Below are 113123 nucleotides of genomic sequence, written 5' to 3' on the forward strand. Positions count from 1 at the left end.
CGCAGAGCATGTCGATATTGAATACCGACTGGGAGACCAGGGTTCCCGGACCGGTAAAACGGCTCACCGGAAAATCCCCCAGCGTGACGGTCAGAGATTTGGGTGATACGGTGCAGGTTACTGCTTTAACCACCACGTTACCTGAGTAGGAGAGGGTATTTGGATAACTCAAGCTTTCTATTTGCTCAACACCAAAGCCAAATTGGGTATTACTGGATGTGAGCGTACCGGCGGTTACCACCTCGCTGGTTTTCACCAGTTCCAGCGAGACGTCGAAGCTAAACGCAAATGAACCATCGCTACCCGTCGAATCAGACACTTGACCCACGGAAGACTTCGTTGTGCAGATTTGGTCTGCTGCTCCCATCACACGCTCCCCTTTACTATTTCGGAGCGACACGCCGATCCCGGCAACACCCGACTCATAAACACCAGGGATATTGGGAGTCTCTCTACCCAGGCCGTGGTAACAGGCAATGATCTGCCGGCCTGCGTCTTCGGCTGTATAGCAGCCCCCCGCAATGTGAGCCGAACGTTCCGTTCCCGGGATGGTCTCTCCCACGGGAAGGCTGGTAGGTACTGAAATAGACGCTAACGATAGCAGCGCTGGTAAATTTGGTGAGACACAGTTGGCCTTTGCATGCGGCATAAAGAGTGCTGCCGTCGCCAGAACTACAAGTAAGAAAAACGATTTTGCTATCTGCATCATGATCGGTCCGGTGTTAATCAGTGACACTGCGCGGCAGCGTTAATAATGTTGGTGTCATCCTTGTCTTGCATCAGGGCGTAATCGGCGACGCAATGCTCGCTCGCCTCCTTGCCCCAGGAAACGAAAAGGCGTCCGTGCTGCGGCAGTCCGGTGAGATACACCAGGCCGTCGTTACCGACGATAAATTCACTGCTCTTGTCTTCCGTGGTGACCGTTGCGCCGAAGGGCAGCGGTTTGTCTTTCCAGGCCAGCGTCATTAAGACGCGGTTGCCCACGCGAGTATCGAAGCTGGCGCGAACTATCGCGCCGCGTGTTGGTGTTACCGTCTGCGAGGCGTGTGTCACGTCGGCATCTTCTGGCAGCGTCTCGGTATCCAGCGAAATTGGGTTGTGGCGCCACGGAGTGACAAAGGGCACCAGCGTATAGCCGCGATAGTCCGTTTCCACGCCCGTCTGGTTGGCAATGTGCGTGCCATGTGTTCCCGGCGCTTTAATCAGCACCACGGTTTCGCCCAGGGTCTGACCAAAGGTGACGCCGTCAGAGTGGGCGACGATGCCGCCCTGGATCCCGGCGTTAACGGTATGCTGATGGCTGTCCTGGCTTACGCCGCCTTGCACTTCACCGTAGGTGCCTTTGTAATCCGCATTCATACTGGTAGAGGTGTTGTTATTGGCGCTGTCCAGTCCCTGCTGAACGTTCCAGCTCAGCTTGTCTCCCTCCAGCGCGGTACCATTCAGGCCCAGGTTGTGGGTGGTGCCGTCTTTACTGTTGTTCAGGCTGTAGTTTGCCCAGGTGTTAGGCAGCCAGCGGTCGAGCGGAACCGACACGTTGAGGCCGATTTGTCGGTCATAGCTGATGGATTTACCGTCCTCATCCATGTCGTCGCTGTTTTTATTGACGCTGTAGCTCAGGCTATAGCTCACGCCGTGCCAGCTATTGTTGTAGTTAACGCTCAGGGAGGTCATATCCTGACTCTGGCTCCAGTAACTCTCTTTCACCAGGCTTAGCGTCACCGAACCCCACTTGTCGCCCAGCGTCTGGTCGATGGTGGCCTCCGCCCGTGCGCGGCGCTGCTGTGGAGCGGACCAGTCGTTTGCACTGGTCCAGGACTCCATGGTGTCCTGCAGGGTGTAAAAGCCTTTGCTGTTGTAGCGATAACCCGCCAGCGAAAAGTGAGTGCCGGTCGCGGTAATATTTTTGCTGTAGCGCAGACGAAGAGATTGCCCTTTGCTGGTTTTGCGCTTTTTCAGTAACGCTTTGGCGCGGGTAACGTCTAAGGAGAACGCGCCGAGGTCACCAAAATTTTTCCCTGCGCCGAGCGCGGCGGAGTGGTAATGCGAACTCTGCTGCGTACCGCCGTAAACGGTGACGCCGTGTGACAGACCATAGATGGCGCTGCCCTGGGCGAAAGGGGTCTTCTCAATCTCTTTATCGTATGAACGGTAGCGCCCTGCAGCGATGCTGTACTTAAGGTGTTTTTCACGCTGCAGCACCGGCACGGAGGCAAACGGCACCACGAAATGACTCTCGCTGCCGTCGGTCTCTTTTACCGTGACGTTCAGATCGCCGCTGCTGCCGGTGGGGTAGAGATCGTTAATCTCAAACGCGCCGGGGGCGACGGTGTTTTGATAGATAACGTAGCCATTCTGGCGAACCACCACCTGGGCGTTACTGTGCGCCGTACCGCGTACCACCGGGGCATACCCGCGCTCGCTGTCGGGCAGCATGTCGCTTTCGGTAGCCAGCTGTGCGCCAGTGTAAGAGACACTGTCGAAAACGTCGGCCTGGGTGCTGCTCTGTCCCACGGTCAGCTCGCTCTTCAGCCCCACGATATCGCGCTGGGCATAGGTATAGACCGGGTTCAGCTTGCCGTCGTCCTGACCGCCATCCGAATTGTGGTTCCAGGTGCTGTAATTACGCACGCGCCAGGCACCGGTGTTAAAACCGGGTCGCAGGTTAATAAACTGGCTGCTGTTGTCCGCTTTCCCATGCTGGCGGGCATGGCTTTGGCTGGCGTTAACGCTATAGTTCAGGATGCCCGCGGTGATCCCTTCGTCATACTCTTTCGGATCGATGTAGCCGCGAGGCACCTGGCCCAGCGCCGACTGGGGAATACTCAGCAGTAGTTGCTGGTTTTTGATGCGGAAAGTCGCCGAGGCCGAAGGGATCGCGCTGAGATCCGCGCATTCCCCTTTTGCCGCCAGCTTTGGATAATCTTTGGTTTTGATGCCCAGATGCGTTAATTCATCCAGACTCAGGCAAGGCTGCAGGGAATCATCTCCCTGCACATCTTTTTGTAATGTAAAAAGGACGTCACGGGTGTCGATTTTATTGTTATTGACGAACATCGTGACCTGATATTTGCCTGGCGCCTGACCGGGACCATTTTCATAAACAGAGAGATCGGTCTTTGCCTGCTCTGGATTATCAATATCCAGCAGGGCAGGGTTAAAATAATCATCAGCGTGGGCCTGCAGCGCGCAGCATGTCACCGCTATCCCACAAAAAGTGGGCAGCATTTCATGCAGTCGACGTAATAGCGGCTTAGTTGTGGTGTACATGATTATTCAGGCGTCGAATAGAGTATTAACGAACGGATGCAGACCAGGTTTTACTGATGCTTCCGTAATCGTTAATGACCGACCAGCTCACGGTGTTACCGCTCATATTTGCCGGAAGGGCAAAGCGGGTAGAGGTATCTGGCACAGCCCAGGTAGCTTTTGCCACTTTTTGGCCGTTCAGCGTTACGCTCTGGAAATTCATATAGAAAGGCGTGGGGTTGTTGACCACCAGATCATTACCTTCGCGGTGCCATTCCAGTTTATCTGCCACTTCTTCGGGTTTGCCTTTAATCGATGCAGGGCGATACAGCAATTTAATACGGGTATTGATGGCTATCTGTAATGTATTAACGCCCTCTTCATGACTTGAAGAAGGAATGGCTTTAATATTTAACCAGTACAACGACTCGCGATCTTCTGGCATATTTCCGCCGGTGCGCACCACACGTAATACGTTATCTTCTTTAGCGTTCAGACGGAACAGGGGCGGGGTAATCAGAAATGGCGCTTTATCATCTTTTTTTAAACCGGTATCCACCCAGGACTGTACCAGATAGTTAATTTCATCCGGGTTGGAAATCCCAATCGAAGACTCTTTTTTCTCTCCCTGATAAACCAGTCGGGTGCCATTAATAATCACACCTGCATGGGCTGTTACTGCGGTCAGTAAAAGTGCGCTTAATAAATAACTGTGTCGCATAAATCTGTCTCAAAGAAAGAGGAGATATTAACCTTCACGTGAAGGAGAATATCTCCGTATTGATCGTATCAGTTATAAATAACTGTAAAAGTAGACGCTGAGTTAGCCTGGCCGGCAGTGATCGATTCCTGAGTCTGAATATAACGTGCGCCAAACTCCAGATGATTTACCGTCGTGCCAGCAGCTAAAGGATACTGCTTTGAAGGCGTATATAAACTGACTGGCTGGTCGGAAGAATCAACCAGCTGAATCGCCACGCCAGTTGCAGTCGCAGCACCCGGGGTCAAGGCCAGCGTGGTGTTATTATCCGCATCTGGCGTACCACCGAAATTGATGGCTGCAGACGTGACCGTTTCCGGGCAGTCTTTTAACTGAATATCAAATTTCGTTAAGGTGCTGGTAGAGCCTGCGCCAGTAAACGTTGTTTTGGAGACTTTGCCCAGCGCAACATTCAGCGGACTGCTTATGCCGTTAACCACCTGACAGGCGGAATCGATAATTTCACCTGTGAAGTTAATTTGCCCCTCACCGGTGGATGCCGCGAAAGAAGATGCAGAGCATCCCAAAGCGGCAGTAATGAATAAACCTAAAGTGACTTTTTTCATATTTAAACCTGTATGTTTCTCCTTTCGACCTTTGCATCCCGCATTATTCGAAGTTATGTCTCAACTACTCACCGCTGGCTATTTAATCAGAAAACTCAGGCAGGGAAAGGTCCCGCGCGGCTTACAAATAATTCAATTAATTCTTGCAAAATACTTTTTCTTATCAAAACAATTGATTATAAAAAACCGCAGGGTGGGCAAAAAAACTAACAGCGGCGTTATCATCAGGGCTATATTGTTGATAACCTGCTGTAAGGAGAAATGTCGTGGATTATCGTAAAATTATCAAAGAGGTAGGGCGTGGGAAAAATCATGCCCGCGATCTGGACCATGAAACCGCGCGTGCGCTTTATACCCGCATGCTGGAGGGCGACGTCCCCGACCTGGAGATGGGGGGCATTCTGATCGCGCTGCGTATCAAAGGCGAAGGTGAAGCGGAGATGCGCGGCTTCTATGATGCTATGCAGGCGCAAACGCTGCGCTTAACGCCGCCGGTGGCAAAACCGATGCCGATCGTGATCCCGAGCTACAACGGCGCGCGCAAGCAGGCAAACTTAACCCCGCTGCTCGCTATCCTGTTACACAAGCTGGGGTTCCCGGTGGTGGTGCACGGCGTCAGCGAAGATCCCACCCGCGTTCTGACGGAGACCATTTTCGGGATGCTGGGCATCGAGCCTACGCGTCATGCCGGCCAGGCGCAGGCGAAGCTGGATGGCCATCAGCCTGTTTATATCCCGGTCGGCACGCTCTGTCCGCCGCTGGAAAAGCAGCTCGATATGCGCTGGCGCATGGGGGTGCGCAACAGCGCGCACACGCTGGCGAAACTGGCTACGCCGTTTGGCGAAGATGCCGCCCTGCGTCTTTCCAGCGTTTCGCATCCGGAATACGTGGCGCGCGTGGGGCAGTTCTTTGAGGCTATTGGCGGAAGGGCGTTACTGATGCACGGCACGGAGGGTGAGGTTTATGCGAACCCGCAGCGCTGCCCGCAGGTGATGCTGATTGATTCTGCCGGAACGCGCGCCGTTCTGGAACGCGGGGAAGAGAATGCCGGTGTGATACTGCCTGAGGCAAAAGATCCCCATACTACAGCCCACTGGATTGAGCAGTGCCTTGCCGGAAATGTTCCTGTTCCGCATTCGATCAAGCTGCAGATGGCCTGCTGTTTGCTGGCAACCGGAGAAGTGGAATCCGTCCAGGCCGGGCTTGAACGCGTGGCGCAGGCGTTTTAGACAAAAAAAAAGCCCGTCCAGTGGTGGACGGGCAAGCAAGGGTAACAACAACAGGGTCAATGAGGGTGGAGCAGCTCACCAGAGGGTATGGCGAGGGTACAGCATTCGTTCAGTCGATTATTTGTAGATAACCGCGGTACCGCTCAGCTTGTTATTGCCGTTAGCGGAGGTAATGGTGTATCCGCTTGCACCGGCAGCAGCGGCTTTCTCAGCCAGTTTGGCTTCCAGGCCGTCCAGAGTGGTTGCGCCATCAGCACTTACCACACCGACTTTGTTCATGTTCTGTGCCTGAGTAGAAGAGACAGGCTCGACAGCGAAAGCGCCGAAAGACAGAGCGGACAGGGCAACAGCAGCTACAGCATATTTGATGGTTTTCATAATTAATCTCTCGCAGGTGTTTCTGTTAAGGGGACGATGTTCCGTCGATGTGATAAGTATCACGGTTTTTTGCGAGTGATAAAATCGAAGAGAATTGACGTGGTTGCTCAAAAAAATTGAATGACAAATAACTTATTGAATATTAATAAATTCAAAGCACCCCTTTACACTTCTTGCGGATGCGCTTTACAGAAGCGATACGAAGGGCACGTTTTGCTACGCGTCTGGCTAAAAACCGTGAGCGTAAAGGAATGCGCGCGCTCGGTTAGCTTTGGTAAAGCAAAGTCAACGTAACTGGCTGTCTTTCGAACCTCTGCGATTATATCCCGAGTGTGATGAATTTTTTGAATCTTTATGCTGCTGGCAGGTAATGCAAAGCCGTACGCCAGGAATGGCTTTTCGGCGCGCCTCCGGAATGGGTTCTCCGCATTCTTCGCATTCCGTTAAGCTTTCGCCGCGCGGAATTTCACCGCGGGCACGCGCAACCGCATCTTCAATTGTACTGTTGATCTGTTCGTTAACAGCGTCGTCATTTGCCCAGCCGGAAGCCATAGCGTCCTCCTGAAATTGGTTTAGGCCATACGTTTACTATGGGGTTAAAAAATGAACAATCAAGGCGAAGGGAGAAGAGAACTGCACCCGTTGGGCAGATGCAGTCTTGCGGAAGAGACAGGTTATTTATAAATGGTCGCAGTCCCGTACATATGGTCATCTCCGCCAGCGGAGTTCACTACGAATCCTTTTGCACCTTCCTGACGGGCTTTTTCGGCGAGCTTAGCCTGCAGATCGTCAAGGTTACTGGCACGGCTTACCGAAACGGTGCCTGCAGGACGTAGCTGGCTCGTATCGGTACTCTGGGTGAGTGACTGAACGGCCATGGCAGAGAAGGACGCGGTCGCCAGGGCGGCTGCGATAACAGCAAGGGTCAGGTACTTTTTCATAATCACATCCTCATGAGGAAACAACAGGTGATTCCCTTTAAGTTTAGAAGCCTGACGAGTGTGACTTAGCGCAAATATTTGATGATGATCTGCTTATTTTTTGAACGATGAAGATTGGCAATTCGCTGACGGATCATAGACATAAAGGTATTTGATTTATGGCGAGTTTTTGAGCGTCGCAGAGAAAGATTTACCGTTGGGCCAGCAAAGGGTATCTTACGCCGCTGTTTAAAGGAGAATGCCATGACTGCCCAAAAGCCGGGATTGCACCCGCGAAATCGCCACCGCAGCCGCTACGACATGAACGCGTTATGCCTGAGCTGCCCGCCGCTGCAGGACTATCTTGTTCAGACCCCAGCGGGTGAGCCCTCGGTCAACTTTGCTGACCCGCAGGCGGTTAAAATGCTGAACAAAGCCCTGCTGGCGCATTTTTACGGTGTGGCTCACTGGGATATTCCGGAAGGCTTTCTCTGTCCACCTGTGCCGGGCCGCGCTGACTACGTTCATCACCTTGCCGACCTTCTTGCCGAAGGCAATGAGGGTGTCGTTCCACAGCAGGCCACCATTCTGGATATTGGCACCGGGGCGAACCTGATTTACCCGCTGATCGGCGCGCATGAATATCAGTGGCGCTTTACCGGAAGCGAAATCGGTGACGAGGCCTTTGCCAGCGCCCAGGCGATTATCAGCGCTAACCCAGGATTAAGTCGCGCCATTCGCCTGCGTCGTCAGAAAGACGCGGCGTCGATCTTCAACGGCATTATTCACAAAAACGAAAGCTATGACGCCACGATGTGCAATCCGCCGTTCCATGATTCGGCGGCATCGGCCCGTGCGGGCAGCGAGCGCAAGCGCCGTAACCTGGGTCAGGCTGAGGACGCTGCGCTGAACTTCGGCGGACAGCAGCAGGAGCTCTGGTGTGAAGGGGGCGAAGTGGCGTTTATCCTGCGCATGATTGCGGAAAGCAAACAGTTTGGCCGTCAGGTGAAGTGGTTCACGACGCTGGTTTCCCGCGGGGATAACCTGCCGCCGCTCTACCGCGCGCTGACCGAAGCGGGCGCCGTAAAAGTGGTGAAAAAAGAGATGGCGCAGGGCCAGAAACAGAGCCGCTTTATCGCCTGGACGTTTATGGACAACAACAAACGTCGCAAATAGCACTCCGTCGTAGGCCGGGTAAGGCGAAGCCGCCACCCGGCAACCAGGTTACAGCGTCGGCTCCTGCGGAGGGAGCGGCGATGCGGGCGGCGGCAATACCTGATAGGTCTGCACGGGCATCCGCACGTTCGCCAGATCAAAGTGTTTCTTCACCATGCTGTCGAGGGCAAAGCGCACCGTCCACTGCTTCAGCGGCTGGGTGGTGAACGACACGCGCAGGGTAAACGCCGTGTTCGTCAGCCCGACGATGCCGGCAAATGACGGCTCTCCGATCACCAGCCCGCGAATATCCTCCATCTCCATCAGTTCTTCTACCGCATCGCGCAGCGCCTGCTTCGCTTTATCTGCATCCTCGTGGCGATCCACATCGTAGTTCGCCACAACGGAACCAATCCCGCGCACAAAGTTGGCGAAGGTGGTAATCGAAGACCAGGGAATGATGTGGTACGCCCCGGTGTCCTGACGCACGCCAACCGAACGGATGGACATCCTCTCCACGGTGCCGGTTAAAGGCCCGATGGTCACCAGATCGCCCGTGTTCATCCCGTTCTCAAACTGAATAAAGATGCCGGTAATAATATCCTTCACCAGCGTTTGCGAACCGAAGGAGATGGCCAGCCCCAGGGCACCGGCACCCGCCAGCAGCGGGGCGATATTCACGCCGATTTCCGACAGCACGATCATGATGGTGATGGTGCTGATAATCACCGCCAGCGCGTTGCGGAACAGGGTTAACAGCGTTCTTGCCCGCGCGCTGGGCAGGGGCCTGCCGTGAATATCTGAGACCAGGCGGTTCTCAATAAGGCTCGCCAGCAGCGTCCAGCCGACGGCGGAGAAGAACAAAATCAGCGCGATGCGAATCAGGATATCGACCGTTTTTTCACCCGCACCGTTGTGCAGCCAGTTCCAGAAATCAAACAGGCTCCAGGCATTCAGAAGCAGCATAATCGCCACGCAGACGGTGAGAATGCGCGCCACTTTGAGCGATACCGACATCCAGCCGTTTACCCGCTTTTGCAGTTCCGGGTAATTACGCTGCACCTGCGGCGACAGGGTGATGGTTTTCGAGATCCAGCGCGACAGCAGCCCCGACACAAAGGCCGCGATGCCGATAATGGCCAGGCTTTTGAACGTCGCCCCCATCATAAATTTCAGGCTATTGCCCGGGTCAAACAGCGAGAAGAAGCACAGTACGATGAAGTAAGCGCTTGCCAGCCAGTGCCACACCAGGGCGAACGCGCGAATAAAGAGGCTAAAGAACGACAGGGAGCGATCGGCCAGATTCAGCAGGCTTTGGGTAATGGTTTTTTTATTGTGGAAGATAAGGTACAGCGACCAGACGGTAATGCAGATCATGATCAGCACGTTTGCCAGCGCCCCGAACTGGACGTTCACCTGGTTGGAGATGATCGGCACGGCAACCAGCAGGCCGTAGCCAATCAGCCCGCTGAGCACGCTCAGGCGCAGCGCCCAGTACTTCGCGCTCGCATCCCGAATGGAGAAGGGACGCAGCTCCGGCACGTGCGGACAAAAGAGTAACCTCAGCAGCGCCTTGAAGAACTCAATCAGGGCAAAGGCATTCAGGAAAAGCGACTGCTGGAAGGCGATGGTTTTGTTGCCTGCATTCAGCCTGTCGGCCAGCATCTGGCCTAAAAACAGCGTCAACGCCAGCAGCAGTAAATCGATGATAAACGCTGAGGCTATCATCAACGGCAGGTGCAGCCAGCTGCTTTTCTGCTGATTCTTCCTGCGTCCCCATTGCCCCATTTTGCGGTACAGCGGCCACGCGCACAGGCGCACCAGCCAGTAAAAAAAGAATACTGCACCCGCCAGCATCAGGAACTGCGTGGCGGCGGCGGTGAACGTTTGCGGGTTAAATGCCTTATGCGGTGAGCCAATCAGGTTGCGGTAAAGCTGAGCGAAGCGTGAGGAGAGCGCTTCCCCATAGTGGCGGCTCACGTCGGTGACGTTTTCCAGCACCGTTTTTTGCTCCTCAACCTGCGGAGGGGTGAGGGTTGGCACCGACTCCTGCGGCGGCGTGGCGGCGGCTTTGCGCAGCTGACCAATGAGCTCCTGTCGGGAAGTGTCGTTTTCAAGGACGTCGGCAAGCGCACCGTAGGCGGCTTTTTTCTGTTCAACATCGGGTTCCGGAGGCGGCGTACTTTGCTGGGTAGCGGTGTTTCCGGTGGTCACTCCGGGGATCGCGACGGCGAACGATGGCGCACTAAACAGGCTTATCAACAGCAACAGGATCCACGGCACGGCGTCCTCCGGTGAAAATGTCGAACAAAATGATAAGTATAGAAGTCGGGGCGCGGCGGGGGATTTTTGGGAACAATCTGGCGTAAAAAAGCCGGGCAAGCCCGGCTTACGTTTGAAGCGAACGATCAGGAGACGTGCTGCAGGAACTCCTGCAAACGCTGGCTCGGCGGGTTCGCGATCAGCTCCTGCGGGTTACCGTCTTCCGCGATGCGGCCTTTATCAATAAAGATCAGGCGGGACGCCACTTTTTCAGCAAAGCCGATTTCGTGGGTCACGATAACCATCGTCATCCCTTCTTCCGCCAGATCCTGCATGACCTTCAGCACCTCGTGACGCAGCTCCGGGTCGAGTGCGGACGTCGGCTCATCAAACAGCATCATTTTCGGTTTGACCGCCAGGGCGCGGGCAATCGCCACACGCTGCTGTTGACCACCGGACAGCTCGGAAGGGTAGTGGTGCGCACGTTCTGCCAGGCCGACTTTCGCCAGCAGATCTTTTGCCAGCGCTTCCGCCGCCGCTTTGCTGGCACCGCGCACGCGCAGTGGGCCAAACATCACGTTTTCCAGCGCCGTCAGGTGCGGGAACAGGTAGAACTGCTGGAACACCATGCCCGCTTCCTGACGAATCAGACGGTCGTCCACTTTTGGGTCGTTTACCTTCAGGCCGTCGACGATCAGATCGCCGCTGGTGATCTCTTCCAGCTTGTTGATGCAGCGCAGCAGGGTGGATTTACCGGAGCCGGATGGCCCAATAATCACCACCACTTCACCCTGCTTAATGTTCAGATCGATATTGTGCAGCACCTGGGTTGGGCCAAAGTGCTTGGAAACGTTTTTAAATTCAATCACAGGATTTTCATCCTTCTTTCAAGACGACGCAGAACGAAGCTCAGAACCAGAGTAATGATCAGGTAGACAACGGCTACCGCACTCCAGATTTCCAGCGCGCGGAAGTTGCCAGCAATGATCTCCTGCCCCTGACGGGTCAGCTCTGCCACGCCGATAACAATGAACAGCGAGGTATCTTTAATGCTGATGATCCACTGGTTACCGAGCGGCGGCAGCATGCGACGCAGCGCCAGCGGCAGAATAACGTGGCGGATCGTTTCGCGACGAGAAAGACCTAGCGCCAGACCGGCTTCACTGAAACCTTTATGAATCGACAGCACCGCACCGCGGGTGATTTCCGCAATGTAGGCGCCTGAGTTGATCATAATGGTGACGACGGCCGCGCTGAACGGGTCGATGCGCAGGTCGGTGAACGCCATAGGCAGGGCGAAGTAGATGAACATGACCTGCACGACAATTGGGGTGCCGCGGATCACTTCGATGAAAACCAGTGCGATGTGGTTTGCGATCCAGCCGCCGTAGGTGCGGGCGAAACCGGCGACAAGACCGATAATCAACCCACCAACCAGACCCAGGACCGAAATCCAGAGGGTCATTTTAGCGCCTTCAAGCAAGATAGGAATGGCAGGCCAGATGGCGCTCCAGTCAAACTGCATGATAATTTCCTGTTACTGTTACCGTGTTTCAAAAATAGCAGGGGCGAAAGGTCGCCCCCGAGTGAACGTCATTTTTACGTCTTATTATTTAGGCTCGGTACCGAACCATTTTTTGTAGATTTCGTTATAGGTGCCGTTCTCTTTCAGCGTTTTCAGCGCGCCGTTAACTTTCGTGCGCAGGTCGTCGCTGCCTTTCGGGAATGCGATACCGTACTGCTGCGCTTCCAGAGACTCGCCAACGGCTTTGAACTTGCCATTACCGGCTGTCTTGATGAAGTACAGGATGTTAGGCGTGTCGTGCAGAACAGCGTCAGCACGGTTGGTGCCGAGTTCCATGTACGCGTTGTCGATGTTAGGGAACTGACGCAGGTCTTTGGTTTTGATATTTGCTTTCGCGTAATCAACAGAACCGGTGCCGCTCTTCACTGCCACCACTTTGCCGTCGAGATCTTTCACGCTTTTTACGTCGTTATTATCGGCTTTGACCATGACCAGCAGGCCGCTTTTATAGTAGCCGTCAGAGAAGTCGATCGCTTTTTTACGTTCATCGGTAATGGTGATGCCTGCCAGTGCCAGATCAACGTTTTTGGTTTGCAGGGCCGGGATGATGCCGCTGAAGTCCATAGGCTTCAGGGTGTAATCCAGCTTGAGTTCTTTTGCGACAGCGGCCCACAGATCCACATCAAAACCAACGTATTTATCACCCTGTTTGAATTCAAACGGAACGAACGCCGTATCGGTCGCCACAACCAGTTTGTCGGCAGCCTGAGAAGACACTGCAAAAGCCAGGGTAAGTGCAGCCAGTGAAACTTTTAATACAGACTTCATAGCATTTCCTTTTATATCCACGGGGCGATCCCCTGCGAGAACAGGTGGCACAATGAAAGAATCGTGCCAACTTTACAAGCTCTTGTTTTGCAAAGGGGATGATGTCATGCATTGCACAATTAATGGGGCAATGAGGCTTTGTTGCACCAAACTGGAGCACCGTTTTGGTGCGCTTCGTTTGGCACAACTGACGGGGAGATATTTAGCGTAAATTCTGACGAAAAAACAATCTTCCGTTAACGGTTGTGTGAGGTGATTATTACATTTCGTTCACTTTTGCAGGTGTGCAGGCAAAAACTGTGCACCATAGATGTGCAAAACCCTCACCAATGGCACAGGTGACAGGCAGCTGAAATTGAAAGTGTCAAAACAGGCACTGAAAGAGAAACCTTCACTGCCAGAGTACTGATATGTCCGAGGGATATCTTGTGAGGTGCACGGTGTGGAGAAAATGGTGCTGACATCGCTCCCGCGGACCGCTATTACGGCGTGAGGCAACAAACGCCCCCGACCAGCAAGGCCGAGGGCGATTAAGATAGCAAAAACCGTTCTACGGTGAATTGGCTGCGGAATCCAATAATTTCCCCTGTTAACCCGGAGGGAGGAACGTTAAATCAGCTCCATTAATTTGCTTTTTTTGGCCTGGAATTCTTCTTCCGAAATGATCCCGCTCTCTTTGAGTTCGGAAAGCTTTTTGAGCTGCTCATAGGGATCCTGGTGGGTCATAGCCGGTTCGGCTATTGGTGTTTCCGTCTTCACTCCGCGGCCAGCTTCAATCGCCTCAATCAGGGCGAGTTCTGCATCCTTGCTGAACATCTTAAATTCCAGATCGTCGTGGGAAGTATGGATCCGAATGACCCGGTGACCCAGCGTGGACTTGCGTTCAATCGACGTAATGGATTTTAACGGGATAGTCTCAATCACCTCGCCGAGAAAACCTTTACGGTAGAATGCCACTCGCTGGCCCGTAACGATCAGTACACCGTTGTGCTGTTTGTCCTTACCCTGTCCCATCACTTTGCCGATATAGCCTTCTCCCCACTGCAGAACGGCTTCACCAGGATTGAGATGGTTTGCTTCGAATTTGCTGACGTGTTTATTTTCTTTCATCAAAAAACTCCCTTTAAGAAGACCGATGCATTTGGCCTGCATCGGATTGAAGTCACTGCAAAATGAATCATCTATCATATTGCATACCCGGGATAACTGCACTTCTTGAAAGGCGATTGTGTACACGGTATTTACAGGATGATCTGCTTCAGACGCGGAGAGGTCAGCGAGCGGATGCGAAGAAAGAATCCTGCCGGCAGAATGAAGACGACCGCCACGTCTCTTCCGGTGCTGGCGCATAAGAGTGAATTACTCCCTAATTAGATCTTATTTTCTGATAATATGGCATTGTTTTTTAATGGATATATACAGTCAAAAGGATAACGATGAGCACTTTTCTTTCTTTAATCGCATTTATTTTGTTTGTGGCCTTTATTATTGGCCTGATTAAACCCTCGCTTGTCAAAATGCCCGGTCGTAAGCAATCCAGTGCCGTTTATCTGGGCGGTTTTCTGGGCCTCTGCGTAATCAATGCCATCCTGCTACCGGCCGACCGCAGTCCGGCCGTCGTGAAAAAACAGGATCAGCCGCAAAATGCGGATGTCTCCCCGCCGCCTTTCAAATATGCCGATAAAACCCTTACCGAGTATCGTAGGGAGCGTAAGGATACGCGACACAAGATTGTGGCTGCTTATATGGCATATCGTCAGGTGCCCGTCGCGTCAGAAGAGGGGTTTTATGCCTGCGTGAGCCAGAACAGCTACACCACGCAGGGTGATACACCGTTTGGCGTGATAGCGAACTGGTGTGTCACTGAATACCGTTCCAGTCCTGAGATGCTGGCAAAACGCATCAACTTCGATACATTCCAGGATAATTTTAGCGGTTGGAACGGGGCTTATCGTCCGTTAGAGGCCATGATCAAAGCCGACATGCATGATGATTCTTCCTACAAACACCTCTCCACACGGTATCATCTGGTTCTGACCGACGATCCGCATGCCATGATAGATACCACATTCCGTGGCACCAACGCCTTTGGTGGCGTAGTCAAAGAGACTGTCTCTGCGCGGGTAGATCTGCGAACCGGGAATGTTATTTCGATCGTTGAACAGTAAGGGCAGCAAGCTTCCTCGTCTGTTCGGGCGCGTGAAGGGCCAACAGCGAGGCTGCTTTTTTAACATTCATTGAAAATATGATTTTTATCATATGTCTTGCTCTCTTTTTTCGCCGAAAAATTAAGCATTAGCGTTTGGCGGCAGAGCGATTATGCGCTCTGCCGTTTTTTTATCCTCGACCCGACGTTAACACCTTGCTCAAGATCGCGTACTTGCTTATAGCGACGGACAGGCTAGTGCTGGAAATAGAGCGTCACCAGGAACCATCTCGAAAAAGCAGGAACATCTGCGTGGAAATCTGGAAGCGTTGTTCATAATAAAACGCCCCCGACCATGAAGGCCGCGGGCGGTTAAGATATCAAAAACCCTTTATTCAGTGAAACACAGTGCGGCTCCGCTTATGTGAACGGCATCGCGTCATGGCGAGGGTTTAATAGAGCAATTATATGAATTACTCGATGTTAGATTCGATAAACCACAGGAACTGATCCAGGTCGCGGGACGCGGCGGTGAAAATATCTGCGGTATCTTCGTCTTTGGCTTCGCCAATCGCTTTGCGCACGTCATTGGCCACAATCGCGTAGCGGTCCGCCAGCTCTTTCAGGTGATCCTGAACGGTATGGATATCCAGCGGATAACTCTTCAGTGGCGTTTTGCTGTTGATCACCTGCGTGGTGCCAAGCGCCACGCCGCCCAGCTGAACGGCACGTTCAGCCATCGTATCGAGGTGGGTAACCAGTGCTGTGCGGAAGCCATCCAGCATTTCATGAACGGCAATAAAGTTTGCACCGCGCATATTCCAGTGGGCCTGTTTGGTGATCAGCGAAAGATCGATGAACTGGATCACCTGGCGATTCAGCAACTCAATGGTCGCCTTTTTGTCGCTATCCGATACATCGTTACGGGTATAAAGCAGATTAGACGCTTTCGTTTTCACCAGTTTAGCGGTACTCATAATCTCATATCCTCTTGATGTTTATGTCCCAGGTAATTACGGAACTAAGTATAGCACCGGATTTTTTGCCTGCGGTTTGGCTGTGCCTATCGGTTTAATAGCGAGAAGGCGATTGAGATTTTAACTTATTGAAATTAATATATAATTTTTAAATTGATACAGATCAATCTTAATTGCTGGATGGGGATGTAAACGCAGAGGGATATTTCGAAAATAGCGCAAAGTGTGTAAGAAATTATAACGTCTGTCTTTCTGGCCTTTATTCTGCATGGCGTGGAAGCCATGCAGAATATATGGCCTTAGCTGATATCCACTTTCTCAACTTTAGGTTCCGGGCGCATGGTGAGCGTCGAGCCCATTGATGCCGCGATAATCGAGCAGAGCGCCAGCGTCTGGGTCAACGTGAGGGTTTCGCCGAGAAACACCATTCCGGAAATGGCGGCTAGCGCAGGCTCCATGCTCATCAGCGTGCCAAATATGCGCGTCGGCAGACGCGTAAGGGCAATCATCTCCAGAGAGTAGGGGAGTGCGGTAGAGAGAATCGCGACCGCCAGTCCTATGGGCATGACCGACCATTGCCAGATAGATTCGGTTGCCTGCGCCATGCCGATGGGCACAAAGACGATAGCAGCGATCAGTGACCCCAACGCGACGGTCGCCGGACCGTGCTCTTCTCCTGCACGCTGTCCCGTGAGTATATAGACCGCCCAGCAGGCACCAGCACCCAGCGCCAGGGCTGCGCCCGTCAGATCAATCTCAGCGACGCTCTGGCCCAGCGGCAGCAGGAACCATAAGCCCAGAACGGCTAACACGACCCAGATAAAATCGACCGGACGTCGCGAGGAGAAAAGCGCCACCGCCAGCGGGCCGGTAAACTCCAGCGCGACGGCGATCCCCAGCGGTATCGTCTGAATAGAGAGGTAGAACAGATAGTTCATTGCCCCGAGGGAAAGTCCATAAAATAGCAGGGGTAAACGCTGCTCCTTTTTGAAGCGCAGACGCCAGGGTTTGAAAATGACCACCAGTATCGCCGTGCCCAGCACGATACGCAGGGCAGTCACCCCAGGCGCACCGACCAGCGGAAAAAGTGATTTTGCAAGCGAAGCACCGCTTTGAATGGACAACATGGCAATGAGTATGACTGCGACCGGCAACCAGACCGACGACGTGCGGGATAACCCAGGCATCCTTTCTCCTGTCAGCTTATGTCAAATGAGGTAAAGGTTGCAGTGTAAAGGAAATAAGCGGCAACGGTTGAGGCGCTGTTGAAAAAAAACTGCGTTAAATCCGTAAAATGATTAAGCGCTGGTGGATTTATCGCCTGATAGATTAGGAATAATCTGGATGAATGTAACGGCGCTTGCGCGCAATATTCGCATTTAGTAGTGAAAATTGCATGTGATTTGAAAGAGATAGCTGATGCTGGAAACGTTCTGTTACAGGAAAGGTTTCATTAGACATCACGAATCACAAAGAGTTTCGCAAATTTTTTTGATATATTTAAAACTTACGGACTTACTTGAAGCACATTTGAGGTGGTTATGAAAAAAATTGCATGTCTTTCAGCACTGGCCGCTGTACTGGCTGTTTCCGCAGGTACCGCTGTAGCTGCTACTTCTACTGTTACTGGTGGTTACGCTCAGAGCGACTATCAGGGCGTGATGAACAAAGCTAACGGTTTCAACCTGAAGTATCGCTACGAGCAGGACAACAACCCACTGGGCGTGATCGGTTCTTTCACCTACACCGAGAAAGATCGTTCTGAAAACGGCGCATACAACAAAGGCCAGTACTACGGTATCACCGCTGGTCCAGCTTACCGTCTGAATGACTGGGCGAGCATCTACGGTGTTGTAGGTGTTGGCTACGGTAAATTCCAGCAGACTGAAAACCAGAGCGAAAGCCGCACTGCAAGCAACAGCGACTACGGTTTCTCCTATGGCGCAGGCCTGCAGTTCAACCCAATTCAGGACGTTGCTCTGGACTTCTCCTATGAGCAGAGCCGTATCCGCAACGTTGACGTTGGCACCTGGATCGCGGGCGTAGGTTACCGCTTCTAATCACTCCGGTGAGCTAATAAAAAATCCGCCCAATGTGGCGGATTTTTTTTTGTCTTTTTCCCTCTCCCCGTGGGAGAGGGTCAGGGTGAGGGCATCAGACCGCTACTTACTCTTAATATCGAAAATATCCGTACCCAGATGGTTGTAGTCAACTTTCTGTAACTTGAAGTTGGTAACGTACACTGGGGGAGCTTTCTTGTTAGAGACAAACGGGTAAGCCGTTTTTATCTGCTCGGCCTTAATCCCCGTCCACTGCGAGAAGAACTGCAGGAAATCATTTGCCGAACGGCGCGCTTTAATCACGCGATGCGTTTTATCATCACTCGACAGCACCATAAACGGCACCTGGAAGTTCTGCTGGAACTTGTCATCGTGCGCCAGGTACTGCACCTCTTTACCGCGCTCTTTAAACGCCAGCCCGTGATCCGAGAAATAGACCATGGAGAAGCTATCGCCCGTATTGCGTAGCTGATCGTACAGCTTGCTCAGCAGGTCGTCGGTTTGCGTCATAGTGTAGAGATAGCAAGACGTCTCTTTGGACTGCACGAACTCCGCGTACTTTCCACCGGTCCGATCGCAGGCCTGCGGGTGCGACCCCATCAGGTGCAGGACGATCAGCTGAGGCTGGGTGCGCGGCGTGGCGAACACCTGTGCCGTCATTTTCAACAGCGCTTCGTCTTTAGTATTTTTGTCGGCTTCAAAGTCGCCGTTCTTCAGGAACTGCACTTCGTCGGCACGTTTGGCGATACTGGCGATGGCCGTATCATATTCGCCAATTTGCCCCTGATTGGAGAACCACCAGGTCTGATAACCCGCGCGGTTTGCCAGGGTGACAAAATTATCCTGATACTGAGGTTTGCCGTCGACGACCCGGTTAAGCGTCAGGCCGAGCGATTTCTGCGTCGAGCCGCTGGCCGCGACATAATCGGTAAACAGCATGCCTTTGACCGAACTGGCAAACGGTGTGTTATCCCAGTGTCCGCCGAAGGCTCCCATTGCATCGCGACGTGCACTTTCCCCAATCACCACCACATAGGTGTGATACTTCGGCTTAACGGCCAGCACGTTCCAGGTGTCTTTCATATTGGAAAGCTCCGCCATGCGCGCCTGTTCGTCGAGAACCTCTTTATTATTGACAACGACGTCTTTCACGAAGCGAAAAACCGGATAGCCAATATTGGTGAGCCTGAGCTTACCGTCCCAGGGAATATTCTGGATGGGGGCGACAAACGCCACGGCAACGCTGAACACCAGACAGAGTATTTCGATCTTACCCCAGGATTTTTTCTCGCCCGGCTGACGGCGGATGGCGATAACGCCCAACGCGAAGATAAAGATCCCGACCACGTAGCTGTACCACGGGAAGATCGTCAGGATCTCCGTTGACTCTTCCATATTGGTCGAGTGCAGCGCCAGCAGGGTATTAAAGTTTGGCGCGCCGTAAGCCTGGCCAAACGGGAAATAGAGTGCAGCGACCAGCGAGCAGATCCCGATTAACGCTTTTTGCACGCGCGGTGCGGATCGCCACAGCACATGCAGAACGCAGGTGAACGCCACCGCGTAGAGCAGACTAAAGGGATAACCCAGCGCAAAGTTAATCAGTAATGACTGCAAAAAGTAAAAACCCGTCCACGGGCTTAAGGCCCGGCTGCGGGTCACAACGGTATCTATCAGGGTTACATTCATAGGTCACTATCATGGATGAAAACGCCATGTGCTCACCCTGGCGTCAAGGGTCATAACCTGCCTGACAGTGCGTGGAGAGGGAATGAGGGTCCGCTTCAGCGAGCCGCAAATTGTGCAGGGCTGCAAGAAGATAGTGCGAGCGCTAAATAATATCAACAGTTGCTAAGCAGATGTTTTGCGAAGGGGATTACAAATCCGTAAAAAAGATCGGGAATAAGGCGGCTGGAAGCCAGTTTACAGCGAGATTGTGACGGGAAAATGAAGCGGCGTACCGCAACGCCGCTTAGTGGGAAGGTTTGTCGTCCTGATGCGGTTTGTTGTTAAACATATCGCACAGCATGTTCAACAGCATTAAGCGCACTTTAAAGGGAGAGTGGGTAAACACGGTCATGCACCTCTTGAATTCGTTCATAAGACCTCCTGAGTTTTGATCCCTTCGATCCGTGAAGGGTGACTGCATTACATACAGATATAGCACAGGCTATATTGTATAGCTACGGCTATTTCGTTAATTTTTTGTGCTTGCGGAGCTATGGTTTACAATGTGCGCTCTCCAAACCGGGCGCTGGAAGCGTCACCCCACTGAGGAAGTACAATGAACCGTCGCGCAGGTCATCCGACAATAAGGAAAACGACGCAACTGGTGAATGTTGAAGAACATGTCGAAGGTTTTCGCCAGGTCCGTGAAGCGCACCGGCGTGAACTGATTGATGATTATGTTGAACTCATTTCCGATCTGATCCGTGAGGTTGGTGAAGCGCGCCAGGTCGATATGGCCGCCAGGCTGGGGGTTTCACAGCCAACTGTCGCTAAAATGTTAAAACGGCTGGCCTCCGTGGGCTTAATTGAAATGATCCCCTGGCGCGGTGTTTTTCTGACGCCGGAAGGGGAGAAACTCGCGCAGGAGAGCCGCGAGCGCCATCAGCTTGTCGAGAATTTTTTACTGGTGCTGGGCGTCAGCCCGGAGATCGCCCGCCGGGATGCGGAAGGAATGGAACACCACGTGAGCGAAGAGACGCTGGTGAAGTTTCGCGAATTTACCCTTAAATATGGTTCCTCCGCTGAATGAAAATCCCCGGACTGCAGGCCCTGGCACGCGATCGTTTCTTCCATCTCTTATTAATCATTGGCGCAGCGTTAAGCCTCTTTGTGCCGTTTGCGCCACATGCCTGGCCCGCCGCAATTGACTGGCGCACCATTATTACCCTGAGCGGCCTGATGATGCTCACCAAAGGGGTCGAGCTGAGCGGCTACTTTGACGTCCTTGGCCGTAAAATGGTGCGCCGCTTTGCCACCGAGCGCAGGCTGTCCCTGTTTATGGTGTTCTCCGCCGCGGTGCTGTCGACGTTTCTGACCAACGATGTGGCGCTGTTTATCATCGTGCCCCTCACGCTCACGCTGCGTAAGCTTTGCGAGATCCCGGTCAGCCGGCTGATCATCTTTGAAGCGCTAGCCGTCAATGCAGGCTCGCTTCTGACGCCAATTGGCAACCCGCAAAATATCCTTCTGTGGGGACGGTCCGGGCTGTCGTTCGCCGCCTTTACCTGGCAGATGGCCCCTCTGGCGCTGGTGATGATGCTGTCGCTGCTGGCGGTATGCTGGTTCGCGTTTCCGGATAAAAAGCTGCAGTACCACAGCGGCACAACCGGCCCGCAGTGGCAGCCGCGCCTGGTGTGGAGCTGTCTCGGGTTATACATCGTCTTTCTGTTCGCGCTGGAGCTGAAGTATGAGCTGGCGGGCGTCCTGCTCGTTGCTGCGGGGTTTGTCGTCCTGGCGCGTCGCGTGCTGGTGAGCGTGGACTGGACGCTGCTGCTGGTCTTTATGGCGATGTTTATTGATGTGCATCTCCTTATCCAGCTTCCGGTACTGCAGAACGTTCTGCACAGCGTCAGCACGCTGTCTCAGCCGGGACTGTGGCTGACGGCGATTGGCCTGTCGCAGTTTATCAGCAACGTACCGTCCACCATTCTCCTGCTCAACTATGTTCCGCCCGATACGCTTCTGGCCTGGGCGGTCAACATCGGCGGGTTTGGGCTGCTGCCCGGCTCGCTGGCAAACCTGATTGCCCTGCGCATGGCCAACGACCGTCGTATCTGGTGGCGTTTCCACGTCTGGTCGATTCCGATGCTGGTTTGGGCCGCGGCGATCGGTTTCGGAATATTCCTTCTCATATAGTGCGCAATTTGTCAGTTTTTCCTGGCAAACGTATAGCAACGTCCTAGCTTTAGTGAACGGCATAGTGTGATGCCGCTCACTGACAGGACCGTTGCTGAACTATGGCTGAAGATCAAAACCCGCCTGCTGACGAGCAGGACAAAAACAATAATGAGCGTAAGCGCCCGGGCAAGAAACCATTAATTATCCTCGGCATTGTCGTGGTGGTAATGGTGGTCGTGGCGCTGGTCTGGTGGTTTTTAACCCGTAACGAAGAGACGACCGACGACGCCTTTACCGATGGCGACGTGGTGACGATTGCCCCCAAAACGGCGGGCTACGTTACCGAGCTGCGCGTGCGCGATAACCAGCGCGTGAAAAAGGGCGATCTGCTGGTGGTTATCGATCCGCGGGACACCGCCGCGCAGCGCGATCAGGCTCAGGCCCAGCTTGGGCTGGCTATCGCGCAGCTGCATCAGGCCCAAGCGCAGCTGGCGCTTTCAAAAGTCCAGTATCCCGCCCAGCGTGACGAAGCCAAAGCGCAGGTGCTGAAAGCGCAGGCCGATCTGGCGAACGCGCAGGCAGAGTACCGTCGCCAGCGCGGCGTCGACCCGCGCGCGACCACCCAGCAAAGCATCGATTCCGCGAACGCTCAACTGCGTAGCGCACAGGCAGGGCTGGCCAGCGCTCAGGCGCAGCTGGAAGTGGCAGAGCAGGTTCAGCTGCAGATTCGCCAGCAGGAAACCAACGTCGAAGCGCGCGAGCGTCAGGTCGATCAGGCTAAAGCGCAGCTGGAAACGGCCAACCTTAATCTCTCCTATACCGAAGTCCGCGCCCCGTTCGACGGCGTTGTCACCAAGCGCAACGTGCAGCCCGGTACGCTGGTGCAGGCGGGAACGGCGCTGTTCTCGCTGGTTTCCCCGAACGTGTGGGTGGTCGCGAACTTTAAAGAGTCGCAGCTCGAGCGCATGAAGCCGGGCGACAAGGTCACCGTGTCCGTCGACGCGTGGCCGGATATGGAGCTTGAGGGGCACGTAGACAGTATCCAGCAGGGCAGCGGCTCGCGCTTCTCCGCCTTCCCGGCAGAAAATGCCACCGGTAACTTTGTCAAAATTGTGCAGCGCGTGCCGGTCAAAATCGTGATTGATAAGGGCCTGGATCCAAACAAACCGCTGCCGCTGGGGCTGTCGGTTGCACCGAAGGTGACGGTGGAATGACGGATCACAGCCACGACAGCTGGAAACCCGCCAGCAATCCGTGGGCGGTGGCGATTGTCGTCACCCTGGCGGTGTTTATGGAAATTCTGGACACTACCATCGTCAACGTGGCGCTCCCCCACGTGGCAGGCTCGCTCTCGTCCAGCTATGACGAATCGACCTGGGTGTTAACCAGCTATCTGGTCGCGAACGGTATCGTGCTGCCCATCTCGGCGTTTCTGAGCCGGGTGTTTGGCCGCAAGCAGTTCTTCCTGATTTGCATCGTCATGTTCACCGTCTGCTCGTTCCTGTGCGGGATTGCCACCGAGCTGTGGCAGATCATCCTGTTCCGCGTGATGCAGGGTTTCTTTGGCGGCGGGCTGCAGCCCACGCAGCAGTCGGTGCTGCTCGACTACTTCAAACCCGAAGACAGGGGCAAAGCGTTTGGTCTGTCCTCCATTGCGATTATCGTTGCGCCGGTGCTCGGCCCGACGCTGGGCGGCTGGATCACCGACAACTATTCCTGGCGCTGGGTGTTCTTTATTAACATTCCGGTGGGGATTGTGACGGTGCTGGCGATCTACCAGCTGCTGGAAGATCCGCCGTGGGAGAGTAAATCAAAAGAGAAGCTGACTATCGACTGGATGGGGATCGGCCTGATCGCGCTGGGGCTGGGCTGTCTGCAGGTGATGCTCGACCGGGGAGAAGATGAGGACTGGTTCTACTCGAACTTTATCCGCACCTTCGGCGTGTTGACTCTTGTCGGCATTATCGGCGCCATCTACTGGCTGGTTTATGCCAGAAAGCCGGTGGTGGATCTGCACTGCATGAAGGACCGCAACTTTGCCATCTCCAGCCTGCTGATGGCGGGGATGGCGATGATTTTATACGGCAGCTCGGTGGTGATCCCGCAGCTGGCGCAGCAGGACCTGGGCTACACCGCTACCTGGTCGGGGCTGGTGCTGTCGCCCGGCGCGGTGCTGATCGTGTTAACCATTCCGCTGGTGCTGAAGCTGATGCCGGTGGTGCAGACGCGCTGGATCATCGCCTTTGGCTTTACCTGTCTGGCGGTGTCGTTCTTCTGGTCGCGCACGCTGACGCCGGATATCGACTTCGAAACGCTGGTGCTGTTCCGCAGCGCCCAGTCGATAGGGCTGGGGTTCCTGTTTGTGCCGCTCACGACTATTGCGTTTATCTCGATACCGAGGCGGCTGAATGCCGATGCGGCGGCGCTGTTTACCATGTTCCGCAACGTAGCGGGCTCTATTGGCATATCCCTTTCGACGGCGGCCATCACCGAACGCGCGCAGGCGCACAGCGCGCATCTGGCGTACCACGCCTCGCCGCTTAACGAGCAGTTCCAGCAGGCGATACGCGAAAGCGCCCAGGCGATTCAGAACTTCACTACCCAGGTGGGCGACCCTACCGGCATCGCCACCGGACGCATGTACCAGACGATGATCGAGCAGTCGCGCTTCCTGGCCTACATCGACGTCTTCACCATTCTGAGCGCGGTGGCCTTGTTACTGATTCCGTTTTGTTTGTTGCTCTCGCCGGTTAAGAGCGAGGGGAGTGCAGGAGCACATTGATGATACACAGACGTTTACACCCCCTGATGATAATGATGCTGCTGGCGGGCTGCGCCGTCGGGCCGGACTACCAGCAGCCTGCGCCGCCCGCCGTTACGCACTGGAACGATAAGGGCGACAGCGCGGTGAAATCGCAAACCACCTCCGCCGCGACTAACCCGCGCTGGTGGAAGACCTTCGGCTCGCCGCAGCTCGACAGCCTGGTTGAGCGCGCCATCGCCGGAAACCTGACGCTGCAGCAGACGGTGCTGCGCATCGCCGGGGCGCGAGAGCAGATTAACCAGGCGGGCGGGGCGTTTTATCCGTCGGTGAACGGCAATCTGCAGGCGACGCGCCAGCAGCTTGGCCTGGAAGGAGAGCTGAAATCCCATGGCGTGTATGACTAGGTGGATAGTATCGATCCAAACCTGAAGGGCGCGCTGGGGCCGCTGACGCAGCCGATTAACCTCTACCAGGGCAGCTTCGACGCCCAGTGGGAAATCGACCTGTGGGGCAAGGTGCGTCGTCAGGTGGAAGCCGCCGAAGCGCAGCAGAAAGCCGCCATCGAGCAGCGTAACGACGCGCTGGTGTCGCTGGAGGCTGAAGTGGCGCGCGCGTGGCTCCAGCTGCGCGGGGCACAGAGCATTATCGCCACGCTGAACACCCAGATTAAAAGCGCGCAGCAAACGCTGGATCTCACCGAAAGCCGCCAGCGCGGCGGGCTGTCACCGCAGATGGATGTGGAAAACGCCCGGGCGCAGTTAGGCAACCTTGAGGCCCAGCTTCCGCAATATCAGGCGCAGGAGCGGCAGGCGATGAACGGCCTGGCGATCCTGCTCGGCAAGCCACCGGGGGCGCTGGATGCGGAATTGCAAAGCGTGCAGCCGATGCCGGCCCTGCCGGATATTGTGCAAACGGGCATTCCGTCCACGCTGGCGCGACGCCGTCCGGACGTGCGCGAAGCGGAGGCGAACCTCCACGCCGCGACGGCGCAAATCGGCGTCTCGGTGGCGGAGCTGTTCCCGAGCTTTACGCTCTCCGGGCAGTTTGGCCTGCGCAACAGCGAAACCAACTGGCTGACCGACTGGAGCAGCCACTTCTACAGCTTCGGCCCGCAGGTCTCTATTCCCATCTTCCAGGGCGGTCGACTGGTCTCCAGCGTGAAGGTGGCGCGCGCGCAGCAGGGGGCGGCGGTGCTGGACTATCGCCAGACGGTGCTGACTGCGCTCGGCGATGTGGAAAACGCGCTGGTGAGCTATCGCACCGACCAGCAACGTGAAGCGGGTCTCGCAAAAACGATCGACGCCCTGCAAAACGCCTTTGATTTAGCGAGCGATAGCTACCGGCAGGGGATCGCCAGCTTTATTGACGTGCTGGACGCCCAGCGTCAGCTGGCGCAGGCCCAGCAGCAGCGCGCACAGGCGCAGGTGCAGAGCGCGCTCGATCTGGTGGCGCTCTACAAGGCCCTCGGCGGCGGCTGGGAGCCGTATCAGCAGGTGCAGTTACCGAACTACAGCGTCTTTGGCGACGCCCCGCGCGGATAAATTAAGAGGATTGGGCAAGAAACGGACAGGAACACCACATTCGCGATGGCTGAGGGGCGGGTATAACTATCGGGTACCCAATCGACATGCGAGGAATAAGTTATGCGTTATCAAAAACTGGGCAACACCGGTCTGTTTGTTTCTGAACTGTGCCTCGGCACCATGACCTTCGGCGGCGAGGGCGGCATGTGGGGCAAGATTGGCCAGCTCCAGCAAAGTGAAGCCGAGCAGCTGGTGGGCCGCGCGCTGGATGCCGGGATCAACTTTATCGACACCGCGGACGTTTACTCGGAAGGGCGCTCGGAGGAGATCACCGGTCAGGCGCTGAAAAACCTGAAAATCCCGCGCGAGAACGTGGTGGTCGCCACGAAAGTGTTCGGCGAAACGGGAACGGCAGGGGTGAACTCGCGCGGCAGCTCGCGCTATCACATCGTCAGCAGCGTGAAGGAGAGCCTGCGCCGCCTGCAGCTCGATCATATCGATCTCTACCAGCTTCACGGCTTCGACCCCGCAACGCCGATTGAAGAGACGCTCTACGCGCTGGATAACCTGGTGCAGCACGGCCACGTGCGCTACATCGGCGTCTCGAACTGGGCGGCGTGGCAGATTGCCAAAGCGCTCGGTATTTCTGAACGTCTTGGGCTGGCACGTTTCGCGTCGCTGCAGGCGTATTACACCATTGCCGGGCGCGACCTGGAGCGCGAGCTGGTGCCGATGATGCAGAGCGAAGGCGTTGGGCTGATGGTCTGGAGCCCGCTGGCGGGCGGCCTGCTGAGCGGAAAATATGGCCGCGACGGGCAGAGCGAAGCCGGTGGTCGTCGTCTGGAGTTTGACTTCCCGCCGGTGAACAAAGATCGCGCCTTCGACTGCGTAGACGTGATGCGCACTATCGCCGAAAGCAAGGGCGTCTCCGTCGCGCAAATCGCGCTGGCCTGGCTGCTGCATCAGAAAGCGGTGACCAGCGTCATCATTGGCGCGAAACGCGTTGAACAGCTGGACGACAATATCGCCGCGACCGGGATACGCTTAAGCGAAGATGAGCTTAAGCAGCTTGATGCGGTGAGCGCGCTGCCGCGCGAATACCCGGGCTGGATGCTGGAGCGGCAGGGTGAATATCGCCGCAATCAGCTCGCGCAACAGTAATGCACTTTTCCCCGGTGGCGCATCGTTCACCGGGGGAGTGACAGAGGTGTGTTGAAAGGAATCAATATGCTTCCCTTAGACATTATTTCTGTCGATGAGTGAACAGGAGTTCAACTTTTCAGGATAGGGACATCAATTTAAGAGCGTGATTAATACGGGTGATAACGTATCCTTTAAGGCGTTGCAGCAGTGACGGCGCGGCGCGGCTTCTCAATAGTTTACCGGCAGGTGCTTCACCTCTTTAAGTACACCTTTGACGATGACGATATATCCTCCGTCTTTCAGATCTGAAAGGATGCGCATAATGCCGCTGCGGGAGAGTCGGGTTTTACTGCGGATATAGGTCTCTGCCAGGATGGTTTCACGAATTTCCGTCGGGATATTGATCAGCTCATACAGTTGGTGACGAACAACATTATAGGTTGTTGGGGTAATCAGCTTAAACATCTTCTCGATTACCATGCTGCCAATAGCAAGCTGGTGGCGGGAAAAGAGTTCCCACAAATTATGCTCAGTCAAAAGGGCGAACAGTTTTTCCCGCTCAAGGATGGCAATTTCTGACGGGACGATGGTTTTAATGATATAGGTTGAAAGTGTATCTGCCGGAAGCGAAATCACGCCGCGAAGGGTAGGGGCATCAAACAGATCAATGAGAATATCATCCGGCTGACGGTACATTGAGATCGCACCCGAGCGGACGAAATAACATTGTGATTGTTGCTGTGCTGAGATGACATAGCGGGTGTTAACCGCGACAGGGTGATAATGCAAAAAAGGATCAAGCTGTTTCATCAACGCCAATAAAGGGGCTGGCTCGGTTCGCGTTGACCTGATATTAATATTAGCCATGAGTTTAAGATGAATATTTGAGTGAATATTTAAAAATAGACGCAAGCCTCTCTTTTGTCAAATTTAATTATTGTCTGTGCTAAAACATTAATTGTTTATTGGACGGCGTGTTAATTAACTTATAATAATTTAATCCTGATGTTCTTTGTGTTTAAATAATATATACCATGATACGCGTCGATAATTAAGGGAGAGCAAGGATAATATTCCGGTTTTTCCTCGTTGATCATAGTCTGAATATCTGCTTCAGAAAACATGCTAAAGTCGTGAAGTTGTAAATACCATTTCCTGAAATCCTCAAAGCAATAGAAGATAACCAGCTTATTATCTTTAGTCACTAAGTGCATGTTCTTGCTTGATAATTTATTCATTTTCCCCTCTGTGTTCTTCATCTGAACGACAATAAAGTTGAGGAATACCATCTGATATTATCGTAAACAAGCTTTATTCGATCCAGGACTGGATTGTACTGAAGGTATCTTCGGCTTTGGATATACATATTTTTAACATTAACAGTAGTCTAATTTGGGATCGGATTCGAATTGTAAGCAGCTTTATGTTTCTGCAAAATTGTTTCCGTAGATAACGGCCCTTAATGAGCGTTATCGATAGAGATGTGTTTTTTTAAAACCATCAACAAAATGGATTTAATACTTTTTGAGACCTTTTATGAACGCGAAAAAAATTGCTTTTGTTGCAGCCATGGTTGCTGCGGCTTTAGTGGGTAATGCAAATGCAGCCGATCAGGGCCACGGTAAAATTACCTTTACCGGTTCTATTATTGATGCGCCTTGCTCTATTAGCCCGGACAGTATCGATCAGACCGTTTCTCTCGGCCAGATTTCAAACGCAGCCCTGGCTGACAGCGGAACGTCCGTTCCACGCAACTTTGAAATCAAGCTGGAAAACTGCACCGACGTGACCGCTAAAACCGTTACCACCACTTTTACCGGTGCTAAAGGTGCAACCACTGGTTCACTGGGCATCACGGGTACCGCAAAAGGCGCCAGCATCATCCTGACCAATGGCAACGGTAAGCAGATCGAATTAGGTAAAGCTTCCGACGGCCACATTCTGCAGGACGGTAACAACACGCTGCTGTTCTCTGCTTATCTGCAGGGCGATGACGGTGTTGACGCAGTTCCAGGTGATTTCACCGCTATTGCTGACTTCACTCTCGCTTACCAGTAATCCCCACTGCTGAGCTGAAAACGCCTGCATAAGCAGGCGTATTTTTTAATTATCAGAACCGGAAACTATGAGTAAATTAACGCGCGCCGTACAGACGTTTTTATTTACCGCAATGGCTTTCGCGGCACAGGCATCGCAGGGAACTGCAAATCCGTCATCTGAATTTGATCCTGCGCTGACCGGGCGTATCAGTATGGATGGCTCGATAATTTCCAGTGCCTGCGATATTGATACCGGAGATGGCTATCAGGAAATCTCCATGCCAGGTGAAACGCGCGGACATATTAAGCGTACTGGCGAAGGTGAGCCGCAAGATTTTTCCATTCAGCTCACTCAGTGTGCTCTTGATCCTTCCGCAGAGCCTGCGTCCTGGCAGTATATCAATATTATATTTGACGGCCAGGATGAAGACGGTCTGTTTCGGGTAAGCGGCAATGCTTCTGGCATCGCGCTTGAATTAAAGGACAGTCAGGGCAATGTTATTCACCCGGGAAAACCCACGCCGTGGCAACAGTCAACGGTAACAAATAATCGTCTGGATTACCGGTTTACACTCAAAAATACCGTGCGCAACTTAGTTGTGGGTGATTACAGCGCAATTATCCGCTACCGCATTGAATATTTTTGAACTCAAATTCGAATCACTATTTATTTTTTCTTTATATGTCTGGCAGGCGATGAATGGCGAATATGGCTAATTTGAAAATTAAAAATGAACTCGGCGCAAGGATGGCTAAATGGTCCGTGCTCGCCGCCTGTGTTTTCATTTATTGTCACGGCACTGTAAAGGCTGCTGATGATATCCAGTTTAATACCGATGTGCTTGACGTTAAGGACAAGGTTAATATCGATTTGAGCCACTTTTCAAAACGTGGCTATATTATGCCGGGTGATTATACCTTCAAAATTAAAATAAATCAGAATGAGCTGGATGAGCAGCCTGTAAGCGTCTATGCCGCTGAGGATGATAGCAAAGATTCAAAAGTCTGTTTTACTCCCGATGTCGTGAGCAAGATGGGATTCAAAGCCGACAGTGAGAAGGCGTTTACTTTCTGGCACAACAACCAGTGCGTCGACATTACGGCCCTGAAAGGTGTGCTGGTGAATCCTGATTTGAGCGCCGGGGTATTAACCATCAATGTCCCTCAGGCCTACGTCGAATATTCCGATGACAACTGGGTGCCGAGCAGCATGTGGGATGAAGGCGTGCCGGGCCTGCTGGCGGACTATAACCTCAACGCTCAGGCACGGCAGAACCAGCACGGCAGCGATGACGATAGCGTCTCGGGTAACGGCACCTTCGGCGCCAACCTCGGTGCATGGCGCGCTCGCGCAGACTGGCAAACAAACTATGACGATAGCACTGACGGGGAAAATGGTTCCGATCAAAAAAGGTGGAGCTGGAGCCGGGTCTATCTCTATCGCGCACTGACTGCTCTCAAAGCGAAGCTGACGCTGGGCGAGGACTATCTGAATTCAGATTTATTCGACAGTTTCCGCTTTGCCGGGGCGAGCGTGGTTTCCGATGACAATATGCTGCCACCGAACCTGCGCGGCTATGCGCCGGAAGTAACCGGTGTGGCGAAAACCAACGCCAAAGTGACCATCTCCCAGCAGGGGCGAGTGATCTATGAAACTCAGGTGGCGGCAGGCCCATTCGCGATTCAGGACCTTAACAATGCCGTCGCCGGGATGCTGGATGTTCGGGTACAGGAACAGGATGGCTCGGTACAGACCTTTAAGGTCAGCACCGCGAGTATCCCTTATCTGACCCGTCCGGGCAGCGTTCGCTATAAGGTGTTTGCCGGTAAACCGACAAGCTATGACCACAGTACCGAAGGCGATACTTTTGGCTCTGGTGAGTTTTCCTGGGGCATCAGCAATGGCTGGTCGCTTTACGGCGGGGCGGTGAGCAGCAACGACTATCTCTCTCTGGCTGCCGGTATTGGTCGCGATTTGATGGTGCTGGGCGCCCTGTCGTTCGACGTCACCCGTTCAGATGCAAAACTCGACGAGGAGGACCGTCACGGGCAGTCATACCGCGTCAGTTACTCAAAACGTTTCGATGAAACCGACAGCCAGGTGACATTTGCTGGCTACCGTTTCTCTGAAAAAAATTACATGAGTTTCAACGACTACCTGAACTACAAGACGAACAATGATGACTTTATGCAGAGTAAGGAGATGTACACCGCGACGTTCAGCCAGCAGTTTAAATCGCTCGGACTTTCCGCGTACCTGAACTATGCACACCAGACCTACTGGAATACCCCTACTGAGGATCGTTACAACCTGTCATTGTCGCGCTATTTCGACATTGGCAAATGGAAAAACATTAATGGCTCGCTGACGGCCTATCGCAACAAATTCAACGGTGAAAACGATGATGGCATGTACCTGTCGTTTTCGGTGCCATGGGGTGACTCCGGGTCGCTCAGCTATAACGGCTCGGTTAACGGTAACAATAACAGCCATAACCTGGCGTACTTTGACCATCTGAAAAATGGCGATAACTACCGCATTGCGGCGGGCGGTAGCGACGACGGCGGTACCCTGAGCGGTTACTACGACCATACGGCAGATGTGGCCGACATTACGGCTAACGTCGATTACCAGCAGAACCAGTACACCTCCGCCGGGCTCTCCCTTCGCGGCGGGATGACGGCCACCACCCACGGTGCGGCGCTGCATCGGTCGAACAACCTGGGAGGTACCCGAGTGATGGTGGATACCGGTGATGCTGTGGATATTCCGGTGCAGGGCTACAGCGATAGCACGCGTACCAACCGGTTTGGCAAAGCGGTTATTACCGAGGTCAGCAATTACAACAAGAACAACCTGAGCATCGACATTAACGATCTTCCTGATAACGCTGAAGCTTCTTCCTCCGTTGTACAGGCAACGTTGACCGAAGGCGCCATTGGCTACCGGAAATTTAATGTAATTTCCGGCGAGAAAGCGATGGGTGTCATTCGCCTGGCTGACAGCAGCTATCCACCGTTTGGTGCCAGCGTGCAGAACGCCGAGAAACAAGAAATCGGCATTGTTAACGATGACGGTCAGACGTATCTCTCCGGCCTCAAGCCGGGCGCGAAACTGAATGTGAGCTGGGATGGTGAGGTGCAGTGTGCCGTCACCGTGCCGGAAAAATTATCAGGACTCAACCAGAACGGAAATCTGTTACTGCCGTGCCAGTAAGCCACGGTTCAGAAAACCTTTAAACGAGTGAAATAGATGAAGATGTTAAACCGTAAAAATACCCTTTCCGTTCTGGCTGTAGTGCTGGGTGGTCTGATGGCCGCGCAGCAGGCGAACGCTGCAATTTCGCTGGATCGCACCCGTGTGATCGTGAACGGCGGCGAGAAATCCGTCAGCCTGAACATCAGTAATGAGAACAAAAACCTGCCGTATCTGGCACAGGGTTGGATTGAAGATGCGCAGGGCAACAAGGTGTCCTCACCGATGACGGTGCTGCCGCCGGTGCAGCGCCTGGAAGCAGGAGCCAAAAGTCAGGTGAAGGTGCAGACGTCACCGGCCATGAGCGCACTGCCGCAGGATCGTGAATCGCTGTTCTACTTCAACCTGCGCGAAATTCCGCCGCGCAGCAACAAGCCGAACACGCTGCAAATTGCTCTGCAGACGCGTATCAAACTTTTTTACCGACCCGCAGCCATTGCGCTGGACAAGACTCAGGCAGCAACCGGGGACTGGGTGGAGAAAGTGACGCTTACGCGTAACGGGGATAAATACGTGCTGAACAACCCCACGCCGTACTTCCTGACTATCGTGGAAGGACGTACGTCAGAAAAGGGGAGCCCGGTGAGCTTGCAGCCTGTGATGGTGGCGCCTAAAGATAAGGTGACCATTGAGGCCTCTGCCGCAGCCCTGGGGACCTCACCGGTACTGACCTACGTGAATGATTATGGCGGACGTCCAAAAGTTCAGTTCACCTGTAGCGGCGCTAACTGCACGGCAAAACTACTGAAAAACCAATAATCAGGACGTAAGGGATAACAACAATGAACGGAATGACGAAGACGGTTCTGGCCGTTAGCCTGCTGCTCGCGGTATCCGGGGCAGCCCGTGCGGAAGATGAGAAGCCGCTGGTAGATACCGGCACGTTATTTGTCCATGGCGATCTGCTGGAAAACACCTGCCGGATGACCATGGACTCAGCCTGGCAGGATGTGGATCTCGGCAGTACCAGTCGGGCCGACGTGAACCAGGTCGGCAAAGCGGCAGCCCCGGTGAAGGTCAATATCTATCTGCAGGACTGCCCGGAACTGGCGAACTGGAGCACCAACATCACGCCGATGACGACGACCTTCAGCACGCTGCAGCCGCCTTATAAGGCAAGATTTACGGCGGTACAGGACGAGAGCAACCCGGCGCTGATTAAAGTGACGGGTGCATCGGGTATCGGCCTGCGCCTGCGCGACAGTCGCGGCGAAACGGTGATGCTCTCGCGCAACAGCGACAGTATTTTGCTGAACCCGGGGCAGAACCAGGTGACGTTTACGCTGCAACCGGAGCGGACTTCCGCACCGTTTGTCGCCGGGCCGTATCACGCGCTGGTTAACTTCAGCATGATTTACCAATAGGAGACGCCATGAGCAAAATGAAATGGCTGGGCGTCGTGCTAGCGCTGACGGCGTATCAGGGGGCATGGGCGGCTCAGAATACGGCATTGGTTACAGTGAATGTGACCATCAACACCTCGCCGTGCGAGATAAACAACAATCAAATTATTGACGTGGATTTCGGCGATAACGTGATTACCACCGACGTAGCGAAAGGGGTTGTGGAAAAAGAGGTGAATTACACGTTCGATTGCACAAGCGCGGACCAGAGCAAAACGTTGGCGATGACCATTAAAGGCGCTGGGGCAGATTTTGATGCCGATATCCTCAAAACCACTATCCCGGAACTGGGGATCCGCATCAAAGCGGACGGTATCGACTATCCGCTGAACACGAAACTGGCGCTGGCGAGCTCGACCAGCAAACCCGTGCTGAAGGCACTGCTGGTACAGCAGCCAGGCGCACATCTGCCGACCGGCGCGTTTACCGCTGGGGCAACAATGACGGTGAACTACCAGTGAAAAAGCGAATCATCACGTTAAGCCTGGCAGGGCTGCTGTCTCTGGGCGCTCAGGCGGCTGAAAATATGGCGTTTCACGGCACGCTGGTGGCACCCCCGTGTAGCATCAATAACGGTCAAACCATTGAGGTGCTTTTTGGCACAAATCTTGGTGTGAACAAAATCGATGGTAACAACTATAAGCAACCGGTGAATTACAGCGTGGACTGCGATGCGGGCTACAGCGTTAACAATCTGGCGATTTTTATTGATACCACCACGCACGCAGCCTTTGATAGCTCTGCGGTCATGACGAATAAAACCGGTTTGGGCATTCGCATTCTCGTGGACGGTGTGGCGGCCACCTTCGCTAAGCGTGTTGCTGTAGCAGACCCGGCGTCGCCGCCGAAGATAGAGGCGGTTCCGGTGCAGGACTCGGCGGTTACGCTCACCGAAGGGGCGTTTGAAGCCACCATGACGCTGCGTGCGGATTACCTCTGAGGAGCCAACATGAAATTTGTACTATTCCTTCCGGCTTTGCTGGCCGGCATGCTGACGGTGAATGCGTCGCGGGCTGCGGAAAACGTCCACTTCTCGGGAGCGTTAGTAGCTGAGCCCTGTACGCTGCCTGATGCCGACACGGATATTCATGTCGATTTCGGTACGGTTGTTGTTAAGTATCTTTATCAGTATCAGCGTACTAAGGGCCAGTCGTTTACTCTCCATCTGGAAGACTGCGATCCGTCGCTTATGAATACAGTGGGCGTCACGTTTGAAGGGCAAGCGGACAACGAACTCACGGATATGCTGGCACTTGACCCAGCGAGCAGTGCAAAAGGCGTGGCGATTGGGTTTTCGATGCCGGATGGTTCTTCTCTGGCCGTGAATAAAATCAGTCCTGTCAAGCAGCTGAGTCAGGGCAAAAACAACCTTGAATTCTACGCTTACGTTCAGGCTCGACCTACTGCGATTACGGCAAAAACGCTCGCTGTTGGTGACTTCAGTGCTATCAGTACTTTTGTTTTAACGTATCAATAAACAGAGAAAAAGCATGAAACGTTTTTTTGTTTTTCTAATCTTGTTTTTTTCAATATCGGCGCAAGCAGGGCTTTGGCCAATTATTACCAGCATTCGAAATGAAAGCATGGGAAATAGTGAATATCATTACTATGTTACTCAAAAGCCTGTGGAAATAGGACCTTCTGTGGATGTGGTAATGGATAATCAATATATAGAATTAACTCATCGACATAACCCAACATCAGGTAATGTTACCGGTACGTGGGAAGTAGAGGAATCAACTAACGCAACTCAGACGATTAGTGAAATTGCTATGCACTTATATAATACCTCTGGGAAAAATGTAGCTTATATTACTCATAACGGCAATTCTCCATCATCACAAGAATGTGTTGCATATATCGTGACTCCATATTTAGGTACATCATGGAACTCCGTTTTCGTACCGGGCGGTTGTTTGCTGATTCCACCAGCCCAGGAATGGTGCAAAATTACCTCGCCAGAAATTGTCCTTGAGCATGGGACGATAACGTTAAAGCAGGCTGAGGGCGATGTGGCCACCACGTCGATGGGTGTACAGTGCTCTGTACCGGCTTCGGTTACGTTCAACCTGATTACGAAAGATAAATATGTGTATCTTGATGAGGGGAAATCCGAATTAACCGTTGCTGATAAACCGCTGAACACAAAAATCGATCTGCCAGAGGGCGATTCGCTGGTGCCCGTTAAAGATCTTCTGACAGGCGTGACCAAAGAGGGTTTCCATACGGGGTCCAGCGTTATTGTGATGATGCCTTACTAATATGATTCCGCGTCGGGAAGGGGTTACCTTCCCGAACGTGTGAATATAGCGCTCGTCTTTAATCGTACAAACTATAATCATGGATTATGATTAAAATACTCATCAATATTCCTGATGTTTTTTTTGCCTATGGACTAAAAGAAAGATTAAGGATTTTTTTTCACAATGCCGGAATGGACGTTTTATTTGAATTTGGTGAGGGAGGGGCGTTAAATTTTTCACCTGATCTGAGCATTCATCACTTTGCACGTGGAGAAATATTTACTTGCCCAGGTGTAATAAATTGCAATCATGCCCATATTACTATCGGTATAATTGAACAAGAGTTTGTTGTGAACGACTTGCCGAATTGTCTAAAAAATATTATCCCTGTTGATTATAATTTAAGCTTGCAGGGGCTGGATAATATATTAAAGCGTATTGTTTTACCGAAACTACAAGCGAACTTCACAAATATGTATTTTGCTAAAGTTGGGTGTTATAACTGTAGGCACGTTAAGCTTACTGTTCAGCAAACAAACATATTAAAATACGTCACAGCAGGGAAATCAATGAGGGAAATTTCAAAGCTAATGGATGTTAATATAAAGACTTTATATTCTCATAAGTATATTATTTATAGGAAGTATGGTTTGAAAAGCCTAACTGATATTATAAGTTTAATGCGAAAAATAAAAGTTCTCTGATTATCCTCTTTCCTTCTGATGTATATCCATACTCTGTCTTTGCTCATAAGATAAATTGCCCGACGCGATAGTAAACGGGCCCGCGTAACGGCGACGTGAATGCGTCTGTATCCCTCTTTTTCCGGCAAGGCTCACAAAAAATGAACCTTCCGTTTGATCGCGTCTCAATCTTACCCTATATGACTAGTCATGAAATTTTAAATGACTAGTCATATAGGGAGAGAGCATGAACAATTCGCTGCCGGCCAATTTTTTATGGGGCAACTCGGTGTCCAGCATGCAGACGGAAGGGGCATGGAACGAGGGCGGGAAAGGGATGTCGGTGTACGACATTCGCGAAGCCGGGGAGAACGTCTCCGACTGGAAAGTCGCGACCGACTCCTACCACCGCTACCGGGAATATTTCGACCTGATGCAGGATCTGGGCATGAACTGCTACCGCTTTCAGATCTCGTGGAGCCGCGTCTGCCCGCAGGGCGACGGTGCGTTCAACGACGAAGGCATCGCGTTTTACGACCGCTTTATTGACGATCTCATCGCCCGCGGCATCGAGCCGATGGTCTGCCTGTACCATTTCGATATGCCGCTGGCGCTGGCGCAGGAGTACAACGGCTTCAACGACCGCCGCGTGATGGACGCCTTTATCCGCTACGGCAAAAAAATGATCGACTGCTATGGCGACCGCGTGAAGTACTGGCTGACCTTCAACGAGCAGAACATCTTCCACATGCCGGAAGCGTTCCGCATTTCCGGCTATATGCACGGCGAGAAAACCCTGCGCGAGCTGTACGAGTTGCAGCACCATACGATGGTGGCGCACATGGCGCTGACCGAGTATCTGCACCAGACCAGACCGGGCCAGCTGATGGGCGGCATGCTGGCGCACCAGCTGATCTACCCGGCCACCTGCAAACCGCGCGATATCTTCTGCGCCCAGCAGTACGACGAATTCCTCAACCAGAACCTGCTGCGCGTCTTCGCAGGGCAGGGCTACAGCCCGGCGGTGATGGCGGTGGTGGAGCAGGAGGGCTTTGGCGATATCTACCGCGCCGAGGATTTAGCGCTGCTGGCGCGCACCAGAAACGACTATATGGCCTTCAGCTACTACGCCAGCAAAACGCTGGACAGCGATGCGATCCCGGAAGGCACGCCGGTGAACTATTACCTGCTGCACGGCGAGAAAAACAACCCGTACCTGAATGCCACCGAGTGGAACTGGCAGATCGATCCGCTGGGCTTTCGCACCATCATCACCCGCTACGCCAACGACTGGCGGATGCCGGTCTTCCCGATCGAAAACGGCATTGGGGTGATTGAGTCCTGGGACGGCGTGAACCCTATTGAGGACACCTACCGCATCGACTACCACCGGGCGCATATCAATGCCATGAAGGAGGCGATGTTCGAGGACGGGGCAGAGGTAATCGGCTACCTCGGCTGGGGGTTAATCGACATTCTCAGCTCCCAGGGCGACATGCGTAAGCGCTACGGCGTGGTCTATGTCAACCGGGAAAACCACGACCTGAAAGACCTGAAGCGCGTGCCGAAGAAGAGCTACGCGTGGTTAAAACAGGTTATCCATACCAACGGACGCGAGATGTAAGCCGTACGCTGCCGGGCCGTTTTTGTGACTGATTGATGGGAACTATCCGCTATGTCTGAAACAAAAATAACACCGCACATGCAGTCTTTTGTCGATAAATTTGTTGAGTTCTCGGCGCGCCTGGCTAATCAGGTGCACCTTCGCTCCCTGCGCGACGCCTTCGCCACGGTGATGCCCATTTTCATCCTCGCCGGTCTGGCGGTACTGGTGAACAACGTGGTTTTTCCGTGGATTTTCCACGGCGACACGCTCGCGCAGTTTAAGGTGTGGGGCGAGGCGATTATCAACGGCACGCTGAATATTGCCGCGCTGCTGCTGGCCCCGATGATTGCCTGGTCGCTGGCGCGCAACAAAGATTTCGACAATCCGGTCTCGGCAGTGGTTATCGCCGTCAGCAGCTTCATCATCATGATGCCGATGCGCCTGCAGATTACGCCCGTCGGCAGCGATGCCGCGGTGAACGTCACCCAGGTGCTGACGTTCGCCAATATCGGCTCAACCGGGATTTTCGCCGGGGTGCTGATCGGGCTGCTCTCAACGGAACTGTTTATCGCCATTTCGCGGCTGAAGGCGCTGAACATTTCCCTCGGGGAAAACGTGCCTCCGGCGGTGAGCAAATCCTTTACCGCGCTGATCCCGACCATCCTCACGCTCTCCCTGTTCGCCGTGCTGGCGGCCGTGCTGGCAAACGTGCTGCACACGGACCTGATCCATCTTATTACCACCTTTATCCAGCAGCCGCTGCGGCTGATCAACACCAGCCTGCCGGGGACGATTTTCATCTACAGCTTCGGTAACTTCCTGTTCACGCTGGGTATTCATCAATCTGTCGTTAACAGCGTGGTGCTGGAGCCGTTCCTGCTGATCAACACCAACGAGAACATGCTGGCCTTCGCCAACGGCCAGCCCATCCCGCATATCATCAACAACATCTTCGTGCCGACGTTTGGCATGGTGGGCGGCACGGGCAGCACGATCTCGCTGCTGATTGCCATCTTTATCTTCTCCAGACAAAAATCGGCGAAGCAGGTGGCGCGTCTGTCGCTGGCGCCCGGTTTATTCAACATCAACGAGCCGGTGATTTTCGGCCTGCCGATCGTGTTTAACCTGCCGCTGATGATCCCGTTTGTGCTGCTGCCCGCCATCGGCATTTACTTCGCCTGGCTCTGTACCACGCTGGGGTTAATGTCGCGCTGCGTGGTGATGATCCCGTGGACCACGCCGCCAATTCTCAGCGCCTGGCTGGCCACTGCGGGAGACTGGCGGGCGGTGGTGGTGCAGTTGGCAATCATCGTATTTGGTGTATTCTTCTACCTGCCTTTCCTCAAGATTGCCGAGAGAGTGGCGTTGAAAAACAGCGGGATAGAAAACTAACTGAAAGGAAGGACGATGGCGGCGAAGTACATCACCATAGCGCGGGAAATTAAGAAACGCATTATCAGCCAGCAGTACGCCGCCAACGAACCCCTGCCGGACCAGTTTGCGCTGGCGGCGGAGTTCAGCTCCAGCCGGATGACCATTCAGCAGGCGATGCGCCAGCTGATCGTCGAAGGTCTGGTCTATACCCGTCAGGGGCAGGGCACGTTCATCCGCAAAAACTTTCTTCAGCTCTCGCAGTGGGATCTCTCCGGCAGCGACTACTTTGGTGCGACCAAAACCTGGGAACATCTGGGCACGGTGACCAGCCGGGTGGTGCATTTCGAGCTGCGCTTCCCGAACGACAAAGAGCAGGCGTCGCTGATGATTAACGCCGATGCGCCGATCTATGACTTCATTCGACTCCGTTTGCTGAACGGCGAACCGATGTCGCTGGATTCCACGGTGATGCCGATGAATCTGGTGCCGGGCCTGACGAAAAACCATCTTGAAGGTTCAGTGTTCCAGTACGTGCAGGAGACGCTGGCACTGAAAATTATGGGGTCGTATCGGGTGGTGCGGGCGCTTAAGCCCAACGCGCTGGACAGGGAGCATCTGGTCTGCGAGCAGACCGATCCCGTACTGGAAGTGGAGCAGGTGATTTATCTGGAGGATGGCACGCCGCTGGAGTATGCCCACTGCCACTATCGGTACGACCACGGCGGGATCGTGATCGTGAATAACGGATAAAAAAAAGCGGGCAACGAGGCCCGCTTTTTTAATGCTTCTTTATCAGTTCAAACGCACCGGCATACCGGAGCGGTTCTGCACGGCCTGGTCAACAATCGCCGTTTCTACGTCTGGCTGAGAAGTCACCGCCTGCACCGCGCTGTTCAGCGTAACAGGGACGATTTCGTTGTTGTTGATCTGGTCTTCGCTGGTGGACAGCGGGTTGTGCACTTCGATGTAGCGGCTGCCGTCTGGCTCAGAGGTCGCTTTCACCGGTTCGTTGATGAACTGCACGCGCGTACCGACCGGCACGTTTTCGAACAGGAACTTGATGTCGTCGTTACGCAGGCGCACGCAGCCGTGGCTTACGCGCAGGCCGATACCGAAGTTGGCGTTGGTACCGTGGATAGCGTACAGGCGGCCAATGTACAGCGCGTACAGACCCATTGGGTTATCCGGGCCTGCCGGTACAACGGCTGGCAGCGGTTCGCCCGCAGCGATGTATTCCGCGTGCATTTTGGCGGTCGGCGTCCAGGTTGGGCCCGCTTTCTTACGCTCAACTTTGGTGGTCCAGTTCATTGGGGTGTCTTTACCCAGCTGGCCGATACCGATTGGCAGCACGATAACGGTGTTGGTGCCTTTCGGGTAGTAATACAGACGCATTTCGGCGCTGTTAATCACAATACCTTCATGAACGGTATCCGGCAGGATCAGCTGCTGAGGGATATTCAGCACGGTACCCGCTTTCGGCAGATACGGGTCAACGCCCGGGTTCGCTTCCAGCATGTTAGACAGGCCCAGCTGGTACTGCGCAGCGAAATACTCCAGTGGCTGAGAGTTACCTTCTGGTACCGTCACAACCTGGTTCTGGCCCACCAGACGGCTACCGTCTGTTGGCAGGGGATACGTCACCGCAGAAGCGGTCTTGCAAAAACCTACTACGGCTAACGCTGCCGCAAAAAGCGTTGTCAATTTCATGTTCATGTTGTGCGAGGTATCTAAGCCATTCAGGCGATGAGTTGATAAGTCTGAATCTGTGATGGGAGCGCATTATATGTGCATTCCCGCTCACAGGGAATTCAGATGTGTACGAAATCACATTTTTTTCGATTTTGTTAAAGTTTAGTGGATTGCCGCAACACGGGATCTCAATTCGGAATTGTGGCATAATGCCGTGTTTATCACACTTTTCGCAGGAATCTCCCCGTGTTAGTTACCAGCAACGTCACTATGCAGTTTGGCAGTAAGCCGCTGTTCGAAAACATTTCCGTCAAATTTGGCGGCGGCAACCGTTACGGCCTGATTGGTGCCAACGGTAGCGGAAAATCCACCTTTATGAAGATCCTCGGCGGTGACCTGGAGCCGACGCTCGGCAACGTATCGCTCGACCCTAACGAGCGTATCGGTAAGCTGCGTCAGGATCAGTTCGCCTTCGAAGAGTTCACCGTGCTGGACACCGTGATCATGGGGCATGGGGAACTGTGGGAAGTGAAGCAGGAGCGCGATCGCATCTACGCGCTGGCCGAAATGAGCGAAGAAGACGGCTATAAAGTGGCCGAGCTGGAAACGCAGTACGGCGAGATGGACGGCTACTCTGCGGAAGCGCGCGCGGGCGAGCTGCTGCTGGGCGTAGGCATTCCGGTTGAACAGCATTACGGCCCGATGAGCGAAGTTGCGCCAGGCTGGAAGCTGCGCGTGCTGCTGGCACAGGCGCTGTTCTCTAACCCGGACATCCTGCTGCTCGACGAACCGACGAACAACCTGGACATCGACACCATCCGCTGGCTGGAGCAGACGCTGAACGATCGCGACAGCACCATGATCATCATCTCGCACGACCGTCACTTCCTGAACATGGTCTGTACGCACATGGCGGATCTGGACTACGGCGAGCTGCGCGTTTATCCGGGCAACTACGACGAATACATGACGGCGGCCACCCAGGCGCGTGAACGTCTGCTGGCGGATAACGCCAAGAAGAAAGCGCAGATTGCTGACCTGCAGTCCTTCGTCAGCCGCTTTAGCGCCAACGCCTCTAAGTCGCGTCAGGCGACCTCGCGTGCGCGTCAGATCGACAAAATCAAGCTGGACGAAGTCAAAGCCTCCAGCCGTCAAAACCCGTTCATCCGCTTCGAGCAGGACAAGAAACTGTTCCGTAACGCGCTGGAAGTGGAAGCTCTTGAAAAAGGCTTTGAGAACGGTCCGCTGTTTAAAAAATTCAACCTGCTGCTGGAAGTGGGCGAGAAGATTGCCATCCTCGGTGCCAACGGCGTGGGTAAATCCACCATGCTGAAAACCCTGGTTGGCGAACTGCAGCCGGACAACGGCACCGTGAAGTGGTCTGAAAACGCGCAGATTGGCTACTACGCGCAGGACCATGAGTACGAGTTCGAAAACGACCTCACCGTCTTCGACTGGATGAGCCAGTGGAAGCAGGAAGGCGACGACGAGCAGGCGGTGCGCAGCATTCTGGGTCGTCTGCTGTTCAGCCAGGACGACATCAAAAAGCCGGCTAAGGTGCTCTCCGGTGGCGAGAAGGGCCGCATGCTGTTCGGCAAGCTGATGATGGAAAAACCAAACATCCTGGTGATGGACGAACCGACTAACCACCTGGACATGGAATCTATCGAATCCTTGAACATGGCGCTGGAGATGTATCAGGGTACCCTGATCTTCGTCTCTCACGACCGTGAGTTCGTCAGCTCGCTGGCGACCCGCGTGATCGAAATTACGCCAGAGCGCGTGGTGGACTTCACCGGTAACTATGAAGACTACCTGCGCAGTAAAGGTATCGAGAACTAAAAAAAGCCGGGTGGCGGCTTCGCCTTACCCGGCCTACGTTCTATTCCCTCTCCCCGTGGGAGAGGGTTAGGGTGAGGGCATCAGGCCGCACTACACCACCCACTCGCCCCCTTCAACTCCGTTCACCAGCAGCGTACGTTTTTCCCCTACAGGCAGCGACACCTTAAGCGCTTTCCACGCCGGACGATAATCCCCGCGCGCGTTGACCTTCAGGTTGATGGTTGCGCCGTCACACACCATTTCCCACTCCACCCACAGCGCATTGCCGTTCTGATAGCCCCAGCTTTCGCCGTCGTCTTCAAACAGCATGCCTGAGGTTGTCCCGACGCCCTTCACCGGGAACAGCTTCAGCTCGCGGGTGTTGTCTTTTTCAGCGGACACGTGGGTAATGCGTTCGCTCAGCGGCAGACCGGCACCGGCGCGCACCAGCAGCGGCAGTTTTTCCAGCGGCGCGTCGAGGACGATCGACTGGCCGCCCGCATACCACGCGTGGGTGTAAAAATCATACCAGCCGGTGTCGTTCTCCGGCAGCCAGACGCGGCGCTCGCGCTGCCCGGCTTCGACGACGCTGGCGACCAGCAGGTCGCGGCCCAGCAGGAAGTCATCGCACTCCTCAAACGTCTGCGCATCATGCTCGTGGTCGAGGAAGGTCGGGCGCAGCATCGGCTCGTCGTCGGCATGCGCCTGCCAGAGCAGGGTGTAGAGGTACGGCAGCAGGCGGTAGCGCAGCTCAACCGCACCGCGAATGGCTGGCGTGACGCCCGGGTACATCCACGGCTCGTTCACGGTGTGGTCATCGTTCCACGAGTGAATGGTAAAGCGCGGGTGCATCACGCCGTTCTGCACCCAGCGCACGAACAGCTCGGCGTCAGGCTTGTCGCCGGAGAAACCGCCGACGTCATGGCCGACGTTGAACAGCCCGGACAGGCTCATGCCAAGCCCCATGCGGATGTTATAGCGCAGGGTGTCCCAATTGGTGCGGTTGTCGCCGCTCCAGGTCTGGACGTAGCGCTGCATCCCGGCGCAGCCGGAGCGGGAGATGAGATACGGACGTTTTTCCGGCGCGAAACGCTGCTGCGCTTCCAGCGAGGCGCGCATCATCAGCAGCGGCATCACCGGGCGAATGTGCTTGATGGCGATCTCCTTGCCGAAGCCAAAGCAGCGCGCTTCTCCGTCCCACACTTCATATTCGTTGTTATCGTTCCAGGTGGAGTCGATGCCCATCTCCAGCAGCTGCGTGGTGACGCCGTTCTGCCACCACTGCACCGTCTGCGGGTTGGTAAAGTCGAGGTGCGAGCCTTCGTCATCCCAGAAGCTGGAACGTTCCGGCGCATCGGTTTCTGAATCGCGAATGAACAGGCCGCTCTCCGCCACTTCGCTATAGCGCGGATGATCCTGCAGCAGGCACGGCTTGATGTTGGCCGCCAGCTTTAGCCCCGCGTCGTGAAACGCCTGGCTCATCACCTTCGGCTGCGGAACCTTGTCATAGTTCCAGTTGAAGACGTAGCGCTTGCCGTTGATGGAGGTATAGCCGGAGGAGAGCTGGAACGAGTCGCATGGAATGGCGTGCTCTTCGCACAGGCGGATGAAGTTCATCAGCTGGTTCTGGGCGTCCGGCGCGTCGGTGTAGTACATGGTCGAGCCGCTGTAGCCCAGGCTCCACTTCGGTCCGAACAGCGTTTTCCCGGTCAGGCGCACGAAGGCTTTGGTGACGTCCAGCACGCGCGTGCCGGTAAAGATGTAGTAATCGATGTCGCCCGCTTCCGCCTGCCAGCGACGGTAGGCGGTGTGGTAGTTGTCGATCTCGTTGCCCAGATCCAGCCAGCAGCTGCTCAGGTTGTCGTAGAACAGGCCGTAGCTGATATCGTCGCGGCGGGCGATAGTGAACGGGATGTGCTTGTAGAGCGGGTCGGTGCTGGCCGCGTTGTACCCCATTGCGTCGAGGTTGCGCATCTCATAGCGTTTGCCGTTGCGCTGCAGATCGCCCGCTTTCTCGCCCAGGCCGTAAAAACGCTCGTCCTTGCGACGGCTGAGGTAGTGCGCCACGCCGTCGCCGTGGGCGTTCAGCAGGTAGGCGCTGGTTGGACGGTCGTTGACCAGCGGCTGCCACTCGCCCGCCTCATTGCGGTAGTGCCACTCCAGCCACAGCGGCTGGTGGACCGTCACGCGCAGCTGTTCGGTTGCCACGGTGAGCGTCTCATCCTGCTGCGTCAGGGTCCAGGCCGGACAGGAGAAACCGCTTATATCGTCACGACGGCGGCCTTCCCACGGAACGTCTTTTTCCGGCGCGATGCTCCAGGTGCGGTCCAGCGCCAGCTCGCCTTTGCGTTTGATCAGCACGCGGAACAGGTTCTCTTCCAGCACATACAGGCACAGGCGGTGCTGGTTATCGACCAGCAGTTCCAGATGGTTTGCCGACTGCGTATCAAGGGTCCAGTTTTTCAGGGTTTTCATATGCAATACATCCACTATCAGGCGCGCTTGGCGCGACGTTCAGCAATAAATGCTACCAGGAAGACAGCGCCAATCAGGTCAAAGAAGCCCATGGCAATAAAGAGCGGGTTAAAGCCGATTTTGTCGGCGGTCACGCCGATTAACAGCGAAAACAGGAAGCTGGCGATCCACGCCGCAGAGCCGCGCATGCCGTTTACGGTCGCCATCTGGCCTTTGTCGAACGACTCAACGACCAGGGCGCTCAGCATGCAGGAGATAATCTGGTGCCCGAAGCCGCCGATGGAGATCAGCACGATGGTGATATACGGGTCGCGGGTAATGGCCACGATGCCCAGCGAGATCATCAGGAACGCGCCCGTCACGGAGCTGGCAACGACCGAGTTAACGCGCGAGCAGCCGAACAGACGGGTGTACAGACGCGTCAGGTAGCCACTCGCCACGCTGCCGAGGTCGGCGGCGAGGAACGGCAGCCAGGCAAACATCGCAATCTGCTTCAGGTCCATGCCGTGCTCTTTGGCGAGGTACAGCGGCACCCAGAAGCTCAGCACCGCCCAGGCCGGTTCAGCCATAAAGGCCGGAATGGCGATACCGTAGAAGCGTTTGTTTTTCGAGACGGTTTTCAGCGCGGTCAGGAAGGGCAGTCTCACCGCAGGCGGTTCGTTGTCCTGCTTGATAAACGCTAGCTCGTCCTTGCTCAGGTTCGGGTGCTGCTCCGGGTTGTGGTAGAACGCCCACCAGAGGATCACCCACAGCAGCGCCAGCACGCCGGTAAACATAAACGCGCCCTGCCAGCCGAACGATGCGTGAGCAAAGTAGATGATAGGCGGGGCCAGCATCGCGCCGATGGAGAAGCCCACGCCCGCCCAGCCGGCGGCAACAGGTCGCTCTGATTTCGGGAACCATTCGCCGATGGTTTTGGCGTTTGCCGGGGTAGCGGCGGCCTCAGAGGCACCCATAAAGAAGCGCAGAATAGCGAGGTGCAGCCAGCTTCCGGCGCCCGCGTGGAAGATACACATCAGCGCCCAGATCCCGGCGCAGACCATAAAGCCAATCTTCAGACCGATGACGTCAATCAGCCAGCCGCACAGGGGCTGGAAGATGGTATAGGCGATCTGGAACGCGCCGACGATCCAGGAGTATTGCTCGGTGGTGATCCCGAGGCTCTCTTTCAGTTCCGGGGCGAGTATCCCGAGTGAGTTTCGGGTGATGTAGTTAACGGTGACGCCAAGTAAGAACAGCACCAGCACGTACCAGCGCAGGTTCTTGATGACGCGACGGGTTTTGCTTGTCGCTACGGTGTTATTGATGTCCTGACTCATTTTACTCTCCACAAGACGGACGGTAAGGGGACGGAGGTTCAGGTGTCACACGGATTTTTATGCCTTTGATTTCTATCCGTTTAAAATGCCTAAGTTGGTATACAACTAGTATGGAAGTTGTGTGACAAGTTCACCTTAAGGAAGAAAATGAGTGGGCAAAAGTGGATTTTGTGCAAAATTTCTCATAACTGACATAAACCCTCTGGCATGATGGCCTTTATGTCAGCTATTGACTGACCAATACGCTATGAAAATTTTTTCATTTCGCAAATGGAGCCAGATCACAAAATGGACAAAAGGCTAAAAATCACCGAAATCGCGGCCCGGACGCAGCTCTCGATCAGCACCGTGTCGCGGGTGCTGGCGGGAAAAGCGAATACCAGTGAAAAAGCACGCGCGAAGGTGCTGGCGTGCGCGCGGGAGCTGGGGGTGATGGATGGTATGGCGGCAGGGCGCCTGCTGCTTAACAGCCTGGTGGTTTTTGCCCCGCAGCGGGCGTTTGACGAGCGGTCCGACATCTTTTACTACCGCGTGATCCAGAGCGTGAGTAAAGGCCTGGCGTCCCACGATGTGCGCCTTCGCTACTGCGCGCTGGAGGAGAACGACAGCGACGCCCAGCTGTTTCTGGCACGCATGAACGAAGGGGATACCCAGGCGGCAATCCTTCTTGGCATCGACGATCCCCATATCCACGATCTGGCAGTGGACGTCGGTAAACCCTGCATGCTGATTAACTGCCGCGACCGGCACATGCGTCTGCCTGCCGTCGCGCCGGATCATCGTGCCATTGGCGAGCGGGCGGCGGAATATCTGTTCGAAATGGGACATCGTGAGGTGATGAACGTGCTGTGCCTGCGCCGCTACACCATGGAGCTGCGCCTGGCGGGGATCCGCGACGCGTGGCAGTCTCACAACCTGAAATTCAACGATAAACGCGATCTGCTGGTGGTGCCCAGCTTCAGCGCGCGCGAAACGGAACAGATGGTCAGCAGCTGGCTCAGTGAAGTGCAGGGGAAGGATTTACCTACCGCGTTCCTGGTTGGCGGCGACTTCATGGCGGCGGGCACCATTAGCGCCTTACAAAACCACGGCCTGCGCGTGCCGCAGGACGTGTCGGTGATGAGCATTGACGGCTTTAACCTGGCGGCAATCCAGGATGTGCCTCTGACGGCCGTGCATGTCCCCCGCGATGAGCTGGGAACAGAAGCGGTTTATATGCTCCAGCAGCGGCTGATGCGCCCGGACGCGCCGGTTGGGACGTTACTGCTTAACGGCACGCTGGCCGTGCGGGAATCGGTACGGCGGATACGTCAGGGGAAACGACGCACCGCCGTAGAGCGGGAAGGGTTGTACGACAGTTAGACCATGCCCAGAGCGCGCTTGCCGTGGATGTTGAGATCGTTCACGGTAAAGCGGTCCTGCCAGCTCTTTTCATAATCCTCGCGCGGGAAGTCTCCCGGCGACGCGCCGGTTTCCAGCGCTTCCTTGACCTTCTTCGCGTAGGCGAGGTTTTTCTCGCACATCGGCGCGGCGGGGATGTACATCACGTTGCCCCAGCCCTGCTGATTTTCCACCGGCGCGACGGAGTGGATCACATCGCAGTGCCACCACACGGAATCGCCTGCCTCGAGTGCCGGAATGCTGGTCAGCGCCTCGATCAGCAGCGGGTGCCACTTCTCGGAAACCGGCAGCACGCGCCCCGGCGACACGCCGCACAGCTCGTCTTCCGGCACGTCGTCCAGCAGCGGCCGCAGCAGTATATAGGCCATCGCTTCCGGGATGGGCACCACGTGCAGCAGCCCCTGACCTGGGATCATGTCCGACAGGGCCGTCCAGCCCTGAAAGGTCCGGAAAACGGAGCATTTGGTGGTGTTATCGACGGTGTACTCTTCCACTTCGGTACGGTGCGCGGCGTTCCACGGATCGTACTTATCGACGTTGCCGTCGAACAGGCGGGCAAACACCTGCTGATAGGCCGGAAGCAGCCAGCGCTCCAGCGCGCCGGAGTCGGTATGCGCGCCCAGCCCTTTCGAGGTGGTTCCCGGCGGACGGCGGCGGATACGGTCCGGGTAAATCACGCTCACGTCCGGGTTGAACCACTGCTTGCCGTTGCTCTCGAATGTCCATAAACGGTTCAGGAACGACTGCACCTGCGCCATCTCTTCGCTCTGGCGCGCCTGCATCTGCGCCTGCGACCAGTAAATCGGGTAAATCTCCGGACGGGAGGCCGTCAGGGTGCCGAAGAAGTTATCGCCCGGGCCTTTGTAGACCTCGTCAAACTTATTCAGATCGAGGTAGTCGAGCATCGACCGATCCCACGCCAGCGCCTGCTCGCGCGGGAAATGACCTTTAATCACCGCGCAGCCGCGGCGTTTAACGGCCTCGCGCTGTGTGTCGGTAATCGTGCCGTTTTTCACATCCGCAAACGGGATCACCGGCCAGACGGATTCGCCTTTGTTCTTAAGAGCGTTGATTTCCGCCACGCGGGTGGCAATTTTGTCGCTGAGCTTATTAAACACCGCCTGCACGTCGCCGATCTGCGCGCGCAGCTCACGTTTTAACTGACGGATTGCCGCTTTGTGATCCGCTGGCAAAGTTTCACTGGTAAAGGTCATAACTGCCTCGCATCTTTCATTCGAAAGTAAAAATGTCTACAAGTGATACTTTAAGTTAAAAATAAGTTAATGCAAGTTTAAAAACTTGACGCAAGCCACAGGACGGAAAAAGAGTGAGAGGCCGGAGCGACGCTCCGGCGAGGAAAGGATCAGAGGTCGAACGGGGAATGGTTGTCGAGCACGGCCTGAATGACGTTCAGCGCGCCCTGATGGTTGTTGTCGTCGGTGCCGTAGCGGCTGATTTCTTTGATGCTCTCTGCCGCGTTGCCCATCGCAAAGGAATATTTCACCAGCTTCAGCATCTCGGCGTCGTTGCCGCTGTCGCCAATGGCCACGCACTCCTGCGGGGAGATTTTCCAGCGTTTCAGCAGACGGCTAATGCCGTTGGCCTTGTGCAGGCCGGGGATAATCAAATCGACAAAACCAAAGCCGCTGGTGACCGGCTTCATAATGCCGTCCAGGGAGACGTGCAGTTTATCCACCAGATTAGGGATATCGCTGTCCGGCAGGTTCAGGGAGAACTTAAACAGCACGTCGTCAATTTCGCGGTAATCGCTGATGCGCTTTAAGCGGTGATAGTGCTTTGACATCAGCGCCACGAATTCTTCAGGAGCCTGGTCGCTGACCCAGGCGCTCTCCAGCCCGCAGGCCACGAAGTTCAGCCCTTTATCTTTCAGCAGTTCGCCAATCACGATCTGCGATTCATGACGCGTCAGCTCGCCGTGGAAAATCTGTTCGCCGCGATCGAACACCAGCGCGCCGTTTTCCGCCACGAAGGAGATCCGGTCTTTCAGCTCCGGAAAGAAGGAGATGAGCTGGTAATACTGGTTGCCGCTGGCGACAACGAATTCAATGTCGCGGGCTTTAAGCTGATCAAACTGTGCCTGGAAGCGGTCACGATCGTACTGCTTGGCATCATCAAGGAAAGTTCCGTCCATATCGGTGACGATAACTTTAACGGTCATACTGTGCTCCTGGGTCACTGCGTTTTGAAACATTCTAATAACAAGGTGACGGGGAGCACAAATTTAATTTCATTCGAAAGTAAAAGCAAAACGGCAACCTGGGTTGCCGTTTTTAGTGTTTTCTCCCTCTCCCCGCGGGAGAGGGGCGGGGTGAGGGCATCAGCGTGCGCATTTCCCCTTAAGGGATACACCGTTACAGCGTATGCTCAGTACGCGCAATAATATCGTCCTGCGCATCCGGCGACAGGGCGGTGAAGAACGCCGAGTAGCCCGCGACGCGCACCACGAGATCGCGATACTGGTCAGGATGTTTCTTCGCTTCCAGCAGCGTTTCGCGCGAGACGATGTTGTACTGAATATGCCAGCCCTTATGCACCTCGAAGAAGGTGCGCAGCAGCACCATCAGCTTCTGGCGATCGCTGTCGTTTTCCAGCGTCGACGGGTTCAGCTTCTGGTTAAGCAGCACGCCGCCGAGAATCGCTTCCGTCGGCAGTTTACCCACCGAGCCAATTACCGCCGTCGGGCCGAGGTGGTCCGTACCGGAGGCCGGGCTTGCCCCTTCCGCCAGCGGGGTTTGCGCCTTACGTCCGTCCGGGGTGGCCATCGTTGCCGCACCAAACGGCACGTTTGCAGAGATGGAAGAGGTGCCCGCGTAGTAGTTACCGCCAATCGGGCCGCGACCGTAGCGCGGGTTGTGGTACTGCTTCAGCTCTTCGATGTAGGTCTGATAGGCGCGCGTCAGCAGCATGTCCACGCTGTCGTCGTCGTTGCCGTACTTCGGCGCGCCGTTGATCAGACGCTGGCGCACCTGCTCGTGGGTCAGCCCGTCGAAGTCATCCGCCAGCGCCGCCGCCAGCTGCTGTTGACCAATAGTGCCCTGCTCGAACACCAGCTTCTTCACCGCCGCCAGGCTGTTACCGAGGTTGGCGATGCCCACCTGCAGGCCGGAGACCCAGTCGTACTTCGCGCCGCCCTGCTTGATGCTTTTCGCGCGCTCGATGCAGTCGTCCACCAGCGCCGAGCAGAGAATATCGTGGACGTTCTCTTCCAGCATGGTGTCCACCACGTACTCAATCTCGATGGATTTGCGGGTGTAGTAGCGGATCTGGCTGTCCCACGCCGCCATTACTTCGTCGAAGTTGTCGAAGTTACTGGCGGAGAGCGCTTTTTCCTGCGGCAGGAACACCTTGCCGCTGGTGGCGTCGCGCCCGCCTTCCAGCGCCGCCAGCATCACGCGGGCGAAGTTGATAAAGCTCATGCCGGTGCAGCGGTAGCCCCACTTGCCGCCCACCGCGGTTTCGATACAGCCGATGGCCGCGTAGTCGTAGGCGTCGTCTCGTTCAACGCCGAGCTTGATGAATTCCGGAATGACGATTTCATCGTTGTTGAACGCGGGCATCCCGAAGCCGCAGCGGATCACCTGCACGCAGGCGTCGAGGAAGTCGTTGCTCATGCCCGCGTGGTAGCGCACGCTCAGGTTCGGCTGGGTGGAGCGCAGGCGACCGCAGGATTCCAGAATTGCGTAGGAGAGCGGGTTTACCGCGTCCATCGGCTCACCGTTGACCAGCTTCTGGCCGCCGATGGTGACGTTCTGGTACAGCGGGCTACCGGCGGAAGCCTTCGAGTGTGAGCCGGAGCGGATCTTGTTCACTTCCAGCAGCTTCAGCCAGCAGCTGTGCAGCAGCTCGATGGCGTGCTCGCGATCCAGGCTCTGGTTCAGCTCCACGTCGCGGCGGTAGTACGGATAGAGATACTGGTCCATACGCGCGAAGGAGACGGAGTGGCCGTTGGACTCAATCTGCAGGATCAGCTGGATGAAGTAGCACAGCTGCAGCGCCTGCCAGAAGGTTTTTGGCGGCTCGTGGGCAATCACGTCGCAGTTTTCCGCCATCGCCAGCAGCTCGTCGCGGCGGCTTTCGCGGGTCTCGGTGGACGCCATTTCACGCGCCAGATCGGCAAAGCGTTTGATGTGCAGGCTCACCGCTTCCAGCACGATATCGATCGCCTTCAGGAACTGGTCGCCGTGCAGGTCTTCCAGCACCGTCAGGTTGATGCGCGAGCGGCGTTCCGCCACCTTAGCGCGCAGGCCGTCGAGGCCTTTCTCCAGCACCAGCGGGAAGTTCACCGCCAGGTGCGCGTCGCCGGAGGTCATGTTGCCTTCGGCTTTGATAATGCCGGTTTCCAGCAGGCCTTTCTGCTCGTCGGTGAACATGCCGTAACAGCGATCCTGCACCGTCTGGCCGCGCCACCACGGGCAGATCTCATGCAGCACGCGCTTGTTCTCTTCGCTCACCGCAAAGCCCGCGCCCGGGCGGTCCGCCAGATCGTCGATCTCTTTCTCAATCCAGGAGACGGTGTATTCCGGGAAAATCGGCGCGGCGCGCACTTCGCTTGCCTGGTTACCGATAATCAGCTCGTCGTGTTTGATCCAGATGGTGCGTTCCGCCAGGTGATGCGCCAGCGCCAGAGCGCGGCGTACCGGGATCGGCTTGTCCATGTGCTGCTGGTACATTTCGGTGTAATGCTGCGCGCGCTCGGTACAGACCGGCGGCTTGACGATATGCACCAGCGCCGTTTTGTGCGCCTTAATGCGCTCGCTGAGGGTGTTGAGATTCAGGGTTGTCATAGGTTTATCCTCGTAAGGTCGCGGTTAACCCTTTCTGGCAGGCGTACTGCTGCGCGAAGTCCAGCAGGGCAGGGTTATCCAGCGGTTTGTCAGGGGCAGAGTAGGGTTGGCCGAGCAGGGTGTATTTGTTCATGCCCAGCGTGTGATACGGCAGAAAATGAATATCCTCGACGCCAAGCTCGTCGGCGGCGAAGTTGGTAATGGCGGTTATGGACGCTTCATCGGCGTTAAAGCCCTGGATCAGCGGCACGCGGATGGTGATTTTTTTTCCGGCGGCGGCAAGGCGTTTCAGGTTATTCAGGATCCGCTTGGCCGAACCGTCCGTCCACTGTTTGAACACGTCACCGTCGACGTGCTTCAGGTCGGCGAGGAACAGATCGACGTAGGGTAATGACGGCTCGATATAGTGCCACGGCACGTGAAGGCAGGTTTCGACGGCGGTGTGGATCCCCTGTTCGTGGCTGGCTTTAAACAGGGCGTGCGCCAGCTCAGGGTTCATAAACGGCTCGCCGCCGGAGAGGGTGATCCCGCCGCCGCTGCGGTCGTAGAAGGGTTTATCGCGCAGTACGGTCGCCATGATCTCCTCGACCTGCTGTTCTTCACCGCAGACGGTCAGCGCCTGCGTCGGGCAGCAGTCGGTAAGGGCGTTGAGCGTGGCGTCATCAAGCTTCTCACGATGGATGACCAGCCCGTTCAGCGCGCGTTCGATGCAGCCCGGCGCCGCCTGCTGGCACAGGTCGCAGCCGTCCAGGCACAGGCGCGCGTCAAACAGCACGTCCCGGCTGCGGGAGCGGCTTTCCGGGTTCTGGCACCAGCGACAGCCCAGCGAGCAGCCTTTCAGGAACACCACGGTTCGAATACCGGGGCCGTCGTGGGTAGAGTAACGCTGAATATTGAAGATCATGATTTCGCCTCTCATGTTGCATATGAAGATTAAATTACTTTCGAATGAAAGTTATCTTGATGCAGGTCAACTACTGAGCAGGTTTTGTCGTGATAGGGTAAGTGCAGGCTAAATTTGAGGGTGACATCATGGAACTTTATCTCGACACATCTGACGTTGCGGCAGTCAAAAAGCTGGCGCGTATCTTCCCGCTGGCGGGCGTGACCACTAACCCAAGCATTGTGGCGGCAGGTAAAACGCCGCTGGACGAGCTGCTGCCGGAGCTGCACGACGCGCTGGGCGGCAAAGGCCGTCTTTTCGCTCAGGTGATGGCGACCACCGCCGAAGGGATGGTGGAGGACGCGCGTAAGCTGCGCGCCATCATTAACGACCTGGTGGTAAAAGTGCCGGTGACCGCAGAAGGGCTGGCGGCAATCAAGATGCTGAAAGCGGAAGGGATCCCGACGCTGGGCACGGCGGTGTACGGCGCCGCGCAGGGGATGCTCTCCGCGCTGGCGGGGGCAGAGTATGTGGCCCCTTACGTTAACCGCGTGGACGCGCAGGGCGGGGACGGGATCCAGACTGTTGTGGAATTACAGCAGCTGCTGACGCTGCACGCCCCGCAGTCAAAGGTGCTGGCCGCGAGCTTTAAAACGCCGCGTCAGGCGCTGGACTGCCTGCTGGCAGGCTGCGAGTCCATCACGCTGCCGCTGGACGTGGCGCAGCAGTTTATTACCGCTCCGGCCGTGGATGCGGCGATCGTGAAGTTTGAGCAGGACTGGCAGGGGGCGTTTGGACGGACGTCGATTTGACGGGGGCGGCCTGATGCCCTCACCCCAACCCTCTCCCACAGGGAGAGGGAGCAAACACTAAAACGGCAACCTGAAGGTTGCCGTTTGCTTTAACCTCCGCAAACCTCACACCCCGGGTTACGCATCAGCTTCATCTCGCGGAACTGGCAGGTCATCGCGTCATACATCACGATTTTCCCCGCGGCAGGCGTGCCGTAGTGCGCCAGCACTTTGATCGCTTCCATCGCCTGCAGGGAGCCAATCACGCCGACCAGCGGCGCCATCACGCCTGCCTCAACGCAGGTCAGGGCGTTCTCGCCGAACAGACGGCTCAGGCAACGGTAGCAGGGTTCGCCTTCCGCGTACGTGAAGACGCTGATTTGCCCCTCCATGCGGATCGCCGCGCCGGAGACCAGCGGGATTTTGTGGGCAAAACAGCCCGCGTTCAGCTGGTTACGGACGGCGACGTTATCGGTGCAGTCGAGCACCAGGTCGTGCTGCGCAATCTGCGCCGACAGCGCGTCGTCATCCAGCATCGCGTCAATCAGGGTGAACTGAACGTTGGGGTTGATGCGCGCCAGCGCCGTGCGGGCGGAGTCCACTTTCGGCTGGCCAACCGTCGCGTCGCTGTGCAGCGTCTGGCGCTGCAGATTGGACACCGATACGGTATCGAAATCCAGCAGCGTCATCCTGCCCACGCCCGCCGCCGCAAGATACTGCGCGGCGGCGCAGCCCAGACCGCCCAGGCCGACAACCAGGACGCTGGCCGCCTTGAGCGCTTCCTGGCCCTCGAAGTCAAACCCGCGCAGCACAATCTGGCGGTTGTAGCGCATCATCTCCGGGTCGCTCAGCTCCACCGTCATGTCAGCCTCCGAACAGGTGGTTAAAGCGCTCTACCTCAACCCACTCGCCTGCTTCCACATTGCCGCGCTCGCGCTCCAGGACGATAAAGCAGTTGCCCTGGCTAAAGGAGCTGAAAATGTGAGAGCCCTGATGGCCGGTGGTGCTCACTTCGAGCTCGCCGTCCGCGTTGCGCGCCAGAATGCCGCGCTGGAAATCGAGGCGGCCCGGTGATTTTTTCAGGCGCGTGGCGGCGCGCAAGCGCTGGCGTTCAGGCAGCGGGCTGGCGCTGTTGCCGGAAAGCTTTGCCAGCAGCGGGATCGCCAGCTGGTAGAAGGTGAGTGCCGCCGAGACCGGATTACCCGGCAGGCCACAGAACCAGCTGTGTTGCAGCTTGCCAAATGCGAACGGTTTGCCCGGCTTGATAGCCAGCTTCCAGAAGGCGATCTCGCCCAGCTCTTCAAGGATGGTTTTGGTGTAATCCGCTTCGCCCACGGAGACGCCGCCGGAGCTGATGACCACGTCGGCGGCGTTATCCGCCTCGATAAACGCGGCGCGCAGTTTTTCCGGATCGTCAGGAATGATGCCGAGGTTAATCACCTCGCAGCCCAGCTGCTCCAGCATCAGGTGTACCGCCAGGCGGTTGGTGTCGTAAATCTGACCGTCCTGCAGCGGCTGGCCCGGAAGCTGCAGCTCGTCGCCGGTGGAGAAAACGGCAACGCGCACTTTACGGATAACGTCGATTTCAGCAACGCCAAGCGAGGCCAGCACCGGCAGTTCACCTACCGTCAGCTTCTGTCCGGCGGCAAAGACCGTTGCGCCAAGGGTGATATCTTCACCCGTGCGGCGGATGTTCTGGCCCGCTTTAACGTTCGCGGTAAAACGCACGCCGTCGTCGGTCTGTACGGTCTCTTCCTGCATCACCACGGCGTCGCAGCCAGCTGGTACGGGCGCGCCGGTCATGATGCGTACACAGGTGCCCGCAGGCCATTCACCGCTAAACGGTTGGCCCGCAAAGGCTTTACCCGCCACCGGCAGGGCGTTCCCTGTCTGGAGATCCGCCAGGCGTACCGCGTAACCGTCCATCGCGGAATTATCAAACCCCGGCACGTTAAGCGGAGAGACGATATCGCGCGCGGCAATACGGCCAAAACAGCGCACGAGGGGCAGCGTCTCAACGTCATGCAGCGGGGAAATTCGGTCAAGCATCTGCGTGAGTGCCGTCTCAAGCGGCATCAGTCCGGCGGTAAAATCCATGGTGGGCTCCTGCGGAGTAACAACGAAAGCGCTCATTATGGCAGAAAAGTGCGGCTAACTGTATGACCCGATAGGTGTACGCTTTACATCACAGTTACGTCTTTCTATATTCAAAAATCATCTGAAGTTTCATCGACGATAATGATATTTATAGAAAAAGCCGCAAATCAGGCTAACGGGTGATGCGAATGGTTAATGCGGTAATCGCAATTCATGGTGGCGCCGGGGCAATCACCCGAGCACAGCTCAGTCCCGAGCAGGAAAAGCGCTATATCGACGCGCTGTACGCCATTGTGGAAACGGGCCAGAGAATGCTGGAAGCGGGCGAAAGCGCGCTGGACGTGGTCACCGAGGCGGTACGCCTGCTGGAAGAGTGCCCGTTATTTAATGCGGGGATCGGTTCGGTCTTTACCCGGGATGAAACGCACGAGCTGGATGCCTGCGTGATGGACGGCGTCACCCTGAAAGCGGGCGCCGTGGCGGGCGTGAGTCATCTGCGCAATCCGGTGCTGGCCGCGCGTCTGGTGATGGAAGCGAGTCCGCACGTGCTGCTGACGGGGGCCGGGGCAGAGGCGTTTGCCTTCGAGCACGGAATGGAGCCGGTATCGCCGGATCTGTTTTCCACCGAGGAGCGCTATCAGCAGCTGCTGGAAGCCCGTTCGGCGGGCATGATGCAGCTTGACCACAGCGCGCCGCTGGATGAAACCACCAAAATGGGCACGGTCGGCGCGGTGGCGCTGGATAAGGCCGGGAACCTCGCGGCGGCGACCTCCACGGGCGGGATGACCAACAAGCTGCCCGGGCGCGTGGGCGATAGCCCGCTGCCGGGCGCCGGCTGCTATGCCAATAACGCGACGGCGGCGGTGTCGTGTACCGGAACCGGTGAAGTGTTTATCCGCGCCCTTGCGGCCTACGACATCACCGCGCTGATGGATTACGGCGGCTTAAGCCTCAGCGAAGCCTGCGAGCGCGTGGTGATGGAGAAACTGCCTGCGCTTGGCGGCATCGGCGGGCTCATTGCGGTGGATCGTGAGGGCAACGTGGCGTTGCCGTTCAACAGCGAAGGCATGTATCGCGCCTGGGGCTATGCCGGTGATGAACCGAGCACGGGCATCTATCGTGAATAAGGGGGCAGCGCGTGCCGCACAGTGAAGAACTGGACAACCGCGAAGTGCTGGCTGTCCATCAGCTCAATATTGCGTTTCAGGAAGAGCGGCAGTTCATCCCCGCAGTACAGAATTTATCGTTCACGCTCAGGCGCGGCGAGACGCTGGCGATTGTTGGCGAATCCGGCTCCGGTAAATCGGTCACCGCGCTGGCGCTGATGCGCCTGCTGGAACAGACGGGCGGGCAAATCAGCAGTGAGAAAATGCTTCTGCGCCGCCGCAACCGTCAGGTCATCGATTTAAATGAGCTGAGCGGTTCGCTGATGCAGGGCGTGCGCGGGGCGGATATTGCGATGATCTTCCAGGAGCCGATGACCTCCCTGAACCCGGTTTTCCCGGTCGGGGAACAAATCGCCGAGTCCATCCGCCTGCATCAGGGGCTGAGCGGCGATGAAGCGCTCAGCGAGGCCCGAAGGATGCTGGAGCTGGTGCGCATTCCGGAGGCGCAGGCCATTCTGGGTCGCTACCCGCATCAGCTTTCCGGCGGCATGCGCCAGCGCGTGATGATTGCCATGGCGCTCTCCTGCCGTCCGGCGGTGCTGATTGCCGACGAGCCGACGACGGCGCTGGACGTGACGATTCAGGCGCAGATCCTGCAGCTCATCAAAGTGCTGCAGCAGGAGATGGAGATGGGGGTGATTTTTATCACCCACGATATGGGCGTGGTCGCCGATATCGCCGATCGGGTGCTGGTGATGCACAAGGGCAGCGCGGTGGAAACCGGCCCGGTTGAGCAGATTTTTCACGCGCCCGTACATCCTTACACCAAAGCGCTGCTGGCGGCGGTTCCGCGCCTGGGGGCGATGAACGGCAGCGATTTGCCGCGCCGCTTCCCCCTGATTTCTCTCGAGGCGTCTGAGCAGCAGGAGGATGAGCGCGAGCAGGACACCGTGGTGCCGGGTAAACCCATTCTGGAAGTGCGCGATCTGGTCACCCGTTTTCCGCTGCGCAGCGGAGTACTGAACCGCGTTAAGCGCGAAGTGCACGCGGTGGAAAACGTCAGTTTCGATCTCTGGCCGGGCGAAACGCTGGCGCTGGTGGGGGAGTCCGGCTGCGGTAAATCCACCACCGGGCGCGCGTTGCTCCGTCTGGTGGAATCACAGGAAGGCAGCATTACCTTTAACGGTGAGCGCATTGATACCCTTCCGGACAGCAGGCTGCAGGCGGTGCGGCGGGATATTCAGTTTATTTTCCAGGATCCGTATGCCTCCCTCGATCCGCGCCATAAGGTGGGGTATTCGATCATGGAGCCGCTGCGGGTGCATAACCTGCTCGACGGCGAAGCGGCACAGCGTCGCGTGGCCTGGCTGCTGGAGCGCGTTGGCCTGAAGCCGGAGCACGCCTGGCGTTATCCTCACGAGTTTTCCGGCGGACAGCGGCAGCGTATCTGCATCGCCCGCGCGCTGGCGCTAAACCCGAAAGTGGTGATTGCCGATGAGTCCGTTTCGGCGCTGGATGTCTCTATTCGGGCGCAAATCATCAACTTACTGCTGGATTTACAGCGGGATATGGGCATCGCCTTCCTGTTTATCTCGCACGATATGGCCGTGGTCGAGCGCATCAGCCATCGCGTGGCGGTGATGTTTATGGGGCAGATCGTGGAGATTGGGCCGCGAAGGGCGGTGTTTGAAAACCCGCAGCACCCGTACACCCGCAAGCTTATCGCGGCGGTACCGGTTGCCGATCCCGCGCATCGTCACGGCCAGCGCGTGCTGCTGCAGGATGAAATGCCGAGCAATATTCATAAACGCGGCGAGGCCGTGGAGCGCGTGAGGCTGCGCGAGGTCGGGCCGGGTCATTTCGTCGCTCCCCCGCGTCAGGACAACGCTTTTTCGCGGTTATAACTTACAACAGGCAGGAGAACACAATGGTTACATTTGTAGCGCGTAGATGGTTGTTAGCCGCGAGCGTGACGGCAGCCCTGGCCGCTGCCCCCGCGTTCGCTGCCAAAGATGTGGTGGTTGCCGTCGGCTCTAATTTCACCACGCTCGATCCGTATGACGCCAACGACACGCTCTCTCAGGCGGTGGCGAAATCGTTCTATCAGGGCCTGTTTGGCCTCGATAAAGAGATGAAGCTCAAAAACGTGCTGGCGGAGGGGTACACCGTATCCGAGGACGGGCTGGTGTATACCATCAAGCTCAGGACCGGCGTGAAGTTCCAGGACGGGACAGACTTCAATGCGGAGGCGGTGAAGGTTAACCTGGACCGCGCCAGCAATCCGGAAAATAGCCTCAAGCGCTATAACCTGTATAAAAATATCGCCAGCACAGAGGTGGTCGACCCGGCGACGGTCAAAATCACCCTGAAAGAGCCGTTCTCCGCGTTTATCAATATTCTGGCGCATCCGGCAACGGCGATGATTTCCCCTGCCGCGCTGAAGAAATACGGCAAGGAGATCGGTTTCCACCCTGTTGGCACCGGCCCTTACGAACTGCTCACTTGGAACCAGACCGATTTTGTGAAGGTGAAGAAATTCGCCGGATACTGGCAGCAGGGGCTGCCGAAGCTCGACACCATCACCTGGCGTCCGGTGGTGGACAACAACACCCGCGCGGCGATGCTGCAAACCGGCGAGGCGCAGTTTGCTTTCCCGATCCCGTACGAGCAGGCCGCCATTTTGCAGAAAAACAGCAAGCTGGAGCTGGTCGCCAGCCCGTCGATCATGCAGCGCTACATCAGCATGAACGTCACGCAAAAGCCGTTCGATAACCCGAAGGTGCGTGAAGCCATCAACTACGCCATTAACCGTCAGGCGCTGGTGAAGGTCGCCTTTGCCGGCTATGCCACTCCGGCCACCGGCGTGCTGCCGCCGGCGATCGCCTATGCGCAAAGCTATCAGCCGTGGCCGTACGATCCGGCCAAAGCGCGCGAGCTGCTGAAAGAGGCGGGCTTCCCGAACGGTTTCAGCACCACGCTGTGGTCCTCGCATAATCACAGTACCGCCCAGAAGGTGCTGCAGTTTACCCAGCAGCAGCTGGCGCAGGTGGGTATCAAGGTGCAGGTCACCGCAATGGATGCAGGACAGCGTGCGGCAGAAGTGGAGGGGAAAGGGCAGAAAGAGAGCGGCGTGCGCATGTTCTACACCGGCTGGACGGCCTCGACCGGTGAAGCCGACTGGGCGCTGTCGCCGCTGTTTGCCTCGCAGAACTGGCCGCCAACCCTGTTCAACACCGCGTTTTACAGCAACCCGCAGGTGGACAAAGACCTGGCCGATGCCCTGAAAACCACCAAACCGGAAGAGAAGGCCCGCCTCTACAAAGACGCGCAGGATATTATCTGGAAAGAGTCACCGTGGGTGCCGCTGGTGGTGGAGAAACTGGTGTCAGCCCATAACAAAGCGTTGACCGGCTTCTACATCATGCCGGACACCGGCTTTAGCTTTGACGATGCGGATTTAAAATAAACCTCATGCTGAATTATGTTTGTAAACGCCTGCTGGGGCTTATTCCGACGCTGCTGATTGTGGCGGTCCTGGTGTTTCTGTTTGTCCATATGCTGCCGGGCGACCCGGCGCGTCTGGTTGCCGGGCCCGAAGCGGATGCCACCGTCATTGACCTGGTGCGTAAGCAGCTTGGCCTCGACCAGCCGCTGTATATGCAGTTCATCCATTATATCTGCAACGTTCTGCAGGGCGATTTTGGTATCTCGATGGTGTCGCGCCGTCCGGTGTCGGAGGAGATTGCCAGCCGCTTTATGCCGACGTTCTGGTTAACGATAGCCAGCATGAGCTGGGCGGTCGTGTTTGGGCTTGGCGCCGGGATTATCGCGGCCGTCTGGCGCAACCGCTGGCCGGACAAGCTCGGCATGGCGCTGGCGGTGACCGGCATCTCCTTCCCGGCGTTCGCGCTGGGGATGCTGCTGATGCAGATCTTCTCCGTCGAACTGGGCTGGCTGCCGACCGTCGGGGCCGATACCTGGAAGCATTACATCCTTCCTTCCATGACGCTGGGCGCTGCCGTTTCGGCGGTAATGGCCCGCTTTACCCGCGCCTCGTTCGTTGACGTGCTGAGCGAAGATTATATTCGCACCGCGCGGGCGAAAGGGGTCAGCGAGAAGTGGGTCATTCTCAAGCACGGGTTTCGCAATGCGATGATCCCGGTTGTGACGATGATGGGGCTGCAGTTTGGCTTTCTGCTTGGCGGCTCGATCGTCGTGGAAAAGGTCTTCAACTGGCCGGGGCTGGGACGCCTGCTGGTCGATTCCGTCGAGATGCGCGACTACCCGGTGATTCAGGCGGAAGTCCTGCTTTTCTCGCTGGAGTTTATTCTTATCAACTTAGTGGTGGACGTGCTCTACGCCGCCATTAACCCGGCTATCAGGTACAAGTAAGATGCGATTGTTAAACTGGCGACGTCAGGCCGTTTTAAACGCGATGCCGGGGCTAAAACCGGACCACGTCCGCACCCCGTGGTCTGAATTCTGGCGGCGTTTTCGCCGTCAGCCGGTCGCGATGACCGCGGGGCTGTTTGTGCTGCTGCTTATTGCGGTGGCGGTGATTGCGCCGTGGGTGGCGCCGTTTGATGCGGAAAACTATTTTGACTACGACCGTCTGAACGACGGACCGTCGATGCTGCACTGGTTCGGCGTGGACTCCCTCGGGCGCGATATCTTTAGCCGCGTGCTGGTCGGGGCGCAGATCTCGCTTGCCGCCGGGGTGTTCGCGGTGCTGATCGGTGCGGCCATCGGTACCGTGCTGGGCCTCGTTGCCGGGTATTACGAAGGCTGGTGGGACCGCATCATCATGCGCATCTGCGACGTGCTGTTTGCTTTCCCCGGCATTTTGCTGGCGATTGCCGTGGTAGCGATCATGGGCAGCGGCATGGCGAACGTCATCATTGCGGTCGCGGTCTTTTCGATTCCGGCCTTTGCTCGTCTGGTGCGCGGCAACACGCTGGTGCTGAAACAGCAGACCTTTATCGAGTCCGCCCGCAGCATGGGTGCCAGCGATGCCACGATCCTGTTCAGCCATATTCTGCCGGGTACGGTGTCGTCCATCGTGGTCTATTTCACCATGCGTATCGGCGTGTCGATTATCTCGGCGGCCAGCCTGTCGTTTCTGGGGTTAGGGGCGCAGCCTCCAACGCCGGAGTGGGGCGCGATGCTGAACGAGGCGAGGGCGGATATGGTGATTGCGCCGCACGTGGCGATCTTCCCGAGTCTGGCGATTTTTCTGACCGTGCTGGCGTTTAACCTGCTGGGTGACGGGCTGCGCGACGCGCTGGATCCGAGGATTAAGGGGTAGGTTTATTGCCCCTCACCCTAACCCTCTCCCCGGAGGGGAGAGGGGACTGCTCGGTGCGGTTTTCCCCCTCGCCCCTTTGGGGAGAGGGCCGGGGTGAGGGGAATGTAATTAAACCCGGCTACCCCACAGGTCATACTCGTCCGCGTTTTCAACCTTCACGCGAATAATATCACCCGGCTTAACGCTGGTTTCGCCGTTCAGGTACACCGCGCCGTCGATTTCAGGGGCGTCCGCCATGCTGCGGCCAATCGCGCCTTCTTCGTCCACTTCGTCAACGATCACCATGATCTCGCGGCCTACTTTTTCCTGTAGACGCTCGGCAGAGATCTGCTGCTGCAGCTGCATGAAGCGGTTCCAGCGCTCTTCTTTCACCTCTTCCGGCACCTGGTCCGCCAGCTCGTTGGCGGTTGCGCCTTCTACCGGGCTGTACTTGAAGCAGCCTACGCGGTCCAGTCGCGCTTCTTTCAGGAAGTCGAGCAGCATCTGGAAGTCTTCTTCGGTTTCACCCGGGAAGCCGACGATGAAGGTGGAGCGCAGGGTCAGATCAGGGCAGATCTCGCGCCACTGCTTGATGCGCGCCAGCTGGCGATCAACGGAGCCAGGACGCTTCATCAGCTTCAGGATACGCGGGCTGGCGTGCTGCAGCGGGATATCCAGGTACGGCAGAATTTTGCCTTCCGCCATCAGCGGGATCACATCGTCAACGTGCGGGTACGGATAGACGTAGTGCAGACGCGTCCAGATACCGAGCTTGGACAGCTGTTCGCACAGGCCGACCATGCTGGTTTTCACCGGCTCGCCGTTGTGGAAACCGGAGCGGTGTTTAACGTCCACGCCGTAGGCCGAGGTGTCCTGGGAGATGACCAGGAGCTCCTTCACGCCCGCGTCGGCCAGACGTTTAGCTTCCGCCAGCACTTCGCCAATCGGACGGCTCACCAGATCGCCACGCATGGACGGGATGATGCAGAAGGTGCAGCGATGGTTGCAGCCTTCGGAAATTTTTAAGTAAGCATAGTGGCGCGGCGTCAGCTTCACGCCCTGCTCTGGCACCAGGCTCAGGAACGGGTTGTGCTTTGGTTTTGGCACGTAGTGATGAACATGTTCCAGCACCTGCTCGTAGCTGTGCGGGCCGGTGATCTCCAGCACCTTCGGGTGCACTTCGCGGATCTGGTCTTCTTTGGCGCCCAGACAGCCGGTAACAATCACTTTGCCGTTTTCCGTCAGGGCTTCACCGATGGCTTCCAGTGACTCCTGAACCGCGCTGTCGATAAATCCGCAGGTGTTCACGATCACCATATCGGCGTTGTCGTAGCTTGGCACCACGTCATAGCCCTCGGTGCGCAGTTCGGTCAGGATGCGTTCGGAATCCACGAGGTTTTTCGGGCAGCCCAGGGAGACGAAGCCGATTTTCGGCTGGTGCGTAACATTGCTCATAGGTTAAAAATTCATCAATTATGGAGTTATCAGGGCGGGATTTTACAGCGTATCGCGGGGGATTTATACACTCTTTGCAAGGCGGATGACTCGGGCAGACGTTGTAACATTGTAAATAATGTTAATCAGTTAATAAAAATTGATCCCAGGCATTAAACTGTACAAAAAATGAACTTATCCTGACTATGCACAATGGCTGACAGAGGAGGAAAGAGCATGACCGTTGACAGACTTAAACGCGATCTGCTTAACAAGCTGATCAACGCCCGAATCGATCTCGCCGCGTACCTGCAGTTGAGGAAGGCGAAAGGGTATATGTCAGTCAGCGAAAGCGAACATCTGCGTGATAACCTGTTTGAACTTTGCAATTTCATGCGTGAAAAAGCACCAACCCTGAAGGCGAAATACGGCGAAAGTGAGCTGATCGCCCTGCGCCGCGCCGCTGAGGTGCTCTCCATCGCTGGGGTATGTTTGATGAATGGACGCCACGACTGCCCGAATTTTATCGCTGTTAACGCGGAGAAGCTTGAAAACTGCCTGACCACGCTCTCTCTATGCATCATGTGCCTGAACGAGCACGAGAAGCTTGAACAGCACTGACCCAGGGGGAGGCAACTCCCCCTTCTGATTAAGCTTTTGTAAAAGTGGTAACGCGCCCGGATGCAGTGGCTAACCTTTATGCCATATGCCGATAAAGGAGCGCGTTATGCCTCGATCCTCGCTAATTTCCCTGCCTGTGTTGTTCATTCCGTTTTCGCTTCTTGCTGCCCCAGAGGCGGTCAAGGTTGAGGTGCTGCAAAATAAACTCGATCACCCCTGGTCCCTGGCGTTTCTGCCGGACAATCAAGGCCTGCTGGTGACCCTGAAGGACGGTCAGCTCAAACGCTGGCAGGCCGGAAAAGGGCTGTCCGATCCGATTGTCGGCGTGCCGAAGGTCTGGGCAAACGGTCAGGGAGGATTGCTGGACGTGGTCCTCGCCCCGGATTTTGAAAAATCACGCCGCATCTGGCTGAGCTTCGCCGAAGCAGGGAGCGACGGCAAGGCCGGAACGGCGGTGGGCTATGGCCGATTGAGCGACGATTTTACGCGCATTGACGCTTTCCAGGTGGTGTTCCGCCAGATGCCGAAACTCTCCACCGGTAACCATTTTGGCGGGCGACTGGTATTCGACGGCAAAGGCTCGCTCTTTATCGGACTCGGCGAGAATAACCAGCGTCCAACGGCGCAGGATCTGGATAAATTGCAGGGTAAAGTGGTGCGCCTCACCGAAGACGGAAAAGTGCCGCCGGATAACCCCTTTGTGAATACCCCCGGCGCGCGACCCGAAATCTGGTCTTACGGCATACGCAACCCGCAGGGGATGGCGATGAACCCCTGGAGCGACACGCTGTGGCTGAACGAGCACGGCCCGCGCGGCGGGGATGAGATCAACATCCCGGAGAAAGGAAAGAACTACGGCTGGCCACTGGCGACGCACGGCATTAACTACAGCGGTCTGAAAATTCCGGAAGCCAAAGGCGAGCACGTTGAGGGCACCGAAAAACCGCTGTTCGTCTGGAAAGTGTCACCTGCCGTGAGCGGCATGGCGTTCTACAACAGCGACGTTTTCCCGCAGTGGAAAAACAAGCTGTTTATTGGGGCGCTGAAGGAAAAGGACGTGATCGTGCTGAGCGTGGAGGGCAATAAGGTGACGGAAGACGGGCGAATCCTGGGCGACCGGAATCAACGTATTCGCGATGTGCGGGTGGGGCCGGACGGCTATTTATATGTGCTGACCGACGAGACGGACGGGCAGCTGTTAAAAGTCAGCCCGTCCGGTGTGTAATCAGGTGACCGGGATCATCACAACGTTGCGATACGCCGGGCGATCGCTCAGCTGTTTAAGCCAGCGCTCAAGGTGAGGGCGCGGCGTCCACTTCAGGCCCATATTGGTCAGGTTCCAGACGAACGGCGCCACGGCGATATCGCCTGTACCGAAGGCCTCACCGGAGAACCAGGCGTGCTTCGCCAGCTCGTCATCCATCATCGCGAACAGGTTTTCGCAGGCGTCCTGGGCGGCATGAATAGCCGGATAGTCGCGCTCGGCTTCCGGCGTACGGATAAGCCCCATCAGGATCACGCGGTGGGTGGGGGAAAGCGTCTGGTTCGCCCAGTCCATCCACTTTTCGCCCTGAGCGCGACGGGCCGGGCTTTCTACCCACAGGCGGCCCTGACCGTACTGGGCTGCGAGGTAGCGGACAATGGTGTTGGACTCCCAAAGCGTCGCGTCGGTTTCATCATCGCGCAGCAGCGGCACCAGGCCGTTCGGGTTCATGGCCAAATAGTCGGCCTCTTTGTTTACGCCGAACGACATGCCAGCCATGATTTGATTGAACGGTAAATCCAGCTCCTCGAGCGTCCAGAGCACTTTCTTAACGTTGGTCGAGTTGTTCCTGCCCCAAAGCGTAATCATATTTACTCCTGATGAGATGTGAATCCGGGTCAGCTTTCGCCATGGTGAGATAAACCTAACAATTACGCAACAGAAGACAAAAAAATCGTCTGAATCAAAGCGTATCTGAATGTTATTGCATAAACTTTAATAACTTTACCCTCGTTGGGTTTCTTTAACCGTTTTAGTGCGCTATTACTCATCGCTTCTTGCGACACGGTGATGTGACGTAATTTTTGAATGGACACTCGGGTGGCATTTATGACGCGTAAAATGACTTCTCTGCGCAGCCTTGCGACAGGCTCTGCGCTCCTTTTCCTGTTTGCACCAACTCTCTATGCAGCTGAACAGGCTGCACCCGAAGCGCCGCCTGTGGATGCGCGCGCCTGGATCCTGATGGATTATTCCAGCGGTAAAGTGCTGGCGGAAGGGAATGCGGATGAGAAACTCGATCCGGCAAGCCTGACCAAAATCATGACCAGCTACGTGGTCGGCCAGGCGCTGAAAGCGGGCAAGATCAAGCTGGACGATATGGTCACCATCGGGAAGGATGCCTGGGCCACCGGCAACCCGGCGCTGCGGGGCTCTTCCGTGATGTTCCTGAAGCCGGGGGATCAGGTCTCCGTTTCCGATCTGAACAAAGGGGTAATTATTCAGTCGGGAAATGATGCTTGCATCGCGCTGGCCGATTACGTTGCCGGCAGCCAGGATTCTTTCATTGGCTTGATGAATGGCTACGCGCAGAAACTGGGCTTAACCAACACCACGTTCAAAACGGTTCACGGTCTGGATTCGCCGGGACAGTTCAGTACCGCGCGCGACATGGCGCTGCTTGGGAAAGCGCTGATCCACGACGTGCCGGATGAATACGCCATCCATAAAGAGAAAGAGTTTACCTTCAATAAAATCCGCCAGCCGAACCGCAACCGCCTGCTGTGGAGCAGCAACGTTAACGTGGACGGGATGAAAACCGGCACTACGGCGGGCGCGGGCTATAACCTGGTGGCCTCCGCGACCCAGGGCGACATGCGCCTGATTTCGGTGGTGCTGGGCACCAAAACCGACCGTATTCGCTTTAATGAGTCAGAAAAACTGCTGACCTGGGGTTTCCGCTTCTATGAAACCGTGACGCCGATTAAACCGGATGCCACGTTCGTCAGCCAGCGCGTCTGGTTTGGCGACAAGAGTGAAGTCAATCTCGGGGCGGGTGAAGGCGGCTCGGTGACCATTCCGCGCGGTCAGCTGAAAAACCTGAAGGCCAGCTATACTCTGACCGACCCGCAGCTCACGGCGCCGCTGAAAAAAGGCCAGGTGGTCGGGACGATTGATTTCCAGCTAAACGGTAAGTCGATTGAACAGCGTCCGCTGATTGTAATGGAAGCGGTGGAAGAGGGCGGCTTCTTCAGCCGGATGTGGGATTTCGTGATGATGAAATTCCACGGATGGTTTGGCAGCTGGTTTAGCTAAACCTTATGGGTTTTCTCCCTCTCCCTGTGGGAGAGGGCCGGGGTGAGGGCATCAGGCCACACCCCTCTTAATACATCAACTTCACCTGCTGCGCCTTCGCGTGGGCCACAATCTCGTCGTCCGGGCGGCAGTCGCTGACGATGGCGTCAAACTGCGCCAGCTCGCCCATTCTTGCCGAACGTACCTTGCCAAACTTGCTGTGATCGACCACCAGCACATGATACTGCGCCGCGCTTAACGCCCAGTGTTTCACCGGCAGCTCTTCCAGGTTAAAGCAGGTCGCACCCTGACGCACGTTGACGCCTGCGGCGGAATAAAACGCGATATCCGGGCAGAGATTGCTGAGCGTGTCGTGCAGGTTAAGCGGCTTAAAGATGGCGTTGCTGGCGTGAAACTCGCCGCCGCAGAGAATAACCCGGCACTTGGGTTTCTCCTGAAGCGCCAGAAAGGTGTTCAGGGAGTAGCACACGGCGGTAAAAGGGATGCTGCTGTCGATGGCTTCGATAATCCACGGCGTGGTGGTTCCGCAGTCAAAAAACAACGTCTGGTGCGGCTGTACCAGTGAGGCCGCAAGCCGGGCGGCTTTGCGCTTCTCTTCCACCAGGCGCGTCTTCTGGTCGCTGATCAGGTAATGGCTGGCGCTACGCGGCTCAAGCACAATATACCCGCCCAACAGCACGACGGGCGCGCTTTCGCTGTTCAGATCCCGACGAATGGTCATCTCTGAGACGCCGAGGAGGTTGGCGGCTTCCTTAAGATGCAGCTTATCGCTGCGCTTCAGCGCCTGTAGCAGCTGAGCAATGCGGTCATCGCGACGTGTTTCCATAGTTCCTCGGGATAAAAAAGTGAACCCCCGCAGGGCGGGGGTTCAAGTGTAACCTGTCAGGTTGGGGTTAGTCACGTATCCAGCCTTTGCGGATCGGGATAGCGAAAATGGCGCGATAGAGCGAAGACAGCGTGCGGTAGAGCGCTTCACCGAAGAGGCTCCACAGGATAGCCGCGCTCACGCAGCCAATCAGCCCGACCAGGAAACCGCCCACCATATCCAGCGGCCAGTGAACGCCCAGGTAAACGCGAGACCAGGCAATTGCCAGGGCCGCCACCATCAGGACCGCACCGGACCACAGGCGATGCCAGAACAGGAAAGCCAGCGCGAAGGTGAAGATTACCGTACCGTGATCGCTCGGGAACGAGTCATCCGGCGCGTGGTGCAGGAAGGTATAGCCGACATGATCGACAAAAGGACGATCGTGCGGGAAGGCGTGACCCAGAATGTAGCTCAGCAGTACGCTTACCCCGAGCGCCATCGCCACTTTAATCACCAGCTGACGCTGCGCCTTCACCTGGCTGCGGGGCCCCCACAGCCAGAGAATCGCAGCCAGTGCAGGCACGATGCTGATCAGATCTTTTGCCAGAAAGGTGGCAAAATCGATCGTCCACTCAGGCGAGGCTGGCGTGGCGTTGATCAGATAAAACAGCTGATAATTCAGATTCTCTAACATAGCGTTATCACTCTTTAGCAAACCGGGTGGAAATGAGTCCGTAGACAACCACCTGGGAAAACCAGACCCACCACCCGGCCCACAGGTTGTGAGAGAAAAAATGCGCCCCGCGCATGACCTGGCCATAGCCCATCGCCAGACCTAACACCACGCCCAGCGCGACGAAGCACCAGGCGAGACGCGGACGCTCGCGCCAGAAGGCAAAAAACAGCCCCATCACCATAAAGCCGCTGGAGGCATGACCGCCGGGGAAACAGCGCCCCGGACCGCTGTCAGCAGGGACGGCGCTGAACAGGGGATAAGACATAGCCTTACCGCCATATTCCACCAGATCCCACGGGCAGCTGTGATGGCTCACGCTTTTCAGCACGCCCACCACCAGCGCGCCAACGCCCATCAGCAGCGCCGCCGTGACCAGCCTTGCGTTACGCTTGTAGGCGCCGTAAAACAGCGCCACGGCGCCTAAGGCGATGGCAATGTACTTCGCCAGGCGGTGGTTCAGCAGATCCAGCAGATGATCTTTCTGCAGCGGAAAGGTCTGCGTTGCCGCGTCATACCAAAAGCCGGTGATCCACCTGTCGAGCGCTTCATTGCGCGATAGCCACGTGAAAAGCACGGCAAGGGCGATCAGTACGAAAAGCTGATAACCATAAAAGCGGCCCGGCAAGCGGTAAAGTCGTTTTGTCTTATTTGTCTGTAAGTTAGACAATTCTGAACGGCTGGAGGTGAGTGCCATAATTTGGGATCGTTGACGAGTAATCGGGCTATCATAAAACTGTCAACTTAAGGAAACCTTAAACGAAGACGATATGTGCTTTATTTCTGTTTATCCTCGATAAATCACTATCTCGGGCTGCGGCATTTCATTAAACTCGTCGCGATTTTGTCATTATAAAGAGATTGCATGTTAAACCGTTCTTCTTCTGGTTCACGTCTGGGTCGTCAGGCGTTGCTTTTCCCTCTGTGTCTGGTGCTCTACGAATTCTCTACCTATATCGGCAACGATATGATCCAGCCCGGTATGCTGGCCGTTGTGGCGCAGTACAACGCGGGTATTGAGTGGGTGCCGACCTCCATGACCGCCTATCTGGCCGGCGGCATGTTTTTACAGTGGCTGTTAGGCCCGCTGTCGGATCGTATTGGCCGTCGTCCGGTGATGCTCACGGGCGTGGTGTGGTTTATCGTCACCTGTCTCGCCACGCTGCTGGCGCAAAACATTGAACAATTTACCCTGCTGCGCTTCCTGCAGGGGGTGAGCCTGTGCTTTATCGGCGCCGTGGGGTATGCCGCCATTCAGGAGTCGTTTGAAGAGGCGGTGTGCATCAAAATTACCGCGCTGATGGCGAACGTGGCGCTGATCGCCCCCTTACTCGGGCCGCTGGTGGGGGCCGCGTGGGTGCACGTTGCGCCGTGGGAAGGGATGTTTGTGCTCTTTGCGCTTCTCGCCGCCTTCTCGTTCTTTGGCCTGCACCGTGCGATGCCGGAAACGGCCACCCGCATCGGCGAGAAACTCTCGCTGAAAGAGCTGGGTCGGGATTACAAAGAGGTGCTGAAGAATGGCCGCTTTGTGGCGGGCGCGCTGGCGACCGGGTTCGTTAGCCTGCCGCTGCTGGCGTGGATCGCGCAGTCGCCGGTCATTATCATCAGCGGTGAAAAGCTCAGCAGCTATGAGTATGGCCTGCTGCAGGTGCCGATCTTTGGCGCGCTGATTATCGGTAACCTGGTGCTGGCACGTTTGACGTCACGCCGGACCGTGCGTTCCCTGATTATCATGGGCGGCTGGCCGATTGCGGCAGGGCTGATTCTGGCTGCGGTGGCGACCGTCGCGTCATCCCACGCCTATCTGTGGATGACGGCGGGGCTGAGCCTCTATGCCTTCGGAATTGGCGTGGCCAACGCCGGGCTGGTGCGCCTGACGCTGTTTGCCAGCGAGATGAGTAAAGGCACTGTCTCAGCAGCGATGGGGATGCTGCAGATGCTGATTTTTACCGTCGGTATCGAGGTGAGCAAGCATGCCTACGCGATGGGCGGCAACGGGCTGTTCAGCCTGTTCAACCTCGCCAACGGCGTGCTGTGGGTTGGCCTGATGGTGGTGTTCCTGAAAGACAAGCGCGTCGGAAACGCCCTGCAACCTTAATTCTTATTCCCTCTCCCTGTTGGCGAGCACGGAACAGTCCCCTCTCCCTGTGGGAGAGGGCTAGGGTGAGGGCATCAAACCGCACGGTATCAATTAAACGGCGCTTCCCCTTTCAGCACCTTCTCAATCACGTCTAAAACGCCTTCATCGTTATTATGTGGCGCTTCAAAACGCGCGGCCGCTTTAATATGCGATCTGGCATTCGCCATCGCAAAGCTAAACCCGGACTGGCGCAGCATCTCCACGTCGTTGCCGCTGTCGCCGAAGGCCACCACTTCGCTATCGTCAATGCCCCAGCGCTTTTGCAGGATCCGCAGACCGTTAGCTTTGTGCACGCCGGGGATGATCAGGTCGATACTGCCGTGGCCGGTGGTGACGGGGACCATGATGTCACTCAGCTTTTCATGCAGCAGCGCCTGAATACGCGGAATTTCATCGTCAGACACGTTAAGCCCGAACTTAAAGAAAATATCGTTCAGATTGTCGAAATCGCTGACCATTTCGAGGCGGTGGTAATACTTCGCCGCGATATCCTTAAAGCCCTCGTCATAGCATTTCAGCGTGTACGCGCTGCTTTTCCCGCAGGCGATGATCTCAATGCCTGGAACGTCGTTTAAGACGTTCGCGACGGTCTCGAAATGGGCTTTCGACAGTTCGCCGTTAAAGACATCCTCACCTTCGCTCACGACCCAGCCGCCGTTTTCGGCGACGAACGCAATCTCATGCGCAATCTCCGGGAAAAAGGAGATCAGCTGGTAATACTGGTTGCCGCTGGCGACCACGAAGCGTATGCCTTGCGCCTTCATGCGGGCATACTGCGCCAGAAAGCGCGGGCGATTATAGGTCTTGGCATCGCTCAGAAAAGTACCATCCATGTCGACGGCGATCAGTTTAACGCTCATATCCCTTCTCCAGTGTCGTTTGATTCGTTTCTGGCTTTGCCACCGCGCGCGCCACCAGCGCCGCGATGATGACCAACCCTAACACCACCAGCATGGCGCTGCGCAGCCCGTAGTGCTCGCCGAGGAAGCCGAGCAGCGGCGGCCCGACCAGGAAGGCGAGATAGCCCGTGGTTGCCACCACGCTGACGCGCGTCGGGGCATCCGGGCCGGTATCGCTGGCGGCTGAAATGGTCAGCGGGAAGCCGAGCGACGCGCCCAGTCCCCAGAGGATCACCGAGACGCCGGCAATCCAGTCCACATCCACAAAGATGATCATCGCAATACCCAGGCCGCCCAGCAGGGCGCTGGTGCGCACCACAGCCACGCGGCTGTAGCGGTCGATAAACCAGCCGCCGGTGAAGCGCCCGACGGTCATCCCCAGCGTAAACCCGGCGTAAATCAGCGAGCCGGAGGTCGGGCTAAAGCCGTGACCGTCGACCATCAGCAGCGGCAGCCAGTCGTTGGCGGAACCTTCGGCGAACGCCATCGCCAGCACCACCACGCCGATCAGCATCAGCTGGAAGTCGCGGTAGAAGGGCAGCCCTTTTTCAGCCGAGTGCTGTTCGTCAGCGGAGTTCTTACCGGTGCCGTCCGGGATCGCCCGGATGCCGGTCAGGATCGGAATGATGCACACCAGCGCCGCCAGCAGGATATGCAGATTCGCGCTTACGCCGGTGGCCGTCAGCGCCATCCCCACGCCCGCGCCGGCCAGCGTGCCGAGGCTGTAAAAACCGTGCATCATCGGCAGCACGGTTTTGTTCATCTCACGTTCGACCGCCGCCCCTTCAACGTTGATGGCAACTTCAGCCGAACCGAAGCTGCCGCCGAATACCGTCAGGCCCAGGGCGAACAGCACCGGCGAGGCAAACCACAGCGCCACGCTCAGTATCCCCATCCCGAACACGGCAAAGCACATGGTGGTGCGGATCACCGCCCGAGTACCGAAGCGCTTAACCAGCCACGCGGAGCAGAGAATGCCGCTCATGGAGCCTATCGACAGGCCGAACAGCACGATGCCCATCTCAGCGGTAGAAACGGACAAAATATCGCGAATAGCGGGGGTGCGCGTGGCCCAGGAGGCCATCAGCAGGCCGGGAATGAAGAAGAACATAAACAGCGCCCACAGGCGTCGCTGCAGGGCTTTACGGGGAGAGGTCAGCGTCATTGGGGTAGCACCAGAAGTACAACAATAGCGACAACACTAGCAAGTTTGTGTACATTTGTACACAAACCACGTGAGGAATTTATGAGCAGACCACCGAACGATCCGCATCGCCGGGAGAAGATCCTGCAGGCAACGCTCGATACTATCGCCGAGCACGGTATTCACGCCGTCACGCACCGTAAAATCGCCACCTGCGCGGGCGTGCCGCTTGGGTCGATGACCTACTATTTCGACGGCATGGAGCCGCTGCTGGAGGAGGCCTTCACGTGGTTTACCCGGCAGATGTCGCAGCAGTACCGGGATTTCTTCGCCGGCGTTACCGGGCCGGAAATGGCGTGCGAATCTATCACCACGCTGATCCACAGCTCGCAGGTGACCACGCCGCACAACATGGCGCTGATGTATCAGCTCTACGCCTTTATGCACCGCAGCGCGGCGCTCAAAACGGTGATGCAGGACTGGATGAAGATGAGCCAGACCACGCTGGAGCAGTGGTTCGACCCGGTCACCACCCGCGCGCTGGACGCGTTTATCGAAGGGATGACGCTTCACTATGTCACCGACCGGGCGCCGTTAACCCGCGAAGAGATCCGGGCGATGGTGGGCAGGATTGCGGGCGAGGGCGGCCGCTAGGTTGCGCCCGCGGTCATATTGACGGTGGTTCCCGTCATAGCGCCTGCCGCATCTGAGGCCAGAAACGTAATCGTGTCTGCCACCTGTGCCAGCGTCGGCAGACGATGCGTCAGGGTGCTTTGCGCGGCACCGCCGAGAAACTGCTCAACCGTAATCCCCATCGCCTTCGCCCTGGAGGCGAAAATGGTCCCCACATACGAACCCGCCTGCACCGCGTCGGCTATCGCGTGTGAACGCACGCACAGCACGCGAATATTGTGTGTCCCCAGCTCAGCCGCAAGCGCCCGGGTCAAGGCTTCCGTTCCCGCGCAGCCGACGATATGCCCGAGGTGGCCCGCTATTGTCATGTTGGCGGCGGGGGCGACGACGGTAATTATGGTCCCGCCATGCTCGCCGCCCATGCGGGGCGACGCGGCTTTTGCAATGTTAAAGTACGCGGCCAGGAAGGGGTCGAAACCCTGCCTGAACTCGCCGAGCGTTAACGCCTCAAGTCGTTTACCCTGATCGTGCATAAAGCCCGTGGCATTGACGACGACATCAATGCGGGCAAGGTCCGGGAGCTGCGAGGAATCATCGAGCGCATCGAACATAAAGGTGCTGGCAGACCCTCCGGCGGCGCGAATACGGCTGGCGACCTGCTCCAGCCTGACGTGGTCACGCGCGGCGAGGTACACATCCGCCCCTTCACGCGCCAGTGCGTGCGCCGCTGAGCTGCCGATGGCGCCGCTGCCTCCGAAGATGACGGCGGTTTTGTTTTTCAAGCCCATACCTGCATACCCTCACCAGGATTAATCCTCAGAAGTATGTGCCGGGTTTCGGCTGATGCAACCTGTCCGGCGGGTGGGGGATGCGGCTGGCAGGCCTTACTGCGCCATTATCAACGGGTTACTTTGGCGAGATTTTTTTTCCGCTGGCGTCCACCACGGCTTCGCCATCCTCTTTCGTAAACGCCCCTTTCTGCGCATCCGGCAGGATGTCGAGGACGACTTCTGAAGGGCGGCACAGACGGGTACCCAGCGCCGTCACCACGATCGGACGATTAATCAGGATCGGGTATTGCAGCATAAAATCGATAAGCTGGTCGTCGGTGAACTTATCGTCGGCAAGGCCGAGCTGTTCATAGGGCTCCACGTTTTTACGCAGCAGGTCCCGCACCGAAATGCCCATATCGGCAATCAGGGTGGTCAGCTCATCGCGCGACGGCGGGGTTTCCAGATAGAGGATAATCTCTGGCTCCGTGCCGCTGTTGCGGATCATCTCCAGCGTGTTGCGCGACGTGCCGCAGGCGGGGTTGTGGTAAATGGTGATGTGGCTCATATCAATGGCTCATTACAGTGTGAAGGAGAGACGTAGCGCCAGCGCGGCGAGCGTCACAAACAGGACCGGCAGCGTCATGATGATGCCCGTCCGGAAATAGTAGCCCCAGGTGATCGTCATGTTTTTCTGCGCCAGCACGTGGAGCCAGAGCAGGGTGGCGAGGCTACCGATAGGCGTGATTTTCGGCCCCAGGTCGCAGCCAATCACGTTGGCGTAAATCATTGCTTCCTTGATCAAACCTGTCGCCGTACTGCCCTCGATGGAGAGCGCGCCAATCAGCACCGTGGGCATATTGTTCATTATGGATGACAGAAACGCGGTGATGAATCCGGTTCCCAGCGTGGTGGCCCACAGCCCGTGTCCGGCCAGGCTGTTCAGTACGCCGGAGAGATATTCCGTCAGCCCGGCATTGCGCAGGCCATACACCACCAGATACATCCCCAGCGAGAAGATAACGATCTGCCACGGTGCGCCGCGCAGCACTTTTCCGGTATTTATCGCATGTCCGCGTTTTGCGACAGCGAATAAAATCAGCGCGCCGACGGTCGCGATGGCGCTGACCGGAATGCCGAGAGGTTCAAGTACGAAGAAACCGGCGAGCAGAAGCAGCAGGACGATCCAGCCCGTTCTGAACGTCGGGAGGTCGTGAATGGCCCGCGCGGGCTCGCGAAGTTTTGCAAGGTCATATTTCGGGGGAATTTCCTTGCGGAAGAAGAGATGTAGCATCACCAGCGTTGCGGCAATGGCGGCGATATCTACCGGGAACATCACCGAGGCGTATTCGCTGAACCCCAGCTTAAAGAAGTCTGCCGACACGATGTTGACCAGGTTGGACACAATCAGCGGCAGGCTGGCGGTATCGGCGATAAAGCCCGCCGCCATCACAAACGCCAGCGTGGCCTGCTCGCTGAACCCCAGCGCCAGCAGCATGGCGATGACGATAGGCGTCAGGATCAGCGCCGCACCGTCATTGGCAAACAGCGCCGCCACGGCTGCGCCCAGCAGCACGATATACGTAAACAGCAATCGCCCACGACCGTTCCCCCAGCGGGCAACGTGCAGCGCCGCCCACTCGAAAAAGCCGGACTCATCCAGCAGCAGGCTGATGATGATGACGGCGATGAACGTTGCCGTGGCGTTCCAGACGATATTCCACACCACAGGTATATCGTTAATGTGAATCACGCCGCTGGCCAGCGCCAGCACGGCGCCAATGGTCGCGCTCCAGCCGATACTGAGCCCTTTGGGCTGCCAGATGACCAGTACCAGCGTAAACAGAAAAATAGCCCCTGCCAGAAACATCGCTTACTCCGTTATATCTGTTTTTATGAATGTGTTTTAATCAGCATGAGCCCGGAACCCAGTTTTTTAGCTTCATGCGCGTCTCTTCCCGCAGACAGTTCCAGCTGGTGTCGATAACGGTTGCCGCCCAGGCAGGCATGTTGGGAGAGAGACGATAATGGACCCATTTCCCTTCGCGGCGGTCGATAACCAGCCCGGACTCACGCAGCAGCGCCATGTGGCGGGAGACCTTCGGCTGCGACTCGGTGGTCGCGGAACAGAGATCGCAAACGCACAGCTCCCCCGCTTCACGGAGCAGCATGACGATGGCGAGCCGCGTTTCATCGGAGAGGGTTTTGAAGAGCTGGAGCGGGTGGAGCATGGGAGTTCCTGTAGGTGTAATTTTATATATGTTTAATCATATATGTTTTGATGGCAAGAGAGAAGGTGAGATTAGAGGAAGGGGAATTTCAGGCAACAAAAAACCCATCAACCTTGAACCAAAACGGCGGGGTTGATGGGCTCCACAAATTGGGGACATCAAAGAAAAGCAGTGGCACTAGTTATGACTGCCCCCTGATAAAAAAGTTCTGCGCGTAACGAAAATAATTTTCCCCGCGCGCAAACTTAGGAGTTATCCGAGTCCCGGCCAGATGATAACGATCAGCGTACCCGCCAGCGTAAGCAGTACGTTAGCGATAGCGTACGTGCCTGCATACCCCAGCGCCGGGATGTTGCTGCGCGCGGTGTCGCTGATGATTTCCATCGCAGGCGCACAGGTACGCGCGCCCATCATTGCCCCAAAGAGCAGGGCGCGGTTCATGCGCAGCACGTAGGCGCCGAACAGGAAGCAGATCACCACTGGCACCAGGCTAACGATAAGTCCGGAAACCAGCATCTGCCAGCCGACGGCGCCCAGGCTGTGGCCGATACCGCTGCCCGCGCTTAAGCCGACGCCTGCCATAAAGACCATCAGACCGAACTCTTTCACCATGTTCAGCGCACCCTGCGGAATGTAGCCGAAGGTCGGGTGGTTCGCTCGCAGGAAGCCCAGCATGATCCCGGCAAACAGCAGCCCGGCGGCGTTACCGATGCCGAAGCTAAAGTTGCTGAACTGGAAGGTGATCATCCCGATCATCAGGCCGACTATAAAGAAGGCGCAGAAGGCCAGCAGGTCGGTGACCTGGCTGTGAATGGAGATAAAGCCGATGCGGTCGGCAACGGTTTTCACGCGACGCGCGTCGCCGCTGACCTGCAGAACGTCGCCTTTGTTGAGCACGACATTATCGTCGATAGGCATCTCAATCTGGCTGCGGATCACGCGGTTGAGGAAGCAGCCGTGGTCGGTCAGCTTCAGCTGCGCCAGACGGCGGCCCACGGCGTTATGGTTTTTCACCACGATCTCTTCGGTGACGATACGCATGTCGAGCAGGTCGCGGTCGAACACCTCTTTGCCGTTACGGAAGCTCGGGTCGAGACGGGCGTGGGCATCCGGGTAACCCACCAGCGCGATGTCGTCGCCCATCTGCAGCACCGCGTCGCCGTCCGGGTTCGCCAGAATGCCGTTGCGGCGGATACGTTCGATATAGCAGCCCGTCTGGCGGTAAATCCCCAGCTCGCGCAGGTTTTTGCCGTCAGCCCATGCCACCAGCTCTGGCCCGACGCGATAGGCGCGGATCACCGGGAGATAGACTTTACGTTTGGAATCGGTATCGAGACCGCGCTCGCGGGCGATTTGCTGGGCGCTGGTCTGCAGATCCTGATGCTGAAGTTTTGGTAGGTAGCGCGCGCCAACGATCAGGCTCACCAGACCAATCAGATAGGTCAGGGCATAGCCGAGGCTCAGGTGGTCGAGGGCGGTAGAGAGCTGCGCGCCGGCCATGCCGGAATGGCGAAGAGTATCACCGGCACCCACCAGCACGGGGGTGGAGGTCATGGAGCCTGCCAGCATACCGGCCGTTAACCCGATATCCCAGCCAAACAGTTTACCCAGCCCTAACGCGATCAGCAGCGCGCTGCCGACCATCACCAGCGCCAGCATCAGATAATTTTTGCCGTCGCGGAAGAAAATTGAAAAAAAGTTCGGTCCTGCTTCCACGCCAACACAAAAAATAAACAGCATAAAGCCTAAGTTGAGCGCGTCCGTGTTAATGCTGAAGTGCTGCTGGCCTAATAATAAGGAGACGACTAAAACGCCAATGGAATTACCAAGTTGAACTGAACCCAGGCGCAATTTACCCAGGCAAAGGCCCAGCGCCAGTACCACAAATAATAACAGGATGTAATTCCCATTTAACAAGTCTGCGACGTTTATATTCACGGAGGCTAACTTCTTGTTTACCAGTAAGTTGTTGAATGAAAGGACTATTTGGGCTACTGTTTTCTGGGTCAGGGAAAGGCGTTAACGCTCCCTGTTTCCTGCTTTATTCCCTAAAACATTAGCTGGCGTGTAGTTTAATCGCATTAGCTACTGACAGCTACCTATTATCGCATCACCCTGTGCGTACTTTGGCAAGGATTGCCGCACTGCTTTATCTGACTGGGCGTCTACCCGACGAAGGTGTATTTGATAGAGATAAGTCAGGAGGATAGTTTGAGCATTAAACGAAACTGGGCGGGGGTGATCAGCTGCTTTTTGCTGTTTACCGTCGTGTGCATGTCGCTCGCTTTTAATGTGAAAGGGGCATTCAGGGCTGCCGGACATCCGGAGCTGGGGCTGCTCTTTTTTACCCTGCCGGGGGCCGCTGCCAGTTTTCTTTCCCGTAAAGGGGAGGTGGTCAAGCCGCTTATTGGCGCAATGCTGGCGGCACCGCTGTGTCTGCTGCTGATGCGCATGCTGTATGTATCAACGCGAAGTTTCTGGCAGGAGCTGGCGTGGTTGCTGAGCGGTGTCTTCTGGTGCGCCCTTGGCGCGCTGTGCTATTTGTTTGTGTGCAGTCTGATTAAGCATCGACGGCACCACAATTAAAAACGCCCTCAGGGTGAGGGCGTCTTCGCATTACTGAGCGGCAAACAGGCCCAGATGCTCTTTGGCGTAAGCTTCAAAGTCAGTGCAGCCGCCGATGTGTTTCTGATCGAGGAAGATCTGCGGTACGGTTTCAACCGGCTTACCAACGGTTTTTTCGAGATCCGCTTTCGTGATGCCTTCCGCGTGGATATCCACGTAGCGGAAGTTGAAGTCATCGCGCTCTTCGGTCAGTTTCTCAGCCAGCTCTTTCGCGCGAACACAGTAAGGGCACCCTGGACGACCAAAAATTACTGCAAACATTTCTCTCTCCTCAAAAAACAAGCCTGACGGCGAATAGGACATATAGTGCCCGATAACCTGCCGCCATTAAAGAAGGTTTCGCCTGTCGCTTTGATACAGTAAGGCTATGTTTCGCCAATTACACCGCGCAAATCATTGCCTATACTGGCTGCCATACGGTTTAAGCAAGACAAAGAGAGACAAGATGACGCCAACCATAGACCTGCTCACATCCCACCGTTCCATTCGCCACTTCACCGATGAGCCGATTACCGAGGCGCAGCGCGAAGCGATTATTAACAGCGCCAGGGCGACCTCCAGTTCCAGTTTCCTGCAGTGCAGCTCGATTATCCGCATCACCGACCCGACCATGCGTGAACAGCTGGTCACGCTGACCGGCGGGCAGAAGCATGTGGCCCAGGCCGCGGAGTTCTGGGTGTTCTGCGCCGACTTTAACCGCCACCTGCAGATCTGCCCAGAGGCGGAGCTGGGGCTGGCCGAACAGCTGCTGCTGGGCGTGGTGGATACCGCGCTGATGGCGCAAAACGCCTTTACGGCGGCGGAGTCGCTTGGGTTAGGAGGTGTCTACATCGGCGGCCTGCGTAACAACATCGAAAGCGTGACCGAGCTGCTGAAGCTGCCAAAACACGTCCTGCCGCTGTTCGGCCTGTGCCTCGGCTGGCCTGCGGATAACCCGGATCTGAAGCCGCGCATTCCTGCCGCCATGCTGGTGCACGAAAACCACTACCAGCCGGTCGATCAGGACGTCCTGAATCAATATGATGAAGAGCTGGCGAACTACTACCTGACGCGCGGCAGCAATAACCGTCGCGATACCTGGACTGACCATATTCGTCGCACCATCATTAAAGAAAATCGCCCGTTTATTCTTGATTACCTCCACAAACAGGGCTGGGCGACGCGATAGTCCATTCCGCCTGCGACTGCCTGCGTATATGATACGCAGGCTTTTTCCATGTCTTCAGAGAGGTGCAGGGTGAAAATTGCCATATTGTCCCGGGATGGAACGCTCTATTCATGTAAACGCCTGCGTGAGGCGGCGGCGAAACGCGGGCATCAGGTTGAGATCCTCGACCCGATGTCCTGCTATATGAACATCGACCCGGCCGCCTCGTCGATTCACTACAAAGGCCGCAAGCTGCCGCACTTTGATGCGGTGATCCCGCGCATCGGCTCCCAGATCACCTATTACGGCACCGCCGCGCTGCGCCAGTTCGAGATGCTGGGCAGCTATCCGCTCAACGAATCCGTTGCTATTTCGCGCGCCCGCGACAAGCTGCGCTCGCTGCAGCTCCTCGCCCGTCAGGGGATCGATCTTCCCGTCACGGGGATTGCCCATTCACCGGACGACACCAGCGATCTTATCGATATGGTGGGCGGCGCGCCTTTGGTGATTAAGCTGGTGGAAGGCACGCAGGGCATTGGCGTGGTGCTGGCGGAAACGCGTCAGGCGGCGGAGAGCGTCATTGACGCCTTTCGGGGCCTCAATGCGCACATCCTGGTGCAGGAGTACATCGAAGAGGCGAAAGGGCGCGATATCCGCTGCTTCGTGGTCGGCAATGAAGTGGTGGCGGCCATTGAGCGCCAGGCGAAAGAGGGCGATTTCCGCTCTAACCTTCACCGCGGCGGCGTGGCGCGGGTAGCCGATATTAGCGATCGCGAACGGGAAATTGCCGTGAAAGCGGCGCAAACCCTGGGGCTGGACGTGGCGGGCGTAGACCTTCTGCGGGCGACGCGCGGGCCGCTGGTCATGGAGGTGAACGCATCGCCGGGGCTGGAAGGCGTGGAAAAAACCACAGGTGTCGATATTGCGGGTAAAATGATCGCATGGATCGAGCGTCATGCCACGCCGGGCTACTGTCTGAAAACGGGCGGTTAAATGGTATTGAACGCACTTTTTGCGTAATCTATGCAAAGTTTTTATTTAAGAGGCTGCACAGCGATGGATTTACAGGTCGTACCTACACTGGATACATTACGTCAATGGCTTGATGATGCCGGAATTACGTTCTTCGAATGCGATTCCTGTCAGGCGCTGCATCTGCCTCATATGCAGAATTTCGACGGCATTTTCGATGCCAAAATCGATCTCATTAACGACGTGATCCTTTTCTCCGCGCTGGCCGAAGTGAAGCCGTCCGCGCTGCTGGCGCTGGCCTCCGACCTGTCGGCGATCAACGCCAGTTCTTTGACGGTGAAAGCATTTCTCGACATACAGGATGATAATCTGCCAAAACTGGTCGTTTGCCAGTCTTTATTCTCCGGTGCCGGGCTGTCGTTCAAGCAGTTCTCCTGGTTTATGCGCTTGAGTGAAGAGCAAATTTCCATGGTCATGATGGAAGCCAATGCACACCATCTGCTGTATAGCGCGGAAGATGATGCAGAGAATAATGATGCATCTCCCAATTTTCTTCACTAAGCCTGTCTGACTTTTGCGCAGTCGCTGCCATAGCGGCTGCAGAAGGCCATTTTTTCTGCTGCTTTTAACCTTTCTTTAAAGAATTTTTCACCTCCCTGAAGGCCGTTTCGGCTTATCACGTAGACATAACCTGCATAAAAAATTGATAAAAGGCGTTTTTTCGTCTGGGCTATAGCCGGAGACACGGGCTACAGTTATTCTTGCGATGCTTAAAAAAGCGAGCGGAAGCTGCCGGGTAAAGAGGTTTCTTTTTATTTTAGGCAGAGCGACAAACTATGCATGATTATTGCATATCTTCAGATTGCACAGTTTTAGTTCGTTTGTTAACGAGCTTTCAGAAGGAATAAAGATATGATCGCCTTGAATAAAAAATGGTTATCGGGTCTGGTTGCGGGTGCTCTGATGGCCGTCTCTGCCGGCACGCTCGCTGCGGAACAAAAAACGCTGCACGTTTACAACTGGTCTGACTATATTGCGCCGGACACGGTGGCGAATTTTGAAAAAGAGACCGGCATTAAAGTGGTCTACGACGTTTTCGATTCCAACGAAGTGCTGGAAGGAAAACTGATGGCGGGCAGCACCGGGTTTGATCTCGTGGTGCCTTCTGCAAGCTTCCTCGAGCGCCAGCTGACGGCAGGCGTCTTCCAGCCTCTGGACAAGAGCAAGTTACCGAACTGGAAAAACCTCGATCCGGAAGTGCTGAAGCTGGTGGCGAAGCATGACCCGGACAACAAATACGCGATGCCTTACCTGTGGGCGACCACCGGTATCGGCTACAACGTGGATAAAGTCAAAGCGGTGCTCGGCCCGGACGTCAAGCTGGACAGCTGGGACGTGGTGCTGAAGCCGGAAAACCTTGAGAAGCTGAAAAGCTGCGGCGTCTCCTTCCTTGATGCGCCGGAAGAGATTTTCGCCACCGTGCTGAACTACCTGGGCAAAGACCCGAACAGCAGTAAAGCCGATGATTACACCGGCCCGGCTACCGATCTGCTGCTGAAGCTGCGTCCAAACATTCGTTACTTCCACTCGTCTCAGTACATCAACGACCTGGCGAACGGCGACATCTGCGTCGCGATCGGCTGGGCAGGGGACGTGTGGCAGGCGGCTAACCGCGCGAAAGAGGCGAAAAACGGCGTGAACGTCTCTTACTTCATTCCGAAAGAGGGGGCGCTGGCGTTCTTTGACGTCTTCGCGATGCCGGCTGATGCGAAAAACAAAGACGAAGCCTATCAGTTCCTCAACTACCTGATGCGTCCTGAGGTGATCGCCCACATCAGCGACCACGTTTACTACGCGAACGGTAACAAGGCCTCCGTGCCGCTGGTAAGTGAAGAAATCCGTAACAACTCGGCTATCTATCCGCCGGCGGATGTGTTCGCCAAGCTCTTCACCCTGAAAGTTCAGGATCCAAAAATTGACCGCGTGCGTACCCGCGCGTGGACCAAGGTGAAAAGCGGTAAATAACGGCGTTGGGTATTGTTGCCCGGTGGCGCTGTCGCCTACCGGGCCTGTACAACCCGTAGGCCGGGCAAGCATTAGCGCCGCCCGGCGATGCGCACCCTGACGGTGCGTTTGCACCAGTACTGATCTATGCCGGAGAACACCCCGTGAATGACGCGATCCCCCGCCCGCAGGCGAAAGTCCGTAAAGCGCTCACCCCGCTTCTTGAAATTCGTAACCTCACCAAATCTTTCGATGGCCAGCATGCCGTGGACGACGTCAGCCTGACTATCTATAAAGGCGAAATTTTTGCCCTCCTCGGGGCTTCTGGCTGCGGAAAATCGACCCTGCTGCGTATGCTGGCCGGTTTTGAACAGCCCACAGCCGGGCAAATCATGCTCGATGGCGTGGATCTCTCCAGCGTGCCGCCGTATCAGCGCCCGATTAACATGATGTTCCAGTCCTACGCGCTGTTCCCGCACATGACGGTGGAGCAGAACATCGCCTTTGGCCTGAAGCAGGACAAGCTGCCGAAGGCCGAAATTACCGCGCGCGTGGCCGAGATGCTGAGCCTGGTGCACATGCAGGAGTTCGCGAAGCGTAAGCCGCACCAGCTCTCCGGCGGCCAGCGCCAGCGCGTGGCCCTGGCGCGCAGTCTGGCAAAACGTCCGAAATTATTGCTGCTCGATGAGCCGATGGGGGCCCTGGATAAAAAACTGCGCGACCGTATGCAGCTCGAAGTGGTGGATATCCTGGAGCGCGTGGGGGTGACCTGCGTGATGGTGACCCACGACCAGGAAGAAGCGATGACTATGGCCGGGCGTATTGCGATCATGAACCGCGGGAAGTTCGTGCAGATCGGCGAGCCGGAAGAAATTTATGAGCATCCGACCACCCGCTACAGCGCGGAGTTTATCGGCTCGGTCAACGTCTTCGAAGGGCTGCTGAAAGATCGTCAGGAGGATGGTCTGGTCATCGAATCACCGGGGCTGCAGCATCCGCTTAAGGTCGATCCTGATAACTCCGTGGTGGACAACGTGCCGGTCTACGTCGCGCTGCGTCCGGAGAAAATCATGCTTTGTGAGGATCCGCCTGCCGATGGCTATAACTTTGCCGTGGGCGAAGTGGTGCACATTGCCTATCTGGGCGACCTGTCTATCTACCACGTGCGGCTGAAAAGCGGGCAGATGCTCAGCGCGCAGCTGCAGAACGAACATCGCTACCGCAAGGGGCAGCCAACATGGGGTGACGAAGTGCGCCTGTGCTGGGATGCTGACAGTTGCGTCGTGCTGACGGTATAAGGAGCGGCAAATGAGTGCACTTGAACCTCCAGCCCGCGCAGAAAAGCCGGGCGGCTTTGCCCAGTGGCTGACGCGCATGCAGATGAACCACGGCCGCAAGCTGGTGATCGCCATGCCGTACGTGTGGCTGATCCTGCTGTTCCTGCTGCCGTTTCTGATTGTTTTCAAGATAAGCCTGGCGGAAATGGCGCGGGCGATACCGCCTTACACCAACCTGCTGGACTGGGCCGACGGGCAGCTGACGCTGACGCTTAATCTCGGCAACTTCCTGCAGCTCACCGACGATCCGCTCTATTTCGAAGCGTATCTGCAGTCGCTGCAGGTGGCGGCGATCTCGACGCTCTGCTGTCTGGTGATGGGTTACCCGCTGGCGTGGGCGGTGGCGCACAGCAAGCCGTCGACGCGTAATATCCTGCTGCTGCTGGTGATCCTGCCGTCGTGGACCTCGTTCCTGATCCGCGTTTACGCCTGGATGGGGATCCTGAAAAACAACGGCGTGCTGAATAACTTCCTGATGTGGCTCGGGGTTATCGATCAGCCGCTGACGATCCTGCACACCAACCTCGCGGTCTATATTGGCATTGTGTACGCCTATCTGCCGTTTATGGTGCTGCCGATCTATACGGCCCTGACGCGTATTGATTATTCGCTGGTGGAAGCGTCGCTCGATCTCGGCGCCCGCCCGTTAAAAACCTTCTTCAGCGTCATTGTCCCGCTGACCAAAGGCGGCATTATCGCCGGATCAATGCTGGTCTTTATCCCGGCGGTAGGGGAGTTTGTGATCCCGGAACTGCTCGGCGGCCCGGACAGCATCATGATTGGCCGCGTGCTGTGGCAGGAGTTCTTCAATAACCGCGACTGGCCGGTGGCCTCTGCGGTGGCGATTGTTATGCTCCTGCTGCTGATCGTGCCGATCATGTGGTTCCACAAGCATCAGCAGAAACAGATGGGAGATCACGGATGAACAACTTACCGGTAGTGCGCTCCCCGTGGCGAATAGCGATCCTGGTGATCGGCTTTACCTTCCTGTATGCGCCGATGCTGATGCTGGTGATCTACTCCTTCAACAGCTCCAAGCTGGTGACGGTCTGGGCAGGCTGGTCGACGCGCTGGTACAGCGAGCTGTTCCACGATGATGCGATGATGAGCGCGGTGGGGCTGAGCCTGACGATTGCCGCCCTGGCGGCGACAATGGCGTCCGTTCTGGGTACGATCGCCGCGCTGGTGATGGTGCGCTTCGGGCGTTTTCGCGGCTCAAACGGGTTCGCCTTTATGATCACCGCGCCGCTGGTTATGCCGGACGTGATCACCGGCCTCGCGCTGCTGCTGCTGTTCGTGGCCCTGGCGCACGCCATCGGCTGGCCGGCGGATCGCGGCATGCTCACCATCTGGCTGGCGCACGTCACCTTCTGTACGGCGTACGTGGCGGTAGTGATCTCCTCGCGCATGCGCGAACTGGATCGCTCCATTGAAGAGGCGGCGATGGATCTTGGCGCGACGCCGCTGAAGGTCTTTTTCATCATTACCCTGCCGATGATTATGCCGGCGGTGATCTCCGGCTGGCTGCTGGCGTTTACGCTGTCGCTGGACGATCTGGTTATCGCCAGCTTTGTCTCCGGACCGGGCGCGACGACGCTGCCGATGCTGGTCTTCTCCAGCGTGCGCATGGGGGTTAACCCGGAGATTAACGCTCTGGCTTCCATCATCCTCGGCGTGGTCGGAATTGTCGGATTTATCGCCTGGTATTTGATGGCGCGCGCGGAAAAACAGCGCGTGCGCGATATCCAGCGTGCAAGACGCGGCTGAAGGATTTAAAATTTCCAGTGATGTGCCGCGCATGACGCGGCACTGTTTTTCAGGGAAGTAAAACATTGGGATTATTAAAGAAATCACGTACTACGCACGCGCGTCCTAACGTACCTGCACTGGTTCAGGTGGCGGCGCTCGCCATTATTATGATCCGCTGCCTGGACGTGCTGATGATTCTGAACACCCTGGGCGTGCGCGGCATCGGTGAATTCATTCACCGCAGCGTGCAGACGTGGAATCTGACGCTGGTCTTTTTGAGCAGCCTGGTGCTGGTGTTTATCGAGATCTACTGCGCGTTTTCGCTGGTCAAAGGACGCAACTGGGCGCGCTGGGTCTATCTGCTGACGCAAATTACCGCCGCCAGCTATCTGTGGGCCGCCTCGCTGGGATACGGCTACCCGGAGCTGTTCAGCATTGCCGGTGAATCCAAACGCGAGATCCTGCGCGCGCTGTTTATGCAAAAACTCCCGGACATGCTGGTTCTGTTCCTGCTTTTTATCCCCGCCTCCAGTCGGCGGTTCTTCCGCCTGCAATAATGTGTATAATCGCAGCCCTCGTGATTCTTAAGGTTTTCATATGCAGTGCGCACTCTATGACGCCGGACGCTGCCGCTCCTGTCAGTGGATAGAACAGCCGGTCTCTCAACAACTCACCGCCAAAATGGCCGACCTGCAACAGCTGCTCGCAGCGCACGCGGTGGGCGAGTGGTGCGCACCCGTCAGCGGCCCGGAGCAGGGCTTTCGTAATAAAGCCAAAATGGTGGTCAGCGGCAGCGTTGAAAAACCGCTGCTGGGGATGCTGCACCGCGACGGCACGCCGGAAGATTTAACCGACTGCCCGCTGTATCCCGCCTCCTTTGAGCCCGTCTTTGCCGCGCTGAAACCGTTTATCGCGCGTGCAGGGTTAACGCCATACAGCGTCGCCCGCAGGCGCGGCGAGCTGAAATACCTTCTGCTGACGGAAAGCCAACTCGACGGCGGCATGATGCTGCGCTTCGTGCTCCGCTCCGAAACCAAGCTGGAGCAGCTGCGCGCGGCGCTGCCGTGGCTGCAGGAACAGCTGCCGCAGCTGAAGGTCATTACGGCGAATATTCAGCCGGTGCATATGGCGATCATGGAAGGGGAGAAAGAGATTTTCTTCACCGACCAGCACGCGCTGGCCGAAAGCTTCAACGGCGTGCCGCTGTGGATCCGCCCGCAAAGCTTCTTCCAGACCAACCCGACCGTGGCAAGCAGCCTGTACGCCACCGCCCGCGACTGGGTACGTGCGTTAAACATCCAGCATATGTGGGATCTCTTCTGCGGCGTGGGCGGCTTTGGCCTGCACTGCGCCACGCCCGAGATGCAGCTCACCGGCATTGAGATCTCTGCCGAAGCGATTGCCTGCGCGAAACAGTCTGCCGCCGGACTGGGGTTAACGAATCTGCACTTCCAGGCGCTGGACTCCACGCAGTTTGCGACCGGCCAGGGCAACGTGCCGGAGCTGGTGCTGGTCAACCCGCCGCGTCGCGGCATCGGCAAGGCGCTGTGCGACTACCTGAGCCAGATGGCGCCCGAGTACATCGTCTATTCCAGCTGTAACGCCCAGACCATGGCAAAGGATATCGGCAGCCTGCCGGGCTACCGCATTGAACGCGTTCAGCTTTTCGATATGTTCCCGCATACCGCGCATTATGAAGTGCTGACGTTGTTGGTGAAAACGCGCTAATCCTTAACACAGCGCCACCCGGTATGAACCCCGCACAATGTTCAACAAAATGTGAACTCTTCCCCCGCTCGAAATCAGGTAAGCTTACGTCATAAGAAATGATTGAAGGCTTACCCATGAAGCAGATCCTGCTGGTGGAAGACGACCACGATATCGCGGCGCTTCTGCGACTCAATTTAGAAGACGAAGGCTACGCCATCACCCACGAGCCCGACGGGGGCAAGGCCTTACAGCGCCTTGAAAAACAGCCGTGGGATGCGGTGATCCTCGACCTGATGCTGCCCAACGTTGACGGTCTGGAGATTTGCCGCCGCATCCGTCAGATGACGCGCTACCTGCCGGTGATCATCATCAGCGCCCGCAGCAGCGAGACCGACCGCATCACCGGGCTGGAAACCGGCGCCGATGATTATCTGGCTAAGCCGTTCTCCGTGCAGGAGCTGATTGCACGCATCAAAGCGCTGTTCCGCCGCCAGCAGGCGATGGGGCAGGCGCAAACCGACGGTCAAATTCAGGCCCACGGTCTGACCATCGATCCGCTGGCGCGCAGCGTGCTGCTTCACGGCCAGGTGGTGGATCTCACCCCGCGCGAATTCGAGCTGCTGTACTTTTTTGCCCGTCATCCTGGCGAGGTCTTTTCGCGTCTGGCGCTGCTGGAGCAGGTCTGGGGCTATCAGCACGAAGGCTATGAGCACACCGTTAACACCCATATTAACCGCCTGCGCATCAAGATTGAGAAGGACGCCGCCGAGCCGGAGATTATTCGCACCGTCTGGGGCAAGGGCTATAAATTTGCGGAGCCAAATCATGATGCGCCGCTTTAGCCTGAGCCAGCGCCTGACGCTGCTGTTCATCCTGCTGATGATGCTCTGCGCCACCGTCGCCTGCGCGGTACAGCTCTACACCAGTACGCAGTACGGTAATGCGATGGTGCAGCGGCTGTCGGGCGGGCTGGCGCAGCAGATCGTTCAGCGTGAACCGATTCTGGACGCGCAGGGCAGGGTCGACCGAACGGCACTCAAGCCGCTGTTCGATCGGCTGATGACCTTTAATCCGAGCGTTGAGCTGTACGTTGTCTCCCCGGACGGCGATATCCTGGCCGATGCCGCACCGCCGGGCCACATTCAGCGGCAAAAAATCGATCTGGCCCCGGTGCAGACCTTCCTGAGCGGTACCGCCATACCGGTCCTGGGCGACGATCCTCGCAGTCAAAATAAAAAGGTCTTTAGCGCCACGCCGCTGCGGCAGGACGGCGAGCTTAAGGGCTATCTGTACATTATTTTACAGGGCGAGGAGTCAAACGCCCTGGCGGAGATGGCCTGGCATAAGGCGCTGTGGAGCACGGTGCTGTGGTCATTGCTGTGGGTCGCGCTGTTTGGCCTGCTGGCAGGTTTACTGGTCTGGTACTGGGTCACGCGCCCGGTAAAACAGCTGACGGTGGAGCTCGCCGGGCTGGAGCAGGACAGCATCAGCGCTATCAGACAGCTGGCGGCGCAGCCGTCGGACGCGGCGGCAAAGGATGAAGTGGCGATCCTGCGCAACAGCTTTATCGAGCTGGCGCGCAAAATCACCCGCCAGTGGGACCAGCTGGCCGACAGCGATCGCCAGCGCCGGGAGTTTATCGCCAACATTTCGCACGATCTCCGTACGCCGCTGACCTCGCTGCTGGGCTACCTGGAAACCCTGTCGCTAAAAGCCGCCACGCTGACGCCGCAGGAGCACCAGCAGTATCTCGCCACCGCGCTGCGTCAGGGGCAAAAAGTCCGTCATCTTTCGCAGCAGCTGTTTGAGCTGGCGCGCCTTGAGCACGGCGGCATTAAGCCGCAGCGCGAGCGTTTTGCGATGGGGGAGCTGATTTCCGACGTGGCGCAGAAGTTTGAGCTCACCGCCCGCACGCGCGAGGTGAATCTGCATATTGACGTGCCGGGACCGCTGCCGCTGATTAACGCCGACGTGTCGATGATCGAACGCGTGGTGACCAACCTGCTCGATAACGCGATGCGCCATACGCCATCTGGCGGGGAAATTCGTCTGGCGGTCTGGCAGGAGAATGAACGGCTTCAGGTAGAAGTAGCAGACAGCGGAACGGGCGTGGATGCCTCGCTGCGCGACGATCTGTTCCAGCGTCCATCGGCGTTGAATACCCAGGCATCGCGGGAGAATCGCGGCGGGCTGGGGCTGTTAATCGTGAAACGCATGCTGGAGCTGCACGGCGGCGGGATTAGGCTGATGGAGTCGGCGAGCGGGGCACGGTTCAGGTTCTTTGTGCCGCTTTAAGAAATTGCCGGGTGGCGGCTTTCGCCTTACCCGGCCTACAGACTACCACCCCCGCAGGCCGAGTCACCCGGCAAAAAACGTTACTGCGGGAACCACTGCTCGCTGATTTTCTGATACGTACCGTCCGCTTTAATCGCTTTCAGCGCGCCGTTCAGCTTTTCCAGCAGGGCCTTGTTATCCGGACGTACCGCGATGCCGAGGCCCGTACCGAAGTACTGCGGATCGGTCACTTTCTCGGTTGCGGTGCCCAGCTGCGGATTGGTTTTCAGCCATTCGTTCACCACGGCGGTATCGCCGAACACGCCGTCGATGCGGCCATTTTTCAGGTCGATAATCGCGTTCTGATAGCTGTCATAGGCGACGGTTTTCACTTCAGGATGCTTGTCCTGGAGGTATTTCTGGTGCGTGGTGCCGTTTTCCATCCCGATGCGTTTGCCTTTCAGCTGATCGAAAGAGGTATAAGCGCCTTTCTTCGCAATCACGACCGCAGAGTTGGCATAGTACGGGTCGGTAAACGCGACCTGCTTGCTGCGCTCAGGCGTGATGTCCATCCCGGAGATCACCGCGTCGTATTTTTTAAATTTCAGCGACGGGATCAGGCTGTCGAAGGCATGGTTGGTAAAGGTGCAGTCGGCCTGCATTTGTTTGCACAGCGCTTTCGCCAGGTCGATATCGAAACCCACGATCTGGTTGCTGGCATCCAGCGATTCAAACGGCGGATAGGTGGCGGACACGCCAAAATTGATTTTATCAGCTGCGGATGCGCCAGCGGCGAAGGTGGCGAGTAATGCGGCCAGAACTAACTTTTTCATTGTAATGCTCCCGTCTGTCTTATTTATGCGCCGTGTCTGCGGCATGGATGTACAATGCCAGTTAATGAATTTGTATGCAATAAAAATGATTAAATATTATATTCATCATAAAAAAAAGCGGATAACCCATCAGGTTACCCGCTCCATAAATACCGTTTTATGCACTCGCGTAGTTAATTTCTGCGCTCAAACGCCAGCGCTCTACGCTCGATCAGGCGCATCATCAGCGTCAACAGGCCGTTAACCACCAGGTAAACCACGCCTGCCGCACCGAACACCATCACGTCATAGGTGCGTCCGTACAGCAGCTGTCCGTGACCCATCACCTCCATCAGGGTGATGGTGTAGGCCAGAGAGGTACTCTTGAACACCAGCACCACTTCGTTGGAGTAAGAGGAGAGCGCGCGCTTAAAGGCGTACGGCAGCAGGATCGCCAGCGTGTCTTTCTTGCTCATGCCCAGCGCTCCGCAGGACTGCCATTGTCCTTCCGGAATGGCGCGGATCGCCCCGTAGAACAGCTGGGTGGTATAGGCCGCACTGTTGAGCGAAAGGGCAATCAGGGCGCACAGCCACGGTTCAGAGAGCAGATGCCAGATAACCGGATACTCCTGCAGCGACGGGAACTGGCCCGGGCCGTAGTAAATCAGGAAGATCTGCACCAGCAGCGGCGTACCGGTAAACAGGGTGATGTAGCCGCGCACAATCCACACCAGCACCGGCGTTTTCAGCGTCAGGATGATGGTGAAGATAAGGGCCAGGATCAGCGCCACGATAATGGACGCCACGGTCAGCGTCAGGCTGGTGTGCAGCCCTTTCATCAGCTCGGGGAAATATTCAAGCATCAGCCTGGTCTCCGTTCAAAGCGCGTCGCACGCAGGTCAATACGCTTGAGGATGTACTGACTGAGCAACGTGATCACCAGGTAGATAGCCGCCGCCACAATGTACCAGGTAAAAGGCTCCTGGGTGCGGGTGGCGATGCTTTTGGTTTGCAGCATCAAATCGTTAACGCTTATCAGGCTCACCAGCGCGGTATCTTTCAGCAGCACCAGCCACTGGTTGCCGAGGCCCGGCAGGGCATGGCGCCACATCTGCGGCATGACCAGACGGAAGAAGATCGCTGATTTCGACAGGCCTAACGCCTGACCCGACTCCCACTGACCCTGCGGCACGGCTTTCAGCGCACCGCGCAGGGTTTGCGACGCGTACGCGGAGTAGAGCAGGGAGAGGGCAATCACGCCGCACAGGAACGGGCTGACGTCGAAGTTTTCAATCTGCATCTGCACCGGGATCTGCGCAAAGCCAAGATTGATCGTGAAGCCGTCCGACAGCGTCAGCAGCAGCTGTGAGGAGCCGAAATAGATAAACAGGACCACCAGAATTTCCGGTAGCCCACGCAGCACGGTGACCAGCGCGGAGCCTGTCCAGGCGACGGGGAACCATTTCGCGGATTCCCACACCGCAAAGAACATCGCCAGCACGAGGCCGATAATCAATGCGCAAACGGCAAGGCCGACGGTCATCCCGGCGGCGCTTGCTAAAGGAAAAATTTCATTCATCAGGAATTACTTCTGGAACCATTTTTTGTAGATGGTTTCGTAGGTGCCGTCTTTCTTCACTTTTTCCAGCGCAGCGTTGAATTTCTGCTGCAGCTCAGTGTTGCCCTGACGAACGGCAATCCCCAGACCGGTACCGAAGTAATCCTTATCGGTCACTTTGTCGCCCACTGGCGCCAGCTTGTCGTTGGCTTTCAGCCACTCGGTCACAACCGCGGTATCACCAAATACGCCGTCGATACGGCCATTTTGCAGATCCAGCTTCGCGTTCTGGTAGCTGTCATACGGAACGGTGGTGATTTCCGGATGTTTATCCATGATGAATTTCTGGTGCGTGGTGCCGTTCTGCACGCCAACTTTTTTGCCTTTCAGCTGATCGACAGAGGTGAATTTCCCTTTCTGACCAATGAACAGGGCGGAGTTGTCGTAGTAAGGGGTGGTGAACAGCACCTGCTTTTCACGCTCCGGGGTGATGTCCATACCGGCCATCACGGCGTCGATACGGCGGAACTTCAGGCTTGGGATCAGGCTGTCGAACGCCTGGTTGCTGAAGGTACAGGTCGCGTCGATCTCTTTACACAGGGCGTTAGCCAGGTCCACGTCGAAGCCAACAATTTTGTTGTTCGCATCAATCGACTCAAACGGAGGGTAAGAGGCTTCCGTGGCGAAACGAATGGTCTGGGCTGCGGTAGCGGAAAGGGTAACGCCAGCAAGCAGCACGGCAAGTAATACTTTTTTCATTATATTTCCCCTGACACAATCAATGAGATAAATAGTTTTTGAAGGCATCGGTTTGCGGGTTCGCGAAGCAGCCCGCATCACCTTGCTCAACGATATAACCGTTTTCCATATAGACCACACGGCTGGCGGTTTTACGCGCCACTTCCACTTCGTGGGTGACGATAACCTGCGTAATATTGGTTTCCGCCAGCTCGCGAATGATGCTGACGATCTGGGCGGTAATTTCCGGGTCCAGCGCCGCGGTTGGCTCATCAAACAGCAGTACCGCGGGCTCCATCATCAGCGCGCGGGCAATAGCCACGCGCTGCTGTTGACCACCGGAAAGATGCAGCGGATAGCGGTCGCTGTAAGGCTTAAGACGCAGACGATCCAGCAGCTTTTCGGCACGCGCGATCGCCTGATCCTTGCTTAACCCCAGCACGCGGCACGGCGCTTCAATCAGGTTTTGCAGGACGGTCAGATGCGGCCAGAGATTGTATTGCTGGAAGACCATGCCGACGTTTTGACGCAGTTCGCGAATCGCTTTATCAGACGGCGTTTTCGCGAAGTCAAAATGGTTACCGGCAATTGCCAGCGTACCTGAACGGGGCATTTCAAGCAGATTAAGGACGCGCAGAAGGGAGCTTTTGCCTGCACCGCTTGGGCCAAGCAAAACCAGCGTTTCGCCTTCCGGGCAGTTCAGCGTGATGTCAAACAGCGCCTGGTGTGCGCCGTAGAAGCAGTTAATGCCGTTTAGTTTAATACTCATCGGGGCAGTCTTTACTCATCCAGGCAATCTATAGCAATTGAGGCCGCAGATAGTACCGTTGACAGAATAGTTATGCAATATTTATGCGTTAAAAGTTAAATATAACCCGTGTTTCCTCTTAAACATAGCACAAAATAGCGAACGGTAAGGTCGGCGAGAATAAATGTCGGCATTCCGCATGAAATGCCGCACATTTTACGGGGGTTACCAGGTTGTATCGGCGGGTTTAGCGATTCTCAATCGACTGGCGAAGCGTGCCTGCCGGGGCATGAACGCTGCCGCCAACGTAGCGCACGTCGTCTACCGCCCAGCACTGTCCTTCACGGATCATCAGCACTTCATCCTGCCAGGTTTGGGTTCCCTGCGTCAGCTTCACGCGCAGCGGAATATTGCGGGCATCGGTGTTCGGGATGGTTGACGCGCTGGCCACTTCGGCGCTGTCCGGCAGCGTGGTACGGCTGGAGAACGGATCGGATTTCAGCAATGTGTTGTGCTGCGGATCGCGGGTAGCGTCGTTAAGCAGTTTTGCCAGACCGTCGCTCAGATACGGGCGCAGGCCTGTGAGATCGTTGCTGCGGTGCTGAATGCGATAATCATAGAACTGCTGCGCCACGGTGTCCGGGCCGCCCTCAATGCAGGGGCCGCTGCGGGTACCGATATCCTTAAAGGCTGGCGTGACCGTGGTGGTACAGGCGCTGAGCACCAGCGCGCAGGGCACCAAAAGTGTTAAAGCAGAATAGCGCATGTTGATTTCCTTATTTATTAACTATCCTTTCAATCATAGCGTAACGAACCGATAATGCTGTGCCTAAGGCATTGAACGCTAAAGAAGGAGAGAAACCATGCAGTTTTCAACAACGCCAACCCTGGAAGGGCAGACAATAACCGAGTATTGCGGTGTGGTTACCGGCGAAGCGATTCTCGGCGCCAATATCTTCCGCGACTTTTTTGCCGGTATCCGCGATATCGTTGGCGGCCGCTCGGGCGCATACGAAAAAGAGCTGCGCAAAGCGCGTGAAATCGCCTTTAAAGAGCTTGGCGAGCAGGCGGAAGCCCTCGGCGCTGATGCGGTCGTGGGGATTGATATCGACTACGAAACGGTCGGAAAAGATGCCAGCATGCTGATGGTGAGCGTAAGCGGTACGGCGGTGAAAACCCTCCGATGAGGCGTTCGCTTGCCACGCTCCTGCTGGCGCTGCTGCTGGCAGGGTGTGCCACCGAAAAAGGGATCATCGATAAAGGCGCCTACGAGCTGGACACGCGCCATCAGGCGCAGGCGGCTTACCCGCGTATAAAGGTGCTGGTGATCCACTACACCGCAGATGACTTTGACAGCTCGCTGGCCACGCTGACGGATAAGAACGTCAGCTCTCACTATTTGATCCCGGCTAAACCCCCGGCACCGGACGGTAAGCCGCGCATCTGGCAGCTGGTACCCGAAAGCGAACTGGCCTGGCATGCGGGCATCAGCTTCTGGCGCGGCACCAACCGGATTAATGATACCTCGGTCGGCATTGAGCTGGAGAACCGCGGCTGGCAAAAAACGTCGGGCGTTAAGCATTTTACGCCGTTTGAGCCTGAGCAAATTGCGGCGCTGGTTCCGCTCGCCAAAGACATTATTACCCGCTACAACATCAGGCCTGAAAATGTGGTGGCCCACTCGGACATCGCTCCGCAGCGTAAAGACGATCCCGGCCCGCTGTTCCCGTGGCAGGCGCTCGCCATGCAGGGCATCGGCGCGTGGCCCGACCCGGCGCGGGTGGCGTTTTACCTGAACGGCAAGCCGCGCGACGAGCTCGTGGAGCCGAAGGTGCTGCTCGATCTGCTGGCGCGCTACGGCTATGAGGTGACCGATAACATGACGAACGCGCAGCAGAAGCGCGTGATCGTCGCGTTTCAGATGCATTTTCGCCCGGCGCGCTGGGACGGCATGGCCGATCGCGAAACGCTGGCTATCGCGGAGGCGCTGTTAGAGCGCTACGGGCAGGGGTAATCCTTCGGGTTACCCGACGCCACTTTACACGATCTCCTTTTGGACTGATTTTTAATCACATTCACGGTGTAAATGTTTTATAGTTTCCTCAGTCGAAATTACTCGCAAACGTGGTTGACAATATATCAGCACGACAAATAAGAAATACGGATGTTCTAACGTCTTAGCTTTACTTTACATTTGTTAAATGGACTACGCATTTATGCGCTGTGATTGCACACGTTCACCTTTTTCAATTAAATATTAATAGGTATAACAATGTTAAGTATCTACAGTAAAAATAGCCGTCCACAAGCAGAACTTGACGCCCTTATCGCGGCAACTGAAGGTTTTGAAGAAAGAACCTTACGCAAATGGCAGCGTATCAGTACCGAGAACAACGAAGATATTCATTTTATCGTTAGCGGTGAAGTTGAATTCCGCCGCGAGTCGGATGAACTGTGTATGTTCACCTTACAGAATAAATGTATTTTTGGTCTCTCCTCTATTTATTACAACTCAACGCATATGTATGGCCTGGTTCGTGCCAATACCGTGGTGCGCACCATTAAAAAAGATGATTTTGTCCGTCTGATAAGCGAAAAAAATCTTTGGGAAGCCTTGAGTAAAGTCCTCTCCTGGTATGTTTGCCTGCTCAGCAAGCGTGACGAAGTGCTGGTGGCCCGCAGCGCCTACTCGATTGTTCGCGAGTTCTTGCTGGAAATTAACGAACTGATGGTGCACCATCAGCGCGATATCAATATTTATGACTATATTCAGGAATATACCAGCCTGGCCCGCAGTACCATTATTAAAATCCTCGCTGACCTGAAAAAAGGTAATTATATTCAGGTTGAGAAAGGTCGTCTTATGTATTTGTCAGCATTGCCGGAGAAGTATTAATCGCTTTTATCTCCTTTTTAACTGAAAGGAGGGCTATGTTTCAGTAAATTATTTGCCTGCGTTCCTGACGTGGTTTCATCCACGGGAGGCGCGGGCATTTTCCCCTGCGAATAATCGTTTTCCTGTTCTTTTAACGCCTTTATCAATAATGCCTTGATCGCCCCGTCATCAACTGTCTGACCGGAATTATCCTGTTCGGGGATAGCAGAATTCTTCACTTCTGTTCCTGGCAATATATCCCGGGAAATATCATGCGGCATTTCACCGTCGGGCGCCTGCTGCCAGTCGGCATCGCCGCTATCAATGGGCATCTCATGCAGCGGCGGCATCTCTTTTGTCACCGGTTCTTGCTTTGCTTCAGGCTGCGGGAACGGTTTACTGACATAGACATAATGCATATCCGATAGCGTCGTTTCTGGCTTAACGGCGCTTGCTTTTACTGGCTCAGGTACCGGATGACGCAGATCCCAGTAGAGATGAGCGTAGAGTCCCGCAGCGATCGTCATCACTATTCCCACCACCCAGATCAGGGTGGTACAGACCACTTTTTTCAGCGAGGGGCGCCGGTAAGAAAACCAGACCGGCGCATTCAGGGTAGCGCTGCGCTGGGCAGCCAGAGTAATCGTCGACATTATGAATGCTTCTCCTGCGCGTTGGGGGTCGCAGATATATTTGCGGACTGAATAAGTACGCTTGGCGTAGTCCGGGTTTCACGCATTAACTGCATCAATGTATCTTCACCCGCAATCCCGTCCACATGCAGATGCATTTTCTGCTGAAACTCGCGGGTACGTTGCATCAGTTCGGCCGTCCACACCTTTGTGTGGGTTTCGGGTAGATTCAGCGCCAGGCTAAGCTGCTGATCCATCCAGCCCAGATCTTTGGCGCTGCTTTCGGCGCTCACGGCATCTTTCCCCTGCGGCGTAAGGCGGTGCAACTGGGTGTAATTGCCCGTTGCATGCTGGTTAAACCAACTGTGGCTCACCTGCCAGGTGCGATTATTCATCAGCAGATCCAGCGAGTTATCGTCTACTCTGGCCACCACGGCATAGTTCAGGTGATCGCCTGTTTTGATCTCGCCAATCCACGGGTAACCCTCTTTTGCCAGCTCTTCGACCGGAGCGCTACCCTCCTTACACATCAGATTGACCTGCCCGGCGTTCTGGCAGAGCGCCTCTTCCATCGTGGCGTCATAACCCCACATGGTATAGAGCTGATGCATCGCATCGGGCTTATTCACCACTTCATTATCAATAACCGGCACCGCTGGGGCGTCGGTTTTTGGTGCCTGCGGTTTCCAGCTGGCCATCACGGGCAGCTGTACCGGCAGTCTGGCGGTAATGGTGGGCATCAATGTCCAGCCGCAGGCGGCAAACAGTACGGAGGCAAAAAGGCCCATAACGGCAAGGCGTTTGCCCTTCGGTTTCGCCGGCAGAACTTCTCCTGCGGCGAGGCGCAGATGGCGCGGCGATACCTGCGCTGAACGCTCGGTCCAGGCGGCAAGCATTGCAAGGTGCGCCAGCTCGTTGAGTTTCCCTGCCTGTCCTTTGGTCAGAACATGCATTTTGCGCACGCGGGCCCGGGTAAACGGCGTCGCGTCGCTGCCATGTTCTTCACACTGGGCCTGAACATAGCTCAGGGACTCGCGGCAGGTGAGAGGCCGGAGCGTGTGATGCGTATGAAGAAATTCACGCAACCCGGACTGCTGGAGGGCGGCTTCCTGGTCGGCCGATCCCATCAGCACAACCGACAGAGGCACATCCAGCTCCTGCGCGCGGGTTAACAGCATGGACAGAGCGTCGTGGCAATTCGCTTTCATTGACTGAATATGCGAAATGACCAGCACTTTACGCGTGGTTTTGCAGGACAACATCTCGTCCTTCCACTGACGCAGCACAGCATCAATAGCCTGGATCCGGGTTTTGCTCTCTTTAGTGGTGGTGTTGAGTTTATAGAGCAGGCCGCTGGCGCTGAGTTTCGGGAAGGCGTTAATGGCAAGCAGTGTGCCGTCATGCTTTTTCAGCGCATCGCAAAACTGCGAGGCGAGATAGCTGTCGTCGCTTAAGAGCGCAGTGACGCCTGTTGTCTGGCACTTCTCTTTCAGCAAACCGAACACATCCTGATGATACGGAACAAAAAAATCACCTGGCATCCGGGTGATAGTCCGGAAAGGCTGGGTAGTGAAATTAAAATGGCGCATATACATAGCGTATTACCGTCTCTTACATTCATAACAAGGAGCCAGAAAAGTAAAGGATATAGGTGGAAGGGGCAATTTGAATGCAGGATAAAAATATTCTGTCTGCGCCTCTATCATGAGTTTATTTAACGATCAACCTTTTTCTAAATTATTGTTAGCGGAAGTGTGAATGGGCGGGGGCGAGGAAACACATTAGTATTTACGCCACTCACTCATACAGCCCAGCGCTGTGAATTACTGACTGGCAGAAAGGCTCGTTAAAAAATGCGTATGTCATTTGTTACTCAATTGATTATGCCCTGCGTCATGTTTGTGCTGCTTATTTTCTGCGGCCAGCAAGGGTATATGGTTTATAAAGATTATAAAAAAGTGACGAACAGGTTATCTGATTCAAAAAAGAATATGCAAAAAAAAAGTCACGATGAAAACCAGTTTGTACTTTTTTCGCCGGCGGTGATGCCAGCGAAGCAGCCAGCGGCGGTGAAAAAGCCGCTCAGTGCGGAAATCGAAGGTATTCTCAGCAGCGATGAAGCCTGGCTGTCCTTTGCGGTGATAAAAACCCCCGCCGGACAAAAGAGCTATCGCGAGGGCGAAATGCTCGCCGGTTTTGACAATGCCTATATTGCCGAAATTCATCCTGATAATGTGGTGGTGAATTATGAAGGCGCGCCGCAGGTTATTTCACTTAAAAAACCAGACTATTTCAAAGGCGGCGTTGACAGCGCCCCGGTAACCAAATCGAAGAAAGATGCAGGGTTAGATAATCTGCATCTGGATGATTATCTGGTGTTAAAACCAATAATCGAAAAAGGCCAGCTGGAAGGCTACAACATTAATCCACGCAATGCGTCGCCTTTCTACAGCCATGCTGGCCTGGAAAAAGGTGATGTAGTGGTAAAAGTTGACGATGTGGACATGACTAAAGAGGCGCAGGCAAAAGAGCTCGTTGCCCGCTGGTCAAAAATGAAAGAGGCGGATGTCGTTATTCGGCGTCACGCTCACCTTGAAAATATTCGGGTCAATGTTCTAAACAATTAATAAGTGTACAGACATGAAGAAATTTCCATGGGCGTGCGTAGCGCTGACCGCATTGTCGTTATATTCAGGTTCGCTGTTCGCGGCGAACTTTAGCGCCAGTTTTAAAAATACCGATGTCCGCGAATTTATCGATACCGTCGGGCGTAACCTTAATAAAACCATTCTGGTCGATCCTTCCGTTCAGGGAACGGTGTCGGTTCGCACCTACAACGTACTGACGGAAGATGAATATTACCAGTTCTTCCTGAGCGTGCTGGATCTCTATGGTCTGTCGGTGATTCCGATGGATAACGGGATGGTGAAAGTCGTGCGCTCTTCGGTGGCCCGCATGTCGGGCGCACCGATTGCCGACAGCAAAAACCCTGGCAAAGGCGACGAAGTCATCACCCGCGTGGTGCGGATGGAGAACGTCCCGGTACGCGAGCTGGCCCCCCTGTTGCGTCAGCTGAACGACGCCTCCGGCATCGGCAACGTGGTCCATTTTGAACCGTCAAACGTGCTGCTGTTAACCGGCAAAGCCTCGGTGGTTAACCGCCTGGTGGATCTGGTGCAGCGTGTGGATCAAAGCGGCGTCCAGCGCCGTGAAATCGTGCCACTGCGTTTTGCCTCGGCCAAAGAGCTTTCTGACATGTTGAACAACCTCAATAACGAAGAGCAGAAAGGGCAAAACGCCCCGCAGCTGGCGACCAAAGTGGTCGCCGACGATGAAACCAACAGCCTGGTGATCAGCGGCAGCCCGGACGCGCGTCAGCGCACCCGGACGCTGATCTCCCAGCTCGATCGCGAGCAGAACAACGAGGGCAACACCCGCGTCTTCTACCTGAAATACGCCAACGCCAGCAAAGTGGTGCCGGTGCTGACGGGGATCGGCGAGCAATTGAAGGATAAAGCGGGCGGTGGCAAGAGCAAAGCCGCGCCGATGGCAGGCGATCTGAATATTTCCGCCGACGAGTCTACCAATTCGCTGGTGATCACCGCCCAGCCAAACGTCATGAATTCACTGGAAAAAGTGATCGACAAGCTGGATATCCGCCGTCCGCAGGTACTGGTGGAGGCGATCATCGCCGAAGTTCAGGACGGTAACGGTCTGGATCTGGGCGTGCAGTGGACCAGTAAACACGGCGGGGTTCAGTTTGGTTCGACCGGCCTGCCGATCAGCCAAATCAAGAAGTCAAAAGTCATTGGCAGCTATACGGGCCTGGCGACCGGTTTCTTTAACGGCGACTTTGGCGCGCTGATGACGGCGCTGTCCACTAACGGCAAAAACGACATTCTGTCGACACCGAGCGTGGTCACGCTGGATAACAAAGAGGCGTCGTTCAACGTCGGTCAGGATGTTCCGGTCCTCTCCGGTTCACAGACCACCAGCGGCGATAACGTCTTTAACTCTGTGGAACGTAAAACCGTCGGTACGAAGCTGAAAATCGTACCGCAGATCAACGATGGCGACATGATCCATCTGAAGATCGAGCAGGAAGTTTCCAGCGTGGATAACACTTCGACGGCCGATGCCAGCCTGGGCCCAACGTTCAACACCCGCACCATCAACAACGAAGTGATGGTCCACAGCGGGCAGACGGTGGTGCTGGGGGGGTTGATGGAAAACGTCACCAAACAGTCGGTCTCGAAAGTGCCGTTGTTGGGCGATATTCCGGTGGTGGGTCAGTTGTTCCGCTATACCTCCCAGGACAGCGCCAAGCGTAACCTGATGGTGTTTATCCACACCACCGTACTGCGCGACGACGACAACTACGGCGCGGCCTCGAAAGAGAAATATGAGCAGATCCAGGCGCGTCAGCAGCAGCGTATGGAAGAGCACAAGCTGGGCATCGTAGAGAATGCTGATTCGCCGATGCTGCCAGCCTATCCGGCCCAGAGCCGCGCCGCGCCGGTGAGCGCCAGTGCGCCGGTGTCGTCCCGCAATCCGTTTAAAGAATAAGGCGCAAGCGACATGACCGAGATGAGTAATGCGCTCTGTACCAGCACCTGGGCGAAAGAGAACGGGGTCCTGTTCTATAACGACGAGGTGTATATCCGCGAGGATGCGCAGGCGTATGCCCTGCTGGAGATGCGCCGCGTGCTGGGGCGCTCCTATGCCCCGACGATCTTGACGGCGGAAGCGTTTGACGAACTGCTGACCAACATCTGGCAGCAGAACAGCGGCGTCTCGCAGCAGCTGGTGGACGACATGGACGCCGATATTGACCTGATGGCGTTAACCGAGGAGATCCCTGACAACGAAGATCTGCTGGATAACGACGAGAACTCGCCGGTGATCCGCCTGATCAACGCCATTATGGGCGAAGCGGTGAAAGAGGGGGCCTCCGATATTCATATCGAGACCTTCGAGCGCACCCTGAGCATTCGTTTTCGCGTTGACGGCGTGCTGCGTCCGGTGCTGCAGCCGGCGCGCAAGCTCGCACCGCTGCTGGTGTCGCGTATCAAAGTGATGTCCAAACTGGACATCGCCGAAAAACGTCTCCCCCAGGACGGTCGTATCTCGCTGCGCATTGGTCGTAAGGCCATTGACGTGCGTGTCTCCACTATCCCGTCTCAGTACGGCGAACGCGTGGTGATGCGTCTGCTGGACAAAAGCAACCTTAAGCCGGACATCAACAAGCTCGGTCTGATTGACGAAGAGCTGGTGAAGTTAAAGGGACTGATTGAACGTCCGCACGGCATCATCCTGGTGACCGGCCCGACCGGTTCGGGGAAAAGTACCACCCTGTACGCGCTGCTGTCGGCGCTTAACGGCCATGAACGCAACATTCTGACTGTGGAAGATCCGATCGAGTATGAACTTGAAGGGGTCGGGCAGACCCAGGTCAACCCGCGCGTGGACATGACCTTTGCGCGCGGACTGCGCGCCATTCTGCGCCAGGACCCGGACGTGGTGATGATCGGGGAAATTCGTGACGGTGAAACCGCGCAAATCGCGGTACAGGCCTCGCTCACCGGTCACCTGGTGATGTCCACGCTGCACACCAACAGCGCCGCGGGCGCCATTACCCGTCTGCGTGATATGGGGCTGGAGTCATTTTTAATCGGTTCGTCGCTGCTTGGCGTCATTGCCCAGCGTCTGGTGCGTCGGCTGTGTCCGCACTGTCGCACGACCAGTCCGCTGGATGACAATGAGAAAGCGCTGTTCACCTTTATGGAAACGCCGCCGAAAGCGATTTATCGCGCCGTGGGCTGTGAACAGTGTCGCCAGAGCGGCTACCAGGGACGCGCAGGCATCCATGAATTTCTGGTGGTCGATAGCGCCATGCGGCGTGCGATCCATGAAGACAAAGATGAGATGTCCATCGAAACGCAGCTTTTCAAAGAGGCCTACAGCCTGCGTGAAAACGGTCTGCTGAAGGTGATCTCCGGCGTGACCTCGCTGGAAGAGGTGATGCGTGTCACCGCCGAGCGCGGGGGGGATGCGTAATGGCCTGGTATGCGTGGTCCGCGACGGACGCCGCGGGGAAAACCCAGCGCGGCACCCTGCAGGCCGAAGGGCCCAAGCAGGTGCGCCAGATGCTGCGCGAACAGAAGCTGATGCCAGTGAACATTGCGCCGACCAGCGATCCGTCGGCGGGAAAAAACGCCCGTAAAGGGGCAAAACTGTCGATCCCGGTGCTGTCGATGTTTACCCGACAGCTCGCGACGCTGGTCAATGCCGCGCTGCCGCTGGAGAGTGCGCTGAAGGCGATTGCGAAGCAGACGGAAGATAAAACACTGGCGGCGATGGTGAGCGAGATCCGCGACAAGATTGTGGAAGGTCACACGCTGTTCGACGCCTTCAGCCAGTTTCCGCGCAGCTTCGACAAGCTCTACTGCACCCTGGTGATGGCCGGTGAAAAGACCGGTCATCTCGGTGGCGTGCTGGAAAAGCTCGCCGAGTACAACGAGCAGCGCCAGAAGATGAAAAGCAAGCTCACTCAGGCGATGGTCTACCCCATTACCCTGACGGTGGTGGCGATCGCGGTGATCTCTATTCTGCTGGTCGCCGTGGTGCCGCAGGTCATCGACCAGTTCACCCACATGAAACAAGAGCTGCCGGTGACCACCCGCACGCTGATTGCGGTGAGCGACTTTTTACAGGCCTGGGGCATCGTTATCGCCGGCGGCCTGTTCGGGGCGTCGGCGAGCTTTAAATTTTGGATAAAAGTAGAAAAGAACCGGTTTGTTTATCATCGGTGGCTGTTGCTAAAGTCACCGCTGAAAAAACTGGTCTGCGCCATCAACAGCGCGCGCTACATCCGTACGCTGAGTATTTTGCAGGCGAGCAGCGTTCCGCTGCTGGAGGGGATGTACATCGCGATGGACGGGATTGAAAACCTCTATGCCCGGCAGGTGCTTGAGCAGGCGGCGGACACCGTGCGCCAGGGGGCATCCCTCTACAACGCGCTGGAACAGGCGAGAATTTTTCCACCCACCATGCTCTACATGGTGGCCTCCGGGGAGGAGAGCGGCGAGCTGGGCTCGTTGATGGATCGTGCGGCGGAAAACCAGGAATCTGCATTACAGCATCGAATTACGTTAACGCTGTCGGTATTTGAACCGGCACTGGTAGTAACTATGGCGACCGTTGTTTTATTTATCGTTCTTTCAATATTACAACCGCTTCTTCAACTTAATAATATGGTGGGTTAATCATGTCTTTGAAAAAAAATAGCCTGAAGCGTCAGGCGGGGTTCACGCTGCTCGAATTAATGGTAGTTATCGTTATTCTCGGCGTGCTGGCCAGTATGGTCGTGCCTAATTTAATGGGCAATAAAGAAAAAGCCGATATTCAGAAAGCGACCAGCGATATTGTGGCGCTGGAAGGTTCGCTGGATATGTACAAACTCGACAACCATCGCTATCCGACCACCGAGCAGGGGCTGCAGGCGCTGGTGACCAAACCTGAAATTGCGCCCATTCCGAAAGGCTACCGTGACGATGGCTATATTCGCCGCCTGCCGCAGGATCCATGGGGCAATGACTATATTCTGGTTAGCCCGGGTGAGCATGGCGCTGTCGATATTTTCTCAGCCGGTCCGGATGCAGAAGCTAATACTGCCGACGATATCAGCAACTGGTCTTTTGATAAAAAAGATAAGTAATGAATAAGCAACGTGGATTTACCCTGCTGGAAATTATCGTGGCGCTGGTGATATTCGCCCTGAGCGCCATGATGGTGGTCACCACCATTCCATCACGCAGCGGCGCAGATACATTTGGTCAGCAGCTAAAATCCCTCGTTGAATATGGTTCTGACCGTGCGGTAATGGACGGAAATATTGTCGGGCTGGTGATGACCTCGTCAGAATTTGAACTGGTGACGCAGGTTGGAAATAACGGCGAACGTCACTGGGCACCCTTAAAGTCGGGGCGGATCGCCACCCGCGGTGAGTTTCCTGAGGAGATGCATGTCTCCCTCTCATCGCGAACGCTGGCGGCCACGCTGGACGATGAACCGCAAATCATTTTTTTGCCTGACGGCGAGCTTAGCCGCTTCACGCTCAGCCTCGAAAGCCTGGATAAAAAGCAGCGCTTTCACGTGACGTCACAGGGCTCTGTTCCCGTGATGGTGGAAAACGATGACTAAACGCAAGACCAAAGAGCAGGGGATGACCCTGCTGGAAGTGATGGTGGCGTTGGTGATTTTCTCCACCGCGGCGCTGGCGCTGATGAACTCCGTCACCCTGAACGTGCGCTTTACCCACAGCCTGTCGGAAACGCTGCAGGCGGGCTGGGTGGCGGAAAATCAGCTGGCGCAAGCGCAGCTGGCTCAGACCGATTTCCCGGACGCCGAGCAGGTGGGCACCGAAACCATGGGCGGACAAACCTGGACCTGGCATATCCAGCGGGTGAAAACCGCCGACAATACCTTTGCCGATGAGGTACGGGTTTACAGCGAAGCAAGCGATGCGCAACCGGTGGTGGCGCTTCAGCTCGCCGAACCGGAGGTGGATCGTGAGTAAGGTGCAGCGTCAGCAGGGCTTTACCCTGCTGGAAATTATGATTGCGCTGGCCATCTTCGCGGTGATCAGCATTCTCGCCTGGCAAACTCTCGACGGCGCGATGCGCACCTCGACGGCCAGCGACGAGGCGGCGACAAAAGTGACGGCGCTTCAGCGCACGTACAACCTCCTCTCGCGAGACTTTTATCAGCAGCAGGCGCGTGCGCCGCGCAACAGCGGCGAGGTGTTCGTCCAGCAGCAGAATGGTGTGGAAATGACAACCCTGAACGGCATCAGCGGCCAGGTGCAGCTGGAGCGGGTGCGCTGGACGTTAAAGGACAAGCGCCTGTGGCGCAACGTCTGGGCTGCTATCGACGGTCCCGTCAGCGCGCAGCCGGAAGACGTGCCGATTTTGAGCGATGTGAAAGAGATGAAATGGCGCTTCTGGCACGAAGGCTGGCAGGAAAAATGGACCGACATCGGCCATCAGCCTGATGGCGTTGAGCTGAATCTGACCATGGAAAACGGGGAAACCTGGCGCTGGGTTTTTATCACTCCCGGCGATATGCCTGAGATCCAGACCGCGCCAAAAGAGACGAATGCGGACCCGGCGCAGCCGGCTGCGGAGAATGCGGCCCAGACCGTAACAACCCCGCAGCCCGATACGGCAGTAGAGCCAGGAGTGAGTTCATGAGCGGCAAAACAGCGCGAAAAGAGCGTGGCGTGGCGCTGCTGGTGGTGCTGATCCTGCTGGTGATGATGTCCGCCCTGGCGGCGAAAATCAGTCAGCAGTTCTGCCGCCACCTGCAAAAAACGCATTATCAGGTCAGCCAGCAGACGCTGCGTTGGGCCATTGCCCGTCAACAGAAGGTACTGGAAAACGTATTGCAGAAAGCGGCCAGTTCAGAAGGGGCGGGGCTGTCGCCGCAGGGTGACTGGGCGCAGCCGCTGGAAACCCACGGGGATAATTACACCGTGGTGAGTCAGGTGGAGGATGCCCGGACCTGCTTTAACGTCAATAGTCTGCTGGCCGGTGACGCGGCGCCAGCGGCCCCGGCCGACCCAACTGCGCTGCCGGAAAAACCGGTCAAAGAGCAGATTATCGAACAACTGCTGACAGAAAGTGGCGTCGGTACGCTGGCGGCAGAAGAGATTTACCAGCAGCTGGTGGATTATCTTGACGCCGACGACGTGACGGCGAAACAGGGCCAGGAGGCCGATGCCTGGGCGAGCGTGACGCCCGCCCGCGGTCCGGCGAATCAAATGATGCGCTCCATCAACGAAATCAGAGTGCTGCCCGCCTTTCCGCAGGCTGCGTGGCCGAAGGTCAGCAAGCTGCTGTGCGCCTTGCCGGATACGGATGGCACCATAAATGTGAATACCTTAACACGCGAACAGGCGCCGCTGCTGGCGGCGGTTTTTACCGGCGTGCTAAACACGGACGACGCTGCCCGCCTGATCGATTCACGCCCGGAGGAGGGGTGGGCGTCGCTGGAGGCATTCAGCAAAGTGCTGGAGAGCAACTATCCGCAGACCAAAGATATCCTGGCGCAGATTCAGGACAGGGTTGCGGTCAACAGTCGCTATTTTCGGGTGGATACCACCGGCAATACCGATGATTTAACGCTGCGCGTCGTCAGCCAGCTTCACGTTGACAGTGAGGCTGGCAAGGTCGTGACCTGGCAACGCCGCTACCGAATGGTTGAATAAGATGAAGATAATGAAAAAGGTGCTTTTTATTCGTCCCGACACCCGTGAGGACGGCAAAATCTGGTGGTGTGAATCTGGTAACGATCGGGTGGAATATCTGACGGGCTGGAGCGCACTGAGCGAACTTTCCTGCCACCCGCTTTCTCAGCAGGTGTGCCTGCTGCTGCCGGCGAGCGAGACGATCTTTCGTCATTTTACCCTGCCGAAAAAAGGGCTCTCCGCCCAGACGGCGCAGTTCTCGTGGATGGCGGAAGAGACGCTGCTCGGCGAGGTGGAGACGCTGCACTGGACGGTGCTGAACAAAAAGGGGCCGGAGGTGGATGCCGTGGCCATCGACGCTGATCGTCTGCGCCACTGGCTTGAGCTGTTCGCTCAGGCGGGGCTCACGGTGGTCCAGGCGCTGCCGGATGCCTGGCTGCTGCCGGTGAGCGAAGGGGGCACTACGCTGGTGAGCCTGGAGGAGAGCTACTGGCTGCGTTTTTCCCCCGGCAGCGCTGGCGAAGCCGATACGGTTCTGCTGCCGCTGCTGTTGAGTAAATGCCCGGCGGGTGAGGTGTGCTGCTACGGCGATGTGCCGCAGGAGGTACAGGTGGATGAACGGCTGGCGTGGCAGCATCCGCTGGTGCTGATCCAGCCCCAGTGGCAGGGCTGTCGTGTCAACATGCTGCACGGGGAGTTTTCCGGGCGCAACGCCAGCGGCCCGCGTTTTCGCCACGCGAAAAAGGCCCTCGCGGCGGCGGCGCTGCTTTGCGTCGGCCTGCTGATCGGCCCCCGCGTTGGTATGGCGTGGATGCTCACTCATCAGCAAAACGAGATCCACCGGGAGATGACCACCGTAGCGCAGCACTATTTCCCGACCCTGCGCCAGACCAGCAACCTGAAGTACTACGTCGGGCAAAATATCAGCAAGGCGAAGAAAGGGGTCTTCCTGCAGCTCGAAGCGCTGAATCAAATCAGGCAGTCATTGCCGTCTCTGGAGATCAACAACGTGGAATATGACGAAACGCAAAATCAGCTGACGCTGAATGTGAAATCCATGGATAAACAGACCCTGCAGGATTTTGTCTCCCGCAGCGCCGAAACCTTTGAATTTACGATGCAGCCGATTTCCGGCGAGGCGCCTTATACCGCCATTATTACCGGGAGCTATAAATGAAAACGCAAATAGCCCAGTTAAAAAACCGCTGGCAAAATTACAGTCCACGCGAGCGTAATTTATTTAAACTCTGCGGCGGGGCACTCTGCTGTGCGATGGTTTATTACGGCGCGATGATGCCGCTCGATACTTTAATAAAAAATAACGAGGCCGTGTTATTTAAGCAAAAGCAGACGCTGAACTGGATGCGCCAGGAAATTGATAAAAACCATCTCCAGTCCAGAATCGTCAATACCCCGAACCCGCGCAGCGTGGTGGAGGAAAGTGCCAAAGTCGTGCACGTCGCGTTGACAGACGTGCGTCAGCAAGAGCAGTCGCTGACCTTTGATGTCGAGCGCGTCAACGTTTCTGCCCTGCAAAACTGGCTGCGTGAGATGAACGTCTCTTCCGGTATCCATCTGGAGAAACTCGCGTTAACGCCGGTGGATCGTCAGAGTGACGTGAAAGCGCACATTACGCTGAGCTGGGCGAAAAGCGCATGAACCCGCTAATGCTGTTGCAGCAGGCGAATCTGCCGGGTCTGTGCGTGATGAGCGGAGCGCTGGGCGCGATCCTCGGCAGTTTCCTGGGCGTAGTGGCGGAGCGTATTCCGCCGCTGGTAATGGAAGAAGAGGGGGCAGGCAATCTGCTGTTTCCCGCCTCTCACTGCCCGGAATGCCGCCACGCCCTGAGCGCGTGGGAAAATATTCCCATCATTAGCTGGTGTGCGCTGCGCGGCCGCTGCCGCCACTGCCATAGCGCGATTCCGTTGCGACTGCTGCTGGTGGAAGTCTGTAGCGCTCTCTTCTTTGCCGCCAGCGCCGCGCTGGCACCCTCGTTTACGGCGCTGATCGCGCTGTGGTTGATGTGGAGTCTGCTGCTGCCGCTGGTGGTGATCGACGCGCGTCATATGCTGCTGCCGGACTGCCTGACCCAGCCGCTGCTGTGGACGGGGCTGATGTTTCATGCCCTGTTCCGTACGCTACCGCTGACCGATGCTATCTACGGCGCGGTGGCGGGATATCTGTCGCTCTGGCTGGTTTACTGGGCATTCCGCCTGCTGACCGGGCGGGAAGGATTAGGCTATGGTGATTTTAAGCTGCTGGCGGCGCTGGGCGCCTGGTGCGGCTGGCAAGCGTTACCTTCTATTGTGCTGATCGCAGCGCTGGGGGGCATTATCATGCATTGCCTGTTAAAGCCCTTTGAGAATAAAAATAACCTTATTTCCTTTGGTCCATATATTGCATTTTCCGGGCTGGTTGTATTTATCGCGCAAATTCCACATCTCATCTTTTAAATAATGCAGTCAAGTTTTTTTTGAAGTTTTTTCATTGGGGGAATGAAAGGATAAAATAAATTACCCGCTGTATTCTTCTCTCCGCAATAAAACATTTGTCGAAGGTTTTATGAGTGGAGGAAGGTACAGCACAATTATAAACAGGTCTTTCGCGAACCAGAAACGTTCACGATTAATTTATCAGTAAATAACGTTCGTCCATGTTTAATGGAAAAGCATGGGTATTTAATTTCACAAATCGTATTATCAGGATCAAATAATGAAATTTCTGAAGCCTAAATATCTGGCACTCTTCGTTGCAGCGGCTGCAAGCCCGGTGTTCGCAGCCGTGCCGGGTAAAGCAACTATCGCCAGCGGTAATGATAAATTTGCCATTGTCGAAGTCGATCAGTCTGCTTCTGCGTACAACAGCCTCGTCAAAGTCCATGATGGTGCCGATGTTAAAGTGCAGTGGGATGTCTGGAGCGGCGCGGCCCCGACTTCAGCGAAAGTGCTGCTCGACGGCAAAACCGTCTGGACCGGTGCAGGCAGCATGTCCGGCACGGCAACATTTAAAGTGACCAAAGGCGGCCGCTATCAGGAAACGGTTGAACTCTGCAATGCCAGCGGGTGCAGCACCAGCGCCAGCAAACTGATTATCGTCGCGGATACCGACGGTAGCCATCTGCTGCCGCTTAACACCACCATGCAGGAAAATAATAAAACCCTCTCTAAGCACACCGATAAAGTGGTCGGTGCCTATTTCCCTGAGTGGGGCGTTTATGACCGTAATTTCCCGGTGGATAAAATCCCGGCGGCTAACCTTAACCACATTCTGTATGGCTTCATTCCAATCTGCGGCGGCGATGGCATCAACGACAGCCTGAAAACCATCGAAGGCGGTAACAGCTTCGAAGCGCTGAAGCGCGCCTGTGCGGGCCGTCAGGACT

The 113123-nt window shown here is 56.2% G+C and carries 110 protein-coding genes and 3 pseudogenes (2 of these 113 running past the window's edge); 66 read left to right on the top strand and 47 right to left on the bottom strand.

Annotated features, from left to right (window positions below; all coding sequences use genetic code 11):
- The 4 genes from DFO52_RS08355 to DFO52_RS08370 all read right to left on the bottom strand — a co-directional run.
- Window positions 1-709 carry the 5' portion of a fimbrial protein gene (locus DFO52_RS08355; RefSeq protein ID WP_310886293.1) on the bottom strand. The gene continues 287 nt to the left of window position 1, outside the view, so only the first 709 of its 996 coding nucleotides appear in the window; the start codon lies at window positions 707-709; its stop codon lies beyond the left edge, outside the window.
- A 17-nt stretch (window positions 710-726) separates the two neighbouring features.
- Window positions 727-3228 carry a fimbria/pilus outer membrane usher protein gene (locus DFO52_RS08360; RefSeq protein WP_243737943.1) on the bottom strand — a complete coding sequence of 834 codons (2502 nt, stop codon included), beginning with the start codon at window positions 3226-3228 and terminating at the stop codon, window positions 727-729.
- A 67-nt stretch (window positions 3229-3295) separates the two neighbouring features.
- The gene (locus DFO52_RS08365) at window positions 3296-3970 is read right to left on the bottom strand and encodes a molecular chaperone (RefSeq protein WP_047648315.1); all 675 of its coding nucleotides are present in this window, start codon (window positions 3968-3970) and stop codon (window positions 3296-3298) included.
- A 68-nt stretch (window positions 3971-4038) separates the two neighbouring features.
- Entirely contained in the window at window positions 4039-4575 is a 537-nt protein-coding gene (locus DFO52_RS08370) for a fimbrial protein (RefSeq protein ID WP_121931106.1), read from the bottom strand.
- Window positions 4576-4841: 266 nt separating this feature from the next.
- Between DFO52_RS08370 and ybiB the strand changes: the two genes are divergently transcribed.
- Entirely contained in the window at window positions 4842-5804 is a 963-nt protein-coding gene (gene ybiB / locus DFO52_RS08375; protein ID WP_133550080.1) for a DNA-binding protein YbiB, read from the top strand.
- A 117-nt stretch (window positions 5805-5921) separates the two neighbouring features.
- Here ybiB and ybiJ read toward each other — a convergent pair whose 3' ends face one another.
- From ybiJ to mcbA, 3 genes are all read right to left on the bottom strand, one after another.
- A complete protein-coding gene (gene ybiJ / locus DFO52_RS08380; protein ID WP_023310874.1) occupies window positions 5922-6182 on the bottom strand; it encodes a DUF1471 family protein YbiJ in 261 nt (86 codons plus the stop codon).
- A 285-nt stretch (window positions 6183-6467) separates the two neighbouring features.
- Window positions 6468-6734 carry a DksA/TraR family C4-type zinc finger protein gene (locus DFO52_RS08385; protein WP_033144995.1) on the bottom strand — a complete coding sequence of 89 codons (267 nt, stop codon included), beginning with the start codon at window positions 6732-6734 and terminating at the stop codon, window positions 6468-6470.
- Window positions 6735-6856: 122 nt separating this feature from the next.
- A complete protein-coding gene (gene mcbA, locus DFO52_RS08390) occupies window positions 6857-7123 on the bottom strand; it encodes a DUF1471 family periplasmic protein McbA (RefSeq protein WP_029739809.1) in 267 nt (88 codons plus the stop codon).
- 243 nt (window positions 7124-7366) lie between these two features.
- Between mcbA and rlmF the strand changes: the two genes are divergently transcribed.
- Entirely contained in the window at window positions 7367-8278 is a 912-nt protein-coding gene (gene rlmF, locus DFO52_RS08395; protein ID WP_029739808.1) for a 23S rRNA (adenine(1618)-N(6))-methyltransferase RlmF, read from the top strand.
- Between the two features lie 48 nt (window positions 8279-8326).
- Here the strand turns inward: rlmF and ybiO are convergent, their stop codons facing one another.
- From ybiO to glnH, 4 genes are all read right to left on the bottom strand, one after another.
- Window positions 8327-10540 carry a mechanosensitive channel protein gene (ybiO, locus tag DFO52_RS08400; RefSeq protein ID WP_121931109.1) on the bottom strand — a complete coding sequence of 738 codons (2214 nt, stop codon included), beginning with the start codon at window positions 10538-10540 and terminating at the stop codon, window positions 8327-8329.
- Between the two features lie 125 nt (window positions 10541-10665).
- A complete protein-coding gene (glnQ, locus tag DFO52_RS08405) occupies window positions 10666-11388 on the bottom strand; it encodes a glutamine ABC transporter ATP-binding protein GlnQ (RefSeq protein ID WP_023310879.1) in 723 nt (240 codons plus the stop codon).
- Window positions 11385-12044 carry a glutamine ABC transporter permease GlnP gene (gene glnP, locus DFO52_RS08410; RefSeq protein WP_014169254.1) on the bottom strand — a complete coding sequence of 220 codons (660 nt, stop codon included), beginning with the start codon at window positions 12042-12044 and terminating at the stop codon, window positions 11385-11387. Before glnP ends, glnQ begins: the two co-directional genes overlap by 4 nt.
- 84 nt (window positions 12045-12128) lie before the next feature.
- On the bottom strand, window positions 12129-12872 hold the full coding sequence (gene glnH, locus DFO52_RS08415; protein ID WP_023310880.1) for a glutamine ABC transporter substrate-binding protein GlnH: 744 nt from the start codon (window positions 12870-12872) through the stop codon (window positions 12129-12131).
- 316 nt (window positions 12873-13188) lie between these two features.
- Here glnH and DFO52_RS23280 point away from each other — a divergent pair.
- Window positions 13189-13355: pseudogene (locus DFO52_RS23280) on the top strand (IS4 family transposase); the annotation flags it as partial.
- Window positions 13356-13481: 126 nt separating this feature from the next.
- Here the strand turns inward: DFO52_RS23280 and DFO52_RS08425 are convergent.
- Window positions 13482-13982: an SHOCT domain-containing protein gene (locus tag DFO52_RS08425; protein ID WP_029740617.1), complete on the bottom strand. Its 501-nt coding sequence runs from the start codon at window positions 13980-13982 to the stop codon at window positions 13482-13484.
- A 326-nt stretch (window positions 13983-14308) separates the two neighbouring features.
- Between DFO52_RS08425 and DFO52_RS08430 the strand changes: the two genes are divergently transcribed.
- Both DFO52_RS08430 and DFO52_RS23285 read left to right on the top strand, forming a co-directional pair.
- Window positions 14309-15040 (top strand): hypothetical protein, encoded by a 732-nt coding sequence (locus tag DFO52_RS08430; protein ID WP_054830170.1) that lies wholly within the window; start codon window positions 14309-14311, stop codon window positions 15038-15040.
- A gap of 200 nt (window positions 15041-15240) precedes the next feature.
- Window positions 15241-15446: pseudogene (locus DFO52_RS23285) on the top strand (IS4 family transposase); the annotation flags it as partial.
- A gap of 45 nt (window positions 15447-15491) precedes the next feature.
- Here the strand turns inward: DFO52_RS23285 and dps are convergent.
- Together dps and rhtA are read right to left on the bottom strand one after the other, a co-directional pair.
- Complete coding sequence (gene dps / locus DFO52_RS08435; protein ID WP_010428924.1) at window positions 15492-15995, bottom strand: DNA starvation/stationary phase protection protein Dps; 504 nt, start codon at window positions 15993-15995, stop codon at window positions 15492-15494.
- A gap of 299 nt (window positions 15996-16294) precedes the next feature.
- Window positions 16295-17182, bottom strand: coding sequence for a threonine/homoserine exporter RhtA (rhtA, locus tag DFO52_RS08440; RefSeq protein WP_023334998.1), 888 nt, complete (start codon window positions 17180-17182; stop codon window positions 16295-16297).
- Window positions 17183-17536: 354 nt separating this feature from the next.
- Between rhtA and ompX the strand changes: the two genes are divergently transcribed.
- On the top strand, window positions 17537-18055 hold the full coding sequence (ompX, locus tag DFO52_RS08445; RefSeq protein ID WP_023310884.1) for an outer membrane protein OmpX: 519 nt from the start codon (window positions 17537-17539) through the stop codon (window positions 18053-18055).
- A 102-nt stretch (window positions 18056-18157) separates the two neighbouring features.
- Here ompX and DFO52_RS08450 read toward each other — a convergent pair whose 3' ends face one another.
- Window positions 18158-19741: a phosphoethanolamine transferase gene (locus DFO52_RS08450; protein WP_133550084.1), complete on the bottom strand. Its 1584-nt coding sequence runs from the start codon at window positions 19739-19741 to the stop codon at window positions 18158-18160.
- A gap of 283 nt (window positions 19742-20024) precedes the next feature.
- Window positions 20025-20153: a manganase accumulation protein MntS gene (mntS, locus tag DFO52_RS08455; RefSeq protein ID WP_014831181.1), complete on the bottom strand. Its 129-nt coding sequence runs from the start codon at window positions 20151-20153 to the stop codon at window positions 20025-20027.
- 183 nt (window positions 20154-20336) lie between these two features.
- Between mntS and mntR the strand changes: the two genes are divergently transcribed.
- The 6 genes and pseudogenes from mntR (at window position 20337) to DFO52_RS08485 (ending at window position 27346) form a co-directional block, all read left to right on the top strand.
- On the top strand, window positions 20337-20810 hold the full coding sequence (gene mntR / locus DFO52_RS08460; protein WP_029740613.1) for a manganese-binding transcriptional regulator MntR: 474 nt from the start codon (window positions 20337-20339) through the stop codon (window positions 20808-20810).
- Complete coding sequence (locus tag DFO52_RS08465) at window positions 20807-21916, top strand: anion transporter (protein WP_048976792.1); 1110 nt, start codon at window positions 20807-20809, stop codon at window positions 21914-21916. The genes mntR and DFO52_RS08465 overlap by 4 nt, the downstream gene beginning before the upstream one ends.
- Window positions 21917-22017: 101 nt before the next feature.
- Window positions 22018-23112 carry an HlyD family secretion protein gene (locus tag DFO52_RS08470; RefSeq protein WP_029740611.1) on the top strand — a complete coding sequence of 365 codons (1095 nt, stop codon included), beginning with the start codon at window positions 22018-22020 and terminating at the stop codon, window positions 23110-23112.
- Entirely contained in the window at window positions 23109-24680 is a 1572-nt protein-coding gene (locus DFO52_RS08475; RefSeq protein WP_133550086.1) for a DHA2 family efflux MFS transporter permease subunit, read from the top strand. Before DFO52_RS08470 ends, DFO52_RS08475 begins: the two co-directional genes overlap by 4 nt.
- Window positions 24680-26203 (top strand): annotated as a pseudogene (locus tag DFO52_RS08480) (efflux transporter outer membrane subunit). Before DFO52_RS08475 ends, DFO52_RS08480 begins: the two are co-directional and overlap by 1 nt.
- Window positions 26204-26305: 102 nt before the next feature.
- Window positions 26306-27346 (top strand): aldo/keto reductase, encoded by a 1041-nt coding sequence (locus DFO52_RS08485; protein ID WP_133550088.1) that lies wholly within the window; start codon window positions 26306-26308, stop codon window positions 27344-27346.
- A 210-nt stretch (window positions 27347-27556) separates the two neighbouring features.
- Here DFO52_RS08485 and DFO52_RS08490 read toward each other — a convergent pair whose 3' ends face one another.
- Window positions 27557-28138 (bottom strand): helix-turn-helix domain-containing protein, encoded by a 582-nt coding sequence (locus tag DFO52_RS08490; RefSeq protein ID WP_166642354.1) that lies wholly within the window; start codon window positions 28136-28138, stop codon window positions 27557-27559.
- A 726-nt stretch (window positions 28139-28864) separates the two neighbouring features.
- On the opposite strand from DFO52_RS08490, the gene DFO52_RS08495 reads away from it, so the two are divergent.
- The 13 genes from DFO52_RS08495 to DFO52_RS08555 all read left to right on the top strand — a co-directional run bounded on the left by DFO52_RS08495 (window position 28865) and on the right by DFO52_RS08555 (window position 40682).
- The gene (locus tag DFO52_RS08495; RefSeq protein ID WP_133550090.1) at window positions 28865-29386 is read left to right on the top strand and encodes a fimbrial protein; all 522 of its coding nucleotides are present in this window, start codon (window positions 28865-28867) and stop codon (window positions 29384-29386) included.
- Between the two features lie 67 nt (window positions 29387-29453).
- Complete coding sequence (locus tag DFO52_RS08500) at window positions 29454-30014, top strand: fimbrial protein (RefSeq protein ID WP_133550092.1); 561 nt, start codon at window positions 29454-29456, stop codon at window positions 30012-30014.
- A 53-nt stretch (window positions 30015-30067) separates the two neighbouring features.
- Complete coding sequence (locus tag DFO52_RS08505) at window positions 30068-32584, top strand: outer membrane usher protein (RefSeq protein WP_133550094.1); 2517 nt, start codon at window positions 30068-30070, stop codon at window positions 32582-32584.
- Window positions 32585-32626: 42 nt separating this feature from the next.
- Complete coding sequence (locus tag DFO52_RS08510; protein WP_059347802.1) at window positions 32627-33382, top strand: fimbria/pilus periplasmic chaperone; 756 nt, start codon at window positions 32627-32629, stop codon at window positions 33380-33382.
- 23 nt (window positions 33383-33405) lie between these two features.
- Window positions 33406-33987, top strand: coding sequence for a fimbrial protein (locus DFO52_RS08515; RefSeq protein WP_054830301.1), 582 nt, complete (start codon window positions 33406-33408; stop codon window positions 33985-33987).
- Between the two features lie 8 nt (window positions 33988-33995).
- Window positions 33996-34487, top strand: coding sequence for a fimbrial protein (locus tag DFO52_RS08520; RefSeq protein WP_133550097.1), 492 nt, complete (start codon window positions 33996-33998; stop codon window positions 34485-34487).
- A gap of 65 nt (window positions 34488-34552) precedes the next feature.
- Window positions 34553-34966 carry a fimbrial protein gene (locus DFO52_RS08525; protein ID WP_133550402.1) on the top strand — a complete coding sequence of 138 codons (414 nt, stop codon included), beginning with the start codon at window positions 34553-34555 and terminating at the stop codon, window positions 34964-34966.
- Window positions 34967-34975: 9 nt separating this feature from the next.
- Entirely contained in the window at window positions 34976-35503 is a 528-nt protein-coding gene (locus DFO52_RS08530; RefSeq protein WP_133550099.1) for a fimbrial protein, read from the top strand.
- Window positions 35504-35516: 13 nt separating this feature from the next.
- Window positions 35517-36287 (top strand): PapG chaperone-binding domain-containing protein, encoded by a 771-nt coding sequence (locus tag DFO52_RS08535; protein WP_133550101.1) that lies wholly within the window; start codon window positions 35517-35519, stop codon window positions 36285-36287.
- Between the two features lie 86 nt (window positions 36288-36373).
- Window positions 36374-36973, top strand: a complete 600-nt coding sequence (locus DFO52_RS08540) for a helix-turn-helix transcriptional regulator (protein ID WP_133550103.1) — start codon at window positions 36374-36376, stop codon at window positions 36971-36973.
- Window positions 36974-37199: 226 nt separating this feature from the next.
- A complete protein-coding gene (locus DFO52_RS08545) occupies window positions 37200-38576 on the top strand; it encodes a glycoside hydrolase family 1 protein (RefSeq protein ID WP_133550105.1) in 1377 nt (458 codons plus the stop codon).
- 51 nt (window positions 38577-38627) lie between these two features.
- Window positions 38628-39950, top strand: a complete 1323-nt coding sequence (locus DFO52_RS08550) for a PTS transporter subunit EIIC (RefSeq protein WP_054830297.1) — start codon at window positions 38628-38630, stop codon at window positions 39948-39950.
- A 15-nt stretch (window positions 39951-39965) separates the two neighbouring features.
- Window positions 39966-40682 carry a GntR family transcriptional regulator gene (locus tag DFO52_RS08555; protein WP_054830296.1) on the top strand — a complete coding sequence of 239 codons (717 nt, stop codon included), beginning with the start codon at window positions 39966-39968 and terminating at the stop codon, window positions 40680-40682.
- A 42-nt stretch (window positions 40683-40724) separates the two neighbouring features.
- Here DFO52_RS08555 and ldtB read toward each other — a convergent pair whose 3' ends face one another.
- Entirely contained in the window at window positions 40725-41645 is a 921-nt protein-coding gene (gene ldtB / locus DFO52_RS08560; RefSeq protein ID WP_029740604.1) for a L,D-transpeptidase, read from the bottom strand.
- A gap of 222 nt (window positions 41646-41867) precedes the next feature.
- On the opposite strand from ldtB, the gene DFO52_RS08565 reads away from it, so the two are divergent.
- Complete coding sequence (locus DFO52_RS08565; RefSeq protein WP_029740603.1) at window positions 41868-43463, top strand: ABC-F family ATPase; 1596 nt, start codon at window positions 41868-41870, stop codon at window positions 43461-43463.
- A 90-nt stretch (window positions 43464-43553) separates the two neighbouring features.
- On the opposite strand, the gene DFO52_RS08570 is transcribed toward DFO52_RS08565, so the two are convergent.
- Window positions 43554-45917: a glycoside hydrolase family 31 protein gene (locus DFO52_RS08570; protein ID WP_133550107.1), complete on the bottom strand. Its 2364-nt coding sequence runs from the start codon at window positions 45915-45917 to the stop codon at window positions 43554-43556.
- Window positions 45918-45934: 17 nt separating this feature from the next.
- Window positions 45935-47236 (bottom strand): MFS transporter, encoded by a 1302-nt coding sequence (locus DFO52_RS08575; protein WP_023335029.1) that lies wholly within the window; start codon window positions 47234-47236, stop codon window positions 45935-45937.
- A 288-nt stretch (window positions 47237-47524) separates the two neighbouring features.
- On the opposite strand from DFO52_RS08575, the gene DFO52_RS08580 reads away from it, so the two are divergent.
- Window positions 47525-48598 (top strand): LacI family DNA-binding transcriptional regulator, encoded by a 1074-nt coding sequence (locus DFO52_RS08580; protein WP_133550109.1) that lies wholly within the window; start codon window positions 47525-47527, stop codon window positions 48596-48598.
- On the opposite strand, the gene DFO52_RS08585 is transcribed toward DFO52_RS08580, so the two are convergent.
- From DFO52_RS08585 to DFO52_RS08600, 4 genes are all read right to left on the bottom strand, one after another.
- Window positions 48595-49851, bottom strand: a complete 1257-nt coding sequence (locus tag DFO52_RS08585; protein WP_133550111.1) for a DUF1479 domain-containing protein — start codon at window positions 49849-49851, stop codon at window positions 48595-48597. The genes DFO52_RS08580 and DFO52_RS08585 overlap by 4 nt on opposite strands.
- A 149-nt stretch (window positions 49852-50000) precedes the next feature.
- Window positions 50001-50816 (bottom strand): Cof-type HAD-IIB family hydrolase, encoded by an 816-nt coding sequence (locus tag DFO52_RS08590; RefSeq protein WP_047648275.1) that lies wholly within the window; start codon window positions 50814-50816, stop codon window positions 50001-50003.
- A gap of 193 nt (window positions 50817-51009) precedes the next feature.
- Complete coding sequence (locus tag DFO52_RS08595) at window positions 51010-53442, bottom strand: formate C-acetyltransferase/glycerol dehydratase family glycyl radical enzyme (RefSeq protein WP_133550113.1); 2433 nt, start codon at window positions 53440-53442, stop codon at window positions 51010-51012.
- Between the two features lie 4 nt (window positions 53443-53446).
- Window positions 53447-54346: a glycyl-radical enzyme activating protein gene (locus tag DFO52_RS08600; protein WP_133550115.1), complete on the bottom strand. Its 900-nt coding sequence runs from the start codon at window positions 54344-54346 to the stop codon at window positions 53447-53449.
- 128 nt (window positions 54347-54474) lie between these two features.
- Between DFO52_RS08600 and fsa the strand changes: the two genes are divergently transcribed.
- Window positions 54475-55137 (top strand): fructose-6-phosphate aldolase, encoded by a 663-nt coding sequence (fsa, locus tag DFO52_RS08605; RefSeq protein ID WP_029740596.1) that lies wholly within the window; start codon window positions 54475-54477, stop codon window positions 55135-55137.
- 89 nt (window positions 55138-55226) lie between these two features.
- Here fsa and moeB read toward each other — a convergent pair whose 3' ends face one another.
- Window positions 55227-55979 (bottom strand): molybdopterin-synthase adenylyltransferase MoeB, encoded by a 753-nt coding sequence (gene moeB, locus DFO52_RS08610; protein WP_133550117.1) that lies wholly within the window; start codon window positions 55977-55979, stop codon window positions 55227-55229.
- A gap of 1 nt (window position 55980) precedes the next feature.
- Window positions 55981-57213, bottom strand: a complete 1233-nt coding sequence (gene moeA, locus DFO52_RS08615; RefSeq protein WP_133550119.1) for a molybdopterin molybdotransferase MoeA — start codon at window positions 57211-57213, stop codon at window positions 55981-55983.
- A gap of 188 nt (window positions 57214-57401) precedes the next feature.
- Here moeA and iaaA point away from each other — a divergent pair, with 188 nt between their 5' ends.
- From iaaA to gsiD, 5 genes are read left to right on the top strand one after another with little or no spacing between them, the layout of a single operon-like run.
- Window positions 57402-58340 (top strand): beta-aspartyl-peptidase, encoded by a 939-nt coding sequence (gene iaaA, locus DFO52_RS08620; protein ID WP_133550403.1) that lies wholly within the window; start codon window positions 57402-57404, stop codon window positions 58338-58340.
- A gap of 11 nt (window positions 58341-58351) precedes the next feature.
- On the top strand, window positions 58352-60223 hold the full coding sequence (gsiA, locus tag DFO52_RS08625) for a glutathione ABC transporter ATP-binding protein GsiA (RefSeq protein ID WP_133550121.1): 1872 nt from the start codon (window positions 58352-58354) through the stop codon (window positions 60221-60223).
- A 23-nt stretch (window positions 60224-60246) separates the two neighbouring features.
- Window positions 60247-61785: a glutathione ABC transporter substrate-binding protein GsiB gene (gene gsiB, locus DFO52_RS08630; RefSeq protein ID WP_045355709.1), complete on the top strand. Its 1539-nt coding sequence runs from the start codon at window positions 60247-60249 to the stop codon at window positions 61783-61785.
- Between the two features lie 5 nt (window positions 61786-61790).
- Window positions 61791-62711 carry a glutathione ABC transporter permease GsiC gene (gsiC, locus tag DFO52_RS08635; RefSeq protein ID WP_023310911.1) on the top strand — a complete coding sequence of 307 codons (921 nt, stop codon included), beginning with the start codon at window positions 61791-61793 and terminating at the stop codon, window positions 62709-62711.
- Window position 62712: 1 nt separating this feature from the next.
- Window positions 62713-63624 (top strand): glutathione ABC transporter permease GsiD, encoded by a 912-nt coding sequence (gsiD, locus tag DFO52_RS08640; RefSeq protein WP_024908682.1) that lies wholly within the window; start codon window positions 62713-62715, stop codon window positions 63622-63624.
- A 108-nt stretch (window positions 63625-63732) separates the two neighbouring features.
- On the opposite strand, the gene rimO is transcribed toward gsiD, so the two are convergent.
- A complete protein-coding gene (rimO, locus tag DFO52_RS08645; RefSeq protein ID WP_058841665.1) occupies window positions 63733-65058 on the bottom strand; it encodes a 30S ribosomal protein S12 methylthiotransferase RimO in 1326 nt (441 codons plus the stop codon).
- 216 nt (window positions 65059-65274) lie between these two features.
- Here rimO and bssR point away from each other — a divergent pair, with 216 nt between their 5' ends.
- Together bssR and DFO52_RS08655 are read left to right on the top strand one after the other, a co-directional pair.
- The gene (gene bssR, locus DFO52_RS08650; RefSeq protein ID WP_023310914.1) at window positions 65275-65658 is read left to right on the top strand and encodes a biofilm formation regulator BssR; all 384 of its coding nucleotides are present in this window, start codon (window positions 65275-65277) and stop codon (window positions 65656-65658) included.
- A 106-nt stretch (window positions 65659-65764) separates the two neighbouring features.
- On the top strand, window positions 65765-66883 hold the full coding sequence (locus DFO52_RS08655) for a PQQ-dependent sugar dehydrogenase (RefSeq protein WP_133550123.1): 1119 nt from the start codon (window positions 65765-65767) through the stop codon (window positions 66881-66883).
- Here DFO52_RS08655 and DFO52_RS08660 read toward each other — a convergent pair whose 3' ends face one another.
- Entirely contained in the window at window positions 66884-67510 is a 627-nt protein-coding gene (locus DFO52_RS08660) for a glutathione S-transferase family protein (RefSeq protein ID WP_121425685.1), read from the bottom strand.
- A gap of 240 nt (window positions 67511-67750) precedes the next feature.
- Here DFO52_RS08660 and dacC point away from each other — a divergent pair, with 240 nt between their 5' ends.
- Window positions 67751-68956 carry a serine-type D-Ala-D-Ala carboxypeptidase gene (dacC, locus tag DFO52_RS08665; RefSeq protein ID WP_032661393.1) on the top strand — a complete coding sequence of 402 codons (1206 nt, stop codon included), beginning with the start codon at window positions 67751-67753 and terminating at the stop codon, window positions 68954-68956.
- 67 nt (window positions 68957-69023) lie between these two features.
- Here the strand turns inward: dacC and deoR are convergent, their stop codons facing one another.
- From deoR to DFO52_RS08680, 3 genes are all read right to left on the bottom strand, one after another.
- Window positions 69024-69782, bottom strand: a complete 759-nt coding sequence (deoR, locus tag DFO52_RS08670; protein ID WP_133550125.1) for a DNA-binding transcriptional repressor DeoR — start codon at window positions 69780-69782, stop codon at window positions 69024-69026.
- 67 nt (window positions 69783-69849) lie between these two features.
- Window positions 69850-70458, bottom strand: coding sequence for an undecaprenyl-diphosphate phosphatase (gene ybjG / locus DFO52_RS08675; protein WP_029739928.1), 609 nt, complete (start codon window positions 70456-70458; stop codon window positions 69850-69852).
- A gap of 7 nt (window positions 70459-70465) precedes the next feature.
- A complete protein-coding gene (locus DFO52_RS08680; RefSeq protein ID WP_133550127.1) occupies window positions 70466-71194 on the bottom strand; it encodes a phosphatase PAP2 family protein in 729 nt (242 codons plus the stop codon).
- 168 nt (window positions 71195-71362) lie between these two features.
- Between DFO52_RS08680 and DFO52_RS08685 the strand changes: the two genes are divergently transcribed.
- A complete protein-coding gene (locus tag DFO52_RS08685; RefSeq protein WP_133550129.1) occupies window positions 71363-72595 on the top strand; it encodes an MFS transporter in 1233 nt (410 codons plus the stop codon).
- An 89-nt stretch (window positions 72596-72684) separates the two neighbouring features.
- Here DFO52_RS08685 and DFO52_RS08690 read toward each other — a convergent pair whose 3' ends face one another.
- Complete coding sequence (locus DFO52_RS08690) at window positions 72685-73497, bottom strand: Cof-type HAD-IIB family hydrolase (protein ID WP_133550132.1); 813 nt, start codon at window positions 73495-73497, stop codon at window positions 72685-72687.
- On the bottom strand, window positions 73487-74701 hold the full coding sequence (locus tag DFO52_RS08695; protein ID WP_133550134.1) for an MFS transporter: 1215 nt from the start codon (window positions 74699-74701) through the stop codon (window positions 73487-73489). The genes DFO52_RS08690 and DFO52_RS08695 overlap by 11 nt, the downstream gene beginning before the upstream one ends.
- Window positions 74702-74782: 81 nt before the next feature.
- Between DFO52_RS08695 and DFO52_RS08700 the strand changes: the two genes are divergently transcribed.
- Complete coding sequence (locus DFO52_RS08700) at window positions 74783-75334, top strand: TetR family transcriptional regulator (protein ID WP_033145035.1); 552 nt, start codon at window positions 74783-74785, stop codon at window positions 75332-75334.
- Here the strand turns inward: DFO52_RS08700 and DFO52_RS08705 are convergent.
- The 5 genes from DFO52_RS08705 to DFO52_RS08725 all read right to left on the bottom strand — a co-directional run bounded on the left by DFO52_RS08705 (window position 75331) and on the right by DFO52_RS08725 (window position 80252).
- Window positions 75331-76101 (bottom strand): SDR family oxidoreductase, encoded by a 771-nt coding sequence (locus DFO52_RS08705; protein WP_133550136.1) that lies wholly within the window; start codon window positions 76099-76101, stop codon window positions 75331-75333. The two genes, DFO52_RS08700 and DFO52_RS08705, sit on opposite strands and share 4 nt — an antisense overlap.
- Window positions 76102-76219: 118 nt before the next feature.
- Window positions 76220-76651, bottom strand: coding sequence for a glutaredoxin-dependent arsenate reductase (gene arsC, locus DFO52_RS08710; RefSeq protein WP_133550138.1), 432 nt, complete (start codon window positions 76649-76651; stop codon window positions 76220-76222).
- Window positions 76652-76663: 12 nt separating this feature from the next.
- Window positions 76664-77953, bottom strand: coding sequence for an arsenic transporter (locus DFO52_RS08715; RefSeq protein WP_133550140.1), 1290 nt, complete (start codon window positions 77951-77953; stop codon window positions 76664-76666).
- Window positions 77954-77993: 40 nt separating this feature from the next.
- On the bottom strand, window positions 77994-78314 hold the full coding sequence (locus DFO52_RS08720; RefSeq protein WP_133550142.1) for a metalloregulator ArsR/SmtB family transcription factor: 321 nt from the start codon (window positions 78312-78314) through the stop codon (window positions 77994-77996).
- A 252-nt stretch (window positions 78315-78566) separates the two neighbouring features.
- Window positions 78567-80252 (bottom strand): aspartate:alanine antiporter, encoded by a 1686-nt coding sequence (locus DFO52_RS08725; protein ID WP_029739442.1) that lies wholly within the window; start codon window positions 80250-80252, stop codon window positions 78567-78569.
- Between the two features lie 273 nt (window positions 80253-80525).
- Here DFO52_RS08725 and DFO52_RS08730 point away from each other — a divergent pair, with 273 nt between their 5' ends.
- The gene (locus tag DFO52_RS08730) at window positions 80526-80900 is read left to right on the top strand and encodes an inner membrane protein YbjM (RefSeq protein WP_133550144.1); all 375 of its coding nucleotides are present in this window, start codon (window positions 80526-80528) and stop codon (window positions 80898-80900) included.
- A gap of 30 nt (window positions 80901-80930) precedes the next feature.
- On the opposite strand, the gene DFO52_RS08735 is transcribed toward DFO52_RS08730, so the two are convergent.
- On the bottom strand, window positions 80931-81200 hold the full coding sequence (locus DFO52_RS08735; RefSeq protein ID WP_006809455.1) for a GrxA family glutaredoxin: 270 nt from the start codon (window positions 81198-81200) through the stop codon (window positions 80931-80933).
- 184 nt (window positions 81201-81384) lie between these two features.
- On the opposite strand from DFO52_RS08735, the gene nfsA reads away from it, so the two are divergent.
- The 11 genes from nfsA (at window position 81385) to DFO52_RS08795 (ending at window position 92153) form a co-directional block, all read left to right on the top strand.
- Window positions 81385-82107: a nitroreductase NfsA gene (gene nfsA, locus DFO52_RS08740; RefSeq protein WP_047648227.1), complete on the top strand. Its 723-nt coding sequence runs from the start codon at window positions 81385-81387 to the stop codon at window positions 82105-82107.
- Between the two features lie 69 nt (window positions 82108-82176).
- Window positions 82177-83079: a 30S ribosomal protein S6--L-glutamate ligase gene (rimK, locus tag DFO52_RS08745; protein WP_029739445.1), complete on the top strand. Its 903-nt coding sequence runs from the start codon at window positions 82177-82179 to the stop codon at window positions 83077-83079.
- 63 nt (window positions 83080-83142) lie between these two features.
- A complete protein-coding gene (locus tag DFO52_RS08750) occupies window positions 83143-83619 on the top strand; it encodes a YbjN domain-containing protein (protein ID WP_014169308.1) in 477 nt (158 codons plus the stop codon).
- 351 nt (window positions 83620-83970) lie between these two features.
- The gene (gene potF, locus DFO52_RS08760) at window positions 83971-85083 is read left to right on the top strand and encodes a spermidine/putrescine ABC transporter substrate-binding protein PotF (RefSeq protein WP_133550146.1); all 1113 of its coding nucleotides are present in this window, start codon (window positions 83971-83973) and stop codon (window positions 85081-85083) included.
- A gap of 143 nt (window positions 85084-85226) precedes the next feature.
- On the top strand, window positions 85227-86360 hold the full coding sequence (potG, locus tag DFO52_RS08765) for a putrescine ABC transporter ATP-binding subunit PotG (RefSeq protein ID WP_024907855.1): 1134 nt from the start codon (window positions 85227-85229) through the stop codon (window positions 86358-86360).
- A gap of 10 nt (window positions 86361-86370) precedes the next feature.
- Window positions 86371-87324, top strand: a complete 954-nt coding sequence (gene potH, locus DFO52_RS08770) for a putrescine ABC transporter permease PotH (protein ID WP_029739446.1) — start codon at window positions 86371-86373, stop codon at window positions 87322-87324.
- Window positions 87321-88166, top strand: a complete 846-nt coding sequence (gene potI, locus DFO52_RS08775; protein WP_029739447.1) for a putrescine ABC transporter permease PotI — start codon at window positions 87321-87323, stop codon at window positions 88164-88166. The genes potH and potI overlap by 4 nt, the downstream gene beginning before the upstream one ends.
- Before the next feature lie 65 nt (window positions 88167-88231).
- Window positions 88232-88705 (top strand): YbjO family protein, encoded by a 474-nt coding sequence (locus DFO52_RS08780; protein ID WP_029739448.1) that lies wholly within the window; start codon window positions 88232-88234, stop codon window positions 88703-88705.
- Between the two features lie 40 nt (window positions 88706-88745).
- Entirely contained in the window at window positions 88746-89876 is a 1131-nt protein-coding gene (gene rlmC / locus DFO52_RS08785) for a 23S rRNA (uracil(747)-C(5))-methyltransferase RlmC (protein ID WP_029739449.1), read from the top strand.
- Window positions 89877-89992: 116 nt separating this feature from the next.
- Complete coding sequence (locus DFO52_RS08790; RefSeq protein WP_029739450.1) at window positions 89993-90700, top strand: response regulator transcription factor; 708 nt, start codon at window positions 89993-89995, stop codon at window positions 90698-90700.
- Window positions 90684-92153 (top strand): ATP-binding protein, encoded by a 1470-nt coding sequence (locus tag DFO52_RS08795; protein ID WP_047648220.1) that lies wholly within the window; start codon window positions 90684-90686, stop codon window positions 92151-92153. The genes DFO52_RS08790 and DFO52_RS08795 overlap by 17 nt, the downstream gene beginning before the upstream one ends.
- Before the next feature lie 80 nt (window positions 92154-92233).
- On the opposite strand, the gene artJ is transcribed toward DFO52_RS08795, so the two are convergent.
- From artJ to DFO52_RS08825, 6 genes are all read right to left on the bottom strand, one after another.
- Window positions 92234-92965, bottom strand: coding sequence for an arginine ABC transporter substrate-binding protein ArtJ (artJ, locus tag DFO52_RS08800; RefSeq protein ID WP_021240923.1), 732 nt, complete (start codon window positions 92963-92965; stop codon window positions 92234-92236).
- A gap of 173 nt (window positions 92966-93138) precedes the next feature.
- Window positions 93139-93807: an arginine ABC transporter permease ArtM gene (gene artM / locus DFO52_RS08805; protein ID WP_029739452.1), complete on the bottom strand. Its 669-nt coding sequence runs from the start codon at window positions 93805-93807 to the stop codon at window positions 93139-93141.
- Window positions 93807-94523: an arginine ABC transporter permease ArtQ gene (gene artQ, locus DFO52_RS08810; protein ID WP_023310941.1), complete on the bottom strand. Its 717-nt coding sequence runs from the start codon at window positions 94521-94523 to the stop codon at window positions 93807-93809. Before artQ ends, artM begins: the two co-directional genes overlap by 1 nt.
- 6 nt (window positions 94524-94529) lie before the next feature.
- Complete coding sequence (gene artI / locus DFO52_RS08815; protein WP_008500032.1) at window positions 94530-95261, bottom strand: arginine ABC transporter substrate-binding protein ArtI; 732 nt, start codon at window positions 95259-95261, stop codon at window positions 94530-94532.
- 19 nt (window positions 95262-95280) lie between these two features.
- Window positions 95281-96009 carry an arginine ABC transporter ATP-binding protein ArtP gene (gene artP / locus DFO52_RS08820; protein ID WP_023335075.1) on the bottom strand — a complete coding sequence of 243 codons (729 nt, stop codon included), beginning with the start codon at window positions 96007-96009 and terminating at the stop codon, window positions 95281-95283.
- A gap of 226 nt (window positions 96010-96235) precedes the next feature.
- Complete coding sequence (locus DFO52_RS08825) at window positions 96236-96754, bottom strand: lipoprotein (protein WP_029739453.1); 519 nt, start codon at window positions 96752-96754, stop codon at window positions 96236-96238.
- Between the two features lie 97 nt (window positions 96755-96851).
- Between DFO52_RS08825 and DFO52_RS08830 the strand changes: the two genes are divergently transcribed.
- From DFO52_RS08830 to DFO52_RS08840, 3 genes are all read left to right on the top strand, one after another.
- The gene (locus DFO52_RS08830) at window positions 96852-97175 is read left to right on the top strand and encodes a heavy metal-binding domain-containing protein (RefSeq protein WP_023310944.1); all 324 of its coding nucleotides are present in this window, start codon (window positions 96852-96854) and stop codon (window positions 97173-97175) included.
- On the top strand, window positions 97172-98002 hold the full coding sequence (locus DFO52_RS08835; RefSeq protein WP_133550148.1) for an N-acetylmuramoyl-L-alanine amidase: 831 nt from the start codon (window positions 97172-97174) through the stop codon (window positions 98000-98002). Before DFO52_RS08830 ends, DFO52_RS08835 begins: the two co-directional genes overlap by 4 nt.
- 258 nt (window positions 98003-98260) lie before the next feature.
- Window positions 98261-98884 (top strand): helix-turn-helix domain-containing protein, encoded by a 624-nt coding sequence (locus DFO52_RS08840; protein WP_029739455.1) that lies wholly within the window; start codon window positions 98261-98263, stop codon window positions 98882-98884.
- A 17-nt stretch (window positions 98885-98901) separates the two neighbouring features.
- Here the strand turns inward: DFO52_RS08840 and DFO52_RS08845 are convergent, their stop codons facing one another.
- On the bottom strand, window positions 98902-99516 hold the full coding sequence (locus DFO52_RS08845) for a hypothetical protein (RefSeq protein WP_133550150.1): 615 nt from the start codon (window positions 99514-99516) through the stop codon (window positions 98902-98904).
- On the bottom strand, window positions 99516-101090 hold the full coding sequence (locus tag DFO52_RS08850; RefSeq protein ID WP_133550152.1) for an ExeA family protein: 1575 nt from the start codon (window positions 101088-101090) through the stop codon (window positions 99516-99518). The genes DFO52_RS08845 and DFO52_RS08850 overlap by 1 nt, the downstream gene beginning before the upstream one ends.
- Window positions 101091-101390: 300 nt before the next feature.
- Here DFO52_RS08850 and gspC point away from each other — a divergent pair, with 300 nt between their 5' ends.
- The 13 genes from gspC to DFO52_RS08915 form a co-directional block, all read left to right on the top strand.
- The gene (gene gspC / locus DFO52_RS08855; protein WP_133550404.1) at window positions 101391-102122 is read left to right on the top strand and encodes a type II secretion system protein GspC; all 732 of its coding nucleotides are present in this window, start codon (window positions 101391-101393) and stop codon (window positions 102120-102122) included.
- A gap of 13 nt (window positions 102123-102135) precedes the next feature.
- The gene (gspD, locus tag DFO52_RS08860) at window positions 102136-104061 is read left to right on the top strand and encodes a type II secretion system secretin GspD (protein WP_121931156.1); all 1926 of its coding nucleotides are present in this window, start codon (window positions 102136-102138) and stop codon (window positions 104059-104061) included.
- A gap of 12 nt (window positions 104062-104073) precedes the next feature.
- A complete protein-coding gene (gspE, locus tag DFO52_RS08865; protein WP_023310951.1) occupies window positions 104074-105552 on the top strand; it encodes a type II secretion system ATPase GspE in 1479 nt (492 codons plus the stop codon).
- Window positions 105552-106760, top strand: coding sequence for a type II secretion system inner membrane protein GspF (gene gspF / locus DFO52_RS08870; protein WP_029739461.1), 1209 nt, complete (start codon window positions 105552-105554; stop codon window positions 106758-106760). Before gspE ends, gspF begins: the two co-directional genes overlap by 1 nt.
- A gap of 2 nt (window positions 106761-106762) precedes the next feature.
- Window positions 106763-107212 carry a type II secretion system major pseudopilin GspG gene (gene gspG, locus DFO52_RS08875; protein ID WP_029739462.1) on the top strand — a complete coding sequence of 150 codons (450 nt, stop codon included), beginning with the start codon at window positions 106763-106765 and terminating at the stop codon, window positions 107210-107212.
- The gene (gene gspH / locus DFO52_RS08880) at window positions 107212-107697 is read left to right on the top strand and encodes a type II secretion system minor pseudopilin GspH (protein ID WP_047648210.1); all 486 of its coding nucleotides are present in this window, start codon (window positions 107212-107214) and stop codon (window positions 107695-107697) included. The genes gspG and gspH overlap by 1 nt, the downstream gene beginning before the upstream one ends.
- Window positions 107690-108073: a type II secretion system minor pseudopilin GspI gene (gene gspI / locus DFO52_RS08885; RefSeq protein WP_029739464.1), complete on the top strand. Its 384-nt coding sequence runs from the start codon at window positions 107690-107692 to the stop codon at window positions 108071-108073. The genes gspH and gspI overlap by 8 nt, the downstream gene beginning before the upstream one ends.
- A complete protein-coding gene (gspJ, locus tag DFO52_RS08890) occupies window positions 108066-108746 on the top strand; it encodes a type II secretion system minor pseudopilin GspJ (RefSeq protein WP_133550154.1) in 681 nt (226 codons plus the stop codon). The genes gspI and gspJ overlap by 8 nt, the downstream gene beginning before the upstream one ends.
- On the top strand, window positions 108743-109762 hold the full coding sequence (gene gspK / locus DFO52_RS08895) for a type II secretion system minor pseudopilin GspK (protein WP_133550157.1): 1020 nt from the start codon (window positions 108743-108745) through the stop codon (window positions 109760-109762). The genes gspJ and gspK overlap by 4 nt, the downstream gene beginning before the upstream one ends.
- A gap of 10 nt (window positions 109763-109772) precedes the next feature.
- A complete protein-coding gene (gene gspL, locus DFO52_RS08900) occupies window positions 109773-110918 on the top strand; it encodes a type II secretion system protein GspL (protein WP_133550159.1) in 1146 nt (381 codons plus the stop codon).
- A complete protein-coding gene (locus tag DFO52_RS08905) occupies window positions 110915-111400 on the top strand; it encodes a type II secretion system protein M (RefSeq protein ID WP_029739468.1) in 486 nt (161 codons plus the stop codon). Before gspL ends, DFO52_RS08905 begins: the two co-directional genes overlap by 4 nt.
- Complete coding sequence (locus DFO52_RS08910) at window positions 111397-112194, top strand: A24 family peptidase (protein ID WP_133550161.1); 798 nt, start codon at window positions 111397-111399, stop codon at window positions 112192-112194. The genes DFO52_RS08905 and DFO52_RS08910 overlap by 4 nt, the downstream gene beginning before the upstream one ends.
- 259 nt (window positions 112195-112453) lie before the next feature.
- A protein-coding gene (locus DFO52_RS08915; RefSeq protein WP_133550162.1) for a glycosyl hydrolase family 18 protein crosses the window boundary here: on the top strand, window positions 112454-113123 show its 5' portion. It continues 2099 nt past the right edge of the window; 670 of the gene's 2769 nt are visible here — the first part of the coding sequence; its start codon is at window positions 112454-112456; the stop codon falls past the right edge of the window.

Source organism: Enterobacter sp. AG326, from assembly GCF_004362415.1.
In the GTDB taxonomy this organism is placed as follows: Bacteria; Pseudomonadota; Gammaproteobacteria; order Enterobacterales; family Enterobacteriaceae; genus Enterobacter; species Enterobacter asburiae.

What these genes read in the sequence shown, in the direction of transcription:
- DFO52_RS08520 (WP_133550097.1), top strand. Translation starts at nt 33,996, where the DNA reads ATGAGCAAAATGAAATGGCTGGGCGTCGTGCTAGCGCTGACGGCGTAT.
- rlmC (WP_029739449.1), top strand. Translation starts at nt 88,746, where the DNA reads ATGCAGTGCGCACTCTATGACGCCGGACGCTGCCGCTCCTGTCAGTGG.
- gspL (WP_133550159.1), top strand. Translation starts at nt 109,773, where the DNA reads ATGAAAAAGGTGCTTTTTATTCGTCCCGACACCCGTGAGGACGGCAAA.
- DFO52_RS08525 (WP_133550402.1), top strand. Translation starts at nt 34,553, where the DNA reads ATGGCGTTTCACGGCACGCTGGTGGCACCCCCGTGTAGCATCAATAAC.
- DFO52_RS08850 (WP_133550152.1), bottom strand. Translation starts at nt 101,090, where the DNA reads ATGTATATGCGCCATTTTAATTTCACTACCCAGCCTTTCCGGACTATC.
- DFO52_RS08910 (WP_133550161.1), top strand. Translation starts at nt 111,397, where the DNA reads ATGAACCCGCTAATGCTGTTGCAGCAGGCGAATCTGCCGGGTCTGTGC.
- gsiB (WP_045355709.1), top strand. Translation starts at nt 60,247, where the DNA reads ATGGTTACATTTGTAGCGCGTAGATGGTTGTTAGCCGCGAGCGTGACG.
- DFO52_RS08425 (WP_029740617.1), bottom strand. Translation starts at nt 13,982, where the DNA reads ATGAAAGAAAATAAACACGTCAGCAAATTCGAAGCAAACCATCTCAAT.
- dps (WP_010428924.1), bottom strand. Translation starts at nt 15,995, where the DNA reads ATGAGTACCGCTAAACTGGTGAAAACGAAAGCGTCTAATCTGCTTTAT.
- potF (WP_133550146.1), top strand. Translation starts at nt 83,971, where the DNA reads ATGATCGCCTTGAATAAAAAATGGTTATCGGGTCTGGTTGCGGGTGCT.
- DFO52_RS08700 (WP_033145035.1), top strand. Translation starts at nt 74,783, where the DNA reads ATGAGCAGACCACCGAACGATCCGCATCGCCGGGAGAAGATCCTGCAG.
- DFO52_RS08540 (WP_133550103.1), top strand. Translation starts at nt 36,374, where the DNA reads ATGATTAAAATACTCATCAATATTCCTGATGTTTTTTTTGCCTATGGA.
- DFO52_RS08595 (WP_133550113.1), bottom strand. Translation starts at nt 53,442, where the DNA reads ATGACAACCCTGAATCTCAACACCCTCAGCGAGCGCATTAAGGCGCAC.
- deoR (WP_133550125.1), bottom strand. Translation starts at nt 69,782, where the DNA reads ATGGAAACACGTCGCGATGACCGCATTGCTCAGCTGCTACAGGCGCTG.
- DFO52_RS08580 (WP_133550109.1), top strand. Translation starts at nt 47,525, where the DNA reads ATGGACAAAAGGCTAAAAATCACCGAAATCGCGGCCCGGACGCAGCTC.
- DFO52_RS08705 (WP_133550136.1), bottom strand. Translation starts at nt 76,101, where the DNA reads ATGGGCTTGAAAAACAAAACCGCCGTCATCTTCGGAGGCAGCGGCGCC.
- DFO52_RS08600 (WP_133550115.1), bottom strand. Translation starts at nt 54,346, where the DNA reads ATGATCTTCAATATTCAGCGTTACTCTACCCACGACGGCCCCGGTATT.
- gspE (WP_023310951.1), top strand. Translation starts at nt 104,074, where the DNA reads ATGACCGAGATGAGTAATGCGCTCTGTACCAGCACCTGGGCGAAAGAG.
- DFO52_RS08500 (WP_133550092.1), top strand. Translation starts at nt 29,454, where the DNA reads ATGAGTAAATTAACGCGCGCCGTACAGACGTTTTTATTTACCGCAATG.
- dacC (WP_032661393.1), top strand. Translation starts at nt 67,751, where the DNA reads ATGACGCGTAAAATGACTTCTCTGCGCAGCCTTGCGACAGGCTCTGCG.
- DFO52_RS08485 (WP_133550088.1), top strand. Translation starts at nt 26,306, where the DNA reads ATGCGTTATCAAAAACTGGGCAACACCGGTCTGTTTGTTTCTGAACTG.
- gspH (WP_047648210.1), top strand. Translation starts at nt 107,212, where the DNA reads ATGAATAAGCAACGTGGATTTACCCTGCTGGAAATTATCGTGGCGCTG.
- DFO52_RS08430 (WP_054830170.1), top strand. Translation starts at nt 14,309, where the DNA reads ATGAGCACTTTTCTTTCTTTAATCGCATTTATTTTGTTTGTGGCCTTT.
- DFO52_RS08825 (WP_029739453.1), bottom strand. Translation starts at nt 96,754, where the DNA reads ATGCGCTATTCTGCTTTAACACTTTTGGTGCCCTGCGCGCTGGTGCTC.
- artP (WP_023335075.1), bottom strand. Translation starts at nt 96,009, where the DNA reads ATGAGTATTAAACTAAACGGCATTAACTGCTTCTACGGCGCACACCAG.
- DFO52_RS08790 (WP_029739450.1), top strand. Translation starts at nt 89,993, where the DNA reads ATGAAGCAGATCCTGCTGGTGGAAGACGACCACGATATCGCGGCGCTT.
- DFO52_RS08715 (WP_133550140.1), bottom strand. Translation starts at nt 77,953, where the DNA reads ATGTTTCTGGCAGGGGCTATTTTTCTGTTTACGCTGGTACTGGTCATC.
- DFO52_RS08680 (WP_133550127.1), bottom strand. Translation starts at nt 71,194, where the DNA reads ATGGCACTCACCTCCAGCCGTTCAGAATTGTCTAACTTACAGACAAAT.
- DFO52_RS08465 (WP_048976792.1), top strand. Translation starts at nt 20,807, where the DNA reads ATGAAAATCCCCGGACTGCAGGCCCTGGCACGCGATCGTTTCTTCCAT.
- DFO52_RS08530 (WP_133550099.1), top strand. Translation starts at nt 34,976, where the DNA reads ATGAAATTTGTACTATTCCTTCCGGCTTTGCTGGCCGGCATGCTGACG.
- moeA (WP_133550119.1), bottom strand. Translation starts at nt 57,213, where the DNA reads ATGGATTTTACCGCCGGACTGATGCCGCTTGAGACGGCACTCACGCAG.
- rlmF (WP_029739808.1), top strand. Translation starts at nt 7,367, where the DNA reads ATGACTGCCCAAAAGCCGGGATTGCACCCGCGAAATCGCCACCGCAGC.
- mntS (WP_014831181.1), bottom strand. Translation starts at nt 20,153, where the DNA reads ATGAACGAATTCAAGAGGTGCATGACCGTGTTTACCCACTCTCCCTTT.
- ybjG (WP_029739928.1), bottom strand. Translation starts at nt 70,458, where the DNA reads ATGTTAGAGAATCTGAATTATCAGCTGTTTTATCTGATCAACGCCACG.
- gspK (WP_133550157.1), top strand. Translation starts at nt 108,743, where the DNA reads ATGAGCGGCAAAACAGCGCGAAAAGAGCGTGGCGTGGCGCTGCTGGTG.
- gspG (WP_029739462.1), top strand. Translation starts at nt 106,763, where the DNA reads ATGTCTTTGAAAAAAAATAGCCTGAAGCGTCAGGCGGGGTTCACGCTG.
- gspI (WP_029739464.1), top strand. Translation starts at nt 107,690, where the DNA reads ATGACTAAACGCAAGACCAAAGAGCAGGGGATGACCCTGCTGGAAGTG.
- gsiC (WP_023310911.1), top strand. Translation starts at nt 61,791, where the DNA reads ATGCTGAATTATGTTTGTAAACGCCTGCTGGGGCTTATTCCGACGCTG.
- DFO52_RS08695 (WP_133550134.1), bottom strand. Translation starts at nt 74,701, where the DNA reads ATGACGCTGACCTCTCCCCGTAAAGCCCTGCAGCGACGCCTGTGGGCG.
- DFO52_RS08510 (WP_059347802.1), top strand. Translation starts at nt 32,627, where the DNA reads ATGTTAAACCGTAAAAATACCCTTTCCGTTCTGGCTGTAGTGCTGGGT.
- DFO52_RS08545 (WP_133550105.1), top strand. Translation starts at nt 37,200, where the DNA reads ATGAACAATTCGCTGCCGGCCAATTTTTTATGGGGCAACTCGGTGTCC.
- DFO52_RS08470 (WP_029740611.1), top strand. Translation starts at nt 22,018, where the DNA reads ATGGCTGAAGATCAAAACCCGCCTGCTGACGAGCAGGACAAAAACAAT.
- artQ (WP_023310941.1), bottom strand. Translation starts at nt 94,523, where the DNA reads ATGAATGAAATTTTTCCTTTAGCAAGCGCCGCCGGGATGACCGTCGGC.
- glnP (WP_014169254.1), bottom strand. Translation starts at nt 12,044, where the DNA reads ATGCAGTTTGACTGGAGCGCCATCTGGCCTGCCATTCCTATCTTGCTT.
- ompX (WP_023310884.1), top strand. Translation starts at nt 17,537, where the DNA reads ATGAAAAAAATTGCATGTCTTTCAGCACTGGCCGCTGTACTGGCTGTT.
- DFO52_RS08830 (WP_023310944.1), top strand. Translation starts at nt 96,852, where the DNA reads ATGCAGTTTTCAACAACGCCAACCCTGGAAGGGCAGACAATAACCGAG.
- ldtB (WP_029740604.1), bottom strand. Translation starts at nt 41,645, where the DNA reads ATGAACATGAAATTGACAACGCTTTTTGCGGCAGCGTTAGCCGTAGTA.
- DFO52_RS08685 (WP_133550129.1), top strand. Translation starts at nt 71,363, where the DNA reads ATGTTAAACCGTTCTTCTTCTGGTTCACGTCTGGGTCGTCAGGCGTTG.
- DFO52_RS08450 (WP_133550084.1), bottom strand. Translation starts at nt 19,741, where the DNA reads ATGAATGTAACCCTGATAGATACCGTTGTGACCCGCAGCCGGGCCTTA.
- rimO (WP_058841665.1), bottom strand. Translation starts at nt 65,058, where the DNA reads ATGAGCAATGTTACGCACCAGCCGAAAATCGGCTTCGTCTCCCTGGGC.
- fsa (WP_029740596.1), top strand. Translation starts at nt 54,475, where the DNA reads ATGGAACTTTATCTCGACACATCTGACGTTGCGGCAGTCAAAAAGCTG.
- DFO52_RS08475 (WP_133550086.1), top strand. Translation starts at nt 23,109, where the DNA reads ATGACGGATCACAGCCACGACAGCTGGAAACCCGCCAGCAATCCGTGG.
- DFO52_RS08385 (WP_033144995.1), bottom strand. Translation starts at nt 6,734, where the DNA reads ATGGCTTCCGGCTGGGCAAATGACGACGCTGTTAACGAACAGATCAAC.
- potI (WP_029739447.1), top strand. Translation starts at nt 87,321, where the DNA reads ATGAACAACTTACCGGTAGTGCGCTCCCCGTGGCGAATAGCGATCCTG.
- gspF (WP_029739461.1), top strand. Translation starts at nt 105,552, where the DNA reads ATGGCCTGGTATGCGTGGTCCGCGACGGACGCCGCGGGGAAAACCCAG.
- DFO52_RS08690 (WP_133550132.1), bottom strand. Translation starts at nt 73,497, where the DNA reads ATGAGCGTTAAACTGATCGCCGTCGACATGGATGGTACTTTTCTGAGC.
- DFO52_RS08515 (WP_054830301.1), top strand. Translation starts at nt 33,406, where the DNA reads ATGAACGGAATGACGAAGACGGTTCTGGCCGTTAGCCTGCTGCTCGCG.
- DFO52_RS08550 (WP_054830297.1), top strand. Translation starts at nt 38,628, where the DNA reads ATGTCTGAAACAAAAATAACACCGCACATGCAGTCTTTTGTCGATAAA.
- DFO52_RS08555 (WP_054830296.1), top strand. Translation starts at nt 39,966, where the DNA reads ATGGCGGCGAAGTACATCACCATAGCGCGGGAAATTAAGAAACGCATT.
- DFO52_RS08655 (WP_133550123.1), top strand. Translation starts at nt 65,765, where the DNA reads ATGCCTCGATCCTCGCTAATTTCCCTGCCTGTGTTGTTCATTCCGTTT.
- DFO52_RS08570 (WP_133550107.1), bottom strand. Translation starts at nt 45,917, where the DNA reads ATGAAAACCCTGAAAAACTGGACCCTTGATACGCAGTCGGCAAACCAT.
- bssR (WP_023310914.1), top strand. Translation starts at nt 65,275, where the DNA reads ATGACCGTTGACAGACTTAAACGCGATCTGCTTAACAAGCTGATCAAC.
- DFO52_RS08735 (WP_006809455.1), bottom strand. Translation starts at nt 81,200, where the DNA reads ATGTTTGCAGTAATTTTTGGTCGTCCAGGGTGCCCTTACTGTGTTCGC.
- mntR (WP_029740613.1), top strand. Translation starts at nt 20,337, where the DNA reads ATGAACCGTCGCGCAGGTCATCCGACAATAAGGAAAACGACGCAACTG.
- DFO52_RS08795 (WP_047648220.1), top strand. Translation starts at nt 90,684, where the DNA reads ATGATGCGCCGCTTTAGCCTGAGCCAGCGCCTGACGCTGCTGTTCATC.
- DFO52_RS08585 (WP_133550111.1), bottom strand. Translation starts at nt 49,851, where the DNA reads ATGACCTTTACCAGTGAAACTTTGCCAGCGGATCACAAAGCGGCAATC.
- DFO52_RS08365 (WP_047648315.1), bottom strand. Translation starts at nt 3,970, where the DNA reads ATGCGACACAGTTATTTATTAAGCGCACTTTTACTGACCGCAGTAACA.
- DFO52_RS08490 (WP_166642354.1), bottom strand. Translation starts at nt 28,138, where the DNA reads ATGAAACAGCTTGATCCTTTTTTGCATTATCACCCTGTCGCGGTTAAC.
- DFO52_RS08660 (WP_121425685.1), bottom strand. Translation starts at nt 67,510, where the DNA reads ATGATTACGCTTTGGGGCAGGAACAACTCGACCAACGTTAAGAAAGTG.
- iaaA (WP_133550403.1), top strand. Translation starts at nt 57,402, where the DNA reads ATGGTTAATGCGGTAATCGCAATTCATGGTGGCGCCGGGGCAATCACC.
- DFO52_RS08840 (WP_029739455.1), top strand. Translation starts at nt 98,261, where the DNA reads ATGTTAAGTATCTACAGTAAAAATAGCCGTCCACAAGCAGAACTTGAC.
- glnH (WP_023310880.1), bottom strand. Translation starts at nt 12,872, where the DNA reads ATGAAGTCTGTATTAAAAGTTTCACTGGCTGCACTTACCCTGGCTTTT.
- gsiD (WP_024908682.1), top strand. Translation starts at nt 62,713, where the DNA reads ATGCGATTGTTAAACTGGCGACGTCAGGCCGTTTTAAACGCGATGCCG.
- DFO52_RS08360 (WP_243737943.1), bottom strand. Translation starts at nt 3,228, where the DNA reads ATGCTGCCCACTTTTTGTGGGATAGCGGTGACATGCTGCGCGCTGCAG.
- DFO52_RS08845 (WP_133550150.1), bottom strand. Translation starts at nt 99,516, where the DNA reads ATGTCGACGATTACTCTGGCTGCCCAGCGCAGCGCTACCCTGAATGCG.
- DFO52_RS08535 (WP_133550101.1), top strand. Translation starts at nt 35,517, where the DNA reads ATGAAACGTTTTTTTGTTTTTCTAATCTTGTTTTTTTCAATATCGGCG.
- DFO52_RS08590 (WP_047648275.1), bottom strand. Translation starts at nt 50,816, where the DNA reads ATGACCGTTAAAGTTATCGTCACCGATATGGACGGAACTTTCCTTGAT.
- DFO52_RS08575 (WP_023335029.1), bottom strand. Translation starts at nt 47,236, where the DNA reads ATGAGTCAGGACATCAATAACACCGTAGCGACAAGCAAAACCCGTCGC.
- artJ (WP_021240923.1), bottom strand. Translation starts at nt 92,965, where the DNA reads ATGAAAAAGTTAGTTCTGGCCGCATTACTCGCCACCTTCGCCGCTGGC.
- DFO52_RS08505 (WP_133550094.1), top strand. Translation starts at nt 30,068, where the DNA reads ATGGCGAATATGGCTAATTTGAAAATTAAAAATGAACTCGGCGCAAGG.
- DFO52_RS08720 (WP_133550142.1), bottom strand. Translation starts at nt 78,314, where the DNA reads ATGCTCCACCCGCTCCAGCTCTTCAAAACCCTCTCCGATGAAACGCGG.
- rhtA (WP_023334998.1), bottom strand. Translation starts at nt 17,182, where the DNA reads ATGCCTGGGTTATCCCGCACGTCGTCGGTCTGGTTGCCGGTCGCAGTC.
- potH (WP_029739446.1), top strand. Translation starts at nt 86,371, where the DNA reads ATGAGTGCACTTGAACCTCCAGCCCGCGCAGAAAAGCCGGGCGGCTTT.
- DFO52_RS08905 (WP_029739468.1), top strand. Translation starts at nt 110,915, where the DNA reads ATGAAAACGCAAATAGCCCAGTTAAAAAACCGCTGGCAAAATTACAGT.
- DFO52_RS08835 (WP_133550148.1), top strand. Translation starts at nt 97,172, where the DNA reads ATGAGGCGTTCGCTTGCCACGCTCCTGCTGGCGCTGCTGCTGGCAGGG.
- mcbA (WP_029739809.1), bottom strand. Translation starts at nt 7,123, where the DNA reads ATGAAAAAGTACCTGACCCTTGCTGTTATCGCAGCCGCCCTGGCGACC.
- gspD (WP_121931156.1), top strand. Translation starts at nt 102,136, where the DNA reads ATGAAGAAATTTCCATGGGCGTGCGTAGCGCTGACCGCATTGTCGTTA.
- DFO52_RS08370 (WP_121931106.1), bottom strand. Translation starts at nt 4,575, where the DNA reads ATGAAAAAAGTCACTTTAGGTTTATTCATTACTGCCGCTTTGGGATGC.
- DFO52_RS08750 (WP_014169308.1), top strand. Translation starts at nt 83,143, where the DNA reads ATGGATTTACAGGTCGTACCTACACTGGATACATTACGTCAATGGCTT.
- artM (WP_029739452.1), bottom strand. Translation starts at nt 93,807, where the DNA reads ATGCTTGAATATTTCCCCGAGCTGATGAAAGGGCTGCACACCAGCCTG.
- gspC (WP_133550404.1), top strand. Translation starts at nt 101,391, where the DNA reads ATGTTTGTGCTGCTTATTTTCTGCGGCCAGCAAGGGTATATGGTTTAT.
- arsC (WP_133550138.1), bottom strand. Translation starts at nt 76,651, where the DNA reads ATGAGCCACATCACCATTTACCACAACCCCGCCTGCGGCACGTCGCGC.
- nfsA (WP_047648227.1), top strand. Translation starts at nt 81,385, where the DNA reads ATGACGCCAACCATAGACCTGCTCACATCCCACCGTTCCATTCGCCAC.
- ybiJ (WP_023310874.1), bottom strand. Translation starts at nt 6,182, where the DNA reads ATGAAAACCATCAAATATGCTGTAGCTGCTGTTGCCCTGTCCGCTCTG.
- DFO52_RS08495 (WP_133550090.1), top strand. Translation starts at nt 28,865, where the DNA reads ATGAACGCGAAAAAAATTGCTTTTGTTGCAGCCATGGTTGCTGCGGCT.
- artI (WP_008500032.1), bottom strand. Translation starts at nt 95,261, where the DNA reads ATGAAAAAAGTATTACTTGCCGTGCTGCTTGCTGGCGTTACCCTTTCC.
- moeB (WP_133550117.1), bottom strand. Translation starts at nt 55,979, where the DNA reads ATGACGGTGGAGCTGAGCGACCCGGAGATGATGCGCTACAACCGCCAG.